The organism is Actinoallomurus sp. NPDC050550, from assembly GCF_040655075.1.
Lineage (GTDB): Bacteria > Actinomycetota > Actinomycetes > Streptosporangiales > Streptosporangiaceae > Actinoallomurus.
In genome coordinates, this window is record NZ_JBFAJC010000008.1 from 57672 (window position 1) to 173014 (window position 115343).

A 115343-nucleotide genomic window follows, 5' to 3' on the forward strand; every position below is an offset into this window, starting at 1 on the left:
GCGATCGTGTCGGCCGTGACCGACAGGACGGCCGACTGCCCCGCCGCGAGCCTGCCGCTCGTCGGGCCGGTGAGGTTGACGTACTGTCCCCGGCTCGCCGACCAGCGCACGGTGCCGCCCCGCGCGGTGAGCTTCACCGTACGGGAGTCGCCGGTCCCGGTGGACGCGACGACGAGCGTGCCCGGGGTCGGGTTCGCGGTCGGCGTCCGGCTGCGGGTGGGCCGCGGCGTCGCCTTCCGCCTCGACGGTGTCGGCGTCGGCGTCCTGGACGTACGTGTGGGGGTCGGCGTGGGCGTCGTCGACGTCGGGGACGGGCCGGGGGAGTCCGGGATGTCCTCGGCCGACGGGCTGTCGGACGGGCCGGCGGTCCCGGCAGCGGCGGGGCGCCGCGCGTCGCCGGACGGGTGCCGGGAGGACGAGCCGCCGGTGACCAGGAAGATCGCGCCGGCCACCAGGAGGACGCACGCGGCGGCGCCCACGGCCGGCCACAGCGGGGGCACACCCTTCCGCGCGTCCTCGGGGGCCGTCCGGACGCGTTCCGCGTTCGCCGGCCAGCCCCAGGCGTCGAACGGCTCGGCGCGCTGCGCGAGATGCATCCGGGTCTCGTGCCGGTCCGGGGCGGCGGCCAGGGACAGGACGGCCTCGCGCAGGCCGGAGGGGAGCGCCGCGACCGGCAGCACTTGCAGGAACCGGTTCGTCGACACCTTGCGCGTGCGGCGCTCCCGGCAGGTCGGGCAGGAGGCGGTGTGCCGGACGAGCTTCCGGGAGACCTCCGGCGGCAGCGGCCACTCGTGCTCGTCGACCAGCGCGGCGACGCTCGGGCAGTCGTCCCGGCCGGTGCGCGCGATGACGGCGGCGGCGAGGGCGTCCTCGAGCTCGTCGCGGGACTCGGCGACCAGCTCGATCGCCTGCTGTGCCGAGACGCCGAGAACGCCGGTCAGCTCCTCGGCGGACAGCTCATGGCGGACGGCCAGGTCCACCGCCTCGCGGTGCCGGCCCGGCAGCCCGGCAAGGGCGCTCTGCACGAGCCGGCGGGTCTCCAGGCGTCGCCGCCGCTCATCGGCGTCGAGGAACGTGTCGTCGGCCTCCTCGGTGGCCGGGTGCCGCTCCGGCGGCGTCTCCGGATCCCGGAGCAGCCGCAGGCACTCGTTGCGTACGAGCGTGTAGAGCCAGCTGCGGAAGCGCTCCGGCTCGCGCAGCTTGTCGATGTGGACCAGTGCGGCGATCAGGGAATCGTGGAGCGCGTACGCCGCCAGGTTCTCGTCGCGCAGCAACGCGTGGCAGTAGTCGAACAGACGTGGCGCGTAGACGTCGTATATTTGCGCGAGCGCGTTGGCGTCGCCGGCGCGCAGCTCCTGCGCCAACCGGCGGTCATCGACGCGACCGAGACTGGGCCAACCGGCCACAGCGACCTCCCGGAGGTGTGGTGTCGGACGCGCCCCCGGAAATAAGAAGGAGGCCCGACGCCCCGCTCCCGTCGGGCCTCCACATGAAAGACGCCGCATCGGAGACCACGGTTCACACGATCTCCAGATTTTTTTCAGCCGACTCGGCGGTCGGGTCGCCGAGCCGGATTTCCGCAGGTCAGTGCGTGATGCGCCGGGCGATCGTGTTCAGGAAGATCCGCTGGATCTCCTGGGGCTTCATCGCCTGGTACGCCGCGCCATCGGTCTCCGCGGCGATCCGCTGCATGGACGCCATGTCGACGTCCGGGCCGAACCCGATGAACAGGACCATGATCGGTTCGGTCGGGTCCTGCTCCTTCCGCAACGTCCGGAGCAGGTTGCTCAGCGAGATGCCGTTGACGTCGTCGTTCTTGCCGTCCGTCAGCACGAGGACGGAGTTGTAGTAGCCCGTCCTGTACGTCTTCTTCATCGACCGAAACGCCGCGAGCACCGAGTCGTACAGCCCGGTGTTGCCGTCGGGCTTCGGCCGTACGCGGCCGAGCGCGGACAGGATCGCCTGCCGTCGCGTCCCCGACCCCAGTCGGGTGGACAGCGGGCCGATCGGCACCTCGGTGCGGTAGTCCTGGGTGCCCTGCAGGTTCGTGGAGAACGTCCACAGCCCCAGGTCGGTGTCGTCGGGCAGCATCGCCAGGCCGCCCTGGGCCACCTGCGCGGTCGCCTCCATCCGCGTGACGCCCTTGCCGACCGGCTGCGACATGGACCCGGACACGTCGAGGAGCGTCAGCATCCGGGTGCGCAGCGACAGCTTCGTCCAGGCCTGCATGACGTCGGTGACATCGTTCGACGCCGGCGTCGGCAGGGCCCGCGGGATCCGCGGGCTCAGGCCGCTCGCGCTGCCGAACCCGGTGCCCGCTCGGCCGTCGGGCGTACGGAAGCCGAGGGCGCGCACGGCGGCATGGGCCTGCTCGGTGCTCATCGCCTTCTCCAGCAGCGCCGCCGCGCGGACCTTCGTGTCGTCGTCGGTGGTCAGCGCGAAGGGGTGGTCGAGGTTGAGCATGCCCTCGTTGGGATAGATTGCGCTGGCCGGCGCGGCGGGCTTGCCCTGGTTGTACTTCCACACGGCCTGCTCGGGCGCGATCACCACGGGCGCCCGGCCGTGCAGGTTCCGGTGGAAGCTGGCGAACAGCGCCTGGGTGTTCGGCGAGATGCTGTTCTGCACCTTGCGGGCGATCTGGGTGAAGATGGCGTCGGCGTTCGGGTCGCCCTGCAGCAGCATCCGCGTCATGACGACCGCGCCGAGCCCGCCCGCGTTACGGCTCGGGTCGAGGATCTGCAGGTGCACGGAGTCGGCGGGCAGCATGTCGTTCTTGCTGACCGCGCCCGCGGCGAGGGCGTCGGTGGCCTTGAGCAGCATGTCCCAGGTCGGCCGGATGCCCTGGCCCTGGATCTTGTTGGCGAAGGTCCGGGTGGTCGCGACGACGAGCGGGGTCTCGGCCACGCTCGTCGGCGTGCTGTTGACGGCGGCAGCGCCCTTCGGGGAGCTGCGCATCAACGTGATCCACAGCGAGGAGTCCGGGATCCACACGTCCGGGGACACGTCGCCCGGCACCGCGCCCTGACCGGACAGGATCGTGGACGTGCTCGCCGGGTCGGCGGCCTTCACCGTCGCCTTGACGCACTTGCCGTCGACGGAGTGCCTCTCCTTGGTGAACGACGTGGCGATGTCGCTGACCGCCGGGGCGATGTCCGGCGCCGCGGCGACCTTGAGGTTGATCGGCGTGCCGCCGCACTTGGTGCTGTCGGCGAGCGCGTACACGCCCGCGCCGAGCAGGATGGCCAGCCCCACCGCACCGGCCAGCGGGCCGACCAGGGCACTGATGGAACGCCGTCGCTGAATCCGGCGCCGACCGGTACCGGGAGGCCCCGATCGGCCCTCGTCGGAGCCGCCCTGTCCCGGCCCGCCGGAGCCCGGACGCCCCGGCCCTCCGGGACCGCCTTCTCCCGGGCCGCGACCCTGCCCGCCCGGGCCGCCCCCCGGCTGTCCCGGCCCGCCGCCGTAGCCGGAGCCACCGCCGGGTCCGGCCAGGCCGCCGCCCTGCCGGCCGAAGAACCCGCCGCTCGCCACGTACGAGGGGGAGCCGTCGTGGTCGCCCGGCTGATTGCCACTGGGTCCGTAGGGATCGTTGCCGTAGGGGTCGTTGCCGTAGGGGTCGCGCTCACCCGGGCGGCCGCCACTGGGCCCGTACGAGCCGTTGCCGTAGCCGTCACGTTCGCCCGGCTGATTGCCGCCCGCTCCGTAGGAGCCGTTGCCGTAGGGGTCGCGTCCGCCCGGCCGACCGCCGGGCCCGTACGAGCCGTTGCCGTAGGGGTCACGCTCGCTCGGCCCGCCGCCGCCGGGTCCGTAGGAGCCACCGCGGTGGCCGTCGCGCTCGCCCGGGCCGGAGTTGCCGGTGCCGTAGGGAACGTTGCCGTAGTCGTTCCCCTCGTTCGGGGCCGGGCCGGGGCCGCCGGCGGCGCCGTAGGCGCCCCGCGCGTCCTGGCCGGGACCGCCCCACTCGGGCGGGCGCGGCGCGAAGGGACCGGAACCGTCGCCGTACGCCTGGGGTCCGGTCGTCCGACCGTCTCCCGACGGCGGATGGCCGTCGCCGGGCGTCTCACCCGGGGGCATGTCGTTGCGGCGACGTCGGCTCACGGCTGTCCCATCTCGCGGCGGTCTGGGCTGAGTGTAGAGCGGAACTGTAGCGGTCTTCGCAATTCGTAACAAAGATGATCAAATACGATGATGCCGCAGGTCAGTCCAGTAAAGATCCACTGCAAACCCTGCGGTGTCCCGTCCCGGAAGCTCTTTTCCGGTATCCGGAGCGCGCCATCACCCCCCGAGACCGCGCCGGACCGGGGCGTCGGCGTTCATACCGTCCGTTCACCGCCTCGCCCGTGGAATGTGGTCACTCTGTCACCCGGAGTCGCACCGGCCGTCCCGCACTGACGATGCGGACCGACTTGTCAAGCACGCGTCAACCCGCCGGTGACTCTCTCCCGTCCGCGGCCGTTCCGGCCACCGCCGGCCCCAGAGCGATCGGCCCGGCGCGCGTCGGGCGGCCGCCCATCAGGTACGGCGCCAGGCCGGCCCGGTGCGGTCGCCACCGCCCGTGACCCTGGTCCCATCGGTGACCCTGGTCCCGCCCGTGGCGGCGGTCCAGGCCAGTGCCTCTGCACCGACCGCGACGCCCGCGCCTCGGCCGCGTCCGAGGCGTCGGCGGTGGTCACTCCCGGCATAGCGCGATACTGAAGGTCATGGCCCGCCTGATCCCCGTGACCGACCCCGCCGACCCGCGACTCGCCGACTACGTGCGCCTTCGCGACGTCAACCTGCGCAAGAGCCTGGAGGCCGAGCACGGGCTGTTCATGGCCGAGGGGGAGAAGGTCATCCGGCGGGCGGTCGCGACCGGGTATCCGGTGCGGTCGGTGCTGACGGCGCGGCGGTGGGTCGAGCCGTTGTCCGACGTGTTCGGCGACGCTCCCGTGTACGTCGCGGACGATGACGTGGTCGAGGCGGTGACCGGGTTCGCCGTGCATCGCGGGGCGCTGGCCTCGATGGAGCGTCTGCCCCTGCCGTCGGTCGGCGCCGTGCTGGCCGGTGACGTGCCCGCCCGAGGGGTCGGCGGGCGAGGCGAAGGTGACGCCACCCATTCCGCGAGCGGCACCGGGCCTGCCGGAGGGGCCGGCGACGATGGGGGCGACGGTGGCCGGGGACGTTCGGCGCCCCCGCGCCGGATCCTCGTGCTCGAGGATCTGGTGGACCACGGCAACGTCGGGGCCATCTTCCGGTGCGCGGCGGCGCTGGGGATCGACGCTGTGATCCTCTCGCCCCGGTGCGCCGACCCGCTCTACCGGCGGTCGGTGAAGGTGTCGATGGGTGCGGTGTTCGCCATTCCGTACGCACGGATGGCCGACTGGCGCGACGGCCTGGCCGAGGTGCGCGCCGCCGGGTTCACGCTGCTCGCCCTGACTCCCGACCAGTCGGCGGTGCCGCTGCACAAGGTGCCGCGGGGCGAGCGGGCCGCCCTCCTGCTCGGTACGGAGGGCGACGGGCTGTCCTCGCGCTGGCTGCGGGAGGCCGACCATCCGGTCTGCATCCCCATGAGCGCGGGCGCGATGGAACTGGGCGTCGACTCCCTCAACGTGGTCGCCGCCACGGCCATCGCCTGCCACGAACTGATCCGCGACTGAGCCCGCGCTCCGATGTCATTCGGGTGGAGACTCGCTCCAGTACGGATCGGTGACGCCGCCCGGTGAGGCGAGCCCGGCGATGTCCCAGCCGGCGAGGCGGGCGCCGGCCTGGTAGGCGCTCTCGTAGAACGCCAGCACGGCGGCGCGGGGATCCGGCTCGGCCCGCGCGTCGTCGTACCGCAGGACGGCCAGGTGGCCGCCCCGCAACGGCGTCCACTGCGCGGCCGCGGGGGCCAGGGGCTCTTCGGCCAGCCCGCCGGGCTCAGGCGCCGTGTAGGAGTAGAAGGCCGGCTCGGGGAACGCTTCGTCACCGAACCAGAAGCCGAAGCTGATCACCTCGCGGGAGTACGCCTCGCGGGTCACCGGATCGGCCTCGGGCGGCTGGTCGACCACGCGGTCGGAGAACCGTGTGCACGCGATGTCGAACGTGTGCCAGAAGTGGTGGACCGGGCTGATCTTCCCCGAGTAGCCCGCGGCGAACTCCTCCAGCAAAAGGTTCACCTGGCTCAGCACCTGCCAGTACCGCGTGGCCAGGTAGGGGTCGTACGCCCTGTGCTCGGTGTCCTCGGCGAACGGCCGGCCGGAGTCCGGCAGGTCGAACGGCCGCGGGATGGCCAGGTCGACCTCGACCCCCAGGTGGGCCAGCACTCGCAGGGTGTCCCGGTAGAACGCCGCGACCGACCGGCCGGACAGCGGGAACGACGCCGCCTCGCCGTCCAGCGTGGAGACGATCAGCCGATGGGCGACGAAGTCGAAGTCGATGGCGAAGATCGGGCCGCCGTCGGCCCGGCCCGTCGGCCGTGTCGTCAGTCCGCGTCCCGTCAGGTGGAAGGGAACGCCCCACCAGTGGTCGCGCCGAATCCCGGCGGCGAGCCTGACCTTCCCGACCACCTGGGCGAAACGGTGAATCGTCTCCTTGGTGTCCTGCCATTCGGCGAGCGGCATCGCGGGGAACAGCTCCATGCGATCCCTCTTCCCCGCACGGGCCGCGCCCAGACCTGCGGTAGGTCCAGCGGCTCAATCCGAAATAGGGCTCCAGGCTCTGTATGCGGCGTTATCCGGACCCAATACTGAGCACCCGGACCGGTCCTCTCCGCCGCTTTTAATCCCCCGAAAGAGGCTTTTGTGGCAAAGGTTCGTCTATTCGCCTCCGCCCTCGCTCTCACGTCGCCGCTCGTCCTCGCAGCCGCGACCGGTGCCCAGGCGTCCACCGTCTCCTCGTCCGCGGCCGTTCCGGCGAAGCCCGCCGGCACGGTGTCGGCGGCCGCGGTCACGAAGACGGTGAAGCTGGTCACGCAGGAGCAGTCGACGTACTACTACTGCGCCCCGGCCGCCGGGCGCGCCGTCGCGTCGACGTGGATGCCGAAGAAGTCCCTGCCCAGCCAGAAGACGATCGCCGGGTACATGAAGACCAAGGCGCCGAACGGGACCGGCACCGCCTGGGTCGCGATCGGCGTCAACCGCGTCATCCATCGCGGCTCCTACTACCAGAACCTTCATCCCACGTCCGCGGGCTTCACATGGAACGCGGTCACCTACGCCATCGGCACCGCGAAGCACGCGGTCATCGCCCGGGTGCTGGTCGGCGCGAAGCCATGGGGGCCGCATTCGAGCGACAAGGCCGGCCACGTCATGGTCATCTACGGCTACCACTCCGATTCCCACGGGAAGCAGCTGTACTGGTGGGACCCGGCGGACAACACCTTCCACCACTCGTCGCTGAGCTCGTCCTGGACCGCAATGTCGAAGGGCGGCAAGAACCTCATCGGCTTCTACCCCAGCTGAGCCGGACGCCCGCCCGACCAGGGCATCCGTACGGTAACGGCCGGTCCTCTCCGACGCTTCGGAGGGGGCCGGCCTTTCGCGCGTCCGGGGCGGCCGGTCATGACTCCGAGGCGTCCTGAGACTTCCGGATCCGCTCGAGCTCCTGCTCGGCCCATTCGGCCCAGTCCCGCTGGGTGGCCGTGAACCGCAGGCCCCATTCGAGGGCGATCCGGCCGTATACCGACAGCGACTCCTCGCCTTCGGAGACGACCGGGAGCAGCTCCGTGAGGTTCCGGTGATATTCCGCTGCGGCCTCGGCCCGGCGGCGGAGGTACGTGCGAGCCTCCTCGGATTCGAGGATGCCGAGGAAGAACACGCGCAGGAGCATGTCGCTGCGGCGGGCCACCGGGGTGGGCTCGACCTCGGTCAGCCAGTGGCGCAGCTCGGCCCGGCCGGCGTCGGTGATCGCGTACTCCTTGCGGCCGCGGGGGCCTTCGGCCACCACGGTGACGAACCCGGCGTCGGCGAGTTTGCCGAGCTCGCCATACAGCTGGCTCTGGGTCGCCGGCCAGACGTTGGCGAGCGAGATCTCGAAGATCTTCAGCAGGTCATAGCCGCTGGCGGGCCCTTCGGACAGCAGGCCGAGCACGGCGTGTCGGAGGCTCATGAACCAGAGCCTACCTTCCACTGTTGACATGTCGCTAGTGGAGGTTCTACTTTCGACCTGTCACTACTGGAACGTCATCGGGAGCGCCTCGTGCTCAGCTACCTCCGCACCTTTCTCCCCTGGATCGCCTTCGCGGTGATCAGCACGCCGCACGACTCCCGGTACGGCGCGCTCGTCGGCGCCGTCCTGGCGGTCGTGCTCCTCGCGTCCGAGCGCCGGAAGGGCCGCCCCTGGGACGCCCTGATCATCGAGGTGACCTCGATGGCGTTCTTCGGCGCGCTCGCCATAGCGGCGTTCACCATGGCCAAGGCGCCCCTCGGCGCGTACGGTTCGGCCGTCTCCGACGCCTGGCTCGCCCTGGTCGCCTGGGGGTCCCTGGCCATCCGCCGGCCCTTCACCCTCGGCATCGCCCGGACGATGACCCCGCCGGAGATCCATGGCAGCCCGATCTTCTACCGGGTCAACGCCGTCATCACCGCCGCGTGGGCACTCTCCTTCACCGCGATGGCGATCGTGCTGGCCGTGCTGGTCGACGTCGCGCCTCACGCCACCGGGCTGAGCATCGCCGTCAAGGTCGCCGGCTTCGTCCTCCCGGCGCTGTTCACCGCCCGCTACCCCGAGACCGTCCGGGCCCGCCAGAACGCCGCCGCCTGATGAACCTCCCCGACTACCTCACCGGCCTGAAGGCCCCAGTGGCCGACGAGATCGACGCCGTCGACCTGCCGGTCACCGGCACCCTGCCCCCCGAGCTGACCGGCCGCTACTTCCGCAACGGCCCCAACCCCCTCCCCGGCCGGGACCCCGGCCACTGGTTCGCCGGAGCCGGCATGCTCCACGGCGTCCGCCTCCGCGACGGCCGCGCCGAGTGGTACCGCAACCGCTGGGTCCGGACCCGCGAGCTGGAAGGCGCGCCGTTCGCCGGCCCGGACGGGGTCGACCTGACCGCGACACCGGCGAACACGAGCGTCATCCGGCACGCGGGCCGCATCTTCGCCCTCGTCGAGACGGGACTGCCGCATGAGATGACGCCCCAGCTGGACACCGTCGGGCCGTACGACTTCGGCGGCCGGCTGACGACCGCCATGACCGCGCATCCGAAGACCGACCCGGTCACCGGAGAGCTGCACTTCTTCGGCTACGGCTTCGTCCCCCCGTACCTCAGCTACCACCGTCTCTCGGCGGCGGGCGAGCTGGTGGAGAGCCGGGTCGTGGACGTCCCGGGACCGACGATGATCCACGACTTCACGATCACCGAGCACCACGTGATCTGGCTGGACCTGCCGGTGGTCTTCGACACGGCTCTCCTCGGATCCGGTATGCCGTACCGCTGGGACGACGCGTACGGCGCGCGGCTCGGGGTGATGCCACGAGACGGCGGCGAGACGCGGTGGTACCCCATCGACCCCTGCTACGTCTTCCACGTCGGCAACGCCACCGAGGACGCCCAGGGCCGCATCACGCTCGACGCCGTCCGCTACACCCGCGCCGGTTTCACCGGCTCCTGGGAGCGCATCGGCGGCGCACCCGACCCGGCCGCCGCCGCGGCCGCGAGCGGAGGCGCGTCCCTGTACCGATGGACGCTGGACCCGGCGACCGGCGCGGTCAAGGAAGAGCCGCTCGACGACCGCAACGTCGAGTTCCCCACCCTCAACGACGACCGGCTCGGCAGGGCCGGCCGTTTCCTCTACACCGTCACCGGCGACGCGATCGTCAAGTACGACACCCGCGCCGGCCGCGCCCGCGTACGGGACCTGGGCAGGTCTCCCGGCGAGGCGGTGTTCGTCCCCGCGGCCGACGCCCGTGCCGAGGACGCCGGATGGCTGCTGTCGATCGTCACCGACCGCGCCGGTGAGGGCTCGGAACTGCTCGTCCTCGACGCCGCCGAGCTGGAGTTCGCCGCCTCTGTACGCCTCCCGCGCCGCGTACCGGCGGGCTTCCACGGCAACTGGCTGGCGGACTGAACGGGGGCCGCTTCCCCAGGTCGCGGCCGAGTCCGTACGGTGGCCTCAGTGGATCCGCGAACTTCGTCCCCGCGACGTGTCCGGGGCGCGCCGCCGGCTCCGACGTCCCGGGTGAGAGGCACCGGAACGGGTGCCGGCGGAGAGCACCGACGACCGGTGACCTCAGGCCGCGACACTGGTGGTGGCCGGTCCGGCGGTGCGCGGCGGCTCCGGCCGGTACCGGGCCGTGAACGCCGGCCGCGGGCGCGTCAGCGCGGGCGAGTCTTACGGTGGATCGTCCCGCCAGGGGCGTACCAGCCCGCCTTCTTCCGTACGGCCGGGGACGCGTCTCCGTCCCGCGAACGCACCAGCGCGGCCTCCGCGCCCGCACTGCCATGCGCGAAACGCCCGACGAGCTCGACCGCCATCGCCCGGACGTGCGGATCGGGGTCCTCCGCCAGCAGCCGCATCGCGGGAGGCAAAACGGAGGCCTCGGCAGGGCGGCAGGAATCCTGCTTGCAGCGGTCACAGGACAGCGCGTGGAGGGCGGCCACGCGCACCCGGGCGTTCTCGTCGTCGAGCATCGCGACCAGGTCGTTCAGCGCGTCCTCGACGAGCAACTGGTCGAGGAGGCGACAGCACTGCTCGCGGACCCCCGCGTCGGCATCCCGCAGACCCTGCCGGATCGCCGGAACCCCCGTCACGCCCCGGCGGAGCAGCGCGAAGTACGCCGCGGTCGCACGAGGAGCGCTCCCCAGCGCCCGCACCAGGTCGTCGTCGGTAGCGGTCGGTGGCAGCATCGGCACCACGGTCACGGAGCCGAGTCTCACCGGTTCACGGAGCCCCGCCAACCGATTTTCCCGGCCGCGCGGCGCCGCCCGGTGCCGGAGCGCCGCCGAGGTGCTCGGAGATGGACTTGGTCGTGGTCACGAGGAGCCCGCCGATCTCGGCGACGCGGTCGAGCGTGACGCGTGAGGCCGGACCGGAGACACTGATCGCCGTCGTGACGGCGCCACGGTGGTCGAAGATCGGTGCGGCGACGCACCGGATTCCTTCTTCGTTCTCCACATCGTCGATGGCATAGCCGTGTCGCCGTACCGCCTCGAGCTCGGCGCGCAGCCGCTCGGGGCCGGTGATGGTGTTGGAAGTGCGCGCCGGCATGCCCTCCGCGACGACCTTGGCGAAGACCTCGTCGGTGGAGTGCGCGAGGAAGACCTTGCCGGTGGCAGTGCAGTAGGCGGGTTGCCGGCTGCCGATGCGCGAGTGCATTCGCACGGGCTTCGGGCTCTCGACCTTGTCGATGTAGACGATCTCCGGCGGGTCGAAGGTGAGCAGGTGGACCGTCTCCCCGATCCGCCCGGCGAGCTCGTGAAGGAAAGGGGCGACCGCCCTTCGGATGTCGAGCCGTTCCAGATAGAGCTGGCCGAGCAGGGCGTTCTGCGGCCCGAGATGGTACCGGCCGCTCTCGGGGTCCTGATCCACCAGGCGTACGTCCCGCAACGGCGCGATCAGCCGGAGGACGGTGCTCTTGCTCAGCTGGAGGCCGGTCGAGAGCTCGGCCAGCGTGGTGCCAGGCGGATGTCCGTGATCCTCCGCCAGGAACAGCAGGATGGCCAACGCCCGCCGGAGCGACGACGAGGAGTTGCGCCGAGAGCCGGTCGTGTCGCCGCCGTCGGCCGGGGTGCCGGGATCGGGCACGCGCTGCGTCCCTTCGTCGGGGGATGGGCTTTCGGAGGCTACCGCGCAGCAGCCTGTCATACGGCAATGCCGTATAGCAAGATCATATTTTGCATAGCAAATCGTTACAACGGGTTAACAGGACCTCATTGACGTGGGAACGGGGGGCTCGTTAGCTTGTCGTCACCAAAATACGAAATAGCGTTTTGCATTGCAGAACAGCTTACCCTCGGCCGTCGGCGCCGTGACCTCTGCCGATCACGCCGCCTCCCTCCGCACCCCACATCCGCATCACCCCCCGAAGGGATCCCGTCATGGGATGTCACTCCCGTATTCGCCGGCTGGCCGCTCTGTCCGCGGGCAGCATCGCCATCGGCTCGCTGGCCGCCTGCTCCTCCGGCGGAGGAGCGGCCACCGCTCAGCGTGACTCCACGCTGCAGAAGGTCATCCGCGCGGGCACGCTCAACGTCGCCAGCTGTCTGTCCTTCCCCCCGTTCGGATCGAAGGACCAGTCCGGCCGGCCGCAGGGGTTCGACGTCGACGTGGCCGGTGCCATGGCCAAGGCGCTCGGCGTCAAGCTGAAGGTCATCGACACGACCTCCGCCAACCGCATCCCGAACCTGCAGACCAACAAGGTGGACGCGGTCGTCTGTAACTTCACCATCACCCCGGAGCGGGCCAAGCAGATCGCGTTCACCGATCCCTACGTCGTCGCCGGCGAGGTGCTGCTCGTGAAGAAGTCGAGCAACATCTCCGGGCTGAAGGACCTGTCCGGAAAGACCGTCGCCGTCACGAAGGGATCCACCGACGGCGACGCGGTGAAGAAGGGCAACCCTCAGGCGAAGATCCAGGAGTACGACACGTCGTCCGCCGGGGTGCTCGCTGTCAAGCAGGGACAGGCGGACGCGATGGTCGAGGACTCGAACTTCCTCAACTACCAGGCGAAGCTCGATCCCTCGCTGAAAGTGACGCGTACGTCCGTCGTGCCGCTGGAGTACAACGGCATCGGCGTGCGGGCCGGCGACCCCACGTGGCTGCAGTGGGTCAACACCTGGCTGCGCGATTTCAACACCTCCGGCGAGGGCGACGCCCTGTACAAGAAGTGGTTCGGCGTCGATCGCGTCTTCAAGCTCAACCCGTCCTACTGAGCCCCTGGCGGCGGCGTCGGCCGCCGCCACTGGAGGAGATCGATGTTCGCCGACTGGACTTATGCCCTCCGGGACTGGCCCACTTATCTCACCGCGGCCTGGCTGTCGTTGAAGATCTCGCTGGCCGCCTTCGCCCTTGCCTTCCTCCTCGGCATGCTCGGTGCTTTCGCACGCAGGTCGCGGTACGCGCTGCCGCGCGTGATCGCAGCCGCGTACGTCGAGGTCATTCGTAACACGCCGGTTCTTCTGCAGATGTTCGTCGCGTACTTCGCGCTGCCGTCCGCAGGGTTGAAGATCAGCCCGGTGCAGGCGGGCATCGCCGCTCTCGGCGTCAACGTCGGCGCCTACCTGACCGAGATCTTCCGCGCCGGCATCCAGGCCGTCCCGAGCGGCCAGCGCGAAGCGGCCCGGGTGCTGGCGCTGAGTCCGATCCAGACCTTCACGCGCGTCGTCTTCCCCCAGGCGCTGCGCAACGTCTACCCGGCGGTCGTCAACCAGCTGATCCAGATCATCCTGGGGTCGTCGCTGCTCTCAGCGATCTCGGTTCCCGAGCTCACCGGAACGGCCACCGTCATCAACTCCCGCAATCTCCTCACCGTCCAGGTGTTCGCCATCGCGGCGGCCCTCTACCTGATCCTGACCAACCTGGTCTCACTGCTGGCCGCGGTCGTCGGCCGAGTCGCGTTCAAACCGCCGCTGCGGCCGGTGAGCACCAGCCGGGCGGCCCGGCAGGGTGTCCTGCGCGCGATCCGCCGTGGCTCGCTCGCACGCAGGGAGGCGTGATGGACTTGACGGTCATCTGGTCCAACCACATCCCCTTGATCGACGGGTTGTGGGCGACGGTCGTGCTGTCCGTGGCGGCCATCGTCACCGGCACACTCATCGGCCTGCTCATCGCCGTCGTACGGACCGGCCGGATCCCGGTCCTGGCTCAGCTGGGCCGCTGCTACCTCGAGATCTTCCGTGGGACGCCGCTGCTGGTCCAGATGCTGTTCATCTACTTCGGCGCGGCGTACCTCAACATCGCGGGCATTTCGATCTTCGGAGCGGCGTTGCTCGCCCTCACTCTCTTCGAGGGGGCGTACATCGCGGAGATATTCCGGGCCGGCATCGAGGCGATTCCCCGGGGCCAGTGGGAGGCGTCGCGGATCCTGGGGCTGTCACGCGCCCAGACGTTCCGCTCAGTGATCCTTCCGCAGACGAGGGCGATCGTGCTGCCCCCGCTGGTCGGCCAGTACCTCTCGCTGGTGAAGGACACGTCGATCGCCGTCGTCATCGGGTACGCGGAACTGCTCCGCGAGGGACAGTCGGTCATCGATCGAGTCGGTCATCCCAGCGAGGTGTACCTGACCATCGCCGCCCTCTACTTCGTCATCTGTTATCCGCTGTCACTGGTCGTCCGGCGGATGGAAAGAAAGGCAGTGACCACCTGATGACCGATTCGGATCGTCGCCGGACCACCACCGCGCAGATCACCCTGACCGGCGTTCACAAGCGCTTCGGCTCGCTGGAGGTGCTCAAGGGCGTCGACATCGAGGTCGGCGCGGGAGAAGTCGTCGTCCTCATCGGCGCGAGCGGCTCCGGCAAGAGCACCCTGCTGCGGATCATGTGCGACCTTGAGCGTGCCGACGACGGCGAGGTCTGGGTCAACGGGGTGCCCCTCCATGTCCGAAAGCGCGCGCCCGAGATCCTCGGGCACGTCGGCATGGTGTTCCAGCAGTTCAACCTCTTTCCGCATCGGACCGCACTCGGCAATGTGACCCTCGCTCTCACGAAGGTCCGCAAGATGCCAAGGGCGCAGGCCGAGGATCGCGCACGGGAGGTCCTGGCCCGGGTCGGCCTCGCCGACAAGACCGACGCCTACCCGATCCAGCTCTCCGGCGGCCAGCAACAGCGCGTCGCCATCGCCAGGGCGCTCGCCATGGACCCGGCGATCATGTTCTTCGACGAGCCGACCTCCGCCCTCGACCCCGAACTCGTCGGCGAGGTCACCGGCGTCATGCGGTCACTCGCCGAAGACGGCATGACGATGGTGGTCGTCACCCACGAGATGCGGTTCGCCCGCGACACCGCCGACCGGGTCATCTTCATGGACGACGGCGTGGTCCTCGAACAGGGGACGCCCGATCGTGTCTTCGCGAACCCCGTCGAAGCCCGCACCCAGCAGTTTCTGCATCGTGTCCTGGACACATGACCACCCCATCGGCGAGGGCGGCGAACCGGCCGTCGATTCACCCTGCGCGCAACCGGTATTCGGCTCCGTCGCCGACCAGGCCGGATGCGCGATCCGGCGGTGATTCGAGCGCGAGACGGCCCCCGGTCCCGACTTTCTGTCGTCGGGAGCGGGGGCCGTTCGCTACGTGAGGACCGTCAGCGCGCGCGGCGAGGGCCGCGAATCTTACGGTGGGCGCCCTTCGGCTTCTCGGCGGCCTTGACGCCCTTGATGATGTTCGCCTTGCCGAGCCGCAACTGCGTCAGCAGCAGCCCCAGCGCCACCAGCAGCGCGGCGAGCCAGGCCGCCTGCGTGCTGGCCAGCTTGTCGAACGTCAGCGTGTCCGGCCCGTCGGCGGCGTTCTGCAGCGACTGCGAGTTACCGGCGTTCTGCACCAGCGGCGCCGTCGCCGGATCCTGCCCCTGAGTGTTGTTCTGGCCTTGCCCGATGTTCGGCAGCGCCGGGTTCTGCTGCGCGGCGACCGACGGCGAGGTGTTCGCACCGTTCGTCGTCCCGGTGCCGGAGTTCAGGTTCCCCGTCGGCGTCGACGTCCCCGACCCGGTCCCGCTCCCGGACCCCGACCCGGACCCACTGCCCGACCCTGAACCGGAGCCACTGGTGTGCGAGGGCTTAGGGGTCGACGGCTTGGGCGTCGGCTTCTTCGTCACCTTGAACGAGGCAGGTGTGACGCCGCTGTCCACACCGCCGGAGAAAGCGTCGGCCGACACGCTGACCGTCCCGGGATCCGACACGGTGACGGTGAAGGTGACGCTCTCACCAGCAGAGTTGACGTTTCCCAGCTTGCACAGGCCCGCGGAGAGCGTGCACCGAGCACTGATGGTCCCCGGGTCTGCTCCGAGGCTCAGTTTGACGTTATCGACGCTCGTCGTCCCGCTGTACACATGTGCGGTGAACGAGACCTTGGTTCCCGGATAGATGGTGCCACCGGTCGTCCGGCTCAGTCGTACGTGCAGTACCGGCGCCGGCGGCGTGGGAGTGGGGGTGTCCGTCGAGCTCTTTGTCGGTGACGCCGACGTGGAGGGCGATGAAGACTTGCTCGTCCCGGTCGAAGGCGTCGCCGACTTACTGGCGTCGCCGGATGCCAGGGCTGGGGGAGAGTTGCCGACGATCAGGACGATCCCTGCGCCGAGAACGATGACCAGCGGGTTTCGTGCCGATCGTGCGAGCACTGCTCACAACCTCCCCATCGCACCGTAAAGACATCACCCCGGCTTACCCCGGGGAGTCAGGTATGAATCATGCGATCACGTGAAAGCCGATCAATCAACCGTGCTAACGGAGTTATATCGCAGCAACCTCTAGATGAGCTCCTGGTGAAGCCCAGTGATCTCGTCCCGGGACACCCAGGCCTGGTAGACGCCGATGTCCACGCGTTCGAGCTCCAGAGCTGCGGCAACGGGCGCGCGACCGCCGCTGTACTCGACGCGTACCCAGCCCTCATGCTCGCCGATGACGACGAACGGCTCGCCGCGCCAGGTGCAGCGGGTCCGGACGTAGCGCAGGCCGTCGACCTGGTCCTCGCGGACCACCAGGAGGAACCGGCCGGGCCGTACCTCGGTGAAGCCGTCCACCGGCACGGCGGAGTACAGCCGAACCTCACCGTCGACACCGGGCACCGCGTCGTAGTCGGTGCCCTGCCAGCGAGCGACGTAGCCGTCTCTGATCACCTAGTCCTCCGCAGGTTGCCCCGGCCTTCAGGCCGGGGAGGAATCCGAACCCCGCCAGGAGCGGCCCGGCATAGCCGGGCCGGTCCGAGAACGAAGTCCGTCGGTGTTCGACCATTCGCCTTACATGTTCGCAAGGCTTGTGTAAGGTAATGGGCATGCGGACGGCGTACAAGTGCCGGGCTTACCCGGACCCCGAACAGGCGGCGGTGTTCAGCCGCACGTTCGGGTGTGTGCGCCTGGTGTGGAACAAGACCCTCACCGAACGCCACGCGGCGTATCACCAGCGGGGCGAGAAGACCTCCTACAGGCAGACCGACGCGGCGTTGACCGGGTGGAAGAGGACCGAGGACCTGGCGTTCTTGTCGGAGGTGTCGTCGGTTCCGTTGCAGCAGACGCTGCGGCATCAGCACGCGGCGTTCGCGAACTTCTTCGCCGGCCGCGCCAAATATCCGCGGTTCAAGAACCGCAGTTCCCGGCAGTCCGCGCACTACACCCGCTCGGCGTTCCGCATGAAGAACGGCGAGCTGTCCATGGCCAAGACCACCACGCCGCTGAAGTTCGTGTGGTCCTTCGACGACGTCGAGGTGTCCACGCTGAACCCGACCATGGTCGTCATCTCCCGGGATCCGGACGGCCGCTGGTACGTGACGTTCGCCATCGACACCGACGCCCCCGAGCCCTTGGAGGAGACCGGGCACGCCATCGGCGTCGACCTCGGCGTCAATGACTTCGCGGTCACCTCCGACGGAGAACGGATCGCCAACCCTCGCCATCTTGAGCGCAAGGCCCGTAACCTGGCCCGCTACCAGCGGCGCATGGCCCGCTGCCAGCGTGGGAGCGCCAACCGGCGTAAGGCCAAGGCCAAGGTCGCCCGCGCCCACCGCAAGGTCCGCAACGCCCGCGCCGACTTCCTGCACCGCGTCAGCACCAACCTCGTGCGCAGGGCCGACACGATCGTGATCGAAGACCTCGCGGTCACCAACATGGTCAAGAACCACACGCTGGCGCGCGTCATCTCCGATGCGGGGTGGGGTGAGTTCCGCAGGCAGCTGGAGTACAAGGCCGAACGCGCCGGACGCACCCTCATCGTGATCGACCGCTGGTATCCGTCCTCCAAGACCTGCTCGGTCTGCGGGCACCTGCTCGCGGCGCTGAGTCTTTCCACCCGGCGCTGGACGTGTCCGGGCTGCCGCACCCGGCACGACCGGGACATCAACGCGGCCAAGAACATCCTTGCGGCTGGTCAAGCCGTAGCCAGGGACAACCCTGGTGATGCCTGTGGAGCTGGTGTCAGACGGCAAGGGCCCTCCCTTCCGCAGTCGGCGCTGAACCAGGAAACCCACGCCGCGAGGCGCCCGGCCTAGCCGGACCGGCCGCAAGGCCGACGGGACTCCCCTTCCTCCGAAGGGGAGGAAGTCAATTGTCCTTCTCCCACACGAGCCGATCCGCGTCGTACCTGGCGACGAACCGTTCGGTCCCGTCGCTGCTGATGACGTACATCTCCGAGCTGTGCGGAAGCCTGAAACTTTCAGCCTTGTACTCCGGGATGCTGCCCGCGCTGCCGGGGGCGAAGCCGTCGCCCGTGAACGGGGGCGGCTCCACCACCCAGCCGTCCTCGCCCCACTCCTTGAGTGCGTCCTCGTTCGTGCCGCCGAACGGCGTGCGGTAGAGCCCGGCGCGGTACGCCGCCCAGCGGATGACGTACACCTCCGGGTCGTCGACCGTGAAGGGCGATCCGTCGCGGATCAGGCCGAGGCACTCGTAGAGCCGCTGCGGCGTGTTGAGGTCGATGACGTCCTGGACGCGGTGCACGAAGCCGGCGATCCGATCGTACGCCTTGTCGAGGTACCAGGGGACCTGGTCGTGGACCAGCACCTTCTGCATGATCGTGAACGCCCCGTCGGCGGGGGTGCGCGGCTCAGCCTGATCGACGGCCTGGGGTTCAAGCCAGGCGGCGATCGGCGGCATCGTCTCGGCCGGGGCCGGGACTCCGGCCGGCACCGGTGCCGGCTCGGCGGTCGGCGGTGCGGTCACCGTCGGGAGCGAGATGCTTGGCGGGATCTGTGCCGGTCCCGGTTCGGTGGCAGGCGGTGTGGTGGTCGGCGGGAGCGAGATGCTCGCCGGGATCTGCGCCGGCTCGGGTTCGGCGGTCGATGGTGCGGTAGTCGTCGGGACCGGGATGCCTGCCGGGATCTGCGCCGGTCCGGGTTCGGCGGTCGGCCGTGTGGTGGTCGGCGGGAGCGAGATGCTCGCCGGGATCTGCGCCGGTCCTGGCCGGGCGGTCAACGGTGCCGCCTCCGCCGGGACCGGGATACCGGCCGGGTCCTGCGCCGGCTCCGGCAGCGGCGTCTGGGGCGGGGCCGCGGGTGTCGCGAGCGGTGCGGACGGCGTGGCGGCGCGGTTCGCGAGCGAAGCGGCGATCGCGTTGATCTGCTCGGCGGACAACGCGATCTCGATCGGGGTGCCCGGGTTCACCGAGACGTCCCAGCTCGGCTCCTGCCACGCGGTGAGAAGGTCGGCGAAGGTCGGCATGACGAACCCGGTGGTGCCGACCGCTTCCTTCATCCAGTCGAAGGAGGTGAACGCGAGCATCGACGCGCGCCCTCGGACGGACACCGCCGCCCAGGGGAACGCCGGGTCGCTCGGCGGCGTATTCACGGTCGGCGGCGTACGGCTCCAGACGGGCAGGAAGACCGACGCCTCGAGCAGCACCTGCAGGAGCGCGTCCGGATCGTCCCGAACTTCGAACAGGCGCCGTTCGGCGTCGTTCTGCGCGGGGAAGTCGCTCGCCAGGCGTTCGGCGGCCTCGTCGTCGACGCGGCGCGACAGTGCCGTGATGCGGTCCCCGGGGATCGTGACGCCGATCGCGGAGCCGTCGTTCATGACGAGGTCCCACGCCGGGTCCGGCCAGAACCGCAGGATCTTCGTCAGGTCGGACAGGATGAACGGGTGGCCGCCCATCGCCTCGCGCATCCGGCTCGGCCCGGTGAACAGTGGCACGACGGTCCGTCCGCCGGACTCCCGGGTGTACCACTGGAAACCGGGACGGCCGGGGCCGAGCATGAGGTCGCCGCCCTCGACCATGGGCACCCAGATCTGGCTCGCGCCCAGGAGCGTCCGCAGGAGTCCCTCGCGGTCGTCGCGCGCGGCGGCGTCGTAGAGCAGGCGTTCTTCTTCGTCCAGGGGGATGAAGTCGGCGTCCGAAGTGAAGTGCGGTGCGAGAGGCACGTCGGAGGAGACCGGCCGCGGCTCGCTCTGCGTGGGTGCGTCGGCGGGGGAGGACGTGGGGCCGACGTCCGCCTGGCCGGGTCCCGGGGGCATCGGTTCGTCGTCGGAGACGATCGGCATGGGCGCGGTCTCGGCCACCGGCGGGGTGCCCTCCGCCGGAGGGGGCGGCACCGCGCCGGCGGTGGAGAACGAGGGGTACGACGGCGCCTCCCCGGCCGGTGTCCGCCCGTCGGGCACGCCCCCGGCCGACTCGGCGGTCGGCGCATTCCCGGCCGGCCTCTCGCCGGCCGGCTCCGGCGCGCCCCAGGTCGGCCTGTCGCCGGCCGACTCAGCGGTCGGCGTGCCATCGATCGGCTCCCCGGTCGGCCTGTCGCCGGCCGACCGCTCCCTGGCCAACGCCTCTCGGGCGAACGCCTCCACGGTCGGCGCGTCCGCGATCGTCGTCTCGCCGAACGACTCCTCCCAGGCCGGCGGGGCCGGGTACGAGCCGGGCGGGGGCCCCTCCGGCGGCGGAGTGGGGAACGAGAGACCAGGGAAGGGCGCGGTGTCGGTGACGGGTGCCGGTTCGCCGGAGGCCGGAGGGCGCGCGCCTTCGAGAGGCGTCGGGGCCGGTTCGCCCGGCACCGGAGAGTGCACGTCTCCGAAAGAAGTGGGAGCCGGTCCGCCCGAGACCGGAGGATGCGCGTCCCCGAAAGGCGTCGGTGCCGGTTCGCCCGGGGCAGAAGGGTGCGCGTCCCCGAAAGGAGCGGGTTCGCCCGGGACCGGCGGAAACGTGTCCGCGAGAGGTGCCGGTGCGGGTTCGCCCGGGACCGGAGGGTGCGCGTTCCCGAGGGGCGTCGGGGACGGTTCGCCCGGGACCGGAGGGTGCGCGTTCCCGAGGGGCGTCGGGGACGGTTCGCCCGGGACCGGAGGGTGCGTGTCCCCGAGGGGCGTCGGGGACGGTTCGCCCGGGACCGGAGGGTGCGTGTCCCCGAGGGGCGTCGGGGACGGTTCGCTCGGCACCGGAGGGCGCGCGTCCCCGAAAGGCGCGGGGGCCGGTCCGCTCACCGGAGGATGCGCGTCCGCGGGAGACACCGAGGCGTCTCCGGGCGGCGGTGGAAGGACGCCCGGATCCAGAGCGGACGGCTCGGTCGGTGGTACGGGCGGCAGCGAGGTCTCCGGCACCGGTGGGAACGACAGCGACCCGTGGTCCGGTGCCGCTTCGCCGGTGTACTGCCCGGTGGGCGTGGCCGGCCCGTGAGCCGACTCCTGCTCGGACCCCGCGCCGTACGTCATCTCCTGGTCGGCCTGCGCGCCGTAGGGCGTCTCCTGTTCGGCTCGCACGCCATAAGGCGTCTGCTCGGCCTGCGAGCCCTGGGGGAGTTCCTGTCCGATCGGCGCGGCGGACGAGTCGTGGCGGACCGCGTCATGCCCGGTCGGTGCGGCGTGCGTCCCGTGAGCCGCCTCCTGCTCCGCCGGCGGCTGAGCGGCGGGACCGGTCTCCGGAGCGAGCGGCGCCTCCTGGGCCGGCGGGAGGTTCGCGGTGAGCTGTCCGACGAACCAGGCGGGCAGGTATCCCTCGATCGGCAGCCCAGAGTTGACCGCGAGCCACCAGTCGCTGTCCGGCCAGGTGTTCGCCATCTCCGCCAGCGGCATCCGGACGAAGTGTTCGTAGCCGGGGCCGAGGCAGGCGCGCGCCGCCTCGACCGACGTGTAGGCGAGTACGTGGGTGCGACCCTCGTGGGTGCTGGTCGGCCACGTGAACGCCGGCTGTCCGGGGTCCGGCTCGACCTTTGGCAGCGGAAGGACGAGCTCCGCCACGCTCAGCAGCTTGAAATAGGCGTTCTGGTCGCCGTCGCGTAGGGCGTCGCTCAGCTGCTGCTCGAGTTGGTTTGCGGGCTCCCATGTGCCGGTCATTCGCCACCCCCCGGAAGCTCTTTGCACAAGAGGTCCACCGTACCGGGAGCAAACCGGCGGCGCGCACGAGTACCGGCAGCCGATCGGACTTACCCGGACGAAGTGTCACTTTCAATACCGCTGACCAGCAGCGGAGCGAATCGTCAGGCGGTAAGCCGCCGCAGCGCGGTCAGCAGCCGGTCGATGTGCTCGTCCGTGGTGCCGATGCCGAAGCTGGCCCGCAGCGCGGTGCCGTCGCCGTCACCGCAGCCGCCCCGCCCGTCGCCGACCAGTCGCCGGACGAACGGGTGCGCGCAGAACTTCCCGTCCCGTACGCCGATGCCGTACTGGTCGGACAGCGCGGTGGCGATGGCGCGGGACTCGCGGCCCCCGACGATGAACGACACGATGCCCACGCGCGGGTGCCCGTCGCCCCACAGCGACAGCTCCCGTACGCCGGGGATGGCCGCCAGGCCGGTCCGCAGCCGCCGCAGGAGACGCTCCTCCTCCGCGACGAGCGTCTCCCAGTCGGTCAGGGCCTCGCACGCGGCTGCGAGCGCGACGACGCCGAGGACGTTCGGCGTGCCGGCCTCGTGCCGCTGCTGCGGGTCCGCCGACCACGTCACGTGCTCGCCGACGCTCGCGGTGGCGCCGCCGCCCAGGAGGTACGGCTCGGCGGCGCGCAGCCAGTCGGCGCGGCCGACGAGGCAGCCCGCGCCGAACGGCGCGTACAGCTTGTGCCCGGAGAAGGCGACGTAGTCGACGTCGAGCGCGCCCATGTCGAACGGCCGGTGCGGGACGAGCTGCGCGGCGTCGACCGCGATGCGGGCGCCGTGCGCGCGGGCGACGGCGGCGAGTTCGGCGACGGGCCAGAGCTCGCCGGTGACGTTGGAGGCGGCGGTGACGACGAGCAGGCGCGGCCCGGCCGGCGCCGCGGCGAGGGCCTTGCCGGCCGCCGCGAGGGCCGCCGCAGGGGATTCGGGGGCCGCGAGCCGTACGACGTGGTTGCCGCGCTGCCAGGGCAGGAGGCTCGCGTGGTGCTCGGACTCGAACACGACGACCGTGGTGCCGCGCGGCAGGGCGTGCGCGAGGAGGTTCATCGCGTCGGTGGTGTTGCGGGTGAACACCACGGCGTCGCGCCGCCACGCACCGACGAACTCCCGGACGACCTCGCGGGCGCGCTCGTACCGGTCGGTCGTCACCTGCGAGGCGTATCCCGCGCCGCGGTGCACGCTGCTGTAGTAGGGGAGGGCGGCGTCGAGCGCGTCGCGCACCGCCTCCAGACAGGGCGCGCTCGCCGCGTAGTCGAGGTTCGCGTACGGAACGGTCCGGCCGTCGGCGAGGGGTACGGGGACGCCTTCACCAACGACGCGCAGGGCGGGACGGGTGATGGGGGGCAGATCGAGTACAGCGGACAACACGCACCTCCGGCGGGGCCTGGGACCCCGCGAGGGGTCCGCGCTTGTCCGGCACGGTCGTGTCGGACCCGGTCATCACCCGGGGCACCCCGCCACGGACGGAGGGTTGCCGGCCAGCAAGCCGGGGCTTCGCGCTGGCACTCGTGACCTGACGGTGAGTATAGAGCACTCGCCCGAAGAACGCCGTTTCGGCGTCGTGTGACCACTTCTCCGCGATTGAATACGGGCACGGGAGTTCGACGAAGGGAGAGCAGGGCGATGCGGGGTGGATGGCGGCGGCCGGTGGGGGTCGTCCTGGTCGCGGTGTGCGCGGCCGGATGCGGCGTCGGCACGAACAAGGGTCAGGTCTGCAAGGACGCGGTCAAGGCGGTCGGGTCCTACAACGCGACCCTGAACCGCATCTCGCCGGACGACATCACCCAGTGGAAGCAAGCGGCGGCGACCCTCGCCACGCGGTTCGACGCGCTCGCCCGCGAGTCCGACGACAAGAAGCTGAGCGGGACGCTGAGCGGCATGGCGACCGAGTGGCGGGGCGTCAGCACCGGCATCACCCCGCGCGACATCTCGCGCCTGCAGAGCACCGTCCAGCGCCAGCCCGCCGCCCTCGCCACGGCCTGCAAATGAACGCCTGAGCGCCCGCCGCCGTAGGGCCGCGGGCGCTCAGCCGCTCAGAACATCGAGTTGGGATCGCCGCCGTCGTACACGCGGCCCGTGGGCTGGCCGGTCGGGCCGCCGGTGGGCAGGTGGGTCGGCGGGCCTCCGGTCGGCGGATGGTGAGTCGGCGAGGACGGGTGGGACGGCCTGGTCGTCCGGGGCCTCGAGAAGCTCGGGTGCGGCTGCGGCTGGACCGGCGTCGTCGGGTACTGGCGCCCGCCGACGTACACCGACGGGTCCCCGAACGACTTCACCGGCATGTCCGCGTCGGCCTTGACGAGGAAGTTGTGCCAGATCGTGGCCGGCAGGTCACCGCCGTACGAGGAGTAACCGGGGAGGCTCAGCGCCTTGTTGTCGCTCCGGAAGATGCCGACTGAGGCGGCCAGCTGCGGGATGAACCCGTTGAACCAGACCTGCTTGCCGCTCGAGGTCGTTCCGGTCTTGCCGGCGGCGTTCCGGTCCGGCAGCGCGGCATTGGTGCCGGTGCCCGCGTCGACGACCTTCTGCATCGCGTACGTCGCGTCCCGGGCGATCTGCGTGCTGAAGACCCGCTTGCCGGTGGTCGGGACGACGCGCTTCTTGCCGTTCCGGTCGGTCACCGACCGGATGACGTGCGGCGCGTGGTAGACGCCCTCGGACGCGAACGCGGCGTACGCGGCGGCCTGCTGCTCCACGCTGACGTCGATGACGCCGAGCGGGAACGTGACGGCGGTGTTCGCGCCGTTGGCGGTCAGCTGCGACTCGGGAATGCCGAGCTTCTCCGCCATCTCCATCACCTTGTCGTTCCCGATCTTCTGGGCGATGTTGACGTACGCGGTGTTGATCGACTCTTGCGTCGCGGTGACGAGGTTGACCGGGCCGAAGTCCTCGTGGTTGTCGTTCTGGATCGGCTGTTTGCTGCCGTCGAACGTCTGGTCGTCGCTGCCGTCGACCTGGTCGTCCAGGGACATCCCGTCGTTCAGGGCCGCGGCGAGGACGTACGGCTTGAAACCGGACCCCGGTTGCACCTTGGCGTCGAACGCGGTGTTGAAGTTGTTGTCGAGGTACTGCTTGCCGCCGTAGAACGCGTTGATCTCGCCGGTCGACGGGTCGACGGACACCAGACCGGCCATGACCTTGCTGGAGACGCTCGAGGGCATGGCGTCCTCCACTGCCGCCTTGGCGTCGTCCATCAGGTCCTTGTCGAACGTCGTACGGATCTTCAGCCCGCCGTAGTTGATCTGGTCCTGGCTGTAGCCCAGGCGTAGCAATTCGGCCTTCGCCAGGTCGTACATGTAGCCCTTCTCGCCCGCGAAGACGTCCTTGATCTTCTCCTTCTTGGGCAAGGGGAACCGCATGGTCGCGGCCTGTTGCGGGGTGATGCTCCTCATCTGGACCATGCCGTCGACGACGTACTTCCAGCGGCTCTGCATGTAGGCGCGAGCCTTCGGGTTGGACGTGTCGGTCGCGGTCGAGGGCACCTGGATGGCCGCGGCGATGTAGGCGCCCTCGGCGGGGGTCAGGTCCTGGACGTCCTTGTTGTAGTACGCCTTGGCGGCAGCCTCGATGCCATAGGCGTCCCGACCGAAGTAGATCGTGTTGAGGTAGGTCTGGAGGATCCAGCTCTTGTCCTTCTCGCGCCCGACCTTGAGCGCGATCATGATCTCCTTCAGCTTCCGGGACGCCGTGCGTTGCTGGCTGAGGCCGCTGTAGTAGTTGCGGACCATCTGCTGGGTGATGGTCGATCCGCCCTGCATGGAGCCGCCGGTCGCCGTCGCCCAGAACGCACGGGCCGTGCCCTTCACCGACACCCCGGGGTCGCTGTAGAAGCTGCGGTTCTCCGCGGAGATCACGGCGTCCCGTACCGGCTTCGGCACCTGGGACAGGGGGACCGGCTGCCGGTTGGTGCCCTTCTTCAGGATGACGCTCTTGCCGTCGCTGAAGTAGAACGTCGAAGGCTGAGCGTTGGCCAGGGGCTGCGAGGAGGTCGGTACCGGCGTCATCAGGTAGGCGACGATGAAGCCGGCGACGGGCAGCAGGATGAGCACGCCCAGCACGTACGCCGAGCGGCGCAGCCACTTGGCCCGCCGGCTCCGTTTCTTCTTCGGCTTCTTGGACTTCTCGTTCTTGGACTTCTCGCCCTCGGGAAGGGCGTGCACGGCGGTCATGGCCGACGGGCTTTCGTCGGCCACGACCAGACTGCCCGCCGTGGGTTCCACGGGCGGGGCCATGTCGGGTCGAGTGGCGTCATCGCGATCAGCGGCTCCGGACTCCACGGCAGATGCCGGTGCGGCGACGCCGCGCGGATCGGCCGCGTCTTCCGGTCCGGCCGCGGCCTCGAGCCCGACGGCGTCATCGTTGTTGGACGCTCCTGACGACCCCGAAGTTGGCGAAGATCCGGTGCCGTCCGTCCCGCCCCGCGAAGATCCGGCCTCGTTCGCGGCGGTCGGTGAGGTTCCGGGGCTCTTCGTGAGGTCCGGCGAAGTCTCAGCGCCGTTCGCGGCGGTCGGTGAGGTTCCGGAGCCCTTGAGGAGGTCCACCGATGTCTCGGCGCCGTCCGATGAGCCGCCGGTGTCGTCCGTCGCGTCTTGCGCGGATCCGGTGTCGTTCGCGGCGGTCGGCGAGGTTTCGGGGCCCTTGGCGAGGTCCACCGATGTCTCGGCGCCGTCCGCCGCGGCCGGCGAGGCGCCGGTGTCGCCTGTTGCCCCTTGCGGGGATCCGCTGCCGTTCGCGGCGGTCGGCGAGTTTCCGGCGCTCTTCGCCAGGTCCGGCGAAGTCTCAGCGCCGCTCGCCGCGGCCGGCGGGGATCCGGTGCCGCTCGCCGCAGCCGGCGGAGAGCCGGTGCCGCTCGCCGCAGCTGGCGGAGAGCCGGTGCCGTCCGCCGCCGTCGGCGAAGAGCCGGACCCGTCCGCCGCGGCCGGCGGAGAGCCGGTGCCGTCCGCCGCGCTTCCGTTCATGGCGCCGTTGGTGCCGTCCTCGGGCGTCGTGGGATCGCCGTCGTTGGCAGAGGTGTCGGGCATTTGCGATTCACCGGCTCCGACGCCGGTGTCCTTGTCACTCACTCGTCCCCCGTGACCTGCGTGAACCCCCGAAGGTACCTGAGGGGCGCGGCTTCACCGATCGGCGTGCCGGGCGTCCGGGGGCTTGACGATCCTAAGCCACGAAGGATAAAAGGCACGTCAGCCCCTGGTGAGCACCGTGCCGATCAATCGCGCCACCTCACGTGCCACGGCGTCCCGACCCGGTGCCAGATATTTTCGGGTGTCCACAACCGTCGGATGGTCGGCGAGGTATCCCCGGACCGCGTCGGTGAAAACCTTGTTCAGGTGGGTGGCGATGTTGACCTTGACGATGCCGGCCTCGACGGCGCGTGTGAGGTCGGCGTCGGGCACTCCGGACGACCCGTGCAGGACGAGGGGCACCGGCACGGCCGCGCTCAGCCGTGCGATCAGGTCGAGGTCGACGGCCGCGGTCCGGTCCGTCATCGCGTGCGAGGTGCCCACCGCGACCGCGAGCGCGTCCACGCCCGTCGCGGCGACGAAGCGGGCGGCCTCCTCCGGCTCGGTGCGTGCGCCCGGGGCGTGCACGCCGTCCTTCCCTCCGACCTCGCCGAGCTCGGCCTCGACCCACACGTCCCGTTCGTGGCAGTACGCGGTCATCTCGGCGGTCGTGGCGACGTTGGCGTCGTAGTCGAGGGCGGACGCGTCGTACATCACCGAGCCCAGGCCCAGCTCCACCGCCTCCCGTACGAGCTCGGGGGAGGTGGCGTGGTCCAGGTGGACGGCGACCGGGACCTTCGCCTGGCGGGCGGCCGCGAGGGTCGCCAGCGCGATGGGCTCGAGCGCGCCGTGGTAGCGCACGCAGTTCTCGCTGATCTGCAGGATGACCGGGCGACCTGCCGCCTCGGCGCCGTCGATCAGCGCTTCGGCGTGTTCGAGCTGGATGACGTTGAAGGCGCCGACGCCGTGCCCGGCGACGACGATCTCTCCTGCGGAGACGAGAGGCATCTGCGGAATCCTTCGTAGGCGGCGGGATCGTACGCTCCCGCGACGGGTGCGAGCACGGCCGCGGCCGACAGCGCGGCGGCGTCCTTGAGCAGGTCCGGCCAGGGCGAGCCGATCCCGGCGGCGAGCGCGGCGACGACCGCGTCGCCCGCGCCGGTCGGGTTGCCGGTCACCACCTGGGGTGGGGCCACGCGGTGCACGTCGTCGCCGACGACGGCCATGAGGCCCTCGGCGCCGAGCGAGACGACGACCGCGGGCGCGCCGAGCGACCGGCCACCCGTGACGTGACGGTCCGTGCGGGTGAGCTCGGCGAGCAGCGACGGGTCGCCGGTGCCGGCGACCAGCGACCGGGCGCCCGCGACCGGGTCGGCCGTGCCGGTGAGCTCGGCGAGTTCGACGGCGTTCGGCTTGACGGCCCAGGCGTACGGCGCGGCGTGCCGCAGCGGCTCGCCGGAGGTGTCGACGATGACCCGCGCGTCGCGGCGGGCGAGCCGGGCGACGGCGTCCGCGGGCACGCCCGGCGGCAGGCTGCCGGAGATGACGACGACGTCGGCGTCGGGGATCCGCGCCTCCAGCGCCGCCCACTCCTCCGGCGTGATCGTGGGGCCGGGCTCGTTGAGCAGGGTGGCGTCACCGCCGGCCACGACGGTGACGGTACGGCGGGTCTCCCCGGCGATGGGGACGAGGTCGTGCGCCAGCCCGGCGGCGTCCAGGTCGGCGCGCAGCGCCGCGCCCGTCGGCCCGCCGGCCGGGCCGACGATGAGGACGTCGTGGCCGAGCGCGTGCAGGACCCGGGCGACGTTCACGCCCTTGCCGCCCGCGCGGGCGTGGACGTTCTCGACGCGGTGGGCCTCTCCGGGCCGCAGCTCCGGCAGCTCGTACGTGACGTCGAGCGCGAGGTTGGGCGTGACCGTGACGATCACGCCGTCACGACCGTCTCGACCCGGAGGTCCGCGTCGAGGAGCACGAGGTCCGCGCGGAGCCCGGGCGCGACGGCGCCCCGGTCGGTGAGGCCGAGCAGCGCGGCGGGCGTCGTCGCGGCGAGCCGTACGGCGTCCTCCAGCGCGACGCCGGACGTCAGCACCGTCTGGCGGAAGATCGCGGCGGCCGTCGCGGTGCTCCCGGCGATCGAGCCGCCCTCGGCCAGGCGCGCCACGCCGTCGCGTACCTCCACGTCGAGGCCGCCGAGCCGGTAGTCGCCGTCGGACATGCCCGCCGCCGCGATGGAGTCGGTCACCAGCGCGGTCCGCGCGCTGCCCGCGGTCCGGGCGATGTGCGCCACGATCGACGGGTGCAGGTGCACGCCGTCGCCGACCAGCTCGACCGTCACGTCCGGCGCCTCCAGCAGCGCGAGGATCGGCCCCGGCTCGCGGTGGTTGAGCGGTCGCATCCCGTTGAACAGGTGCGTGGCGACCCGCGCGCCGCTCCGGACGGCCTCGAGCGCCACGTCGTACGTCGCGTCGGTGTGCCCCACGGCGGGGATCACCCCGGCGTCGCGGACGCGGCGCAGCGCGTCCAGGCCGCCGTCGAGCTCGGGCGCGAGCGTCATCATCCGCACGTGCGGGATCTTCAGCAGCCGGCCGACGGTCTCCGGGTCCGGCGCGCGCAGCAGGGCGGGGTCGTGCGCGCCCTTGCGGGCGACCGACAGGAACGGGCCCTCATAGTGGACGCCCGCCACGACGCCGTCGTCGGCGAGCTCCGCGAGGACGGACGCCCGGCGTTCGAGATCGTCCGGCGTCGCCGTCACCAGGCTCGCGACCAGCGTCGTCGTCCCGTGCTCCAGGTGGAACGCCGCCGCCCGTACACACTCCTCCGGGTCCGCGGAGTCGAACGACGCCCCGCCGCCTCCGTGGCAGTGAATGTCGACGAAGCCGGGAACGATCACATGGGCGTGCCGGTCGGTCCGCTCCGGCAGGCCCCGCTCGACCCGCGCGATCCGGCCGTCCTCGACGCTCACCCATCCGGGTTCGAGGACGCCGCCGGGGGTCACGACCTTGTCCGCGCTGAGAATCGTCATCGTCGCTCCAATAGGTCGCGTGCCCAGAGTCCGGCGCCGACACACCCGGCCTCGTCCCCGAACCGCGCGATGGTCAGGCGCGGCCGGCGGTGGAAGGTGAGCCGCCCGGCGAGGTCGTCGTCGAGCGGGTCCAGCAGGAGGTCGCCTGCCCGGGACAGTCCTCCGCCGATCACGATCACTTCAGGGGCGATCAACGCGGTCGCGGCGGCCAGGGCGGTGCCGAGGAAGCCGACCGTCTCCGCCCAGATCGCCGCGGCGTCGACGTCGCCCTGGGTCACCAGCGCGGCGACCGCGTCGGCGGCCGCCTCTCGGCCCGTACGGCGGGCGTAGCGGCGGCCGACCGCGGCGGCGGAGGCGACCGCCTCCAGGCAGCCGGTGCCGCCGCACACGCACGGCTCGTCCACCCCGACGGACATGTGCCCGATCTCGCCGGCGTAGCCGCCGGCGACGCACAGGTGCCCGTCGATCAGCATCGCCGCCGCGATGCCGGTGCCGATGGCCACGACGAGCGAGTTGCGGGCGCCCTGCGCCGCGCCGAGACGGATCTCGGCGGTCCCGCCGGCCCGTACGTCGTGGCCGACCGCGACCGGCAGGCCGGTGCGCTCGGTGATCAGGTCGCGAAAGGGGACGTCCCGCCAGCCGATGTTCTCGGACCAGACCGCGACGCCGCGCTCGTCGTCGACGATGCCGGGCACGGCCAGGCCGATCGCCTGGGCGTCGCCCGCCTGCCCGACCAGCTCCGTCACGGTCTCCAGCACGGCGTCGACCGCGGCGTCGCCGTGCGGCGTGGGCCGGCGCAGGGAGGCGACGCGGTCGAGTTCGGGAGAGAGGACCGCGCCCTTCATCGATGTGCCGCCGACGTCGAGAGCGACGATCACTTGAGCACGACCGAGCGGGTCAGCGACCGCGGGCGGTCGGGGTCGAGGCCCTTCGCCTCGCCGCGCGCGACCGCCAGCCGCTGCGCGACGATGAGGTGCGCGAGCGGGTCGAGGCCGCTGGTCGCGAACGTCGCGCCGGTCGCGGCGACGTCGTCGGCAAGTCCCTCCGGGGGAGCGCCGAACATCCAGGTCAGCCGGCCCGGCTGGGCGATGCTGATCGGGCCGTGGCGATACTCCATGGCCGGGTAGGACTCCGTCCACAGCTGCGCCGCCTCGCGCGCCTTGAGCGCGGCCTCCTCGGCCAGGCCGACGGTCCAGCCCCGGCCGAGGAAGGTGATCTGCTCGGCGTCGAGCCACGCGGGGTCCAGGGGCTCGGTCAGGGCACGCTCGGCGTCGTCGGCGGGCACCGCGTCGCCGAGAGAGGCGCGCAGCAGCGCGAGCGCGGTCGTGGCGAACCGGGTCTGCACCACCGACCGCTCGTCGGCGAAGTCCAGGACGATCGTGCGCGTCCCCGCCGCGAAGGGCGCGTCGGGGATCGCGGTGATCGCGGTGACCTCAGGAAGCCGTTCGACCGCCTCGAGCACCTCGGTCGTGGTGCCGGACCGGCTGATCGCGACGTAGCGGTCGTAGTCCCGGCCGAAGGGCAGCTCCGAGGCGGGGAAGGCGTCGGTGAGGCCGAGGCCCCTGCTCTCGCGCAGCGCGGCGTACGCCCTGGCCATGTACAGCGAGGTGCCGCAGCCGAACACGGCGACGCGCTCACCGTCGCGGGGCAGCGCCCCCCGCGCCTCGCCCAGTCGGTCGCCGGCGCGCCGCCAGCAGGAAGGCTGACTCTCGATCTCGGCCACGACGTGTCGTTGCGCCAACACCGCCTCCATATCTGCTCGTTCTTGAGCGATTCGTGCTCGTATCATGCACTAATGAGCACGGCCTCGCCAAGAGTCTGAGCGGACGCGGAATCGCCGGAGAGGGCCGGCGATCTGCGGGTGGCCTGGTCGGTCGTGGTCCGGCGGGTGGCCTGGTCGGTCGTGGTCCGGCGGGTGGTGACGGCTGAGGTCGCGCTCGAGGAGCGCCAGGCGGTCGGCCACGCCGACCGTGCCGTCGGCCGCCGATCGTACGGAGCGGTCGGGATGCGATTTCATGTGTCCCCCGATCGATCGTCCGAGCTCAGGGCCCGGTGAAATGGCATGCGGCACCCACGGTAAAGGTCTGGCAGTGAGATCGACGCCGGCGGCTTCGTTAAAGGTCTCTAACCTTGAGTCGGGGATAGCGAGGAATCGCCGATTAAGTCGCACTATAAAAGCCATTGGCATTTTCGGGTCGGCGGCTTATGGGGGTCGACGGCCGCCTTCCAGGTGATGTTCGGCACTCTGTCGTCGCTTGTCACTTTTGTGATGACCGTGGACGCCGAGGTGTTGGATTGTTGCGTAGATCACACTGATACTCGCCAGTAACGTTCCGCTGACCCACGGCGTCATGAGGAGGGTCAGATGGCGGAACAGGCCGTTGCCGTCGACGCGAACGCTCCCTGGGGGGAGCGGATGGGGGCCGGCGACCGGGTGATCGTCGGAATCTTCGTGGGCATTCCCTTCGTCGCAGTGATCGTGTCCGTCGTCGTGCTCTGGGGCTGGGGCGTGACATGGCACGACCTGGTCATCGGCGCGGTGATGTACGTCATCGCCGGGCACGGAATCACGATCGGCTACCACCGGCTGTTCACCCACAAGGCGTTCAAGGCCGCGCGGCCACTGAAGATCGCGCTAGCGGTCGCCGGCACGATGGCGGTCGAGGGCGACGTGATCACCTGGGCCGCCGACCACCGCCGCCATCACCAGTTCGCCGACAAGCAGGGCGACCCGCACTCGCCGTGGCGCTTCGGCAACTCCGTCCCAGCCCTCATCAAGGGCATGATCTGGGCGCACGTCGGATGGACCTTCAACAACGAGAAGACCAACCAGCGCCGCTACGTCCCCGACCTGCTGGCCGACCGCGACCTTCACAGGGTCGCGCTCTGGCAACCGCTCATCGTGCTGTTCTCCTTCGCCGGCCCCGCGGTCGCGGGAGGCCTGTGGGGATCCGGTGCCTGGGACGGAGGAGCCGCCTGGTCGGCGTTCTTCTGGGCCGGACTCGTCCGCATCGGCCTGCTCCACCACGTCACCTGGTCGATCAACTCGATCTGCCACGTCGGCGGGGAGCGGCCGTTCCGGTCCCACGACCGCTCCGGCAACGTGTGGTGGCTCGCCCCCCTCTCCGGCGGTGAGTCCTGGCACAACCTCCACCACGCCGACCCGACCTCGGCGCGGCACGGCGTGCTGCGCGGCCAACTGGACTCCAGCGCCCGCCTCATCTGGCTCTTCGAACACCTCGGCTGGGCCCGTCACGTCCGCTGGCCGGACGAACGCCGGCTTGCCGTACGCGCCCGCGCCGACTGATCCGTCGGAGCCGAGGGCGCTCTGGTCGACAGCTCGTGGTCGAGGAGGAAGGACGTCCCCCGTACTGCACGATCGGCCGGTGAAGGGGTGTGGCCGTGGTGAGGAGACAAGACGCGGAGTCCCGGCCGTGGCTGGCCGTCCCGCGGGGTACTGCCGTCTGGCTGCGTCCGCTCATCGGGCCGCTGGTCGACGAGGTCATCGCGGAGATCGGCAGCCACGTACCCGAGTTCGACCGCCCGGAGGACGAGGTCTTCGGGCAGCAGCAGCGGCTCGCGGTCGATGGCGCGCTCCGCCAGTTCGTCGACCTGCTGGAGAACCCGCGTGCCCCGTGGGAGAGCATCGCCACGGTGTATCGGGCGATCGGCGCCTGGGAGGCCGCCCAGGGCCGTGGCCTCGACGCCCTGCAGCGATCCCTGCGGGTGGGCGCCCGGCTGGCCTGGCGGCGCATCGCCGAGCAGTGCGACTCGCCGGAAGCCCTCGGCCCGCTCGCCGAGTCCATCTTCGTCTTCCTCGATGAGATCGCCGCGGCCGCCTCGGAGGGGTACCTCAAGGCGATCGGACGGGCCGCCGGCGAGATCGAACGCCGCAGGCGAAGACTGCTGGGCCTGCTGCTGTCCGAACCACCGGCGTCCTCGGACGAGGTCGCCGAGGTCGCCCGGATGGCCGGGTGGGCCCTGCCCCGTACGGTCGCCGGCGTCGCTCTCCTCGAACGGAAACCGGACCAGTTCACTCCCCTGACGCTCCCGCCGGACGTGCTGGTCGACACCGACTGCCCGCAGTCGTACCTGCTCCTCCCGGATCCGGGCGGCCCGGGCCGCTCCCGCATCCTCGAGGCCATCGACGTCGACTGGATCACCGCCGTCGGGCCGACCGTCCCCCTGCGGGGCGCGGCGAACTCGCTGCGATGGGCGCGGGAGGCTCTCGCCCTGGCCCGTCGCGGGATCATCCCCCGCGACAGCCTGATCCGCTGCAGCGACCATGAGTCGACGCTCGTCGTCTTCCGCGACGAGGGCTTCATCCAGAACGTCGCCGCCACCCGGCTCGCCCCCCTGGAAACCCTGCGGCCCGGACAGCGCGAACGCCTGGCGGAGACACTCCTCGCCTGCCTGCAGCGCGGGTTCAACGCCAACGAGGCCGCCGAGCGCCTCCACATTCACCCGCAGACGGTGCGATACCGGCTCCGGCAGCTCGAGGAGCTGTTCGGAGAACGGCTCTACGACACCGACCGGCAACTCGCGCTGGAGATGGCGCTGCACGCGTGGCTGGCACTCGCCCGCGCCCGCGAGACCTGAGATCTCGTACGCGGGCGAGTGCCTTCATATTGTTTACAAGAGCATCAACTCGATTGTCAGAAATTAGTATTACTTTCGCGTTTCCCAACCGTTAACGTCCTCCTCCATCGGCCCGCTCCATGGCGATGAGGCCGATGTCCTACTGGAAAGGGGTAGCGCGCGTTTCCCGCTCATCGCGCGCTACCCCCACTGACGCCTCGCGTCAGTGCGAGGAGGTGGCATTTCCGTGTTCTCCCCCCGCTCTCGGATGACCCGTCGCACCGCCGCGCACGCCGCCGCCGCGGTCGTCGCCCTCGCGGCGGGCGGCGTCGCCGCGACCGCCACCGCGACCACCGCGCACGCGGCCACCTGCGCCGACGTCGACGTGGTCGTCGCCCGCGGAACCTTCGAACCCGGCACCCTCGGCCTCATCGTGGGCGACCCGGTCTACTCCGCCATCCAGCAGAAGGTGACCAGCAAGACCACCAGCAGCTATCCGGTCAACTACCCGGCCGACCTCGACGTCTACTCGAACCCGAATTCGGCGCAGAAGGGAAATGCCGACCTCGTCGACCACGTGACGAAACAGGCCGCCGCCTGCCCGAATCAGCGCTTCATCCTCGTCGGTTATTCGCAGGGCGCCAATGTCGTCGACAACTCGATCGGCATCAGCAGTGACGGCGCCGTCGTCGGCGGCGCCGTCGTCGCGACGATCCCGGCGTCGATCGAGCCCCGGGTCGCCGCCGTCCTCCTGTTCGGCAACCCGATCCGCGCGATCGGCAAGAGCGTCACCGGCACGTACGCCTCGCGCACCGACGACTTCTGCGCGAACGGCGACCCCGTGTGCGGCGCCGGCACGGACGTCTCCGCCCACCTCAGCTACGGCAACGACGCGGGCGCGGCCGCGACCTTCGCGGCCGCCAGGCTCGCTTAGCCGACCAGAGACGCTCTCGGAGCCTGACGAGATCCCTCCCGAGGGCGCCGGTCCGATGACCGGCGCCCTCCGCCGTTCCCGTGCGGCGGTCCGACCGCTCGGATGTCCCGGTTCGGCCATCGGAATCGCTGCGACGTGCTCCCGGAAGCGAGTTCGCGCAGCCGCTACAAAATGGATACGTACTGTGATAGTCATGTGACGGTACGCAACAGGTTCGCGTATGCGCGTCTCATCAACGGCAAGCCATGGAGACGGTCATGCTCGTGTTCATCCTCGCTGTAGTCGCGGCCGTCGGTGCCGTGTTCGCAGCCGCGTTCCTCTTCCGCAAGTCACGTCACGGCACCGACGACCGGGGTCACAGCAGCACGACCGCGGGGCACGCGGGCTCGATGCTGTCCTCCCTGTTCCTGCTCGCCTTCGCGATCGCCATCGTCCTCCCGTGGACCGCGGCCGACTCCGCCCGGCAGAACACCCAGACGGAGAGCCAGGCGATCACGGACGCCTACTGGGCGGCCGCCGCCCTCCCCGCACCGGCCGGCACCCAGGTCCAGGCGTCCCTGCGCGACTACGTCCGCTTCATCGTCGACAACGAGTGGAAGCTCATGGCCAAGGGCCGGCTCAGCCAGGAGGGATGGGCGCGCCTGGACACCCTGCGGGCCCAGGTCACCAGCCTCCAGGTCTCGGGCACCGCGGCGGAGACGGCCCGGAGCACCGTCCTCGACCGGATCCGCGACATGTCCTCCGCGCGCGGTCAGCGGGCGGTGGACGCCAAGACCCGGCCACCTCAGGGCCTCATGATCCTCACGATCATCACCGCGATCCTCGTGTGCGCGTTCCCGTTCCTGGCCGGCGCCCGGCCCCGGGGAATGGCCCTCATCCCGGCGGCGGCGATGACGGCCATGCTCACCGTCGGCATCTACCTCTCGTTCGACATCTCCCACGTGTTCAGCGGCGCACTGCGCGTCAAGCCGGACGCCTTCACGACGGCTCAGCAGGAGTTCCCCCGCATCCCCGAGAGCCGGTGACCCATGCGCACGCGCAGCATCAGCCTCCTCGCGACGGGTGCTCTCATCGGGCTGACGTCCGCCCCCGCGCTGGCCGACGACGGCGCCAGGTCCGCCCGCTCCCGCACCCGATCCACTTCCTCAACCCGCCGCTCCGTCCCGTCGGCCCGGGCCGCCTCCTCCACCCGATCCGATTCCTCGGCCCGGTCGGCAGGGACTTCCTCATCGTCGGCCGACCCGGCCTCATCTGACGGGTCGGTCGAGTCGGCCCCATCGACCAGGTCCGGCGAGTCTGCGGGGCCGAGCCTGCCGACGGGATCGCGTAGATCCGCTGGGTCGACCGGGCCGACCAGGTCGGGTTCATCCACCGGCTCGGCGTCGTCGACCGGGCCGCGCTCGGCCCGGTCCGGTTCATCCACGAGGTCGGCGTCGTCGGCGGGATCGCGCTCGGCCGGGTCGCGCTCGGCCAGGTCGGGCTCATCGGCCAGGTCGGGCACATCGGCCGGGGCGCGCACGTCGACGGAGTCGGGCGGATCGGTTCGCTCCGACAAGGCCATCTGGCCTGGGAGTTCCCGGGTGCCTCTAACGCCGGATGGCGCGTGGCCGTCCGGGGCTTCGCGCGCGGCGGCCGAGGCACCCGACCCGGCGTGGCCCATCTCCGCGGCGCTGCCCTTCGAAGACCCATACGCCGTCGGTCTCATACGGCCACCGGCCTCGTCGAACATTCCCGCCGCTCAGCAGGCCCCCGCAGACCCGGCCCGCCCACGTCATCCGGGCCAAGGCCGTCGAACGGGCCCGGCTCGAGCGGGCGGCGCGCGTCCCGGCGACCGCGCCCCAGACGACGATGCAGACGAGCCGAGCGATCGGCGTTCCGGAGGGCATGACGACTCGGCGGGGCCGAACGATCGGCGTTCCGAGGGGCGTGATGACGCGGCGGGGCCGAGTGATCGGCGTTCCGAGGCGCCTGGCGACTCCGGCGGGCTGACGGGCCGGCGTTACGGGGGAGGCGGCGACTCCAGCGGGCCGAGCGATCGGCATCTCGCCGCCCGTGGCGAGGTCGGCCGCCGGCGTCTTTCCGCCGGGGAAAACGGGGCCCCGGCGCCGGTCCTCTCCCTGGGCCTGTCGATCTGCGTCGACCTCGACCTGCTCCACGTCCTCGACGTCCACCTCGCCGTCGGCGCATGTGAGCCTCCCGCCAATCCGGAGCCGCCGCCGACAGGCCCGCCCACATCTCCTCCGACGCCTCCTCCAACCTCGCCGCCCACATCACCGCCCGCCTCTCCACCGACGACGCCTCCGCCCGTACGGCCACCGCACACCGCTCCGCCTGCCGCCGCGCCCACCGCACCGGCCGCGTCGGTACGCCCGGTCGCCCTGCGGCCTGCTCCCGCACGTCCGGCGGTCACGCCGCCGCGCACCGCGCCGAGCCGACGCCCGGCTCCGTCGTCGTTCGCCCCGGCACCGCCGCAGAAGCATGAGGCCGTGCACCTGCCACGGCGAAAGAAGCCGCTCGCCACGCTTACGGTCTTGGTCGTCCTCGCCGTGATGATCGCCGTCACCGCAGGGGTCGCCTTCGCGGCCATCTGACCGAGCGCCATGTGACGGAGAGCCGTACAGGCACGCCCGTACGGCGGTCGTCCGCCCACGGCGACGTACGTGATACCGGCTGAGCCGGCTCGACCGAGCCCTGCACGCGCGTCCGCTCCATCGGCCTCACGGAGTTCCCGGCCGTCCTCGCCTGCGCGGAGGTGTCCGACGGCGAGGTTCGGAGGAGCGAGATCAGCGAGGCCGTGGGCGTCACTCAGGGTTCGGAGAGCCGGCTGCGCATTCGTGCCGTCCCCGCCCTAGGAGACGCCCAACGTCCGGGCCGGTATGTCCTTCGGCGGTCACCGCTGCCGACCGCGGCGATGACGGCGCATGCCGTCCATCTTCGCCGCGAACTCGCGTGGCCGGAGGACCGGCGTACCGCGCCAACTAGTTGCGTTCGGCCGTGACCGAGCCGGCACGGATCCCCTCAGGCTCATTTACTCTCCGCGGTATGGGACGGCAGGTCGGTAGGGTTTGCGGATCGGCCCCGGCCCGCGGATCGGCCCCGGCCCGCGGATCGGCCCCGGTGGGCGGATGTACGTCTTCTTCGGCAGGCTCCACCCTGGCCGGGGGACCAACGGGCTCCGGGTGCCTGGCGGTCGCAGGAGGCTCGTGCGGGGCGCGGGGGGACGTCTGTCCGCCGATGGCAACGCCTGCGGCGTCTGCTGGTTCCGGACGGTCGGGACCGCGCCCATGGCGTACGCGCCGACGCCGACCCATGCCGTGTGTCCCAGTCCGGGTGGCGAGCGCCTGAGCTGCAGTGGTCACGCCGATCCCGGCGAGGGCGCCGAACGACACGGCGGCCAGGAGCCGCTTCGGATGAGACATCGTGCACCTCCGTTTTCGCGGTTGCTTCGCTGTGTCACCGTCTGCGGTCATTGGCGTGTGCTGCCACCGGACATCTGTGCGAATCCACTCCGTATCGCGAGTTACCCGTTATGTCGGTATCGGTAGGCGCAGGGGACGGCCACGGAGTGTCGACGATCTGTTTCCGAGCGCGGTGGCCGGCGGCGCCGAAGATCACTGACGGTGCGCATCGTCGGGCACGCCGACCGTCAGTGATCTTCGGTCTTCTCGTCAGCCGCCGACGCCGTTGGGGCCGGACCGAGGGCCGCCCGGCACCCGGACACAGGGGGGCACCGTCCCGGCCTTCTTCACCATCGGATTGACGGTGCTCGAGGACGAGGGGTCCTTCGTGTTCTCGAACCACACGTCGAGGACCACCATCTCTCCGGGCTTCAGCTTGTTCGGATAGATGCGCGTGCCGACCGCGTTCCTCATGTCGGCGTCGGCATGCGGGTCGGAACCCGGATCGCCCCCGAACACCCCGTTGTCCGGGTGCTCCGACATCCAGAAGTCGCTGTCGTACTCACGCCCCTTGCACTGCGTGCCGAACGGCAGGAAGTCCACCTTTGCCGGAACGCCGAGCGCGCGCAGCTTCTGCTCGACCCGCTCGGGATGCGTGAACTCCACGAGCCGGACCACGATGGAGCCGTCCGGGACCCGCACGACGGTGTTCGCCTGGGCCCGCTCGTGCTCGGTGAGAGCGGGGACCGCGACCGCCGTTCCCACCGCGGCCGCGATGGCGCCGGCGGCCAGGGCGAGCCGGGGCCCGGTCCATCGCCGCGCGCGTCGCCGGGGTTCGGTGGCCGGCCGGTCGGCCGCCACGACGTGCTTGAGCTCCGCGAGGAGCCGATCTTCGAAGGTCTGCATGCTGATCACTCCTTCGCGTACGCGACCGCGGGGGACTGGAGGGCTGCGACGTCCCTCAGGACTCCGCGGGCGCGGTGCAACCGGACCCTGGCGGTGACCGGGCGAATGCCGAGCGCGGCAGCCGTCTCGGTGACCGTCAGCCCGTCGACCGCGATCAGTTCCAGCACCGCTCGTACGCCCTCGGGAAGGTCGGCAAGCGCCGCGTAGGTGCGCCGCCCGGCGCTTTCGGCGTCGATGCGTTCCACCAGCCGGCCGATGTCGTCGGAATCCAGCAGCCGCCGCCCCACGATCCGCCGGTTGGCCTGGAGTTCGCGGCCCGCCCGGCGGCGTTCGGCGGCCAGCACGTTCCGCGCGATACCGAAGAGCCAGGCGATCTCAGTCCCGCTGCCCGGCCGGTAGGTATGCGCGGAGTCGATCACTGCCAGGAAGACATCGGCGGTCAGGTCCGCGGCGGTGTGCGGGTCGTCGACCCGCCGAGCCACGAACCTGGTCACCGCCTCGACGTGGCGCCGGTAGAAACCCTCGAACGCATCGGGATCGTGTCTGATGCGGGAGAGGCCGGTCTCGGGTACGGCCATGCAGCGTCTCCTTTCAGATCATTCACCCGCTCTTGGACCGAGGGCCGTGAAGCGTTACCGGCGTGTCGGCGACCGAGTTCCTCTGTCGTTCCACATGAGGCCGTACCAGCAACTCACAGCCGTACCGGGAGCCGCGACGCCACCGGAGCACGCCGATCACGTGATCCGGACGTGTGCGAAGTACCCTTAGCGGAGGGTGGCCTACGGCGTCTGCGGAAGAGAGACGTATGACCAGCTCAGGAGCTTGATCGTCCTGGTGGGATGGCGCGCCCAGAGGGATTCGAACCCCCGACCGTCGGATTAGAAGTCCGATGCTCTATCCAGCTGAGCTATGGGCGCTCGCTTGACCGGCTCCGAGTGTACGGACTCCACGGCATTCATGCGTCACCAGTAGGCCTCGTCCGGATCAAAAGCCTGGTCGTCGCGTGTGGCCTGATCCGGCCGCCCCCTCTGGAGCGTCGGATTGGGCGGGTACGGGTCGGTGGTCGTCGGGTACCGGCCGCGGGGGCGTTACGCCGGTACGGGGCTGGCTTCGGCGGGCACCGCGGCCGGGCTCGACTCGGTCGCGTGCCGGCCGAGGTGACCCTCGAGCCGCCACAGCGTGTTGACGTACTGGTCGGCCCACAGCAGTGCCAGGGCGGCCGGGAGCGCGCTCTCGTCACCGCCCGCGACCACGGCGTGTACGCCCTCGAGCAGTCGCCGGCGGCCGTCGGCGTCGCGTAGGTGCGGGGGCGGTACGGCCGTCTCGTGCAGGATGCAGTCGCCGAGCGCGATGTACCAGATGCGCAGCGCGTGGACCTCCGCGTCGAGGTTCTCGGCGCAGCGCTCCAGGTCTTCGTGGCCGTCGGTGAACCGGCCCAGCCCGGCGAGGGAACGCGCCACGCGCCGTACGCGGGCCGCCCCCGTCACCAGTGCGGCCACGCTGCCGGCGGCCATGGGCTGCGCGGAGCGTTCGGAGAGGAACTGCCGGTAGGAGTCGTCGAGACGGTGCACTGCGGCGTCCGCGTCCTGTTCGGCCTGCTGCGACCACGCCGGGTCGCCGTGGCCGACGAGCCGGCGCGTCGCGGCCAGGACATAGTCCGCGCTGCGCGCGTAGGCGGCGGCGAGGTTCTCCCGGAGCAGGGTGGCCGCGCCACGCGGCCAGAACAGCAGCCCGACGCCCAGGCTGATCGCGAAGCCGATGGCGACGTCCTCGAAGCGGACGAGGCCGACCTGCCAGCCGCTCGGCTGGATCAGGTTGAACAGGACGAACAGCACGACGTTGAAGGCGGCCTGACCGGCGGCGAAGGAGATCGCGCGCGGAGCGTACGCCGCGATGAGGATGGCGATCGGCAGCACGCTCCACAGGACGGTCTCGTGCGTGCCGATCGCGAGGATCAGGGGAGCGCCGACGCAGATGCCGATGGCGGTCCCGGCCAGCGCGCTCAGGACGGACCATCCGGTGCCCAGCGCGTTGGACCGCAGGACCGAGAGGGTGCCGAGCACCACCCAGAAGGAGTGCTGCAGGCCGGTGCGCTGGGCGATGTAGACGGCGATGGCCAGGCCCACGGCGCCCCGGACGCTGTTGCGGAACCACACCGACCGGGCGTGCGCGTCCTCGATGGCGAGCTCGGTCGCCCGGATCACCGAGTGCGCCTGCCGATCGACGACACGGCGCAGCGAGCCGGCGCCCAGGCCCTCCGGCACGGTCTCGCCGACGGCCATGAGGGCGTAGCGGGCGGAGTGCTCCGCGGCGTACGACACGGTGCGGGTGCGGAACGTCGGTTCCAGCAAGGCCACCAGTGCGTCATGGTCCGGAATGGCGGGCAGTTCGGGGAGTCGCCGCGCGAGCGCGCGGGTCATGGCAGCGCGGGCCTCCTCGAGCGGGCCGAGGTCCGGTCGCCCGGACCCCTGACCGTCGAGGCGGTCCGCGGAAGCCCGGAGCGCGGCCGCCGACGCCCGCATGGCCTCGGCGTTCTCCGCGCGGCACAGCGAGATCGGCGGTGATCCGGCGGGTGACCCGAGGAACGACAGGAGGAAGTCGAGTTCGTCGATGAGTGAGGTGAGTGCGGCCGTGGGGCCGGTGAGACCGGTGGGCCGGTGCGGCGTGCCGACGAACCGGCGATGCAGCTCGTCGACCGCCTCGTGGGCGGTGCGCGTCCGGTCGACGACGGCTTCGGCGTCCCCGGCGACCTGGGCGTCCGCGAGATCGGCGAGCGCCCGGCAGGCACGGGCCGCCCTGGTGCGGAGAATCGCCCGGCTGCGGGCCGGCCACAGGAGCAGCTGGGCGGCGATGCCCGCCCCGGCGGCGAGCGCCCATCCCTCGAGCCGTGAGGGCACGGCCGACAGCGGCGCCGGGATCGTCACCGGAAGCACGAAGGCGAGGATCGCCGCGGTCGCACCCGCGGCGGCGTAACCGTTGACGACCCCGGCGAACAGGATGATGAAGCCGACCACCGCCATCGCGGCCGCGGCCAGCGTGGGATTACGGGAGCACAGCGTGCCCACGAAGATCAGGACGGCGCCGGTGGCCGCGAGGGTGGAGTAGGCGGCGAACCGGCGTGCCGGCGAGCCGGAGAAGTCGGCGAAGACCAGCGTCGCGAACGAGCCGAAGGAGGCGAAGAGCGCCGCCTGCGGATCGCCGATCACCCGGGAGGCGACGGCGAAGACGATCGGCAGCACGATCGCCGCCCGCAGGGCGGTCCGCAACGCGACGAACCCCGGATCGGAGAACCGCAGCCGCCGCCGCAGCCCGGCCATCGACCGGTGACGGGCCGCTTCGCGGTGCTGCGGCGCGGCCTGGCCGTCGGCCGGGCTTTTGGGAGGGACATCGCCCGCCTTATCGGACATGTGCCCACGATACGGGTGAGGCCTCGATCGTCTCCAGGTCTGGCCGGTCTCCGCGGATCGGCCCAGTCTCCAGGACCCGCCGGTCCGCGCGTCGGGTCCGTTTCGCAGGTCCGGCCGGTCACCGTGGGGGCGGCCGCGTCCTCGGGCCCGGCCGGTCTCCGGGGCAGGCTCGTCCTCGGATAAGCCCGGCCTGCGGTTCAGGTCCGTGTCCCGGGTTCGGCAGGCCTCGGTAGGTCGGCCGTGTCCTTGGGCCCGGCCGGTCTCCGTTGGTCGGATCCGTCCCCGGGAAGCCCGGCCTGCGGGTCAGCGCTCTTCGCGGAAGGCGACGTGCCGCCGGACGATCGGGTCGTACTTGCTGAGCGTGAGCCGGTCGGGGTCGTTGCGACGGTTCTTCCGGGTCACATACGTATAACCGGTGCCGGCGGTGGACCGGAGCTTCAGCACCGGCCGGAGCGTGTTCCTCGCCACGATGGGTTCTCCTCTCATCGGCACGGTCCGTCCGCACCATCTTCGATAACGAAAACCGTTCTCGGTTATTCCTGATCGGGGCATTGTCCGCCGACGACGGTCAAGCGGGGCGGGAGTGCGGGAGCGCGCCGCTCCGGAGTTGATCATTTCCGCTGCGCGTTGTCAGGGGGTCCTGCGATGCTCGAACGCCTTGACGGCGCCGGCCTTGCGAAGGGGAGACGACATGTCCACCGATCTGTACGGTGCGCGGGTGATGGCTGTCGCCGCCGACCGGATGAGCGTACGGATGCGCGTGTTCGTCGTGTACTACGAGGTCGCGCAGCGCGGCGCTCTGGCTCTTCCGGACGATCCGGCGTTCTTCCTGCGGTTGCTGTCGGATTGGGCCACGGACCCGCGGCGCGAGGACTCGGGCGACCGGCCCCTCGCGGAGATCGAACTCGACCAACTGCTCGACGAGGGCTGGATGGCCGAACACGCCGCGGAGTATGTGCGGCAGGTCGACCGCGTGGCCGAGCGCAACGCGGTGCCGACCGCCGAGGACTGGGAGCACCTGAGCGACTTCTACTACGAGAGGCATGGAGGCTGGCTCGACGAACACCGGCTCGTCCAGGCCGATTACGTAGTACGGGTGACCGATCCGCGCCATCTCGCGGGCGTGGAGCCGGGCCATGGCCGGGCCACCGTCTGGTATCCGAGCCCCGACATACGAGTGCGGTCCGATGACGGTCCGTACGTCCCCCGGTTCTCCGAGCCGGTCGCCGTCATCGTGCCGTTCGCCGACCGCACCGATGGCGGACAGTTCGCATGCGACCTGGCCTTCTCCGATGACGGGCGCTATCTCGCGGTCGCTGGTCAGCGAGGCGACGTGCGGGTGTACGACACCGGTGACTGGACGGAGCGAGCCCGCTTCGGCACACCGCACGACCTCATCGGCCCCAGTTTGATGTGGGTACCCGGCCGTCACGTGATCACGGCCCGGCCGCCGGTCGAATACGAGCCTCAGGTGGCTTGGGACGTCGACGCCGGTACCGGGACCGACGTGCCCGTCGAGTTCGGATTCCATCGCTCACGTACCGGGCGGCACCGGGTCGAGTACGGCATGGGGCCCGGAGTCGAGTTCGTCAGCGCGCCGTTCACCCCGGACCGTACGGTGCTGCTCGGGCTCGACGCGGAGGCCGACGCGAGCGACGAGCCACCCGCCGCCGAGGCGATCCGCTTCAGCGCGGACGAGTCCCGGATGTTCGCCCTCGACATCGAGGAGGAGCACACGAGGTTCTCGATGCTCGACCCGGACACCGGCCGCTTCCTGGGCGTCGCCGGCACCTCGGCCGAGATGGTCATGGACTTCGCGGTGAGCCCGGACGGTGCGTACCTGGCGATCGCCGAGCAGACGGAGCCGTACGTGGTCGAGCCCACCATCCGCCGGGTCGCCGACGGCGGCGAACTCGTTCTCAGAGCGGGCCTCGGCCGGCTCACCAACAAGGTCGACTGGTCGCCGGACGGCCGGCTGCTCGCCGTCGACCTGCACAATCCGCCGGGCGATGACTCGCCGAGCGAGCTACGGATCTTCCCCGTCGGGGTACTTAACGAGGGAGCGGAGGCGTGGCCGGAGGGCGGCACGGCCAGGGCCGGCGCGCGGTCTCAGGTGATCGGCCGTCACTTCGCCGAAGTCGCGCCGGGCGAGGGAGCGGAGGCGTGGCCGGAGGGCGGCACGGCCAGGGCCGGCGCGCGGTCTCAGGTGATCGGCCGTCACGTCCCCGACGTCGCGCCGGGCGAGGAGCGGGATCCCCTGGCCGACGGTGCCGGTGGCGAGGCCGTCGAGCGGCTGCGGCGGGTGGCGGCGGGCGAGGACTCGTCGGCCGGACCGTGGGCCGCGGTGGCACTGAGCCGGTTCGATGGCGCCGCCGGAGAGGCCGCCCCGATCACTCGCGGAATGGCCGCCGAGAACGCCGGTGAGAGCGCCGCCGCACGCGCGATCTACGAGTCCCAGACCGGTCCTGCGGCCGCTCTCGCGAAAGCACTGCTCGGGCGGCTACTCGCCGAAGCCTCCGATGCCGATGGTGACGCCGACGCCGACGCGCGCGCCGAAGCCCTGGACACCGGTGGTGACGCCGATGCCGATGCCGATGGTGACGGCAGTGCCGGAGCCGACGCCGATGCCCGCCCCGGTGCCGGCGCCCGTGCCGACGCTGTCGCCGACACCGACGGCGACGGTGATGGCGACGGTGATGGCGATGCGCGGCGTGCGCGGGAGCTCCTCGCCGAGGCGCAGGACTCCGCCGACCCGCTGGCCTCGTCTTATGCCGGATACGTGCTCGGCGGGATGCTGATCGCCTCCGGTGAGGCCCGGACGGCCGAGGCGGTGCTCCGCCGCGCCTGCGACACCGCCCTGCGAACCCGCGAGAGTTCGTACGGGCTGCTGCCCTGGATCGCCGTACGGCTCGGTGAACTGCTGGCCGAGCGGGAGGCCGGGCTCGAAGAGATCCGTGAGGCGTTCGCGCTCGCCCAGCCGTTGCGCGAGATCGCCGATCCCGGCCTCGCCACCGTCGGCCTCGGCGTGCTCGACGCGAATCCGTACGCGGTGCGGGGCGCTCTGGAGTGGCTGCGTGCCTGGAGCGGCGAGCGTCACGCCCACGGCTGCCGACTGGCCACCCGGCTCGGCGCCCGGATCGTGGAGGACTCCGATGATCCATCCGGCCATCCGCTGGCCGACCTGCTGCGGGAGCTGGACGGCTCTTCGGAGTCCGCGGCGTATGCGCTGTGGCTGACGGCGCGGGAACGTCGGCGCGCGGGTGGCTGGAACGGCGCCCTGCGGGCGTGGGCTGACGTGGCCGACACGGGCCTGCTGCCGTATGCGCGGTGGGCCGGCACCTGCCAGGCCGTGCTGCTGACCGTCCGGGGCGACGAGCCGGGAGCGCGGCACGCCCTGCGCCACGGCCGTGACGACCGGTTGATCGTGGAGATCGCCGACGCCCTCCGCGAAGCGGAACGGAACGACGACGCGATGACCGCCTACACGATGGCCACCGAGGGCGACGATCCGCGCGCGGTGGGCCGCGCGTGGCTGGGCCTCGGCCACGTCCACTTCGCGGACGGCGAGTTCGAGGACGCCGCCGTGGCGTACCGGAACGCACGGCGGCTGGCGGAAGGCCCGCACGCGACCAACGCGGCGTACAACCTGTCCACCGTCCTCACCAAGCTGGGTGACACCGAGGGCGCGACCGAGGCGGCCCGGGACGCCCATCGGCGCGCGGAGGCGGCCGGCGACCCGCCACGCGGCCGGGCTCGTACCGCGCAACGGCTCGGCGACATGCTCCGTCACCGGCGCGACTGGGCCGGGGCCCGGGACGCGTACCAGGCCGCCGTCGACGCCTGGCGTGAGCAGTGGAACGAGGAGTACCCGTTCGACGCCCGGTGGGCCCTGCTGCACCTGGCCCAGGTCCAGGGACTCCTCGGGGAGCGTGACTCCTCCCGGCGGATCCTGCGAAAGCTGCTGAAGAGGTTCGCCAAGCCTCGGGACGAAGAGCAGAAGGAGATCGCCGTGATCGCCGCGTTGGCGATGGCGCTCGACGCCAAACATCAGCGTGATCTCAAGACGGCCAGGCCATGGTTCACCAGAGTGATCGACTCAGGTGACGCCAACCATGTTCCCACCGCGCTGGCCCACCTGGCCGAGTTGCACTACTGGCTGGGGGACAAGGCCGAGGCGGCCCGCCACTACGAGCGGGTCCTGGAGCTGAGCGACAAACCCGATTATGTCGCCGAGGCCGCGTACCGGCTGGGCGAGCATCTCGCGGAGACAGGAGATCACGCCCGCGCCATCGAGCTGATGAACCGCACGCTGGCCGTCGGATTCCCCGCCTTCGATGCCGACGCCGGGCGACTGCTCGCCCGGCTGCGTACGTCGTAGCGGCAGCACCGGCCGAACCGCCGCCCTGAACCGGCGACGGGTCCGGAGGAACGGCCCCTCGGCGGGGCGCCTGTGGCCTCTGGAGGGCGGTGGTGCCGCGCGGGTTGGGGAGGCTCTGGGGTGTGCGGTGGTGCCGCGTCGGTTCAGGCAGCTCTGGAGGGCTGCGGTGCCGCGCCGGTTGGGGCGGCTCTGGAGGGCTGTGGTGCGGTGCTGGTTCAGGCTGCTCTGGAGGGCTGCGGTGCCGCGCCGTCCTACGCGCTCGTACGCTGCCGGGATTCGGCCAGGCGCAGCGCCAGCCGCGGGCACAGGGAGACCGCCCGGCGGGCGTTCGCCTGCCGACCGGGTCCGACCCGGGCGTCCTCGATGATCGGATACCCCCACTCGTCGAGAGTGGCCAGCTCGGGCAGGATCTCCGCGCACAAGCCGGCGCCGTCACAGGCGATGCGGTCGATTCGCAGTTCCATGGTGCTCAACTCGCCCTCCGGTACGTCAGGGTCTCAACGCAGTGACCGTGCAGGTGGGCCTCCACCTCGTCGGCGAAGACGCGCAGCGCGCTACCGGTCAGCCGGGCGACACCGTCGGGATGGGCGCATCCGCCTCGCCCCGGCAGCAGCCCCGTCCGCGCGCGCAGCCGGTCCACGTCGGCGCGCGTCGCTCGGCCGTCGGCGAGGAGCGCCAGGTCCCCGGCGACCGCCGGCAGCCCGAACAGGCACGGTCCGCACTGCCGGGCGCCCTGCCCCGCCGTCCAGCCCGCGACCGCGGCGGTGCGGCGCAGGCCGCAGGCCCCGTACGGGAGTGCCGACACGATTCCCGCGCCGAGGGCCGCGCCCGCGGCCTGGAGCGGCTCGGGTGCCAGCGGGAGTTCCCGAGCCCGGTCGCCCGGCAGCCATGCGCCGCCGTACCCGCCGAGGAGGACGGCCGGTGTCGGCCCCGTCACCGCGCCCGCCAGCGTGCCGACGGGGACCTCGAGCACTCGGATGTCCGGGTCCGAGACGCTGACCAGCATGGTTCCGGGAGCATCGGCGGTGCCCACCGACCGGAACCAGGTCGCTCCGTGGCGGGCGATCAGCGCGAGGTGCGCGAACGTCTCGGCGTTGCTCACGAGGGTGGCCCGGCCGCTGACCCCCTGCTCGTAGGGCCGTTTCGTGGTGGGGATCGCCGGGCCGCCGCCGATCCAGCCCACCAGCGCGCTCTCCTGGCCGGACAGGAAGCGGTCCGGCCCCTCGACCACCTCGATCAGCACCGGGTCGATGCCCCGGCGGGCGCGCTCGGCCACGACGCCCCGCAGCACCGACCCTAGATCGCCCGTGGGCACGGCGTCGGTGCTCCGGTGGGCGTGTTCGGTCATGGCGTTCCGCAGTACCGGGCCCCCGCCGCCCACCGGCACCGCCAGGACGATGCGGTCCGCGCCGACCGTCTCCGCGGCCAGGGTCGCCCCGTCCAGGACCAGGTGAGGCGCGACCGCCAGCAGCCGTGCGTCCTTGGCGCTCAGCGGCTCGCCCTCCATGGCGTTCACCACCACCACGGGCGGCCGGGAACGAGCCGCCGCGGCCACCGCCGTCAGCTTCCGCGCGGTGGGGAACCAGCCGCCGCCACGCCCCCGGAGGCCGGAGGCGGCGATCTCCTCGGCAAGCGGTCCCAGCGAGCCCGGCCGGGCCGGGCCGCGCAGCGGCAGGTCGCCGTGCCGGGTGAGGTGTCGGCCCAGGTCCGGGCCGGTCACGGTCAGCAGTCGCTCCGTCATCGTGGTCCTCCGTAGGTGGGAGCGGCGGCCGACGCGGGCCGCTGGGCAGGATCGGGCCGCATGCCGGCGGCGTCCGGTTTGATCCGGGCAGCGTGTCCTGCCGTGGCGGTGTGTCCTGCTGTGGTCGTGTGGGCGGCCATGGTGGTGTGTTCGGCCATGGCAGCGTGTCCTGCCGCGGTCGTGTGACCGGCCATGATGGTGTGGTCGGCCACGGTGGCGTGTTCCGCCAGGACGGCTGGTCCGGCCATGGCGGCGCGCTTGACGGTGGCGGCCTTCCGGGCCGTGGTGGCGCGGATCAGCGCGGCCGCCGCGACGGCAGTCGTGCAGCCGACGGCGAGCGCGAGCACGAGTGTGTCGTCCGTGCCGATTCCCAGCCCGTGGACCAGCGCTACCGGCCAGGACGCGTACGCCAGCCAGTGCACGGCCCGCCAGGTGCGCAGCCCGAGCCGGACTCGCAGCAGGCTCGTGACCACCAAGGCGATCATCAGGTCGAGCGCGACCGACCCGAGCCCGACCCAGAAGGGCCGGTACGCGGAGACGAAGGGGACGACCGCGTCGACCCACCGGATCGCGACGTACGAGTCGATCACGCTCGTCGCCACGTGCAGCGCGATGAGGACCACCGACAGCAGCGACAGCGAACGGTGCAGCGCGGTTACCACATACGACGCGCGGCGCGCTCCCGCAGAACGCCGCCCGGAGCCTCCCGTCCGTGGGTTTCCCGCGCGCGAGGCCTGCGCTCCCGGGTCGCCTGCCCGCGAGCCGGCCGTCGGTGGATTCCCCATTCGCGGGCCGCGCGCGGTGCGGGCCGCGACGAGTAGGCCGAGCACCGTCACGGCCGTGAGCAGCACCATCGACACCAGGCCGAACGCCCGGGTGGCGTACCAGAGGGCCATCACCCGGCCACCTTCACGCCGGGGCGCTCGCTGTGGTCGTCCGGCCAGCCGACGATCGTGTGCACCCAGCCGTCGGCGTGGACGAGCCGCGACGGCAGCCCGTGCCGGGCCAGCCAGCCGCCCGCCCCATGGCCGCGCACGAGGGCGGCGGTGCTGGCGGTGTTGGCGTCGACGCAGGTCCCCGCCGACACCGAGACGGTGCGCCACGGGCCTCGGACCGGCATGCCGGTTCGAGGGTCGACGATGTGCGTGACCGTACGGCCGTCCGCCATGCGGCGGGTCCGGACCGCGAGGCTGGAGGTGGCCAGCCCGCCTGGCGCGCGGAGCGTGATGTCCTGACCGGGCGGCAGGCCCCCGTCCGACCTCAGCCGGTGGTCGTCCGCCACGCGGACCGGCCAGCCGTTCACCGGTACGGGCCCGGCGACCGCGATGTCGCCGGCCAGCGCGACGAGCACACCGCAGCCCGCCGCCGCGCTCGCCTCGGCGGCCGCCCGGTCGGCGGCGAACGCCTTGCCGACGGCGCCGAAGTCCAAGGTGAGCCCGCGCGGCACCGACACGGTCGTGGACGCCGGGATGATCTCGATCGACCGCCAGTCCTTGCCGGTCGGCACGGCGAACCCTGGTCCCAGCCGGGACCGCCCGGCCTCCGCGCCGGCGCGGAATGCGGCGATGTCGTTCGGGCGGGTGTCTTCGGTTCCCGCCGACTGTCCGGTCTCTGTGTTGGTGCGGAAGGCGGGCGCGTTGTTCGGACTGGCGTCTTCGGTCCTCGGCGATCGTCCGGTCTCTGTGCCGGTGCGGAAGGCGGCGACGTCGTTGGGGCGGGTGATCTCGGTCCCCACCGACAGCCCGACGGCTCCCGCCGATCGCCCGACGGCGGTCGGGTCGACCAGTCCGCCGGTGAGCTCGGCGGCCCGCAGCGCCGCCTGCAGCACCTCCAAGAATGTCGTGCTGACCCGCACGGCGTATCCGGAGCCGGCGTTCACTCGGGCCAGGTCCGAATCGTCGCGGTAGGCGCTGCAGGCGGCGTCGACGTCCCGGATCACCCGGTCGACGGCCGCGCGGGCGACGGCCAGGCGGTCCGGCTCGGTGACCGCGACGGTCGCCGAGCCGCCCCACAGCGGGAAGGTCTCCTGCGCGGTGCTCATCACGATCCTCCCGAGGTGACGGTGCCGGATCCGTTCGACGAACCCGATCCGGGCGCCTGCGTGGGCTGGGTGAGCCCGGTGCCGGATCCGGAGTCCGTCGTGCTGCTCGAGCCGGACGAGCCGCCGGTCGTGCCCGAGTCAGATCCCGTGCTCGTCGTGGTCCCGGCCTTCGTCTGCGAGTCGGCCTGCGTGACGCCGAAGACGGCCGCCAGCCCGGCGGCCACGGTCAGCGAACCGGCCGAGGCCCAGACGGTGATGCGGCGGACCAGGGACACGCGTTGGTCCCGGCGACCGCCGTCCTCCCACCTTTCCATTTCTTCTCCTCCGATCTCTCGCGGTACTTCAGATGCTCGGCGGTGAACGTGAGAGCGGGATGAGCCGCCGGATCAACGTGTCTGAGAAAGGTCGTAGACCGTGATGCCGCCGACGGTCTTGGCGGTGTAGTGCTGCTGCACCCAGGTCGCGATCTGCTGGGCGTCGTCGCTGCCACTGGAGTTTCCGCCGCGCATCATGCCTATGCCCGACCCGCCGATGAAGTAGTGGATCCTTCCGGCGGCGACGTACTGCTGGAACCGCTGCAGGCTCGGCGCCGGGTCGGTGCCGTTGAACCCGCCGAGCGCCATGATCGGCGCGCCGGTCGCCAGCTGGTATCCGGAGGCGTTGTTGGACCCGACCGTTGCCGCGACCCAGGTGTACGAGCGCGCGTTCTGCTTGAGCAAGGCGGTCAGCGCGGCGCTCGGGGTGGTGGCGTTCAGCAGCCCACCGGGACCGCCCATGCCACCGGGCCTCCCGGTCGAACCCGGTCCGCCCATGCCGCCTCCGGCACCGCCGGGCGCCTGCGGCATGCCGCCGGTGCCGCCCTGCCCGCCCCTGGTGAACCCGCCTCCGGGGAAGCCGCCCCTCGCCTGTCCGTTCCCAACCTGGCCGCCTCCGGGGAACCCGCCCCCGGGGAACCGGTTCTGTCGTCCACCGCCGAAGCCGCCGCGCGCGCCGGGGCCGCCCCGGCGGCCGCCGAATCCGGGCATCCCGCCGGGCCCTCCGGACGACGGTCCCGCCGTGGGGATCGCTCCGGTATGCGGCGTGTCCGCCGTCTCGACGGCGTACGCGGCCGGGCCGGCGATCGACGTCAGGGCGGCGACGGCCACGGCCGCTCCGATGAGCCGGCGCGGGGCGCGGCCGACAGAGGCGAGCAGCGCAGCGGCGAGCAGGCCGCCGACCAGCACGACGATCCGCAGCCACGGCAGGAAGTCCGGGCTGCGGCCGAGCAGGACGTACGACCACCACGCGGTCAGTGCGACGGCGCCGGCCAGGGGCACGGCGGCGGCCGGCCGGCGCCGCTCGCGCCACAGCGTCGCCGCGCCCATGCCGGTGAGCGCCGCGACCGCCGGGGCCAGCGCGATCGTGTAGTAGCCGTGGAAGATCCCCTGCATGAAGCTGAACACCAGGCCGGTGACCAGCAGCCAGCCGCCCCACAGCGCGAACCCGGCGAACTCCCTCCGGCGGTCCCGCCCCCACGTCAGCGCGACACCGGCGACCAACAGGACCAGGGCGGCGGGCAGCAGCCAGGCGATCTGCCCGCCGAGCTCCGCGTCGAACATCCGCATCCATCCGGCGTCCTGGTTCAGGTTGCCGAGGCCGCCGGTCTCGTTGCCGTTCAGGCGGCCGAGGCCGTTGTAGCCGAGCGCCAGTTCCAGCACGCTGTCGTGCTGTGAGCCGCCGATGTACGGGCGGGAGCCCGCCGGCACGAGAGCGACGATCGCGACCCACCAACCGGCCGCCACGACCAGCGCCACGCCGGCGAGCAGCAGCTGCCGGACCCGCCGCCAGATCGGCGCGGGTGCCAGCAGCAGGTAGACCAGCGCGAACGCGGGCACGACCAGGAATGCCTGCATCATCTTGGCCAGGAAAGCGAGCCCCACACAGGAGGCGGCGATCACCAGCCAGTGCGTGCTCGCGTTCTCCAGCGCTCGCACCAGCCCGTACGCGCCGAGGGTGAGCAGCAGCACGAGCAGCGCGTCCGGGTTGTTGAAGCGGAACATCAGCGCGGCCACCGGGGTGGTCGCGAGGACCGCGCCGGCCAGCAGCGCCCCGCCGATCGCGACCCGGTCACCGCGTCCGCCGATCGCAACCCGGTCACCGCGTCCGCCGATCGCAACCCGGTCACCGCGTCCGCTGGTTTCGACCCGTTCACCGGGGCTGCCGGTCTCGACCCGCCCGTCGGGTCCTCCGGTCGGCGGCCACTCACGGCGCCCGCCGGCCGCGACTCGCTCGTTGGACCCGCCGGCCGCGACTCGCTCGTCGGACCCGCTGGTCTCGACCCGTTCGCCGGGGCCGCTGGTCTCGACCCGTTCGCCGTGTCCTCCGGTCGGCACCCACTCGCCGTGCTCGCCGGTCGCGATCTGGTCACCGCGTTCGGCGGTCCGCACCCGTTCGCCGCGGCGGCCGAGGGAACGCCGGACCGCCGCGTACAGCACCCCGACGGTCGCTACCCCCATGAGGGCCTGCGGCACCAGGATGCTCCAGGCGTTCACGCCGAATATGCGGGCGGACAGCTCCATCGGCCACAGTGCCATCGGCGTCTTGTCGACGGTGATGAAGTTCGCCGCGTCGGAGGAACCGAAGAAGAAGGCCTTCCAGCTGCGCGTTCCGGCCTGGACGGCCGCCGAGTAGAAGGAGTTGGCCCAGCCGGAGGCACCGAGCCCCCATACGTACAGCACCGCCGTCGCGGCGAGTAGTCCGAGCAGTGCCGGGCGCGCCCAGGCCGGGTCGGCGGCGTCGCCGCGGAGCAACCGGCGCGCCGGGTTGGTGCTCCGGGAGGCCGAGGCGCCCTGCTCGGGGTCGGCCTGCCAGGGTGGTCCGGTCATCGATGTCATGACTCGACGGTCGGCGGCGGACGTTGGGGGTCCCTGAGCCGACGATGAAAGCCGGGTGAGAATTCGCCCAAGGCGGCGTCGGCCGGTCACCGGCCGTGGTTCGTGCCTGATGAGGAGAGCGGGCGAGCGCTCGGTGATGCCGGGTGGCCACCGGGTGGCCTCCGGGCCGCATCCGACTGCTCGCGAACGGGCGTGAAAGCCGTCTTGTCAGTGTCATCCCGATCATCAACAATCGAGGAACCGCGCCGGTGGTCCGGGTAGGCGTACTTCTCGCAGGAGCCACGCTTTCCACCGTCGTGAGCACCTGTCACGCCTACCCACCTTGGGGGTTCCGTGAGACACTCACGCCCTGTCGGCACGCCGTTCGAGACCCAGACTTCGATCAACCGGAGAACGCTCCTGCGCGCGGGCGCCGCCGTCGTCGGTGGGTCGATGCTCGGCGCGGTGGGGCTGCCCAGAACAGCCCGGGCAGCCCTGGCCGCGCGGACCGACGCCGGAGTCTCCGTCTACGCGTTCCCGCTCTCGGCGGTGACCCTGCTGAGCGGTCCGTTCCAGCAGAACATGGCCCGAACGCAGGCGTACCTGAACTTCGTCGACGCCGACCGGCTCCTGCACACCTTCCGCCTCAACTACGGCCTGTCCTCGAGCGCGCAGCCGTGCGGCGGCTGGGAGGCGCCCGACGTGGAGCTGCGCGGGCACTCGACCGGGCATCTGCTCAGCGCCCTCGCCCAGTCGTACGCCAACACCGGCGCGTCCTCGTTCAAGACCAAGGGGGACTACATCGTGGGCGCGCTGGCCACCTGCCAGGCACGCGCCACGGCGGCCGGGTACAACAGCGGCTTCCTGGCCGCCTACCCGGAGAGCTTCATCGACCGGGTCGAGACCCGCCAGAACGTCTGGGCGCCGTACTACACGCTGCACAAGATCATGGCGGGCCTGCTCGACCAGTACCTGCTCGCGGGCAACGGGCAGGCGCTGACCGTCCTGAAGGCCATGGCCGCATGGGTCAAGTTCCGCATGGGCCGGCTCAGTTACAGCCAGCAGCAGAGCATGCTCGACACGGAGTTCGGCGGCATGAACGAGGTCCTGGCCAACCTGTATCAGGTGACCGGCGATCCGGACCATCTGACGACCGCCAAGTACTTCGACCACGCGCGGATGTTCGACCCGCTCGCCGCCGACAGCGACCAGCTGGCGGGCTTCCACGCCAACACCCAGATCCCCAAGATGCTCGGGGCGATCCGGGAGTACCACGCGACGGGCACGACGCGGTACCACGACATCGCAACCAACTTCTGGGACATCGTCGTCGGGCATCACACGTACGTCATCGGCGGGAACTCCAACGGTGAGTACTTCCAGCAGCCGGACGCCATCGCCGGTCAGCTCTCCGACACCACCTGCGAGGTCTGCAACAGCTACAACATGCTCAAGCTGACCCGTCAGCTCTTCTTCACCGACCCGTCGCGCACCGACTACGTCGACTATTACGAGCGCACTCTCTGGAATCAGATGCTCGGCGAGCAGGACCCGAACTCCTCGCACGGGTTCGTCACGTACTACACGCCGCTGCGCCCCGGCGGGATCAAGACCTACAGCAACGACTACGACGACTTCACGTGCGATCACGGCACCGGGATGGAGACGCACACGAAGTTCGCCGACAGCATCTACTTCTACAGCGGCAGCACGCTGTACGTGAACCTCTTCGTCGCCTCGACGCTGAACTGGGCGGCCCAGGGGGTCACGATCCGGCAGGACACCACCTTCCCGGAGGCCGCGTCGACGAAGCTGACCGTCACCGGCTCCGGCACGTTCACCATGAAGATCCGGGTCCCCGGCTGGGCCGCGGGCGCGGCGCTGACGGTCAACGGCGCGACTGTCAGTGCCAGTCCGGGCGGGTACGCGACGATCACCCGGACCTGGTCGTCCGGGGACGTGGTGAACCTGACGCTCCCGATGGCGCTCAGCTTCCCCGCCGCTCCCGACAGCGCCACCACCCAGGCCGTGAAGATCGGGCCGATCGTCCTCGCGGGCGCGTACGGCTCGACCGACCTGTCGGCGCTGCCGACGCTCACCCCGTCCAGCGTGAAGGCGACGAGCACACCGCTGCAGTACACGGCGACGGCGAGCACCGGGACCGTCACGCTGCTGCCGTTCTACAAGATGCACCACCAGCGCTACACGGTCTACTGGACCGTCTCCAAGCCGCTGCCGGAGCTGGTCGCCTGGTACAAGTTCGACGAGACCGGCGGGACGTCGGCCCAGGACTCCAGCGGCAACGGCAAGACGGCCACGCTGGCCGGCGGCACGACCTGGACGACGGGGCACAGCGGGAACGCGGTCGGCCTCGACGGCTCCTCCGGGTACGTCACGCTGCCCGCCGGCATCCTGGCCGGCGCGGCCGCCTGCACCGTCGCCGCCTGGGTGCGCCTGAACACGAACAGCGCGTGGGCCCGGGTGTTCGACTTCGGCGGCGACACCACGACCAACATGTTCCTCACTCCGCAGAGCGGCGACGGCACCGCGAGGTTCGCCATCACGACGTCGGGTGCGGGCGGCGAGCAGCAGATCAACGCCCCGGCGGCGCTGCCGACCGGTGCCTGGACGCACGTCGCCGTCACCCTCGACGGCGGTGTCGGGGTGCTCTACGTCAACGGCGCCGAAGTGGCCCGCAACACGGCGATGTCCCTCACCCCGGGCGGCCTCGGCGGCACGGCCCAGAACCGCCTCGGCCGGTCCCAGTATTCGGACCCGTACCTGGACGGTGCAATCGACGACCTGCGCGTCTACAGCCGGGCTCTCTCAGCGTCCGAGATCGCCGGTCTCGCGCGGTGAGCGGGCGGCCGCCCGCGTGACCTGAACACGAGCCGGCCGCCGATCGGCGAAAGTACGCCGGCGTGCGGGCGCACCTGCCGCCGATCGGCGGCCGGCTCACTCGACCGGGCCGCGTACGGAGCCGACCGAGCCGATCCGGCGGCGGCGGCTCCGTCCAGAGGGGCTGTGACGGGCGGCCGCCGCCGCACGGAGTGGACCTGTGACGGAATCCAGCCGGTGCCCGGCCCGCGAGCGGCCGGGTACTCGCTCACGAGCCGGGCACACGTTTTCCTCTCCGCCTCCTCGGGAGGTACCGAAAACACCTAAAACGTTTTCGGTAACGTAAACACGCTGTACGGGCCGTGTCAACGCCGAGATTTCCGGGCCATACCGAAATGGGTTCACGGATCTTGCTGTGTCCGTGAAAGACCCTTGCCAGCCTCTGGACGATCATCAACAATTGGGGCACCTCCGCCGGTGGCCGGGTAGGCGCACTTTTCACGGACGGCGCCTCCACTGTCGTGAGTCCTCTGCCACGCCTACCCGTCATGGGGGTTCCGTGCGGCGCTCACGAGTCCTGTTCCAACTGTCCGCGGCCCTGCTCCTCACGACCGTGCCGTCCATCTCGAGTACGGCCGAGGCCGCGGTGTCCTTCTCCTCGACCGTCGTGAATCAGAACGGCGGTAACTGTATGGACGTGCCGTGGGGTACGTCCGACGACATCCAGCTCATCCAGTGGTCCTGTAATCAGGGGACGAATCAGAGCTTCACCTTCGCCCCGGTCTCCGGCACCACCGACCATTACACGATCAACACCGTGGCGGGTAAGTGCGCCGGGGTGTCGGGTGCCTCCACCGCCGATAACGCCACCGTGGGGCAGTCGGCCTGTAGCGGGGACAACAGTCAGAAGTTCCAGCTGGTGCCGGTCTCGGCGAGTGACAAGACGTTCAATCTCAAGGCCGTTCACTCCGGTAAGTGCATCGTGCCCTCGGGTGACTCCTCGGCCTCCAACACCGGCCTGGTCCAGTTGCCCTGTAGCTCGGCGACCTCCCGCGTCTGGCAGCTGCCGGACTACACGACCTCAGGCGGCGGCGGAGGCGGAGGGACCGGGACCTACGAGGGCTTCCCATCCCTGCCCGCCTACAACGTGTGCGGGAACTCCGGCCTCGGCAAGTCGTACGGGACGAACTTCCCCACCCCCAACGACCCGTACTCCCAGGGCTACTACAACACCAGCGCGCTCGGCTGGGACGGCAACTACTGGCCGGTGACGACCTTCCTGTCCGGGTCGTACTTCGCGCGCGGGGTCAACAGCACCTACAACTCGCAGTACTGCGGCGGGATGTACTCCTTCAGCGCCTACAACTACGGCGGCAACCACCCGGCGCAGTCGGTCCAGTGGACCATGGACAACGGCTACCTGCCCGCCCTGAAGACGCAGTTCACCAGCGGCTCGGTCACCATCGCCATCAAGAACTTCGCGAACAAGGTGACGCTGAACGGCAGCGCCTTCATGCTGATCTACACCCGGGTCTCGGTGACCAACAAGGGCTCGAGCTCGGTGACCGTGTCACCCGGCGGGTCCGGGCCCAACCTCGTACGGCTGACCAGTTCGTCGCTCGACACGGTCGCGGCGGGCGCGACCAACAACCACGACTTCGTGGCCGCGGTCGACAACTTCGGCAGCGGGGCGGCCTTCCCCAGCACGAGCACGCTGTCCTCCAGCGCGCCGAACTACGACACCGCCTACAGCCAGATGTCCTCGTACTGGAACGGCCGGCTGGGCGAGCTGAACACCTTCTCGCTGCCCAACGTCAGCCTGCCGAACACCGGCAACCTGGCCAACCCCGGCACGGCGATGACCAACGCGTACAAGGCGGCCACGGCGTACAACCTGATCATGCAGGTGGGCAAGGCGCAGTTCTCGGCCGCCAACAACTACGCCTACATCCTCAACCACGACGTGCCCGGCGAGCTCATCGCCAAGCTGTCGACCGGTGACTTCCACGACGCGCAGAACCTCCTGCTCACCGCCCGGATCTCCGAGACGTCGGGCTGGGACGAGAAGGGCGCGAACTGGTACTGGGACGGGGTCTGGAAGACGCCGGAGATCTGGGCGATCTACCTGGCGAAGACGGGCGACACCTCGTTCGTCAACAGCTACTTCCACGACGACTCCGGCGGCTCGTCGAAGTGGGGCCCCAGCCTCTACACGATGATGCACAACTACTACCAGGGGCAGCTCGACTCCGACGGCACGCTGCAGACCAACTTCGACAACGACTCGACCGGCAAGTGGCTGTTCAGCAACTACTCGGCGCTGATCGGCCTCGCGTCCTACAAGTACATCGCGACCAGGCTCGGCCTGACCTCGGAGGCGACGTACGCGGACACCGCCTACACCAACCTGCTGAACGCGCTGAACAGGGTGGTCGGCAACAACGAGTCGGCCAACGGCTTCAACTACCTGCCGTGCGAGGTCGACAAGCCCAACAGCGCCAACCGCTGCAACACCTTCAACGACGCCAACTGGGCCTCGCCGGCCTGGGCGGGGCAGAACCAGTTCGACACCATGCTGATGGGCGGCCCGCTGAACGGCGTCATCGGCGACCCGGGCCAGATCGACCGGATGTACCAGTGGGGCTTCGCCCGGCTGTCCGCGCAGGGCTACCCCTATCCGACCTTCGGCGCCTTCAACGGCTACTCCACCGGCTACAACACCTTCTACGCGTCCGACGGCCTCTACGGCGACAAGTACCGCGACATGCCGATCACCAGCTACGCCTGGCAGCTGGCGACCACCACGGGCGGCCCGAACGCCTGGTGGGAGGCCAACGGCGACGGCCCGAGCTCGTCGAACCCGTGGGCCGGTAACCACGCGGGCCCGGAGTTCGGCGCCTGCCCGTACGCCTGGCCGCTCGCGGGCCAGCAGCTGGGCCTGCTGAACTCGATCGTCGCCGAAGGACTCGCGTCGTCGGGTTCGGGCCCGTACACCTACAGCCGGCCGCTCTACATCGGCCGCGGCATCCCCAACTCCTGGCTGGCGGCCGGGCAGACCGTCTCGGTGAGCAACCTGACCTCGTCGTACAACGTGAGCTCCGGCTCGCGCAGCACCTACGGGGTCTCGATCGCGGTCACGAACCCGGGCGCCCGGGTGATCACCGTGAACATCACCGGCACCCCGCCCGGCGGCACCGCCTACATCTCGCTGCCCGTCTTCTACGGCTCCTCGGTGACCTCGGTGAGCGGCGGAAGCTACAACTCGAGCACCCACACGGTGACGGCCACCGGAAACACGATCACCATCAACCTCAACAACTGAGCGACCGACGACCGCGACCGTGCCGGGCAGCGCTGCTGTCCCGGCACGATTCGCTGACTGGGCCTTTGGCGGCCTCCACTCCGGGCATAGGCTGACGAAACCGCTCGAAGAGGAGGAATGGCGCATCATGGCTCTGCTGGACGAGAAGACCTGGACGGCCTCGGTGTTCGGCGACGGCTGGTACGAGCCGTCCGGCGGAGAGGCGCCCGTCGTGGAGCCCGCGACCGGCGCCGAACTCGGGCGCACCGGCATCGCCGCGGGCGGCGACATCGCCCGGGCCGCGGCCGAGGCGGCCAAGGCCCAGCGCGGCTGGGCCGCCACCTCGTTCGAGGAGCGCGCGGCCGTGCTCCGCCGCGCCGGCCTGCTGTTCGAGCAGCACGCCGCCGAGATCGAGGAGTGGATCGTCCGCGAGACCGGCGCGATCCCGCCGAAGGCGGCCCTGGAGACCCACATCGCCGCACAGGAGTGCTACGAGGCGTCCGCGCTGGCCTCGCACACCCTCGGCGACGTCCTGCCGACCACCAAGAAGCGCCTCAGCCTCGCCCGCCGGGTGCCCGCCGGCGTCGTCGGGGTGATCGCGCCCTTCAACTTCCCGCTCATCCTCGGCATCCGTTCGGTCGCCCCGGCCCTCGCCCTCGGCAACTCCGTCGTGTTCAAGCCCGACCCTCGTACGGCGGTCTCGGGAGGCGTCGTCATCGCCCGCGTCCTCGAGGAGGCCGGACTGCCCGCCGGAGTCCTGCACATGCTGCCCGGCGGGGCCGAGGCCGGTGAGGCGCTCGTCGCCGACCCGTACGTCCGGGTCATCTCCTTCACCGGCTCCACCGCCGCCGGCCGCGCGGTCGGGGCGGCGGCGGGACGCCACCTCAAGCGCGCCCACCTGGAGCTCGGCGGCAACTCCGCCCTCATCGTCCTCGACGACGCCGACCTCGACCTGGCGGTGTCGGCCGCGGCGTTCGGCTCGTTCATGCATCAGGGCCAGATCTGCATGACCACCGGACGGCACCTCGTCCACGAGCGGATCGCCGGCGAGTACGTCGAGCGGCTCGCCGCCAAGGCCGACGGCCTGCCCGTCGGGAACCCCGCCACCGACCAGGTCGCCCTCGGCCCCATCATCGACGCGGGCCAGCGCAACCGGGTGCACACACTGGTCACGGCGAGCGTCGAGGCGGGCGCGCGCCTGGCCGCCGGCGGCACGTACGAGGGCCTGTTCTATCGCCCGACCGTCCTCGCCGACGTCACCCCGCAGACCCCGGCGTACGCGGACGAGGTCTTCGGGCCGGTCGCCCCCGTCAGCGTGTTCGGCTCGCCGGAGGAGGCGGTGGAACTGGCCGTCGGCACCGAGTACGGCCTGTCGCTCGGCATCCTCACCCGCGACGTCATGAAGGCCCTCGACCTCGCCGAGCGCATCCCCAGCGGCATCGTGCACATCAACGACCAGACCGTCGACGACGAGGCCGTCGCCCCGTTCGGCGGCGTCGGCGTGTCGGGCACGGGCTCGCGCTTCGGCGGCGCGGCGGCCAACATCGAGGCGTTCACCGAGACGCAGTGGGTCACCATGCAGGGCGACATCGCCCGCTACCCCTTCTGAGCGGCGACCGCGCGATTCACCACCCCCCGGTCACGGGGGGAAACCGCACGGGAAGCGCGGTCAGGGCCCGATGGAACGGGCCTGGCCGCCAGTCCAGCTCGGCGGCCGACACGGCCGGCTCCATCCCGGGCACCATGTCGAGCAGTCTCTCGATGGCCACCGTGGCGATGAGCTGCGCGGGCCGCTTGGCCGGACAGGCGTGCGGACCGGCGCCCCAAGCCAGGTGGGCACGGTTGCCGACCCTGCTGCCGGAAGCCGTGGACGGATCGGTGTTGGCGGCGGCGAAGCTGATGACCACCGGCTGGTCGGCGGGCAGGACGACCCCTCGGAACTCGACGTCCCGTTCGGGATAAGTGAAGGCGAAGTTCGCGATCGGGGGGTCCGTCCACAGGAGCTCGTCGAGCGCGTCCTCGATGAGTAGATCGCCGCCCCAGACGGCACCGGCGACCTGATCGCTCATCAGCATCAGCCGCAGGGTGTTGGCGATGAGGTTCTGCTCGGGCTCGGTGCCGCCTCCCATGAGAACGAGGACCTGGTGCAGTGCCTCCTCGTCCGTCAGACCTGCCGGATGGGCCAGGATCCGGGAGGTCAGATCCTGGTCGGGGCGCCAACGCTTGAGGGCGATGAGCTCGGCCACGCCGTGTGTCAGCTCGGCATCCCCCTGCCGGCTGTCGACGCCGTCGAAGATCTTCTTGTATCCGGAGGCGAGCCGCTCACCGAGGGCGGCCGGGCAGCCGAGAACCCGCCCGAGAACCATGAGCGGCAACGGCCGGGCGAACTGGCTGAGCAGGTCGGCCTCTCCCACGGAACGGAATGTTCGGACCAGGGCCTCGGCGCTGTCCTCGACGTGGGCGCGGAGCACATCGGGCTCGATGGCTCCCAGCCCATCGGTCACCGCCTGCCGGAGCCGCGAGTGGACCGGCCCGTCGGTGTACATGCAGTTCGGCCGATACATCATCAGTGGCAGGACGGGGCAGTTCTCGGGGACGCCTCGCTGCCAACGGCGTGGATCCTTGGGGAAGGTATGAGGGTCGCGCAGGACCTCCAGCGCGGCCGCGTATCCGATCACGAGCGTGGCGGGAACACCGGGTGCCAGCTCGACCGGTACCACGTCGCCGTATCGGCGAAGCCGCGCATACGTGCGTGCCGGGTCCGCAGCGAATTCCGGGTCGAAGAGCCGTGCGCGGACTGGGCGCGCGGGAGGACTCGGCGACAAGCTCTGTGTCGATTCTTCGGGAGAGGCGGCCACTCGTGACTCCTCGCTTTCAGGAGGGCGGGGGAGGGACTCCATCAGCTGGCAACTCGCTGCCGGGATCGCTGCGATCGCGTGACACGAGCGGCGCGGAACAGAGTGCCCGGCCGGATGAGGTCGTTGGGGTGGGTTCGCATGTGCGCCACCTGCAAGAAGCGCTGATTCATCTCCGTGTCGACGATGGACGCCCGCAATATAAGGTCGCTTATCCGGCGTGCGATCCGGTAACCGCGCGGGTAGGGCCCATTGACGTGTGGCAGTGCGAGGTCGTTGAGCGTGGACGTCTGCCAAGCGGCGTCGACGACTACCCGGACGAGTTCGAAATAGTCTCGGGCGGGTTTCGCCAACGATGTGACGGATCTCAGATAGGCCGACAGGCAGGACGCGTGCAGCGCGGCCGATGACATGCCCTGTCCATAGACGGGGTTGAAGGACGCCACGGCGTCGCCCACGGCGACCAGACCAGCGGGGAGGTTGCGAATCAGATGGAAATCACGTCGCCTGGAGTCAGCCTGTCGATAGGTCGCGACCGGGCCGATCATCTGGCATTTATCGGCCACCTCTGCGAACACCGGTGGTAGCCGTCGGCAACGCTCCCAGAAATCCTCGGGGTCGTTGGTCGGACGGTCGTCGGCGAATCCCGCCAATAGCATGGTCCAGCGGTCTCCTTCGACTGCGGTCAGTGCACTTACTCCGGCTCGGCGCCCGCCCTGTGGAAGAACGATCGCCTGTATGCTGGTGGCCCCGTGGGAATCGCAGCCTCGACGAAAGACCGCGGTGGCGTAATTGAGGTCGATTCCGATTCGCCGCATTTCCGGACGTTGCAGGCCGGCGCGCTCCAGCCAGTCGCTCAACCGGCTTGATCGGCCCATCGCATCGACCACCAGGTCGGCGGCCATGCTCTTGATTTCGTCGGCGGGCTCGCCGGCGAGGGTGCACCGCACACCGGAGACCCGGCCCCCGGTGAAGGCCAGGTCACGTACCTGCGCGCGGATGAAGTGGACGTTCGGCAGAGAAAGCGTCCTCGCGCGCACATGGACTTCCAAGAACGGACGGCTGGCGTTGATCATCTCATCGGACGCGGGAGCCTTGACGGTGCCGTTGACGTACATGCGGATCGCGTCGTCGCGGGAGAGCACGGCACCCGCCGCGATCAGGTCACGAGAGAATCCGGGGAACCAGCGGTCCATCTGTACCCGGCCCCCGTCCAGCAGCGCATGCACCTGCGTGCTCTGCGGCGCCCCTGGCCGCCCCGCGACCGTCGCCTCCAGGTCGTCCCGTTCGATGATCACAACCTCGGTGGCGTGTTCGCTCAGGACCCGCGCCGCGAGCAGGCCGGCGATGCTGCCGCCCATCACGACGGCGCGCCGCAGAACGACCCGGCTGTCGGCCGGTGGCTGTGAAGTACCGAGCTCCCGGAAGCGACGGGATGATTTCCTGCTCATTCGCGTGAGCTACCTCGATCAAGATATGGCCGGTGTGTCGGCCGTCTTCCGTGCGATTCCGCCGATGTGCCACGTGCGCTCCGCTGCGGAGGGTGTTATCTGACCCTCTGGCTTCCAGGCCGGTATCCATGCCAGTCCCGGATGGGTGATGACGAAGTCGCCGAAGAAACTCGTTATTCGTTCCCTGGTGCGAGCCGTGGCCGAGGGAATTGCCTTACGGTAGGCATCCATGACGCCGTTCACCTTATCTGGGTAAAAGTCTGGACATGCGTGTGAGATGGCGAGGTAGCTGCCCGGTGCCAATGCGGCGCGGATCGTTTCCATGACCTCGTTCGGACGTTCGCTGTCGGATATGAACTGAAGTACCGGAGTCAGTAGTATCGCAACCGGCTCACGAAGGTCTATGAGGCGAATGAAATCCGGGTGGCTGAGGATTCCATCGGGATTTCTCAGATCCGCATTGATGACCTTTACTCGGTCGTTTTCGGTCAGCAGCGCCTGCCCATGGGCGATGACGATCGGGTCATTGTCAACATAAACCACTCGGGCCTTTGGGGCGATGCTTTGTGCGACTTGGTGGACGTTCTCGGCCGCAGGGAGTCCCACTCCGATATCGACGAACTGCTCGATGCCGAACTCGCGTGCGAGGTGGCGAACGACGCGTTGCGAGAAGCGGCGATTCTCGATGGTGATCCGCCGTATCGCCGGGTCGGCTTCGATGGCCTCGCGTGCGCATTCCCGGTCGACCTTGAAGTTGTCCTTGCCGTCCAGTAGATGGTCGATCACGCGGGCTATCGACGCCGTCGCGGCCGTCACCTGCGGATGGCTCGTCCGGATCGGCGGGTCGCCGTGCGAGAGTGTCGGCGAGACTGGATGCACTTGGACAGGATGTGATCGGGAGGGTTCCCCCGGCATCCGTACTCCTACCGAGTCCGGCACGGAACCACAGGCACGGAACCACGGGCCCGCCGGAGGCCGGTGTCGCCGGCGGAGGCCCGGCCCGGCTGGTTCTGCCGCAAGGCGTCGCCGTGATCACTACGATGGCATATTGATCTGACGTGGCCCCTGACAGGGTCGTGTGCGGCGGAGACCGGATGCGGGCGGTGTCGGTGGCGGAGCGGACCGAGAACAGATGGCGTGGCGGCTACGTTCCGGCCGAGCTGAACGGTTTCGTCGGGCGGCGGGAGTTGCTCTCAACGGCGAAGGCGAAACTGGCCGACCCCCGGGTGAGGCTTCTCTCCCTGACCGGCACCGGCGGAACGGGTAAGACGCGGCTCGCGATGCGGCTGGCGCACGAAGCACGCCGGTCCTATCGCGACGGTGTGTGGTGGGTGGACCTCGCCTCCCTTGTCGATCCGTCCTTGGTCGGCAGGGCGATCGTCGGCGCACTGCCCATCGACGACGTGTCGGCGCGCGAGTTCGGCGACGTCCTGATCACGGCGCTGGCCGACCGAGCGCTGCTGCTGATGCTGGACAATTGCGAGCACCTCATCGAGGCGATCGCACCTCTCGTGATCCGTCTCCTGCGCGGATGCCCTGACCTACGGATCGTGGCGACCAGCCGGGTCCCCCTGCGATGCGAGGGCGAGCACCTGCTGGACGTCCCACCGCTGAGCGTGCCCGCCGATCCCGAACACGCCGTGACGTCCGAGTACGAGGCCATGCGGCTCTTCGAAGCGAGGGCCTGCGCGGCACGGGCCGACTTCACGATCACGGCTGAGAACACCGCCGACGTGGCGCGCCTCGCCCGGCTGCTCGACGGCATCCCGCTGGCGATCGAGCTCGCGGCCCCTCTCGTCCGCGTGATGGGGCTCCCCGAGATCGTGTCGCTGTTGTCGACCTTCCGGTTCAGGACCACGGCGAAGGAGGTGGGTGCGCCGGCCCATCATCGGACCCTATGGGACAGCTTCGAGTGGAGCTACCAGCTGTGCTCGAAGGACGAGCAGCTGCTGTGGACGCGGCTGGCCGTGTTCGCCGGCAGCTTCACCGCGGCCGCCGCGGTGGCCGTCGCCTCGGATGACACGCTCGACGCCGCCCAGGTGCCGATGATCCTGCGGGAGCTGGTCGGCAAGAACATCGTCGTGGCCGAAACCGACTCGTCTCCCACGCGTTACACCATGCTCTCGACGGTGCGTGAGTACGGTCAGGCCCGGCTGTCGTCCCCGGAGAAGCACGAGCCCGTCTCCCCGCCGGATCGGCCCGTACCCGAGACCGGTGACGCCTCGGCGGCGTACCGCAGGCTCAGGACGCACTTCCTCCACCGTGCCGGCCACTTCGGCCGGGATTGGTACGGACCGGACGAGACTCGTTACCTGTGGGAGGCCGGCCAGGACCTGCCCAATTACCGGGCCGTCCTCGATCGGTGCGCCGTCGCAACGACGCTTGAGGAGGCCGCGGACGGAGCCAGGATCGCCGTCGCGTTGGCGACCCTTCGCCTGTGGTTCTTCGGCGGGTCGTTGGGCGAGGGATTGCGTGCCCTGCTGCGTGCTGATGAGGCTCTCGTGCGTAACGACGGACCGGATCCGCTCCGGCTGACCGTGCTCGCCAAGGCGGGCTGGATCGCGCTGTGCCTCGGGGACCAGGCCAACGCCGAGAACCTCCTGGACCGCTGCCGGGTTCTGGCGTCGCGGCTGACCGGTGGGGCTGAGGCGGACGGCGCGCTGGCCGGCTACGCCTTCTTCACCGGTGCGGCGGATCTGTTCGTCCTCGGTGCCCCCGCCGTACTCGAGCGGTTCGCCGAGGCGGCAGCCGATCTGGCCGCCGCGGACGATCCCGGTACCGTGCCGATGGCGGAGATGTTCCATGCCATCGCCGCCGCGTTCATGGCAGCCGAGGCGGACGCCCTGGCCATCACCGAACGCCACCTGGCCGATACCCGCGCCCACGGCGCACCGTGGTCGATCACCTGGGCGCAGTGGGCCCGCGCGGTGGCCGAGCTTCGTCACGGCGACCCGAAGACTTCCGTGGCGATGTTCCGATCCGCGTTGCGCGCGCAATGGGACATGGGTGATCGATGGGGGTCGACCTGGTGCGTGGAGTCGCTGGCCTGGGGCGCGGTCACCCGTGGCCATTTCGAGGAGGCCGCCCTGCTCCTCGGCGCGGCGCACAACATGCAGCACACGCTGGGGGTGACGATCAGCCGCCTGCAACCGTGGGCACGCGCGCATGCCGCGTGCGTTGATCAGGCGCGTGTGGCCCTCGGTGAGGCGTACCGCATCACCGAGGGATACGGCATGGAGATGGACGTCGACGCCGTCGTCGACCTGGCACTGGGCCAGCCCTCCGCTCCGCGGGCCGACGCGTCACCGCCGAGAGCCGTCACGCCGCTGCTCAGCGAGAAACAGCAGGCCGTGGCCGAGCTGATCGCCGACGGAAAGACCGACAAGCAGATCGCCTCGGCGCTGTTCCTCAGCCCGCGCACGGTTCAGTCGCATGTGAGCGCCATCCTCCGCAGGCTCGGGTTCACCAGCCGTACTGAGATCGCCAAATGGGTCGTCGAACGACAGCGCGAGCCGAGCGGCGGCCTCTGAGGATTCTCTGATTCCGCGCTGGTGGGATGGCACGCGTCCACGCCAGGGAATCGCCCGAGAATCGAGAGTCCATGACCCGTAACTGGAAGCGCCTGCTGCTCATCGGAGTGGCCGTCGCCGTCGTCCTCGTCGTCGGAGGGCCGTTCGTCTACATCCACTTCTTCCAGGACAAGGCGCCCGCACCGCTGACCGTCTCGGCCTCACCCCAGGCTGCCACGGGCGCGGCGGTGCCCGCCGACGGAACGTGGAAGGCCGCGTCGGGATCGCAGGCCGGATACCGGGTGAAGGAGGTGCTGTTCGGTCAGAACACCGAGGCGGTCGGGCGCACGAACGGCGTCACCGGCGACCTGACCATCGCCGGGACCAAGGCGACCAAAGGGTCCTTCACCGTGGACCTGACCACGGTGAAGAGCGACAAGGACCGGCGCGACCAGCAGTTCCAGGGGCGCATCATGGAGACCGCGAAGTACCCGAAGGCCACCTTCACCCTCACCGAGCCCATCGACCTCGGCAGCGTGCCCGCGGTCGGCGCGAAGATCAACGCGAAGGCGACCGGGAACCTCACGCTCAAGGCGGAGACCAGGAAGGTCACCTTCGACGTCGCCGCGTCCCGTACCGCGCCGGGAGCCTTCGACGTGAGCGGGTCGATCCCGGTGAAGTTCGCCGACTGGAAGATCGCCAACCCGAGCTTCGGCCCCATCCAGACGCAGGACAACGGTCAGGTGGAGTTCCTGCTCAAGTTCACGAAATGAACCGCCGGTCCGGTCATTTCTCGTCGACGAGCAGGTTGACGGCGAACCCGAGGAACGCGATCCCGCTGAGCTGCTCCATCCGGCGTCGGAAGGACGGCCGCCGGATCCGTTCGCTCAGCGCGTGCGCGGCGCCGGAGACCACCCAGTACCAGACCGCCAGCTCCGCCATGTCCACGGCGCTGAACAGCAGCGTGGTGCTGAACGTCGGCGCGCCGTGCGGGATGAACTGCGGGATCAGGCTCATGTAGAAGACGCCGGCCTTGGGATTGAGCAGGTTGGTGCCCATGCCGGAGCGGAAGGCGGTGAGCCATCCGGAGGGCAGGGCATCAGACGTGACCTGATCAGACGCCTCGCCGGGCGAGGGTGCGCTCCGCCTCCGGGACCGGACCAGGGCCGAGATGCCCAGCCAGGTCAGATAGCCGGCTCCGGCGATGCGCAAGACGTCGTAGGCGAGGTGTGAGGCGGTGAGCAGCGCGGTGAGTCCCGCGGCCGTCGCGACGCTCCACACCAGGCAGCCGGAGAGGATCCCGAGCGCGGCGGCCACACCGAAGCGCCGCCCTTGACCGGCGGAGGTGCGCACCACCAGCAGGGTGTCCAGACCAGGCGTGACGTTGATCAACGCGGCGACCCCGGCGAACGCCAACACGGCTGTGATCATGCTGGGGATGCTACTCGGCGAACAGGTCGGGGCCCTGCCGCGCGACGAGGTCCCGGCGGATGTACCACTCGGTGGCGAGCAGGCGTTCGCGCTCCTCGTCGGGCAGGCCCGCGAACATCGCGGGTCCTGCCCCGCGCTCGGCCTCCGACTCGTGCGCCTGGAACGCCTCCCACTTGCGGTCCGCCCAGGCCCGTACGTCGACCGTCGTGGTGACCTGCTCGTCGGGCGTTCCCGGCAGGACCTGACCGGGCTCGGGCGGAGCACCGAAGATCTTCTCCCACTCGGCGCGCACCACCGAGCGGGGAACGGTCACGAGGTACAGCGTCCGCGCCTGCCAGGGCTCGCCGGCCTCCGGGAACAGCTGCTCGTACGCCGCCGCCTCGACCGCGGCCAGGGTCACGCGGTGCGCCCGGACGTGGTCCGGGTGCCCGTAGCCGCCGAAGGCGTCATAGGTGACCACGACGTCCGGCCGGAACTCGCGAATGTGCCCGACCAGCCGCCCCACGGCCTCGTCGACGTCGGCCTCGACGAACCGCTCGTCTCCTCCCGACTCGTTCGCGCCGGCGTCGGAGTAGCCGAGCAGCCGAGGCTCTCCGGCGCCCAGAAGAGCCAGGGAACGCCGCAGCTCCTCGACGCGCCGCGTCCCCTCCACCCACGTGCAGGTCACGACCCCCGTACGGACGCCGGCGTCGGCGTAGCGCGCCAGCACCCCGCCGGTCCACAGCGCCTCGTCATCGGGATGCGCGTGCACGCACAGCAGACCGGTATCCGACACGATTTCCTCCCGCGATCGAGTGGATCATGATCGTAGGGGAGAGCCGGCCTGGTCCGCGGTCGCACCCGCCGTACGCCCTCCGGCGAACGCGCGTCGACCGAAGAACCGGGGCCCTAGACCATCGCCGCTATCGGCGGCGATCCCCGCCCGCGAGGATCGTCGCCATGACGGACAAGTCGTACGACCGGCCGGCGGGGTCGGTGCCCGATGCCGGAACGCACGCGCCGCCTCGCCGACGTGGGCGAGCGAACACTGCCGAGCACTCCCTCAGACGCCGCGTCGCTCCGGCCGTCGCGCTGTTCCTCCTCGCCCCGGCCATCGGGGAACTGCTCCTGGGCAATCAACGGCTCGGCGAGGCGGTCGCCGCCTTCCCCCTCCTCGGCCTCATGTACGGCGCCGGTGCCCTGCTCATCCGCGAGACCGCCCGGCGGGCCGGGCGCGGACCGACGACCATGCTCATCCTCGGCGTCGCGTACGGGCTCGTCGAGGAGGGACTGGCGGACCAGATGCTGTTCCACCGGTACTACGCCGGCAACGACGAGATGGGCGACACCTACATTCCGGCGCTCGGGATGGGCGGCTGGCTCACGATCGGCGTCCTCACCATGCACGCCGTGTGGAGCACCAACGTCGGCATCACGCTGATCGAGGCCCTCGTGCCCGAACGCGCCGAGAAGCCCTGGCTGGGCCGTACCGGGCTCGGCGTCACCGCCGCCCTCTTCGCCGTCGGCGCCGTCGTGACCACCTGGGGCAGCTACCAGGACGAGCGGTTCTTCGCCGCGCCCGCGCAGTTGCTCGGGACCGTGGCCGCCATCGTCGCACTGGTCGTGACGGCCTTCCGCCGGCGACCCGCGAGCGCGCTCCCCAGTGCCGCGCCGCCGCCGCTGGCCGTCGGGATCGTCGCCTTCGTCGCTTCCGGCGCGTTCATGATGACCGAGGGACTGCCGGGCTGGTGGAGCGTTGCGGCGGTGGCCGCACTGCTCATCGTCGCGATCGCCGTGATCGGCGGCCGATGGTCCCGGCAGCGGGGCTGGGGCCGGGCACATCGGCTCGCCCTCGCCTCGGGCGCCCTCCTGACCTACGCGTGGGTGGGCATCGGCATGCGCCCCGAGTCGGGCCCGAAAAGGGCCGCCGACTACGTCATGAACGCCGTCCTCGCCCTCGCCGCCGTCATCCTCGTAATCGCCGCCGGCCGACGGTCCCGCACCGCCCGCACGGCGGCCCCTCCCGTGGTCCAAGAGAACTGATGTGTCTTCGAACGGGGCTGTGGTGGCGTCCCAAGCCCGGGAGCGGTTCATCGCAGCGCGGGGTTGCGCATGACCGCGGTCGGCGTCGGGTCACCACTGGCTGATGAGCGGCGTGTCCGGTCCGTGCTGCCGCCAGGCTTCGGTGAGGCGGGCGAGGCGGGTGGGGGCGGCGATGCCGCGCACGGTTGCGATCTTGCCGCCTGTGATGTCGAACGTCACGGCGCCGATGACCTGGTCGCCGAGCACGAAGAGGATGGCGGGGGCGCCGTTGACGAGCGCGTAGTGGATGGTGGGCGTGCCGCCGGCAAATCGCCGTTTCGCGGGTGTGGGGTTGAAGCCGGCCCGTGCGACGGCGGCGATGCGCTGCGGAGTGTCGTACCGCAGAAGCGTCTCGGTCAGGCCGGCGCCGTCGGAGATCGCGGTCGCGTTATCGGTGAGCAGCGCCACCAGCGGTTCGGTCCGGCCCGAGGAGGCAGCGGCGAGGAATTCCTCGACGATCCTGCGGGCGGATGCCGGGTCGACTTCGCCGCCGCCGCCACGGCGGCGCGCGGCGGTGATGCGGCGCCGGGCCCGGTGGAGGTGCTGCTGGCTTGCGGACTCGGTGATGTCGAGGATTTCGGCGATCTCGGCGTGGGAGTAGGAGAACGCTTCGCGCAGGAGGTATACGGCCCGCTCGAGGGGTGACAGGCGCTCCATGAGAGTCAGCACGGCCAGGGAGACCGATTCGCGCTGCTCGAAAGTGTCGGCCGGGCCGAGCATCGGGTCGCCGTCGAGGAGCGGTTCGGGCAGCCATGCGCCGGCGGTGCGTTCGCGGCGGGCTTGTGCCGAGCGGAGCCGGTTGAGGCACAGGTTGGTGACGACCTTGGTCAGCCATGCTTCCGGCACCTTGATCCGTTGCCGGTCGGTGGCCTGCCAGTGCAGGAACGCATCCTGCACGGCGTCCTCGGCGTCGGTGGCGGAGCCCAGCAGCCGGTAGGCCAGTGAGGCCAGCCGGTTCCGGCTGGCCTCGAACCGGCTGGTGTCGAAGCGATCCGTGGCGGTGCTGTCCACGCGGACCACCCTATGAGGCGGCTACGCGAGCCTTCTCGGCGTACGCGACCGCCTTCTCGGCGGCCGCGTCCGGCGCGGCGGCCAGGCGGTGCTTGCGCTTGGGCATGCCGAGGGTCGGGTGCGAGGCGGCCCACCGCGAGAGCGAGACGAGGCCCGTCTTGAGCCGCGCGGACTTCCGGCCGCCCATGTACTTCGGCTTTGCTTGCCCCTCGTCGTCGATCATCTGCAGGATCGCGTCCCGCCGCCCGAGGGTGATGTGGTTGTACGTGTAGACCAGCTTGGTGTTCGCGATCTTGCGGCCGGTCAGGCGTCCCACGATCGCCTCGATAGCCTGCACGCCGGTGTAGCCGGCCGAGGCGCAGGACATCGGCAGCGGCCGGCCGTTGTCGCCGATGGCATAGGCGCTGTCGCCGATGGCGTAGACGTTCGGGTGCGAGACCGACCGCATGGTGCGGTCGACGACGATCTGACCGTTCTCGGTGACCTCCAGCCCGCCGGCGGCGGCGATGGGGTCGACCGCGAACCCGGCCGTCCACACGGTTGCGTCGGACACCAGGGCGGTGCCGTCGGCGCACAGCACCCGCGCCGCTTCGACGGCTTCGGCCTCGGTGTGCTCCCAGACGGTGACGCCCAGCCGGTCGCAGGCCCGGCGCAGGTGGCCGCGGGCCCCGGCAGAGAGCCGGGCACCCAGCTCGCCGCGGGCGACCAGCGCCACCGACAGGCCCGGCCGGGATTCGGCGATCTCGGTGGCGGTCTCGATGCCGGTCAACCCGTCGCCGACGACCACCACGTTCCCGGCTTCGCCCCGCCTGCCCAGGCTGTCCAGGCGCTCGCGCAGGCGCAGCGCCGAGGGCCTGGCGGCGACGTCGAAGGCGTGCTCGGCCACGCCGGGGACGGCGCGGTCGGCGCCATGGCTGCCGAGCGCGTAGACAAGCGTGTCGTAGCCGAGCTCGCCGCCGCCGTCGGCGTCGGCCACGGCGACGACCCGGCGCTCGGGGTCGACGGCGGTGACACGGGCCACACGCAGCCGTATCCCCGTGCCCGCGAAGACGTCCGCGAGCTTGGGAGCCTCGATCTCCCGGCCAGCCGCCAACTGGTGCAGCCGCACCCGCTCGACGAAGTCCGGCACAGCGTTGACCACGGTGATCTCGGTGTCCGCCGGAGACAGCCGGCGGGCCAGGTTCCCCGCCACGTAGGCCCCGGCATAGCCGGCGCCGAGGACGACGATGCGGTGCTTCATGTGTTCCTCCTGTCGGTTCGCTTGCTCTTGCGTGAGTTGAGCGGGACAGCGCCCCGATTGCTGACAGGAACTGCATGTGGCATGGGTCACAGAACGGCAGGAGCGCCGCCCAACGATGCTCGCGACGCCGAGGCGGCGCAGATGCAGGCCGAGCTGAACGAGGTGATCTGATACCGACCACCGTCGACATCGCGTCATGCTCGCCAAGCGGAAGATGTCCGTGGGCGAATTCGCCGAGCGCGTCGGCATCAGACCCGCCAACCTGGTAATACGAGCTGTAGGAGGAGGCCCCCGAGTAGGTCTGGAACGATCAGTCACGCCAAGCCAGCCCTGTTCGCGCTCCTTACCGTGACTTTCGTTCGCCTGCTACATCGAGTCCCACGCCGTCATCCAACCACCAGGTGTGCGCAGGTAGGTTGCGCACGCTTCTGGCGGCTGCAGCGCCCCACGACCTTGAGGTGGTCGAGGCGTTCGGCGTACGGACAGCGACTGAGGTCGCGGTTCCCGACGTCGTGGTCGGTGACGCGGATGTGCTGCTCGCAGGAACGGCCGCATTGCCGCCCGAACAGACTTACCTCGTGGCCGAGATCGTGAGTCCGGGCAACCGCCGCCGGGACTACCACGACAAGCCGCGGATCTACGCGGCGGCCGGAATCCCGACGTTTCTCCGGATCGAGCTGATCGGGGCGAACCCGCCGTACGTTGAGGTGCTGAGCCTGCGCGACGGTGTCTATGACAGCGTCGCGCACGCGGACGCGGGGCAGATCGTGAAGCTCGCCGAGCCGTTTCCGGTCGAGTTCGATCCGGCGCGGCTGCTCGGCCGTCGCCTCTGATCGGGTCACTGGGACGGGATCTGCCGGGACGCCAGGTCGCGGTAGGCGGTGTCGAGTGCGTTGATGAGATGGTCGAAGGTGGCGTCCAGGGACTCGGGGAGGCCGAAGCCGCCGGCCGCCTCGAGCGAGACGAGGCCGTGGCAGACCGTGCGCCACATGCGGATCGCGTGGATCAGGTCCGAGCCCTGCAGGCCGTACCCGCTCAGGGCCGCGGCGGCGACGGCGACGGCGTCGTCGCTCACGTGGGTGTACTCCTGATCGCCGGGTGTCGGGGCCTGGACGCTCGCGGCGTAGCGGCCCGGATGGGCGAGTGCGTAGCTCCGGTAGGCATTGGAGACGGCGCGCAGGCACTCCTGGCCCGTCAGCCCGACGGCGGCCCTGGTCAGGGTGTCGGTGAGTTCGCGGATGGCCAGGAGGGTGACGTCTCTCTTGACGGCTTCGAGCCCGCTGACGTGCTTGTACAGGCCGGGGAGGGAGACGCGGCACCGCTGGGCGACCGCGGCGAGGGTGAGCCGGTCCAGGCCCACCTCGTCGGCGACGGCCGCCGCTTCGGCGACGATGCGCTCGGGGGTGAGTCCAACGCGGGGCATGGTCACCGACCGTATCGCCCGAGCGCGATGCCGGCGCCGGTGATGAAGACCAGCAGCAGGATCAGGGCGGGGGCGGCGAGCAGGGCCAGGCTCTGCAGGAGGAACAGGTAGACGACGCCGCTGGCCGCGATGGAGACGGCGAGGGCGGCTCCCGTCCAGCGCAGCCAGCGGGGGAGCGCGCCCGACACGGCGGTGGCGGCGCCGACGACGGCCAGGGCGAGCATCTTGACCCCGTCGAGGCGGTCGCCAGCCTGGAACAGCAGGTGCGCGGTGCCGGGCGCGGTCGCCCGGGACAGCGCGAGGCCGAGCACGAACTGCACCAGCGAGATGACCGCGGCGACCACCCCGGCGACTCCGATGACCCGGGCGGCGGTGGCCGCGCCCGTACGGGAGACGGCCTTGGCCAGCAGTACCGAGACGATCGCCAGGCCCGCGGCGGGCAGTCCCTCGGTGAGGGTGAACTGGGTCGCCACGACGCCCCCGTGCCCCGCGATGGCGGAGACGATCTCGCTTCCCGACGCGTCGAGCTTCGGGCTCGGCGCTCCGACGGACAGCCCGGCGACCCAGGACAGCGCGTAGGCGACGCCGGTGACGGCGGGAACGGTGAGCAGGCGGGGCCGGGCGGGGGCGGTGGCCGAGACGTTCATTGCGTACTCCCTGGACGGTGCACTGGTTAATGCAACTAACTTCAAGTTAGTCGCATTAACTTTGCTCCGCAAGGGGCTTTCGCCGGCCGATCCCGCCGCCTACCGCAAGGGGATGTCGTGATCGCGTTCGTCGTCGCCGCGCGGGCCGAAGATCCGCCGCTCGTCCGCCGTGATCGGGACGTCGTTGATGCAGGCCTCGCGGCGGCGCATGTAGCCCTCCGCGTCGAACTCCCATTGCTCGTTGCCGTAGCTGCGCCACCACTGGCCGGAGGCGTCGCGGCACTCGTACTGGAAGCGGACCGCGATCCGGTCGTCGGTGAACGCCCAGAGGCTCTTGCGCAGGGCGTACTCCTGCTCGCGCTCCCACTTGCGGGTCAGGAACGCCACGATCTCGTCGTGGCCGGTGACGAACTCCGACCTGTTGCGCCAGACCGAGTCCGGCGTGTACGCGGCGGCGACCCGTTCGGGGTCCCGGGTGTTCCAGGCGTCCTCGGCGGCCTGGACCTTCTGTCGCGCGGTCTCCTCGGTGAACGGGGGTACGGGCGGACGGCTCATGATGTCTCCTCCTCTGGTCAGGCCGTGACGACCGGGAAGTCGATGTCGACCTCGATCGCCTTGTTGAAGTAGTTCGTCAGGACGTTCAGCGATCGATCAGCGGTAGGTCGCTCATGGGATTCCCCTCACTCCGAGCGTAGTTCTAACGGATGGATTGCCTCGGTCTCGTTAGAAGTGAAGCATGACGATCTAACGGATGCAAGTCGTTGGACGCGTTAGAGTTGTCGGAATGGTGGCCGTCGTCACGGTCGACCGTCGGTAGGAGGAGGTGCCGTGAGCGAGAATTTCGCGCTGATGCTGCCGGACGAGCCGGTGCCCGTGCGTCTCATGAACACGATCTGGGCCGACCGCGCCGGCGTGCACGACGCGCTCCGTACCGCGGACGAGCTGCGGGCGTGGCTGCGGGCGATCGGCGAAGACGCCGACGGCGACGCGTCGATCGACCGGCGGGACGTCGAGACGTTCCGTTCGCTCCGGGACGCTCTGCGACGCCTCGCCGCACTCCTCACCGAGGACTCCCGTCAGGCGGCGGCCTCTCCCACCGAAGACGTGGAGCAGGCCGTCGCCGACGTCAACCAGGCGGTCACCCGGGCCACAACGTGGCCTCAGCTCAGCATGCAAGACGGTCGTCTGCGACGCTGGTCGACCGGCACCGAGTCCGTGGTGGCGCGCTCGCTGTCGGCCATCGCCGAGGAGGCCGTCGACCTGTTCACCGGCCCGGACCAGGAACGCCTGCGCGCCTGCTACGCCCCCGGATGCGTCTTGTACTTCGTCAAGGACCACCCACGTCGCGAATGGTGCTCCACCGCCTGCGGCAACCGGGTGCGCGCGGCGCGGCACTACCGGCGCCACCGCTCCTGAGACGCCGCCGTCAGCCGCTCGCACAGTTCGAAGGCGGTCGCCGCCACTTCCGTACGGCCGCGCCCGCGTACGGCGATCCACACGTCTGCGAAGGGATCGTGGATGAATCCCCAGCGCGGGAACTCCCCGCGCAGACGGGCCAGCCACGGTGCCGCGTCGGTCCCGTGCGGGTCCGCTCGCGGGGCGAAGCACGCCTGATCGACGCGGGTCTCGGCCGCCGGCGGGTCGGTTCGTCGCCCTGGGGGCCGATCCCGAACGCCGCCGCCCGTCGGGCCCTGGAAGCCGGTGGACTCCATGTCATTCGTCTTCGACGCGGAGAACCTTCGCCATGAGATCGGCCGCGTACTCGATCTCCTCGGCGGCGCACATGTGCTCCGTTTCCAGCGGTGCGTCCCGCGTCGGACCCGTCCAGCACCAGTACCACTGGAGTGACCCGTCCTCGTACCCGCACAGCGCTACGTACTGTGACAGGCCGGGGTTCATGACCTTGCCGACCGGGTCGTCCGTCCGCGCCGCCGCAGCATTCCACGCCACCAGCGCCCCGGCGCCGATCCGTACGGTGAGGCCGCGTTCGGTCAGTGCCGCGCCCAGCTCGTCCAGCCGGGCCTTGACCTGCCGGGCCCGGTCCATGGACGTCTCGGCCTCCGGATCTTCTCCGTGCACCTATCCCGCCTTTCGATCACCTACTCCGACCGGCGAGATCGACATTTTCTATTTCGATCACTCCCGGTCGTGTCCGCCGTTGACTCATCGTTTCGGCCACTATCAGTAATCGGGTAGTGCGGCATCGCGATCGGCTATAGCCTGCGGCCGTGGAAGCGTGGAGCCTGGGTCAAGCCCTTAAATTGATCATGAAAAGCCGCGAGTTGACTCAGACGGAACTCGCCCGCGAGCTGGGCGTCTCCCAGGTCTGGGTCTCGCAGGTCTCGCGCGAACAGCGCGATACCGGGATCATTAAGGCAAGTCGGCTTCTAGCGCGCGTAGGCTGGGAGCTGCGCATAACGCCCATAGGGGAGGAAGACGATCCGGTGAAGCGGAGATCATTCATCGCCGCAGCGGCGTCCGTCACACTCGTGCCGTCGGTGAAAGCCAGTCCCTACAAAGATTCGGAATATGTGCGCGCTCTTGCGGCGCGGCTTAATCGCACTCGCTACGAGATAGGCGGTGTTCCGCTCGTTGCGACTGCTTCTCGGCATCTGACTAAGATCGCGGAAGCGATCAATCTGCGCGATCGGAATCTCCAAACGGCGGCCTCCGGCCTGGCGCGCTCCGCTTCGTTCGTGCTCTATGACGCTCGGCTTCTTGAGAGGGCCGATAACGCCGGGCGCCTGGCGCTGGTCCTGGCGCAGAGGTCAGATGACGTCGATGCCATCGCCCATTCATATGAGAGCCTGAGTCAGATCAGCACCTCTCGCGGCGATTACCGGCGCGCGGCCATGTATGCGCAGCGTGGTCTGGCTCTTCCGGAATTGACCAACGAGCGCAAGGCGCGGCTCAACATCAGGCTCGGGCTGAGCCTCGCGATGGCGCACGCGCACGGCAAGGAACGACGGTCGCGCCAACTACTCGATATCGCACGAGGCCTCGACGGTTTCTCTTGGGAGACGATGATGGCGATCGTAGGCAATTCCGGTGTCGCCCTCAGCCGCCTCGGTCGTCATGAAGAAGCGGCACGTTCCATGGACGAGGTGATGGATCTCGTCGAGGGCAGGCAGCTTTCTCGCGGCTTGTGGCTCGGTGAAAGCGTGCAGGCAGCGCTGCGTGCTGCCGATCCGCTCAAGGCGGCGGACCGAATGAGTGCCCTGGCGCACGTCGGCCCGCTGATCACCTCTTCCCACTTCGATCAGAAGGTGAACGAAATCATCGCGGGCTCCGCTCGATGGGCGAGCGTTCCGGAGATGCGGGACGCGCGTGAGCAACTGCGGGCCATCCAGCCTTCAGCGAAGGGCGCGCCCCGATGACGCCGAAAGAACTCTGATCTCGGGGTGTCATGAGATCGATCGGAGCCGGCCGTGGGGCGAGCGGCGGAGTTGGTCGATGGCCTGGACCGTTTGTTCGTCAGCGGGGAGGAAGACGACGAGTTGTTGGGCGTCCGTGGGGAGTTCGAGCGTCTCGCGGAGCAGCTGAAGCTCGTGCCCGGCTGGGTGGCTGAGCCGGAGAATTCCACGTCTCGGCACCACGTGGCGGTTCAGGCGGCGGGTGAAGTCGGGGCCGGCGACGGGGGTGAGCTCGGCGGTGAGCCACTCGAGGTTCTCGACGGATGGTGCGAGCCACAGATCGAAGGCCTGCTCGTCCGCGATGTCGTCCCAGTCGGTGAAGAACGTCCGGGCGCGGGCGTCGGTGAAGACGTAACGGGTGAGGTTCGGAGGGGCGGCGTCGAGCAGCCCGGTTCCGCTGGTGACCGACTCATAGCCGCTGGTGTGGGCGAGGACGTCGCCCAGCCGGTTCGTCACGATGGCGATGCCCGGTTCGAGGAGGCGGAGTGTCTTCAGTACGGACGGTCGCACCTGTCGGGGCGGTGGCGTGGGCCGGAAGTGGGCGGAGCATCTGTCGCCGGTGATCTTCGCTAGGTAGCGCAGGTGGTTACGCTCCGATAGGTCGAGGCTGAGCGCATCGGCGAGCGCGTTGATGACCGCTGTCGATGGATTGCGGTCGCGGCCCTGCTCGATGCGGGTCAGGTATTCAACGCTGATGCCGGCCCGCGCGGCGAGATCCAGGCGGCGTAGACCTGGTGACCGGCGATGGCCGCGGTCCGGCAGTCCCAGAGATTCCGGCTGGATACTGTCGCGCTTGGCTCGGACGAACTTCCCCAACGGCGTACCCACGCCGTGAGCGTACGGCGCTGCCCGCTGATCGAGCAGTGCCGAGGGTGGCCCCTTGGGGGCCAGTCTGAGCACGGCCTGGTTGTCGCGACGGTGCGGCTCGATCGTGGTGCGCATGGTGAACAGGTCGAGTCGGCGTTCCGGTCAGGTGTTGCTGGTGTGGGGGCTGCTGGTGGTGGCGGCGAACCTACGGGCGAGTTTGACCGGTGTCGGGCCGTTGTTGGATCGCGTGCAGGCCGATCTGAAGTTGGCCCCGGCCGTGGCGGGCCTGCTGAACACGCTGCCATTGCTGGCGTTCGCGGCACTGTCTCCGATGGTTCCGCGACTGGCCGGGCGGTGGGGACCCGAGCGGCTTCTCGGGGGTGCGCTCGTGGTGCTGACGCTGGGGATCGCGGTCCGGTGGGTACCGACGGCGCTTGCTCTGTTCGCGGGAACCGTGCTGATCGGAGCAGGAATCGCCGTGGGGAACGTGCTGCTGCCGAGCCTGATCAAGCGCGACTTCCCGACCAGAGTGGGACTGCTGACCAGCGCGTACGCCACTGTGATGGGGGGTGTCGCCGCGGTGGCCTCCGGGGTGGCGGTGCCGATCGGCCAGGTCGCCCCTGGCGGTTGGTACACCGCGTTGGGTGGCTGGATCGTGCTCGCGCTAGTGGCCATCGCGCTGTGGCTCCCACAGATGCGGACTCCGCGGCCGGCGCCGGAGGCGGTTCGCGGACACCGGTTGCCGTGGGGATCGGCGCTGGCGTGGGCGGTCACGGCGTTCATGGGACTGCAGTCGCTGGGCTTCTATGCCGTCGTCACGTGGTTGCCTCAGGTGTTCCAGGACAGTGGAGTAAGTGCGGCCGCCGCGGGATGGCTGCTGTTCCTGTTCCAGGCGGTCGCGGTGCTGACCAGCCTGGCGGTGCCCGCCGCGCTGCGGTGGGCACGTGACCAACGCGCGGTGGCGACGGTGAGCTCGGCGGTCGTACTCGCCGGCTACCTCGGGCTTCTGGTGACGCCGGGATGGGCGTTGCTGTGGAGTGTCGTCCTCGGGTTGGGTGGCGGAGCCTGTCTGGTGCTCGCGCTGGCCTTTTTCAGCCTGCGCGCCCAGGACGCAACCGTGGCGGGCGCGTTGTCAGCGATGGCGCAGTCGATCGGTTACCTGCTGGCCGCCGCGGGACCGGTGATTTTCGGGCTGCTGCACACCGTCAGTTCCGGCTGGCATGCATCGATCATTCTGATGTGCGTCGCTGCGGCCGGCCAGGCGATCGTCGCGATGATGGCCGGCCGGGGCACGGTGCGCACTGTGAGCTCGAAATGAAGGCGCGACCCGTACGGTCATCGCTCGGGTCGGTCTTTGGTCTTGGGGCGGGCGCGGAGGTGGGCGCGTTCGCCCTGGGTGCCGAACAGGCTGAGGAACTCCACCGGTTCGGGGCCGACCGCGCCGAACCAGTGCGGTACGCGGGTGTCGAACTCGGCGGCCTCACCCGGTGAGAGGACCAGGTCCTGGTCACCGAGGACGACCCGCAGCCGTCCGTTGAGGACGTAGAGCCAGTCGTAGCCCTCGTGGGTCCGCAGCTCGGGTTCCCGGCGGGAGCTGTCGGCAGGGATGATCAGCTTGTACGCCTGGATGCCCCCGGCTCGGCGGGTCAGCGGCAGCATGGTCATGCCGTGGCGGGTGACCGGGCGCAGGTGGACGCGCGGGTCTCCGGTCGGCGGGGCGTCGACGAGTTCGTCGAGCGTGACGCCGTACGCCTTGGCGAGGGGGAGCAGGAGCTCGAGGGTGGGCCGGCGGGCTCCGGATTCCAGCCGGGACAGGGTGCTCACCGAGATGCCGGTCGCCGCCGACAGGTCGGCCAGGGTGGTCTCGCGCTCCCGGCGCAGCGTACGCAGTCGGGGTCCGACTGCGGTGAGCGCCTGGTCGAGGTCGTCGTCCATGCCGTCAGTTTGCCATAACGGCAACGGGGTTTGCGGAAATCGCCGAGGGGGTTGCATCGTCGTTCCTGGAGGTGGTCATGGTGACCGATCGGCTGAGGGACGGCTATGACGTGGTGGTCGTCGGCGGTGGTGCCGCGGGACTGAGCGGGGCGCTGATGCTGGCCCGCTCACGGCGGTCGGTGGTGGTGATCGACGCGGGCTCCCCGCGCAACGCCCCCGCGGCGGGCGTGCACGGGTTCCTGTCGCGGGACGGGATCCCGCCGGCGGAGCTGTTGGAGCGCGGCCGGTCGGAGGTTCGCGGCTATGGCGGCCAGGTGGTGCCCGGCGAGGTCGAGACCGTGGTCCGCGAGGACGACGGGTTCGCGGTGACGCTGGCCGATGGCCGGACGGTCCGTGCGCGACGGCTGCTGGTCGCCACCGGGCTGGTCGACGAGCTGCCGGACATGCCGGGACTGCGCGCTCGCTGGGGGCGGGACGTCGTGCACTGCCCGTACTGCCACGGCTGGGAGGTCCGGGACCAGGCGATCGGCGTGCTGGCCACCGGGCCGATGTCGGTGCACCAGGCGATGATGTTCCGGCAGCTGAGCGACGATGTCACCTTCTTCTCCCACACCACGCCGCCGACCGCCGAGGAGGCGGAGCAGCTGGCCGCGCGCGGCATCGGCGTGGTGGACGGCGAGGTGGCCTCCCTGGAGATCGTCGACGACCGTCTTGTGGGAGTACGGCTGAGTGACGGCATGGTGGTCGCCCGCGAGGCGCTGGCGGTCGCGTCGCGGATGATGGCGCGCGCCGGCTTCCTGGCCGCGCTCGGACTACGGCCGGTGGAACACCCGATGGGGATCGGGGCGAACATCCCCGCCGACGCGACCGGTCGTACGGACGTGCCCGGTGTGTGGGTCGCGGGCAACGTCACCGACCCGGTCGCCCAGGTCGTTTCCTCCGCGGCGGAGGGTGCCGCCGCGGGGGCCCAGATCAACGCCGACCTGATCGCCGAGGAGACCCGCCGGGCGGTCGCCGCCCACCGGGACCCGTTCTCGGCGGAGAACGAAGCACGTCTCTGCGAACAGGCGGCAGGCGACCGCCGCCACGGCCTGTGAACCACGGGAGGGAACCCGGCGTGTCCGAGGAATTCGACCAGGAGTACTGGGAAGACCGTTATCGCGGCCGTACCGCGGTCTGGAGCGGGCGGCCCAACCCGCAGCTCGTGGCGGAGGCCAGGGATCTGACGCCCGGCACGGCACTGGACGCGGGCTGCGGCGAGGGAGCCGACGCCGTCTGGCTCGCCTCGCACGGCTGGCGGGTGACGGCGGTGGACTTCGCCACCACCGCGCTGAGACGAGCAGGAGAACACGCCGAAGCCCTCGGCGACGGCATCGCCGACCGGATCGACTGGGTACCGGCCGACCTGACCGCCTGGACCCCCAACGCGGAACACTTCGATCTGGTCTCCACCCACTACGTGCATGTGGCGGCGTCGCGCGCGGCGCTGTTCCGTCGGCTGGCGGCGGCGGTCGCGCCGGGCGGCACGCTGCTCATCGTCGGCCACCACCCGTCGGACCTGCGGACGATCCCGCGCCCCTTCGCACCAGAGCTGTTCTTCACGGCCGAGGAGGTCGCTGCCGACCTCGACCCCGACCGGTGGGACATCGTCGTCGCCGACGCGAGGCCCCGGCCGGCAGGCCATGACGGCCACGAGGTCACCATGCACGACGCCGTCCTTCGAGCCCACAGGCGTTGAGCGCGTCGCGACCGGGCCCGGACTCGCAGGTCTGCCGACCCGCGCCGGGCCCGGACACGGCACCAGGCCTTAGGGACGAAAACCGACGTCACCTTCGACAGCGCCGGGATCCCCCTCGCCGGCCACCTCTATCTCCCCCCGTTAAGGGTGTGTCTTACGTCGATTTCGGGTGATCTGGGGCGATGATCGTGAACCGTGCTGATGTCGGTTCTGGGGCTGCGGTTGGTGCCGAATGAGTTGTGGGCGTTGCGGGAGCCGCTGATCCCGCGGTATCCGGCCCGGCGGCAGGGTGGCGGTACGGCGCCGTTGGATGACCGGGCGGTGTTCACTGCGATCGTGTATGTGCTGACCAGCGGGTGTGCGTGGCGGCATCTGCCGGCCGAGTTCGGGGTCTCGCCCGCTACTGCGCACCGCCGGTTCAATGTTCTGGAGCCGAGAAGCCGTGTGGCAGCGGCTGCATCAGGCGGTGCTGGACGAGCTCGGCCGGCTGGGGATGGTCGACTGGAGTAGCGCGATCGTGGACGCCGCGAGCGTGAGGGCGAAAGGGGGGGGCTCGCTGACCGGACCGAATCCGGTCGACCGGACCAAGAAGGGCAGCAGACTCCACGTCGCCTCGGACGCGGCCGGGCTGCCGCTGGCGGTGCAGGTATCTGCGGCCAACACCCACGACAGCCGGCTACTCAAGCCGCTCGTCGAGGCGATCCCGCCCATCCGCGCGGCGCGGGCCGCGGCGGGCCCGCCCGGACAAGCTCTCCGAGATCAGATACTCGTAGGCCAACCGGAACAGCAGCGTCGGCGAGTCGTGCTTCATCGCCCGCGCTGGCAGGACTCGTCCAGCTCCTTCAACCCCAGCGAGCCCGCCGACCGTATATGGCGGTGTTGTTGCTTCGACCTGCGGCGTGAAGCCGCTTCCCGGGTGGCCTGGATCCCACGTCGGTGGATTCGACCGTATCTTGGGACAATGATTGCTTCCCTTCTGGCCTTCCTCGGCGTGTCGGCTCTGGTCATCGTGACGCCCGGACCCGACACGGCGGTGACGATCAGCGGCACGCTCGGCGGTGGTCGGCGGGGCGGGGTGGCCACGGCGCTGGGTGTCTTCTGCGGTCAGGCGCTGTGGACGCTCGCCACGAGCGCCGGCATCGCGGCGCTCCTCGTCGCCTCCGAACCGGCCTTCCTGACGGTGAAGTATCTCGGTGCGGCCTACCTGCTGTACCTGGGCCTGCACGCCATCTGTTCGGCGGCGCGGCACCGTCCGGCCGACCCGGCGGCGGCAGGCGGGCCGGCTCCGCGGCGCGGGGCGCTGGCCTATTACGGTCGTGGCCTGCTCAGCGACCTGGGAAACCCGAAGATGGCGGTGTTCTTCACCAGTCTGCTGCCGCAGTTCGGCACCCACTTCGCCGCGCTGACAACGCTGGGCCTGGTCTTCTGCGCAATGACGTTCCTCTGGCTCACGTGCTACGCGGTGGCCATCGCCAAGATGGGCGACCTGCTGCGCCGCTCACCGGTCCGGCGCGCCCTCGACGCGGTGACCGGCACGGTTCTCGTCGCCCTTGGAATCCGGCTCGCGACCGAACAGCGTTGAAGGCGTGGAGCAGGACGCTCTACTGTGACCCGTGCCGGAAGTCCGGTTACGACCGGTCGATGATGTCCAGATTTTGACGGGCTTCTGCGTCGCTGGTCTCCAGGGAGGCGTTCAGGCCGCCGCGCCGGCCGGGGTCGCGTCGTCTCTCAGATAGGTTCCGTACCCCTCGACCACCAGCGGGCCGTCAAAGATCAGCACCTCGTTGACCAGGCCGCCCTTCTGATTGCGGTAGTTGATGACCAGGCAATCGACGCCGACGTAGGAGTTGAGGACCTCGAACCTCAGGTCTGGGATCCGCCGCAGCCCCTCCATCCAGTAGGCGCGCAGCGCCGCCTTGCCCCGGATAATCCCATCGCCACCGATGAGCTGCGCTGCGACCGGCGAACGGAACGTCACGTGCTGCGCGAAGTGGGCCAGCAAGGCGTCCAAGTCATGGGCATTCCACGCCGCCACCCAGTTGTCCACGAATTCCCGCGCCGCACCGTGATCCATGCGCACGATTATGGCTGACCCGCACAGCGTCGGTAACGGCGCCCCGGACAGGCCACGCCTCCCGGCTGATCACCCAAAAACCACGTAGGACACGCTCTAAGTCGGCAGACCCGATTCGCGGAACCGTTGGTCGTGCAACTGCTGGTGGGATTGCGCCAGCGGCCGGCCGGCGAGCCGGGCGGTGACGCCGGCGTTGAAGTTGGGGCATTGCGTGACGTCCTCGTGGGGGCAGCGCAGCCCGTGCCTGATGGCCTCGCGGGCGGCCTGCGCCCTGGCGATCTGCTCGTCGAGTTCCGTGAGCTTGCGCTGCGCGAGCGCTCTCCAGCCGGGCGTGTCGGCGCGCGACGCCATGAGGGCCTTCTGCTCGGCGAGGGTGAACCCCGCGTCGCTGTAGAGCAGGATCGTGCCGACAACCCGGGCGGCCGACTCGGGGTAGCGGCGCTGCCCCGAGACCCTGGCCGGCGTGGGTAGCAGGCCGAGTTCCTCGTAGTAGCGCAGGGCCGAGGTGGCGACTCCCGTGCGGCGGGCCAGCTCGCCGATGGTGAGCAGGCCGCCGGGCGTGTCGACTTCAGGCGGACGTGAAGTCGCCGACTGCCGGCCATGGGAACGCGACATGAGAGAAGCATGCCACGGGCGGTGAAGCGGGCAGTGACCACCGCTGTCGGGTACGGGGTCGGGCGCGCCGGGATCGCCGCGGTGCGTGCCCTGGGCCGCGAGAGGTCGCCGCCGAAGGAGAGTCGGTCGACGATGGCGGCGCAGAGGCGATGCGCCCGCCGCGCGCGGCGGGCTCGCGTCAGCCGATCTGTTCGGCAAGGGCGACGATGATGCCCGCGGGGCCGCGGAGGTAGCAGAGCCGGAAGATGCTCTCGTACTGCGCCACCTCGCCGAGGAGTTCGGCGCCGTGGGCGCGCAGGCGGGCGATGGTGTCGTCGATGTCGTCGACGGCGAACATGACGCGGTGCAGGCCCAGCGTGTTGGGCGGCGGGTTCTCCGGCTCGGCGCCGATCGCCGCCGGGGCGTGGTACTTCGTCAGCTCCAGTTTGCTGTGACCGTCCGGGGTCCGCATCATCGCGATGTCGCTCCGGACGCCGTCGAGTCCGACGGTTTGGTCCGCAAAAAGGCCTTCGATCTGCCCCTTGCCTTCCAGTTCCATGCCGAGCTCGGTGAAGAACGCGACGGCCGCGTCCAGGTCGTCGACGACGATGGCGACGTTGTCCATCCGCTGAATGGTCATGTCTCCGGAGGATAGAGAACGCGGCTTCTGAGCGGGACGCCTTCGTGCCGGGCGCCGATGACCACGCCGATCAGTACCGCCGTCTCGTCGCCGTCGTTGCGGCAGCTGTGCGCGACACCGTTCAGGATGATCCAGTCTCCGGGGCGGAGCCGTACCTCGGCTTCGTCGAGGACCCAGACGGACTCACCGGAGACCTGCATGAGGCAGTCCATCGACGCGGTCGCGTGCATCGCCGAGGAGCCCGGGATGTCGCCGTGGGCACCCGGAGGGTTGGGATCGGGGACGAACGGGTGGGAAGCGTCGGCGGCCTGACGCATCAGCTCGGCGGCCCTGACGGGATCGCGGCCGAGCAGGTCGTCGGGGTCGAAGCGGGGTGGCAGGGTGAACGCGGTGATGTGGAAACCACCCGGCCGGGGAAGGAGCGGGCCGGCGAACGGCGGCGGGGTGCCGTCGTTCGGGAGCGTGACCGTGGCGTCGGCGGCCCAGATGGACCACTTCTCCCCGGCGTCCGGGGCGAATGGCTCGACGTACTCGTCGCTGACGACGACGCCGGTACCGCTGTGGCCGTGTCCGGTGACGACTCTGCGGATCTTCACGATTCCTCCTGGAGGATGTCGAGGGCCTGGGCGACCAGTTCGTGCGGGGCGCCCTGCCCGCCGCTCTCGGCCCAGCGGATCAGGGCGGTCGTCACGGCGGCCAGGCAGGAGCCGGCGACGACTCGCAGTCGGAACTCGTCGTGCCGGCCGTCGCTCAGGGCTTCGACGATGACCGTCTGGGTCAGGTACTCGTTGTCGAGCCACCGTGCGCGCAGGGCAGGGGTCGCGAGTCCGAGCCTCAGCCGGGCGAGCATCATCTCGAGGTCGGCCAGCGAGGCCTGCGCCAGACTCTCGACCAGCGTGTCGCCGATGCGCCGTATCAGTGGCCGATCGGCGGGCGTCGCCTTGATGCGCGCCGCGAGGACGGGGTCGAACTCGTCGGTGAGGACGAGGTCCTCCTTGGTCGGGAAGTGACGGAAGACGGTCATCGACGAGACACCTGCCGCCTCGGCCACGTCGGCGACGGTGGTGTTGTCGTAGCCGTGCTCCAGAAACAGCCGCATGGCGTGCTCGCGGATCTCCTGCCGAACGAGTGCCTTGCGGCGTTCCCGAAGGTTCCCTTCCATGTGTTAGAGACTAACAACTTGTTAGCCTCTAACAAAAGCGCGACTTCTTCGCGGCGTCAGTCCCACCTGGTTCCGGCGGGCACCCGGAAGGTGGTGTTGATGCGGTTGAAGAAGTTGGTGATCGCCACCATGAGCACCAGGGACGCGAGTTGCCGCTCGTCGTAGTGCCTCGCGGCCTCGGCCCAGATCTCGTCGGTGACCGCGCCGGGCCGGTCGGAGAGGCGGGTCGCGGCCTCGGTGAGCGCCAGCGCGGCCCGCTCGGCGTCGTCGAAGAGCGGGTTCTCGTACCAGGTGGCGACGGCGAGCAGCTTCTCGGCGCTGACACCGGCCTTGCCTGCGGTGCCGGCGTCGGCACAGGCGCTGCAGCCGTTGATCTGGCTCGCGCGCAGATGCACCAGCTCAAGCGTCTCGCGCGGTACGCCGCCGGCGTACACCTCCTTGAATATCTGCTGGACGCCCGTCGTGATGTCGGGGTGGCTTGCCGCGTTCTGGATGCGTGCTGTCATCTCTCCTCCAGGGAACGGAGTCGGTGGACCCGTGGACGGCACTACGACGTACGGCCGCAGCGGAAGGTAACGCCGGCTGAGGAGTTACCTTCCAAGCGCGCGATGCGTCCTGGTAGTGGCACCGCCGTACGTCGAGGGGAACCATGACCGAAGAGGAAGAGCTCGCCGCGGAGTTCGAGACCCAGCGCTCCTATCTCCACGCGATCGCGTTCCGCGTGCTCGGCTCGCACGCCGACGCGGACGACGCCGTTCAGGAGGCGTGGCTGCGGCTCGCACGGACCGGTCGCGGTGACATCGAGGACCTGCGCGGCTGGCTCACCACGGTGACCGGCCGGATCTGCCTGGACGTGCTCCGCAGACGTGGGGTGCGGGGCGAGCAGCCGCTCGAACTCGACGTCGGCACGCTTCCGCGGGAGGCGGTCGGCGACTCCCGGATCGATCCCGAGGCGGAGGCCGTGCTCGCCGAGTCCGTCGGTCTCGCGCTCTACGTCGTCATGGACGCCCTGACCCCGGCGGAACGGGTGTCGTTCGTGCTCCACGACATCTTCGAGGTCCCGTTCGACGCGATCGCGGCCATCCTCGGCCGGAGCACCGCGGCTACCAAGATGCTCGCCAGCCGGGCCCGGGGGCGGCTGCGATCGGGCACACCCACGGCCGACGCCCACGCCGCGGCCCGCGACGTCGTCGACGCGTTCCTCGCGGCGGCCGGCCGGGGCGACGTCGCAACACTGCTGACCGTTCTCGCACCCGACGTCGAGCTGCGGACACAGAGTCCAAAGGGGACCGTCGTCGTCCGCGGCGCGCGCGAGGTCGTGGCCCAGTCGAGGATAGGCGCGCGCCGGGACGCGCTGGCGCATCCGGTGCTCGTGGACGGGGTTCCGGGCGTTCTCATCACCATCGGCGGACGGCCGGTCACGGTCATGGCCTTCACGGTCGCGGACGGTGCCATCACCGCGATCCGCGGGCTGACCGACCCGGCCCGGCTGGGCCAGATCGTCCCATCGTGGGTCGCATGACCGTACGTGACGGCGTTCCCTCGGTTCTCGGTCGTCAGGCGCGGCTGTCGGCGTCGTCCGGTCCGGTGCCGATCACGGTGGGGAGCAGTCGTTGTTGGGCACGGCGAAGGTGGGTGCGCATGGTGGCCGCGGCGGCGTCGGCGTCCGCTTCGCGCAGGGCGTCGAGGACGCGCTCGTGCTCGCGGCACGTCGCATCGGTGATGCCCTCGCGGAAGTAGAGCCGATACAGGTGCGTGTGGGCGCGGAAGCGCCGCAGTGTGTCGGCCATCAGGGTGTTCCCGCCGGAGTTCGCGATGATGTCGTGGAAGAGCGCGTCCTGGTGGACGAACAGCCGTAGGGTCGCCCGGCTGCCGGCGCCGCCCTGTACCTTGCGCATCTCGGCGAGGGTGTCGGTGAGCGCCCGTAGGTCGTCCTCGCCGACCCTGGCCGCGGCGCGGCCCGCGGCGGCGGGCTCCAGCAGCAACCGCATCTCGAACAGCTCGTCGAAGTCCTTGCTGCCCATGAGCGGTGCGGCGGCGTAGCCGGCGTTGGGCCGCTTGACGGCCAGCCCATCGGCCTCCAGGCGCGCCAGCGCCTCCCGTACCGGCGTCGGCGAGACGTCCAGCTCCTGGGCCAGTGTGCTGATGTTGAGTTTGGCGCCCGGTTCGATGTCGTGGTTGACGAGCCGCTGCTCGATCGCCTCATAGACCGTGTCGGCGAGCATCTGCCGAGGCTGTATCAGCGTCATCGCCTCACCCTTCCATCTACCTCACTGCTCCCGTCGAGACGGTAGGCCGCGCGCTGCCCGCCGGCGACACGCTCGGGCGTCCACGTGCGTCACCAGGTCAACTTGCTCACTGATCCTATACGATCCATCTTGACCGACACTAGCGATCCTCGCATATCTCCTCTTGACGCCAACCCGCACCACCTACATACTCCTCGGAAAATATACGATCCTTGGAAAGGTGGTGGCAGATGAAGCGTCCACTCGCCGGACGGGTGCTGCTCGTCGCCGGTCTGTCGGCCGTGGCCCTCGCGGGCTGCAGCACCAGGGGGGCATCCAACGCCACGGGCGCGAAGGGCACGGAGGCCAAGGTCCCGCTGTCGAACGTGAAGGTCGCCCTCGTACCCGGTGGCGCACATCCGTACTTCCAGCCGTGGAAGACGGCCGGGCAGAAGGCCAAGACCGACTTCGGGCTCGGCCAGGTGACGTTCAACGAGACCGCCGAGTGGAACCAGGCCAAGCAGAACAGCCTGCTCGACACGCTGGCGGCTCAGGGGTACAACGCGTTCGGCATCTTCGGCGTCTCGCCGACCGACATCAACAGCACCTTCGCCGAGCTGAAGTCCAAGGGCTCCACGGTGGCCTCGCTGGGATCCTGCCCGGCCGGGGACGTCGACAAGGCCGACTTCTGCCTGGCCACCGACGTGGAGCAGGCCGCGTACAAGGCCGCGCAGGCCGACATCAAGGCCATGGGCGGCCACGGGAACCTGGTCCACCTCACCGGCAACAACGTTGACTCCAACACCCAGCGCCGGATCGCCGGCGTGAAGAAGGCGGTGGCGGAGACCAACGGGCAGGTCAAGCTCCTCACGACGATCACCGACGTCGACACGGACCTGCAGACCGCGCAGCGGGCCGTCTCCGATCTGCTCACCGCGCACGGCACACAGATCGCCGGGATCGTGACCACCGCCTACAACCCGGCCGTCGCCGCCGCGGCGGGGGTGAAGCGCAACAAGCTGCCCATCAAGGTCGTCGCCATCGACGACGACCCCAAGATCCTCTCCGGAATCTCCGACGGTTCCGTGGCCGCGACCGTCACCCAGAACCCGGTCGGCCAGGCGTACGTCGGGTCGTGGGCGCTCGGTCGACTACGGAGCGGGGCGTGCACCGTGCGCAACCCCGGCACGGTGATCGACTCCGGCTCCTTCGTGGTCACCCGCGACAACGTGAGCACGTACGACCAGGAGCGGCAGACCAAGACGCAGCAGCTCCTCAAGGCTTTCAAGGACACTGTCCTGTCCTGCTCGTGAGATGTGCCCACGGAGGGAGACCAGCGTGACCAAGATCGTCGAAGCGACCGCCTTCCTGGTCGACGTGGAGGTCGAGACCGAGCGCACCGACGCGGTGCAGGCGTTCCTCAAGCAGGAGACCGTCTTCGTCGAACTGACCACCGATGACGGGAACACCGGGCTCGGCTACTCGTACACGATCGGCACCGGCGGCAGTGCCGTACTGGCGATGCTGCGGGAGCATCTCCTGCCTCGCCTGCCGGGGCAGGACGCTCGGGAGATCGAGTACCTCTGGCACGACCTGTTCGCGTCCACCCGCGCCACCACGGTGGGGGCGATCACCTCGCTGGCCCTCGCGGCGGTGGACACCGCACTGTGGGATCTGCGGTGTAGACGCGCCGGTGAGCCGTTGTGGCGGGTGGCCGGCGGATTCCGCGCGCAGGTGCCGCTGTACGACACCGAGGGCGGCTGGCTGCACCTGTCCACCGACGACCTCGTCACCGGCGCACTCGCCTCCCAGGCCGCCGGTTGGTCGGGCATCAAGGTGAAGGTGGGCAAGCCCCGGATCGAGCAGGACGTCGAACGGCTGCGGGCGGTGCGCGACGCCGTCGGCCCCGGGCTGGACATCATGGTCGACGCCAACCAGTCGATGACCCGTGCCGAGGCGCGCCGCCGTGCCGCCGCGTTCGAGCCGATCGGCCTCGCCTGGCTCGAGGAGCCGCTTCCCGCCGACGACATCGAGGGCCACGTGGCGCTCGCCCGTTCGACCTCCATCCCAATCGCCGTCGGCGAGTCCCTCTACTCGATGGCCCACTTCCGCGACTACCTCGCTCGCGGCGCGGCCTCCATCATCCAGGTCGACGTGGCTCGCATCGGCGGGATCACACCCTGGCTGAAGGTCGCCCACCTCGCGGAGACGTTCAACGTCGACGTCTGTCCGCACTTCCTGATGGAGCTGCACGTCAGCCTCGTCGCCGCGGTGCCCAACGGACGCTACGTCGAGCACATCCCGCAACTGCGCGCCCTCACCCACGGCGAACTGCGCGTCCAGAACGGCCACGCCATCGCCCCTGACACGCCGGGACTGGGCATCGCCTGGAACCGTGACGCGATGGCCGACAGGAGAACGGCATGAGTACCTCGTCGACCCGCGAGACCGAGCGGGACCGGCCGGACGGTCCGGCACCCGAAACGGCGATGCCCGCCCGCCGGCTGACGGCCGGAGCGTCCCAGCGGATCGGGCTCCTGGTGGCGATCGCGGCTCTCGTGGTCTTCTTCGGTTCCGCTCGGAGCTCGTTCTACAACCAGCAGTTCAGCATCTTCCCGCTGTTGCAGGACATCGCCATCTTCACCGTGGTCGGACTGTCCCAGATGGCCGCGCTGTCGATCGGCCACATGAACCTGGCGGTCGGACGCATGGCCGCCTTCTCCGCGATGTTCATGGGTTTGGCCTTCCAGGATTGGCATCTTCCGTTGTACGCGGGACTGGCGGTCGGGCTGCTCGCCGGCGCCGCCATCGGAGCCCTGACCGGCTGGGTGATCAGCACGACCGGGGTGAACTCGTTCGTGGTCACCCTGGCGATGGACTTCGCGCTGCTGGGCCTGGTCTCGTTGGTCTACTCCCAGTTCACCACCGCCGCGGCGTTCACGGCGAAGCCCGTCGGCATGGAGGGGCTGCGCACGTACTCGCTGGCGGACCTCTGCGCGGGCCCCGTCTGCGGCTCGCCCGCGGTGCCGCAGATCCTGCTGTTCACCGTCGTCGCGATGCTGCTGGTCGGCTACCTGTACGCCAGGAGCCGGACGGGCCGCGAACTGCTCCTCGTCGGCTCGAACATCACCGCGGCCCGGCTGTCGGGCATCCCGGCCGGGCGGCGGGTCGTCTTCGCACACGCGCTGTCCGGGACGCTCGCCGCCCTCGCGGGCTTCATGCTCGCCGTCACGAGCGGCTCCTTCACCGCGGGCATCGGCGCGGAGTTCATGATTCCCTCCTTCCTCGGCCCGGTCCTCGGCGGCACGCTGCTCACCGGCGGTGGCGTCTCCGTGATCGGGACCCTGCTCGGCACCTCGCTCGTCCAGGTGATCCATCAAGGGCTCACCACCATGGGCATCGGCCTGGAGAGCCTGAACATCTACCTCGGCGTGATTCTGCTGCTCGCGCTGTCCACCGACCGCATCAGGTCTCTGGTCGTCACGCGAAGGGCGGCGGCAGCCCGATGAGCGCTTCCGCACGCGGCCGGGCCACCCGGTTCACCCGCTCCGCCGAGATGACGCTGCTCGTCGTCGGCGTGCTGGGATCCGCCGCTCTCGTGGCCGGTTCCCACGGCAGCCTGCTGCACGGCAACGCCATCCGCGGCGTACTGACGTATCTCACCGTCCCCGTCCTCATCGGGCTGGCCCAGCTCGTGGTGCTGGCCGTCGGCCAGATGAACCTCTCGGTCGGTGCGCTCGGCGGCTTCCTGGCGGTGGCCATCGCCGTGCTCATGGCCGACCACGGTGTGCCCGCCCCGGTCGCGATCCTGGTCGCGCTGGCCGCCGGCACTCTGCTCGGCGCGGCCAACGGACTGCTGGTCGTGGCCACCCGCATCAACGGGTTCATCGTCACCCTGGCGACGATGACGATCCTGGGCGGCCTGCAGTACCGGCTCGCCGGCACGCGCACGATCGACCTCGGCTCATCCGGCCTCACCCGGTTCGGCGACATGTCGGTGCTGAACATCCCGGTGATCTTCCTGCTCGCGCTGGCCATCGCCGGGCTGCTGGCCTTCTTCCTGCGCCGAGTGCCGACCGGACGCCGCATGCTGGCCAGCGGCGGCAACCCCCTGGCCGCACGGCTGTCCGGCATCTCCAACGACCGCAGCCTCATCGTGGCCCACGCCCTGTCGGGGCTGATCACCGGCATCGCCGCCGTCCTCACCGTCGCCTCGGCTCCCGGAGTCAACGAGAGCATCGGCGGAGACTGGCTGCTGCCCAGTTTCGCCGCCCCCATCATCGGTGGCGCGGCGCTGGCCGGCGGCTCGGTCTCCGTGCTCGGCGCCGTGCTCGCCGCGTTCATCGTCCGCCTCGTGGACGTCGCGCGAGCGCAGTACTCCCTCGACCCGAGCTGGGTCAACTTCACCGTAGGGGCCATCGTCCTCGGCACCGTCGTCATCGGCCGGATCCGGCAGGCGCGGCAGGCCAGGAGCACGCCACGACGATCAGCCGGGGCCACCGGGGACAAGTACGTACCAACGGCCAGGAGCACATCGTGACCGACAACGCGGCGGCCGCCGTCACACCGCCGGCCCTCCTCGCGGACCGGCTCGTCAAGACCTTCCCCGGCGTACGGGCGCTGGACGGTGCCACCCTGCGCATGGAGTCCGGATCGGTGCACGCGTTGCTCGGCGAGAACGGCGCCGGGAAGTCGACCCTCATCAAGGTCGTGACCGGGCTCTATCGGCCCGATGGCGGCGGCCTCGCGGTGCAGGGACGGCCGGCCGTCTTCTCCTCCCCGCACGACGCGGTGCGGGCCGGGATCTCCGTGGTCCACCAGGAGCGCAACGTGATCCCCGAGTTCTCCGTCGCCGAGAACATCACCCTGCGGCAGATCCCGGTACGAGGCCGCCTGGTGGACCGCGACCAGATGCGCCGGCAGGCCCGCCGATGCCTGGACCTCCTCGACGTGGACCTGGACGTCGACGCCCCGGTGAAGACGCTCTCACCGGCGCAGATCCAGTTGGTCGAGATCGCCAAAGCGCTCTCGACCGACAGCAGGGTGCTGTTGCTGGACGAGCCGACCTCGGCGCTCACCCTCCAGGAGACCGAACGGCTCCTGCAGGTCATCGGGCGCCTGCGGGATCAGGGCACCGCGATCCTGCTCGTCAGCCACAAACTGGAGGAGGTCTTCGCCGTCTGCGACACCGTCACGGTGCTGCGCGACGGCGCCTCCGTACTCGAGGCGGCACCGGTCGCCGAATACACCAGGGACGAGATCGTCGGCCTCATGGTGGGCCGCAGCCACACCGGCGACGCCTTCGCCCCGCGTACGGTCGACCCCGACGGCCCCCCGGCACTGGAACTGGACGCGATATCCACCGCCGCCGGCCACCGGAACATCTCCCTCGACGTACGCCGCGGGGAGATCGTGGGCCTCTACGGGCTCGTCGGCGCCGGGCGTACCGAACTGGCCAAGGCACTGCTGGGCCTCGATCGGGTGGTCTCCGGAACGATCCGCGTGCACGGCGAGCCGGCCCGCATCCACGACGTGGGCCAGGCCCTGGGCCGCCACCGCATCGGCTATGTGCCGGAGAACCGCAAAGAGGAGGGGCTCTTCCTCGACCAACCGCTGACGAGGAACATCGCCGTCACCGTATGGGCCCGGATCCGGCGAGCCCTCGGGTACATCCCGCCGCACCGCGAGCAGGACCTCGTACGGGAGTACACCGAACGGCTCGGCATCCGGACCGCCGGACCCCGGCAGCTCGCCGGGCAACTCTCCGGCGGCAATCAGCAGAAGGTCAGCCTCGCCAAGTGGCTCGCCGCGAAGACCGAGATCCTCATCATCGACGAGCCGACCGTCGGCATCGACATCCGGACCAAGGCCGCCTTCCACCAGCTGATCTGGCGACTGGCCGCGGACGGGCTCGCCATCCTGCTGATCACCAGCGACCTCTCGGAGATGGTCACCCTCGCGGATCGCATCACGGTGATGCGCGACTTCGAGATCGCCGGCGGCGTGCCCAACAACCATGAGTACGAGCCGATGAGCCAGGCCGTCATCCGGCTCATCCACGGTGCCGCATCCGGCCCCGTGGTGGGGACGAGGTGAACGCCGTGCCACCGCGGGGCCGCGCTTCGGGCCTCTCCGGCCTGTTAGGGCAGCGTGGCGAAAGAGTCGGCGTGTGTGGCAGCGGTGCCCGCCCTGATGAAGGCGGCCGTGATGGCACTGTGGGCTCGTCCTGCCCTGGCGGCCGTGGTGCCTTCGTCTTCATTCGGTACTCTGCCGAGCCGGTCGGGCGTTTCAGTGAAGAAATCCGCGATTGCCAGCCGGGCAATCTCGGCGCGCGACACGTTCGGCTGCGGACGCACGCGGGTCTGTGTCGCCGCGTATGCCGGTGCTGCCGCCCCGATGATCACGGTAGCCAGTGCGGCACCTGCCAGGATCGTCCGTGTCATTCCCATTTTATCCCCCAGGTATTTGGCGGAGCAGGGCTCTGGTCTGCTCCCGGCATCGCCACCTTTCGGTGATTACCCAGATATGCCGCCCGTGTCGACGTGGTCGGCTCAACTGGAGAAAGATTTACTCGACATTATTTCCATAGATCATTACATCTCTATTTGGCGGCTAAATGGGATTAATTACCTTCGTGCGCGCAAGAAACGCCGCGCTGTGGGGCCACGCTCCGCGACCCTTCCCGCGGTTACGGTGAGATGGGACGCGGAGCGCATCGTGCCCGGGTCGGACGGGGCGGTCAGGCGGGGCGGGGGCGGCGGTCGGTGCCGCCGCAGTCGAACTGGCCGGCGATGGCGGCGCCACCGCCGACGGCGGACAGTGCCTCCACCCGGACGTACCGGGCCGTCGCGGGCTTGAACCGGGTGTGCTTCAGGGTGTGGTCGGCGGCCCAGGTGCCCTTCGCCACCGGCCTGAAGGTCGTGCCGTCGACGCTGACGGAGACGCGGAAGGCGGTGATGTTCCCGGTGGTGACGAACTCGTCGAACGAGTACGGGGTCGCCGTGTCCTGCCGGGGCAGGTAGGTGAGCGTGTCCAGGCCCGCGTAGCGCCGCCCCAGGTCCAGGGTGATCGCCTGCGGCAGCGGGTCCGTGGTCGTCCAGAGGGTCTGGTCGGCCTGGCCGTTCCAGCCGTAGTCGCTGTGGCCGTCCACGGCCTTGGCCGCGTCACCGCTGGTCGCGGTGGCCGACACGGGCGTGAGCGGATGGCGCAGGACGTCCGGCTGGGCGGGCAGCGGTGGGCGGGAGAGGTCCGGCCGCCAGCGACTCCCGACGTCCTTCAACACGGTGACGACGGTGTCGTCGAGGAGGCCGTCGGTGTTGGGCGGGCAGTTGAGGATGAAGGTCGCGTACCGGGGTTCGAGGACCTTCAGGTGACCGTCGACGATCTGGTCGGCCGACAGCAGGTTCGACGGGGTCGACGGGTGCCAGAACCAGCCGGACGGCGAGATGGTCTGGCCCTGGGAGGCGGCGTAGGTGTTGCCGGGCGGGCAGAAGACGCCGCCCTTCGGCTCTTCGAAGAACAGCAGCTCAGAGTGCCACGGCACGGTGAGCCCGTTGAGGTCCAGGACGAGGCAGTCGGGCTGGATCGAGGCGACGTGCTCGCGGATCTCGGAGAACGGCAGTGACTGCTGGCCGAACGCCCAGTGCCACGCCCACCCGTCGAAGATCAGGACCGGGATCCGCCCGTACCGGGTGAGCAGCTCGGTGAGCTGGTTCTTGACGAACTCGATGTTCGCCCGGGTGATCGGCGGGTGGTCGTCGAACCCGGACGGCCCGACGCCGTTGGTGCGGTCCCAGATCGAGAAGTACAGGCAGGGCGTGACGCCGCGGGAGCGGAAGGCGTCCATGTACTCGCGTACGATGTCGCGTTTGACCGGGCTGCTTGCGACGGAGTACTTCGTGTACTTCGACGGCCACAGGCAGAAGCCGTCGTGGTGCTTGGCAGTGAGTACCGCGAACCGCATCCCGGCGGCCTTGGCGGCGTCGGCCCACTGGCCGCAGTCCAGCTTGGCCGGGTTGAAGGACATCGGGTCCTGTTTCGGGTCCACCCACTCGGCGTCGTGGAAGGTGCCCATGTTGAAGTGCAGGAACATGCCGAAGCGCCAGTCGACGAAGCGGCGCTGCAGCGCATGGCGGTTGCCGAGGGACGCGGCGGAGGCGGGCGCGGCGGTCAGGGGGAGGGCGGCCGCTCCGGCCGCCGTGGCGGTGGCGGCCAGGAAGGCGCGCCGGCTCGGGATCTGCGAGGTCATCGGTCGATTCCCTTTCCGGGCCCGTGGCCGGGCGGCGACCCGGCCACGGGTCCGCGGAGATCAGCGGGGGGAGGGGGAGGGAACGTCGGACACCGGCACGCCGCCGCGCTCGTTGTCGAGCGCGACCAGGCTCACCGGTGCGGGCGTCGCGTCGGTACGGGCGACGACCGCGAGGGCGAGGGTGTTGCGGCCGTGCTGCCGGAGCAGGCCGGCGGGCAGCGTGAAGTCGGTCTGCGGTCCGATGTCGCCGCCGTACTGGCCGAGGTTCCAGCCGTTGAGGAAGATCTGGACGCGGTAGCCCTTGCCGACCGGGCCGCCGAAGCGCAGGACGATCGGCACGTCCTGGCCCTTCGGCAGGTCGAGGCGGAAGGAGGTGCGCTGCCAGGTCACGCCGGGCGCGACCTGGGAAGCGTTGCCCGCCGCCCAGGACCGGTCGTCGTAGGCGGGCAGGTGCCAGCCCGCGCGCTCGCCGTACAGGCCGCCGTTGTTCAGCGGGCCGCGCGTCCGGTCGACCAGGTTCTCACCGCCCCGGGTGCCCTGGATCTTCCAGGAGATCGGGGCGGTCGAGCCCTCGACGGAAGCGCCGTACAGGCCGCGCGGCTGCTTGAACCGGTTGTCGTCGGCGATCCAGTCGTCGTTGTGGCCCTGGTTCTCCACGAGCACCGACAGGACGGCCGGCTGCCCGGCCTTCACCAGGCCCGCCGGGATCGTGAAGTCACCACGACCCGGGTCGGGGTTGACCGGCGAGTCGGAGTCGGCCTGGACGCCGCCCATGGCCGAGCCGAGGTACCGGCCGTTCAGCCAGACGAGGTAGGAGCCCCGCTTGCCGGTGAAGGCGTTCAGCGACACCTTCGTCTCCCCGCCGGTGCCGGTGAACCGGCCGCGGTACCACACGTCGCCGTAGTGGTAGCCGTAGTCGTCGGCGTACAACACGGTCGGGGTCTTCGGCTTCAGCGGGCTCTCGGTCGTCGTCTTCGACGCGTTCACCCAGCCGGAGTCGTCGAAGCCAGGCTGCGCCTCGGGCGCTTCCGTCTTCGACCGCCAGCCGGTCAGCGCGGGCAGGTGGACGGCCTGCGGGCCGGGCAGCGTGCCGAGCAGCGACCCGCTCGCGGTCACCCGCGTCCGTACCGGCGAGCCGTTCACGACGAGGTCGCGGGCGTCGGCGAACACCTCGACGTCCTCGGCCTTGGCGGTGTCGGCGCGCAGGTACGCGGTTGCCCCGGCCACGGTGGCGGAGCGGACGAGCGACGTGCCGCGCACGAGCGCCGGACCGGCCTGCCAGAACTTCGCCGCCTCGGCGTCGGTGCCGAGCAGGAGCAGCAGCGGACGGCGTCCGCCACCGCTGATCAGCACCCGGGCGAGCCCGGAGTGGGTGTAGTCGAGCCGCAGGTCACTACCTGAGTACGAGGCCTTCACCGAACCGGCGAGGACCTTCACTGTCGGCTGGGAGGAGTAGCGCAACACCGTGGAGCCCTGCGTGCCGTCGGTGCCGTACAGCACCGCGACGTCCCGGCCGCTTACCGTCGTGTGGGTCATGAGCTCGGAGTTCGACCAGACGAGCCGCTGGCCGCCCAGGTCGTACCCGGCGATCAGCACCTTGGCGTCCCGGCCCTTGACCCGTACCGGCACGGAGTAGCGGCCGTCCGGCGTGGTCCAGTCGAGCGTGGCCGAGTCGTCGGTGGTCGCGGCGTGGTCACTGTGCCGGACCAGCACGAACTGCGTGTGCGTGTCCGGGTTGGCCCGCGCGACCGTCTCGATCGCCTTGTCCGAGGACGCCGGAGCGGTGACCGGGTCGGTCTTGGTCAGCGGCGCGACCGAGCTCAGGAAGAGGTTCTGCCGCTTGAACTCGTCGTACTTGTCGCTCAGCAGCCGGTTCTCGGTGATCGCCGAGCCGTAGTCGTAGGAGGTGTAGACGTCGTTCGGCTGGGCCAGCCAGCCCCAGTTGGTGCCGCCGAAGCCCATGTAGTAGTTGAACGCCGTCGCGCCGGACGAGATGAGGTTCGACTTGTAGAAGAACTTCATGAACTTCGGGCCGGTCAGCTCCCGGCACTTGTCCATGCCCGCGTTGTCCGGGTCGATCGAGCCGCCCTGGTACTCCGCGGCGAACACCGGGGTGTCGTCGCGCAGCCGCTCGGTCAGGCCCGCGCCCCACGGCCCCCAGCTCGTGTCGGCGTTGGCACAGTCGAAGCCCTGCGGGTAGTCGTCCACGCCCGGGATCTGCACCGCGCCCTGCCCGGACGCCCACGTGGAGGTCCACGAGGCGGCGTCGCAGCAGTCGTTGGTCATCGTCGGCACGTCGATGCCGTCGGCGCGCGCCTTCTTCTGGATGTCCTCCATGTACGCCGCGTCGGTGTTCATGGCGTACTCGTTCTCGACGTTGTAGAGGATCACCGAGCCGCCGCGCGTTATCTGGTGCGGCGCGATGATCTTGTTGATGTGGCCGAGCCAGTCGCGGTACGCGGCGGTGTAGCCGGGCGCGCTGCTCCGGGCCCGTCCGGGCACGTTCTTCAGCCAGGCGGGGAAGCCGCCGCCGGTGGTCTCGGCGTTGATGTACGGCCCCGGGCGCGCGATGACGTACAGGCCGGCCTGCTGGGCGATGGTCAGCAGGCGGTTCACGTCACGGACGCCGGTGAAGTCGTACACCCCGGCCTTGGGCGAGTGGTACGCCCAGTCGAAGTACAGCGAGACGGTGTTGAACCCCGCCGCCTTGTACTTCTCCAGCACGTCGCGCCACAGGTCGGGGCTGGGCAGCCGGTAGTAGTGGAACTCGGCGGACCGCAGCAGCACGCGCTGTCCGTCGATCGAGACGGAGTAGTGGTCGTACGTCACCCGGTGCCTGGGCGCGGCGGCCGCGCTCGGCGGGGAGACGGGGGACACCGCGAGCGCGAGCGACGCGATGACGGCGGTGAGGAATGCGAGGAGTCTGACTTTCACGAGCCGGGCCTCCGGTGGCGGTGGTAAAGCCGGAAACGGACGGTCCCCCGATGGACGGGACGCCCCGCCCCGCGTTCCTGGGGCTGGGACGGGGCGCCCCCGCTGGTGGCGGCCGCCGCCCCGGACGGGGGCGGCGGCCGGGCTCGCTACTTCAGCGAGAAGGTGCTGACCCGAAGGTCGCCGTGGAACACCAGGTAGACGTCGTGGCGGCCCGTCGCGCCGTGCAGTGCGGCGGTCGTGGTCGCGTACTTATAGACGTCTCCGGTGCTGGACACCGTCGCGGTGCCGGCGAGCGGACCGGTGGGCGAGTCGAGACGGACCTCGATCGAGCCGTCGCCGGTGCTCGCCTTGGCGGCCGAGGCGGTGAAGGTCGCCGCGCCCGAGCCGAGCGACGCGCGGGCGAACTTGATCCAGTCGCCGTCGGCCGCGCCGACCGCGTCCCCGCGCACCTTCGTCTCGTCGACGAGGCGCACGCCCTTGTAGTCGTCGAAGTCGACGGCACGGGTCTGGACGGCGAGATTCCGCGCGGGAATGGTCTCGCCCTGGACGCGCACGCTGGACCGCTGCCGGATGTCGGCCGAGGACGAGCCGACGAGCACGTCGTACGTGCTCGTCTCCACGACGTTCTTGTCCCGGGTGACGTCCCAGTGTGCCAGGTCGGACGCGTTGAACGTCAGCCGTGCCGTCGTGGTCTGCCCGGGGGCCAGGTGCACCCGCTGGAACGCGCGCAGCTGCTTGACCGGCTGCTTGTCGCGCGAGGTCCGCTGGTGGGTGTAGAGCTGGACGACCTCGTCACCGGCGCGCTTGCCGGTGTTGGTGACCTGGACGGTCGCGGTGACCTGCCCGCCCGCCCTGCTCACGTGGAGCCCGCTGTAGCGGAAGTTCGTGTACGACAGGCCGTAGCCGAACGGGTAGAGCGTCTGGCCCTTGTAGTACAGGTAGGTGCGGTCCGACTTGATGATGTCGTAGTCGAGGATGTCGGGCAGACCGTTCTCCGAGCGGTACCACGTCTGGGTGAGCCGCCCGGCCGGGTTGCTGTCGCCGAAGAGGGTGTCGGCGAGGGCGTGACCGGTCTCCGCGCCGGCGTGCGTCGTCCACAGGATCGCCGGGACGTTCTCCTGCTCCCAGTTGAGCGTGGTCGGGTAGCTGTTCTCCACGACCAGGACCGTGTTCGGGTTGGCCGCCCGCACCGCCTTGATCAGGTTCTCCTGGCTCTCGGCGAGGGCCATCGTCGTACGGTCGTGCGCCTCCCGGCCGTTGATGAACGGCATGCTGCCGACCACCACGACCGCCGCGTCCGCGCCCTTGACGGCCTTGACCGCCTCGTCCGCGCCGCTGCTGATCGTGTCCTTGCTGAAGTGGGAGGCCTCGTCCTTCGTGGCCAGCACGAGCGTGCCGTCGTCGGACGCCTTGAGGTACTTCTTGTCGCCGAACCACGACTCGTCGGCCTCGTAGCCGGAGTAGCGGAGCAGATAGCCGCCGTCGTCCTGCTTCTCAAGCGAGAACATCTGCTGGACGAACCAGCCGTTCGGCTGGTCCTGGTCGTTGACCATGGTGTCGCCCCAGTTGTACCGGCCGGCGTACTTGCCGTTGGCGACGCTGCGCAGGGTGAGCTTGCCCTGGCCCCAGTCGAACGCGTCGAACTGGGTCGTGGTGTCGGCGCTGGTGGCGCTCTCCTTCAGCGCGGCCCCAGACGCCCCGGTCCCGGCGGTGATGTACTTGCCGGTCTTGGTGTCCTTGAGCGCGATCCGGTCGGCCGCCTCGCTGTCGGTGACGGTGCCGCCCGCGCCGAGGCGCTGCTTGATCCCGTCGAGCGGGGTGACCTTGTACGGCAGGGAGCCGGAGTACCAGTCGGTGTAGAGGGTCTTCTCCAGCGGGCCGACCACCGCGACCTTCTTGGTCTTCGCGGCGTCCAGCGGCAGGGCGTTCCCGGAGTTCTTCAGCAGCACGGCGGCTTGGTCGGCGGTCTGCCGGGCCAGCGCCTGGTTGGCGGGGCTGTTGATGACCGACTTGCCGATCTTGGCGTACGGGCCGCCGTCGGGGTCGAAGTCGCCGAGCCGGACGCGCAGGCTCAGGATGTGCGACACGGCGGTGTCCAGGTCGGACTGCTTGAGCAGGCCCTGCGACAGCGCGGACTTGACCGCGGCGGTGGTCGGGCCGGCGTTGGTGTCGTCGACCGTGAAGCTGTCCAGGCCGGCCTTGATGAGCGCGGCGTCGGCCTCCGGCTGGGTGGCGTAGTACTTCTCGCTGCCGGTCAGGTTGTTCGGCGCGCCGGCGTCGGTGACGTTGAGCAGGTCACGTTTGGTCCATTTGCGGACTACGTCGTTCAGGTCGGGGTTGACGGTGTTGGGCCGCCCGTTGACCAGGTTGTACGACGCCATCACGCCCGTCGCCGCGTCCGCGGAGATGGCGGGGGAGAAGGCCTTCTCGTCGTACTCGTTCTTCACCCGGGGGCGCAGGTCCGACGAGGTGGTGTCGCGGTTCACCTCGTTGTTGTTGGCGAGGTAGTGCTTGAGGACGGGCGCGGCCTTGAGGTGGTCCTTGTCGGGTCCCTCGATGCCGGAGCCGTACGCCGTGGAGATCGCACCGGTGAGGTACGGGTCCTCGGAGTAGCCCTCCTCGTTGCGGCCCCAGCGCGGGTCGCGCAGCAGGTTGACGACCGGCGCCCAGAGCTGGAGCCCCCACACGTCGGGGTTGACGGAGTTGAAGCCCCGCGCCTCGTCGCCGACGGCGGAGCCGACCTTCTTGATGAGCGCCGGGTTCCATGTCGATGCCAGGCCGATGGCCTGCGGGAACACCGTGCCGTTCGCGGTGACGACGGCGCCGTTGTTGTGGATGTCGGTGGACCACGCGACGCCGTGCAGCCCCTCGGTGCCGGTCTTGAACGGCTTGATCCCGAGCCGGGGGATGGCTGGCTCGTACTGGTGCAGGAGAGAGATCTTCTCGTCGACGGTCAGCCGTTTGAGCAGGTCGTCGACGCGGGTCTTGAGAGGCAGGCGGGGGTTCTGGAAGGGATAGGTCTCTTTGGCATGGGCCGGACCGGTCAGCCCGAGCGAGGCCACCATGGCCACGCCGAGCATCACGGATATCCGGGGTCGGAATCTCACTAGCTACGACCTCCTGTTAGTCGAAGCGCTTCGACAATGGTGCCCCCGAAGAACAGTGGTGGCCTTACGGCCGTGGACCCTCAGGCGAGTCCGCGATGACGTCGCGGAACCAGTGCGCGCTGTCCTTCCAGGTGCGCTTCTGGGTCGCGTAGTCGACGTGCACGATGCCGAACCGCTTCGAATAGCCGTACGCCCACTCGAAGTTGTCCAGCAGCGACCAGACGAAGTAGCCGCGTACGTCCGCTCCGGCCTCGCGCGCCCGCCCGACCGCCGCGAAGTGGTCGCGCAGGTAGTCGATCCGGCGCTGGTCTCGCACCCGGCCGTCCGCGTCGACGTGGTCGTCGAAGGCCGCGCCGTTCTCGGTGATCATCAGCGGGACGCCGGGGTGGTCGCGGTGCACTCGAAGCAGCAGCTCGGTCAGGCCGGTCGCGTCGATCGGCCAGCCCATCTCGGTGTACGGGCCCGGCTGCCGCACGAAGTCGATGTCGTCGCAGCCCACCCACGGCGACGCCGTGCCGTCGCCGTGCCCGTCCGCGGTGTCCCGGGAGGACACGCCGTCCCAGCGCCGGACGAGCGTGGGCGAGTAGTAGTTCACTCCGAGCACCTCGAGCGGCGCCTTGGAGGTCGCCTCGTCGCCGTCCTTGACGAACGACCAGTCGGTGAGCTCCCGCGTGTCGTCGAGGAGGTCTGCGGGGTAGGCGCCGTCCAGCATCGGGCCGAGGAAGACGCGGTTGGCGACCGCGTCGACCTGACGGACGGCGTCGTCGTCCTCGCCCCGGACGTGGTGCAGGTTGAGGGTGACCGACACGTGGCCGGGCAGGACCCGCGCGGCGAGGCCGTGCGCGAGGTTGAGGTGGTGCGCGGCGGTCAGCGCCGCGACCGGGTCGGTCCGGCCGGGCGCGTGCACGCCCGAGCCGTAGCCGAGGAACGCCGAGCACCACGGCTCGTTCAGGGTCGTCCACAGGTGGACGCGGTCGCCGAGCGCCGCGCCGATCCGCTCGGCGTACTCGGCGAACCGGTAGGCGGTGTCGCGGGCGGTCCACCCGCCGGCGTCCTCCAGCTCCTGGGGGAGGTCCCAGTGGTAGAGGGTGGCGACCGGCTTGATGCCGCGCTCGATCAGCGCGTCGACGAGCCGGGAGTAGAAGTCGATCCCGCGCTGGTCGTGGATCCGCGGCCAGGCGATGGAGAAGCGGTACGCCCCCAGGCCCAGCTCCCGCATGATCTCGACGTCCTCCGGCCACCGGTGGTAGTGGTCGGCGGCCACGTCGCCGGTGTCGCCGTTCAGCACCCGGCCCGGCGTGTGGCTGTAGGTGTCCCAGATCGACGGCACCCGGCCGTCCTCACGCGCCGCGCCCTCGATCTGGTACGAGGCCGTCGCCGCGCCCCACAAAAACTCACTCATGAGATCCCCCCGATGGTGACGGTGTCGCCGGTGGCCTCGACGAGGAGGCCCTGGTCGTGCTCGGCGACCGTACCGCCCTGGACGTCGCCGGACCGGACGCCGACGAGCAGCACCCGCCAGTTCGTCGCGCCCTGGGCGGTGACCGTGACCGTGTCGCCGTCCCGCGCCGTGGAGAAGGTCGCCGCGACCTCGCCGGAGGTGTCCGGGACCTCGGTGGTGACCCGCGCGCCGTCCGGCAGCGCGTACGCGTGCAAGGTGACGCCGTCGGTGTAGTCGTAGTCGGGGCGGTCCTCGACCGCGCCCACCGGGACGACCGAGCCGGGCCGGGCCAGCAGCGGGACGCTCAGGAAGTCGTGGCGCTCCCGCACCCAGCGCCCGCCGGTCACCGGCTCGCCGGTGAGGACGTGCGTCCAGGTGCCCTCGGGCACGTAGTAGGCGGTCTCGCCGTCGGCCGAGAACACCGGCGCGACCAGCAGGTCCCCGCCGAGCATGTACTGCCGGTCGAGGTGGCTCACGGCCGGGTCGTCGGGGAACTCCACGACCATCGGGCGCATCATCGGGACGCCCTCGCCGTACGTCTCCCGCGCCGCGCCCAGGATGTACGGCATGAGCCGCGCCTTCAGCTTGGTGAAGACGCGCAGGACGTCGACGGCCTCCTCGTCGAACAGCCACGGCACCCGGTACGAGTGGCTGCCGTGCAGCCGGCTGTGCGAGGACAGCAGGCCGAACGCGATCCACCGCTTGAACAGCGCCGGGTCGGGTGTGCCCTCGAACCCGCCGATGTCGTGGCTCCAGTAGCCGAACCCGGACATGCTCAGTGACAGCCCGCCGCGCAGGTCCTCGGCCATCGCCTCGAACGTCGACTCGCAGTCGCCGCCCCAGTGCACCGGGAACGCCTGCGACCCGGCCGTCGCCGAGCGGGCGAACACCACGGCCTCGCCCTCGCCCCGCCGCTTGCGCAGCAGCTCGAAGACGGTCTCGTTGTAGAGGTACGTGTAGTAGTTGTGCATCCGCTCGGGGTCGGAGCCGTCGAAGTAGACGACGTCCGTGGGGATGCGCTCGCCGAAGTCGGTCTTGAAGCAGTCGACGCCCATGTCGAGCAGCGCGCCGAGCTTCGCGGCGTACCACTCGCGGGCCTCGGGGTTGGTGAAGTCGACCAGGCCCATGCCGGGCTGCCACTTGTCCCACTGCCACACGTCGCCGTTCGGCTTCTTCACGAGGAAGCCGCGCGCCCTGCCCTCCTCGAACAGCTTGGAGCGCTGCGCGATGTACGGGTTGATCCAGACGCAGATCTTCAGGCCGCGCGCCTTGAGCCGCCGCAGCATGCCCTCCGGGTCGGGGAACGTCCGCGGGTCCCACTCGAAGTCGCACCAGTGGAACTCGCGCATCCAGAAGCAGTCGAAGTGGAACACCGACAGCGGCAGGTCGCGCTCGGCCATGCCGTCGATGAAGCTGGAGACCGTCTCCTCGTCGTACGACGTGGTGAACGACGTGGACAGCCACAGCCCGTACGACCAGGCCGGGACCCGGGCCGGGCGGCCGGTCAGCGCGGTGTACTTGCGCAGGATGTCCTTCGGCGTCGGGCCGTAGATGACGAAGTAGCGCAGCGACTGGCCCGCGACGCTGAACTGCGTGCGCGTCACGACCTCCGACGCCACCTCGTACGACACGTGGCCGGGGTGGTCGACGAAGATGCCGTAGCCCGCGTCGGTCAGGAAGAACGGGACGTTCTTGTAGGACTGCTCGCTGGCGGTGCCGCCGTCGGCGTTCCAGACGTCGACGGTCTGGCCGTTCTTCACCAGCGGGCCGAAGCGCTCGCCCAGCCCGTACACGTGGTGGCCGACGCCGAGGTCGAGCTGCTCGCGGATGTAGTGGCGGCCGTCGCCGGTCTCCATGATGGCGGTGGTCTTCTCGCTGCCGCCGGTGAGGACCCGGCCGCCGGCGGAGAAGTCGACGCGCCAGGGCCCGGTGCGGGCGACCCGTACGGACAGCGCGCCGGAGGTCAGGACGGCGGCCTCGTCGCCGACCGCGACGTCGACGCCGGCCTGCTCCTCGGTCAGCCGGAACCTCGGCTCGCGCGGCACCTCGCCGTCGAAGTGGGTGACGGTCACCCCGATGACGTCCGGCATGGGGGAGGTGTAGGTCAGCGTGAGCTGCGGTCCCTTGAGCAGGTCGCCCCGGTGCCGGATGTGCTGGGTCGGCGCGTAGACGCTGAGCGAGTCGGGCGCGGCCTGTACGTCGAGGACTTCGATCGGGTACGAGGCCTGCACGCCGTCCTGCAGCATCCAGTAGCCATCGGTGAACTTCAAAGAGGGGTCCTTCTCTTACTTGACGGCACCGACGGTGATGCCGCGGGTGAGAGTGCGCTGGAAGATCAGGAAGAAGACGACCGCCGGGATGATGCCGAGCAGGGCCGACGAACTGGTCATGGTCGCGTCCATGAGCTTCTGGCCCTGGAGCACGCCGAGCGCGACCGGCACCGTCTGGTTCTCGTTGGAGATCAAGAAGATCATCGGCAGGAAGAACTCGTTCCACGTCCAGATGAAGAAGAAGACGAACAGCACGCCGAGCGTCGGCCGGCTGATCGGCACGACGACGCGCCACAGGATGCGGAACCGGCCCGCGCCGTCCATCCGCGCCGCCTCGAGGATCTCCCGCGGGAACGTCGACAGCACCGACGACAGCAGGTAGGTGCCGAACGCGGTCTGGATCGCGGTGAAGATGATGATGACGCTCAGCCGCGTGTCGTACAGGCCGACCTTCTTCGACAGGAAGTACAGCGGGTAGACCAGCACCTCCTGCGGCATCGTGTTGGCCAGCAGGAACAGCACGAGGATCCACACCCGGCCCTTGATCCGGCCGATGCCGAGGGCGTAGGAGTTCAGCACCGACAGGATCACCGCGAGCACGGCGACCGAGCCGCTGATGATCAGGCTGTTGACGAGCTTGGAGCCGAAGTCGACGCGCTCCCAGAAGTCCTTGATGCCCTGCAGGTAGAAGCCCTTCGGCACGCTGAGCGGGCCGTGGCTGGAGTACTCGGCCGGGCTCTTGAACGCGTTGAACGTGATGATGACGAACGGCAGCAGCATCACGACCGCGAGCACGGCGAGCGACACGAGCACCGCCCAGGCGCCCGGCGTCCTGCGGTGCGCGGCGGGTCGCGCCCTTCGCGCCGCGGTGATGGAGGTCATGAGGCCTCCTTCGTCGGCATCGTGACCATGGTGCTCTGCTTGCTGGCTCCCTCGCTCCGCTCGGTCACGTGTCCGCCTCCTCTGCCTTGTTCTGGCGGCTGATCAGGACCGCCATGACCACGACGATGATGAGCGTCAGCACGGTCGCGATCGCGGCGCCGTAGCCGACCTGGGTCTTCTCGAAGAAGTTCTGGTACGAGTAGTAGGCGGGCACGTTCGTCGCCCCGCCGGGGCCGCCCTTCGTCAGGATGAAGACCTTGTCGAAGCTCTTGATGGCGGCGACCGTGCAGGTCAGCAGCACCACGTAGATCTCCGGGCGGATCTGCGGGATCGTGATGTACCAGAACTTCCGCCACCACGACGCGCCGTCGATGTCGGCGGCCTCGTACAGCGAGGGGTCGACCCGCTGCAGGCCCGCCATGAAGACGACGAGCGGGAAGCCGATCTGCACCCAGACCAGCACGCCCATCACCGTGTAGAGCGCCAGCTTCGGGTCGCCCAGCCAGTCCTCCTGCAGCGACTTCAGGCCGATCGCCTTGAGGACCGAGTTGAGCGCGCCGTTGTCGGGGGCGAGGATCCAGGCCCACACGATGCCGGCCACCGCGAACGGCAGCACCTGCGGCAGGTAGATGCAGGCCCGCAGGATCGCGGTCGTGCGCGGGCCGAACCGCTTGGCGATGACGTCGAACAGCACGGACGCCAGGACCAGCCCGATCATCAACGGGATGATCGCCATGGCGATGACCAGCGCGACGTTGTGCGCGAACGAGGACCAGAAGGCCCCGTCGGACATCAGCTTGGTGTAGTTGTCCAGCCCGACCCACTGCGGCGAGCCGATGCCGTCCCACTTGGTCAGGCTGAAGCCTATGTTCATCACGAACGGCACCAGGATGACGCCGATGAACAGGACCGTGCTGGGGATCAGGTAGACGGAGTAGGGCAGGCCGCGGCGCGGCCGCCGGGTGGGCTTGTGCACGGCCTTCGCGGGCGGCGCGCTCAGGGTTTGAGTCATCGTGGTTCTCCGGTACGGGAGGCGGGCGGCCTGGCCGGCCCGCCTCCCGCGGTCGGCGGTGTCGCTAGTGGCCGATGTTCGAGAGGTTCTCGTTGTACGGCTTGGCGAAGCCGTCCAGGACCGAGCTCGGCGACGCGGTGCCGGTGATCAGCTTCTGGGTCCCGGCCACGAGCACGTCGTAGTAGCCCGGCGCCGGCCAGTCCGGGTAGAAGCCCAGGCCGTCGCTGTTGGCGAGGGTCTGGTAGTTCTGGATCAGCTTCTTGTTCTTCGGGTCCGTGACGCCGGAGGGGTCGCCCGCGACCGGCACGCCGCCGTTGTTGGCCAGCGTGTTCTGGATCTCCTTCTTCATCGTGATGTTGATGAAGTCATAGGCGAGGTCCTTGTTCTTCGACCCCTTCGGGACGACCCAGAGGTTGCCGCTCGACCCGAGCGTCATCTTGCTGCCCGGCCAGAGGAACGTGTCCCACTGGAAGTTCTTGATCTCCTTCTCGAAGCGGCCGTACCACCAGCTGCCGGAGAAGAACATCGGGAACTTGCCGGCCATGAACGCGGTGCCCGCGTCCTCGGCCTTGGTACCCGAGGAGTTCTTGGCGATGTAGCCCTTCTTCACCCAGTCGGCGAAGGTGTTCGCGGCGTACGTCCACGCCGGGTCGTGGAAGTCGGTCTTGCCGGTGTAGCGCTCGAACCGGTCGACCCACGGCCGGTCCGCCTTGCTGAGCGCGAGCTGGTAGAGGTACTGCTGCGCCGGGTACTCCGCGCCCGCGTTGGACAGCGGGGTGACGCCCTTGCTCGTGAAGGTGTCCATCGCCTTGGTGAACTCGTCGAATGTCGTCGGCACCTTCACGCCGTACTTATCGAACAGCGCCTTGTTGTAGTACACCTGCAGGTACTCGGCGTAGTTCGGGACGCCGTACCACTTGTCGCCGCCCATGACGCCCTTGGCGTCGTACTTCGCGGTCTCGGCGACGTTCGCGGGGAGCATCTTGTCCCAGCCGCGCTTGGTCACCTCGGAGCTGATGTCGGTGAGCAGCCCCTGCTTGGACAGCAGGCCGGCGGTCGCGTTGCCCTTGTTGTACTCCAGGATGTCCGGGGCGTCCTTGGAGTTCAGCACCATCGGGGCGGTCTTCTGGATCTGCTCGAAGCCCTTCTCCTCGAACTTCACCTTGACGCCCGGGTGGGTCTGCTCGAACTCCTTGATCGCCTGGTTCCACGCCACCCCCATGGCGCTGTCCTGGGTCTCGTAGTGCCACAGCTTCAGCTCTTTCGAGGAAGAGCCGCCGCCGCCTCCACCACCGCACGCGGACAGGGCCAGCAGACCCGCGGTCACGGCCGCGAGCGCCTTTGTCGCCTTGAACATCGGGATTCCTCCAGGGGGTGTGCGAAACGTCGAAGCGCTTCAATGACGCCGAGGCGTTCGGATTCAGATATCGGTCACGTTTCAGGCCGCCGGAGTGCTGGACCGGGCGACGAGGCGGGAGGGGAGCAGGGTGGCGCCAGGTGCCTGGTCGCCGTTCAGCTTGTCCATGAGCACGGCGACCGCCTGCCGGCCGAGCTCCTCGGCGGGGATGGAGATCGAGGTGAGGTCGAGCCGCTCCGCGAGGTCGTCGGGAGCGATGGCGATCACGGACAGGTCGTCGGGGATGCGGCGCCCGCTCGCGCGGAACGCGGTGAGGAGCGGTTCGACGGCCGGCTCGTTGTGGACCGCGATGCCGGTCAGGCCCGGATGGTCACGGAGAAGGTCGGCGGCGGTCTCCCGGGCGTGCTCCGGGTCGCAGGGCCGGACGACCGCGTGGACGCCGCGTTCGGCGGCGGCCCGCTGAAAGCCCGCCTTCGTACGCTCGGCGAAGCCGGTGCCGCGTTCGTACACCGCGGGCGGCGCGCCGATCAGCGCGATCTCGCGGTGCCCGAGGTCGACGAGGTGCTCGGCGCAGGCCGCGCCCGCCGCCTCGAAGTCCCAGTCGATGCAGGTCAGCCCCGACGGGTCCGCGGGGAAGCCGATGAGCACCGACGGCCGGTCCAGCGAGCGCAGCACCGGCAGCCGTACGTCGTGCATCTCGACGTCCATCACGAGGATCGCGTCGACCAGGGACGATCCGGCCACCCGCTCGAGACCGCCGACGCCTTCGTCCTGGGTCAGCAGGAGGACGTCGTGGTCGTACGTGCGGGCGGTGGTCACGGCCGCGATCACCATCTGCATGACGATCGGGACGTGGATGCCCGAGCGCAGCGGGACGACGAGGGCGATGACGTTGGAGCGGTTGCTCGCCAGCGCGCGGGCGCCGGCGTGCGGGCGGTAGCCCAGGGCCCGGATGCTGTCCATGACCCGGCGGCGGGTCTGGTCGGAGATCGACCGTTTGCCGCTGAGAACATAGGACACCGTGCTGGGGGAGACGCCGGCGTGGCGGGCCACGTCAGAGATCTTTACCAAGGTCCGCTCCTGTCGAAGCGCTTCGATTCCCGGAATGTTAAGCCCGTCACCAATGGGACGCAATGGGGTGTTACGAGAAAGAAACCGGAGTTTGGGAGCGCTCCCACTGGCGCAAGGGTTCGACGATCTTGTCGAACCCCGAGCAGCACGGCGTTCCCGCGCTCTAGGCGGTCGACCGAGGTCTCCGCAGGAACGCAAGGTCGATGCTGATGGTCCGGCGCGGGCCGGTCGGTGAAGCGGCCGTGCAGGTTCAGGACCGGACGGCCTGACGCGTAGGCGCCCGGGACGCAACGCGTCCCGGGCTCCCAGGCGGGTCAGCGCCAGCTGTCGTTGATCGTGGCGGTGCCATCGGACCCGGTGGTGTACGACCGGTTGGGATCGGACTCCCAGGTGACCGAACCATCGGGATTCTTCTTGATGTACTTGTACTGGAAGCCGGTGTTCGCCAGCACGGACACGGCGGCGGACCAGGTCGGGTAGCCCGCGGACGACAGCGCGACGGCGCTGCCCGGAGCCCAGTCGCCCAGCGCGGGGATCGAGCCGACAACGTAGACGTTCTGGCCCCAGGAGGTCGTCGCGTACTCGTTGAACGTCACCTGGACGACGCCGGTGGTGCCGCCGGTGCCGGTAGCCGCGACGTCGATCGCCACGGCACCGCCCGGGCTCACGGAGAAGGTCGCGTTGCCGGAGCCGTCGACCGTGACGGCCGTGCCGGTGCACTTCCCCGAGGACACGCCGCCGCCGATGACGTCGCAGTACGTCCCGGCGGGCAGGCCGGACGCGAACGTGCGGCTCAGTGTGCCACCGGAGTTGTTGATCGCGACGTAGCCCTTCGCGCCGCGGCCGAAGGCGATCTGGTTCGAGCCGTCGGACCACCAGTTCGTGACGGATGTGCCCTTCACGGCGTTGTGCCAGCCGACCATGCCGCCGAGCGCGCGGTCGAGGCAGCCCTGCCAGCCGCTCGCGCAGTTCGTGTCCGTGACGTACCCGTTGGAGTCCGCGGGCGGGGAGTCGTCGGTGCCGCTGAAGTCGAAGCCGGAGTAGACCTGCGGGGTGCCGAAGCTCCAGGCCAGCGAGAAGATCGTGGCCAGCCGGTACTTGGTGCCGTCCTTGTAGGACAGCGTGCTGCCGTTCCGCTCGGTGTCGTGGTTGGCGACGAAGACGACCGACTTGTCGCTCGGCTCCATGCCCCACGACTGCCCGAAGCTCTGCAGGTTGGCGATGCTGCCGTTGAACTGCTCCTTGAGCTTCTGGCCGTAGACGAACTCCAGCAGGTCCCCGGTGCCCTCGAAGGCGCTGGGCGCGAGGCTGCCGCCGCTGCCGGGCATGACCTCCTGGTAGATGTACGCGGACCGGGTCAGTTTCCCTTCGATGGCCGCCAGGTCGGTCGCGCCGATGTGCTTGGCGGCGTCCACCCGGAAACCGTCCACGCCGAGGGACAGCAGGTCATTGAGGTAGCCGGCGATCTTCCCGCGCACGTAGTCGGACTCGGTGCGCAGGTCCGACAGGCTGCTCAGCTCGCACTTGGTGACCTCGGTGTAGTCGTTCCAGTTGTGGATCTGGTCGTCGGACTCCGGGCAGTCCGACGGGTAGTTGTGGAAGTCGGCCGAGGAGTAGATGCCCGGGTAGTCGTACTTTGAGAAGCTCTTGCCGCCGTAGCTCGTACTGCCCTGACCGGTCATGTGGTTGATGACCGCGTCCGCGTACACCTTGACGCCCGCGGTGTGGCAGGCCGACACCATGGCGGCGAACTGCGACCGGGTGCCCATGCGGCTGTTCACGTCGTAGTCGGCGGGCTGGTAGACCTCCCACCACGGGTGGCCGCTACGGGTGAGGGAGTCCTCCGGCGGGGCGACCTGGACGGCGCCGTAGCCCTTGGGGCCCAGCACGTTCGTGCACTCGGAGGCGACGGAGTTCCAGTTCCATTCGAAGAGGTTGGCGATGACGTCGTGGTCGCCCGTGGGCGACGCTGTGGCGGGCGCGGCGCCGGCCACGGGCGTGATCGTGGCCGCCAGCGCGACGGCCAGCGCGGGCAGCAGGCGTTTCAGCAGGCGTTTCGGCATGCGGGGCCTCCTGGGGTGAGGAGAGTGGGGCGGGGTCCCCCGAGGGTCTGGCGGCCGCTGTGTTTCCGCTGTGTTGCCGCGACGGTAACGCGTGCATCGGTTGACGGCAAGACTTTGCTGCAAGCTTGCGAAAGAGTGCGGCAACGGATCCACGCCGGTCCGTTCCGCCCGGCGGTACATTCGTGCATGTGAGCATGCGCCTGGCGGACATCGCCGCCCAAGCCGGAGTGAGCGAGGCGACCGTGAGCCGGGTGCTCAACGGCAGGCAGGGCGTCGCACCGGCCACGCGGAAGGCGGTCCTCGACGCGCTCGACGTCCTCGGGTACGACCGCCCCGTCCGCCTACGGCCGCCGCGCAGCGGGCTGATCGGCCTGATCGTCGCCGAGCTGGACAACCCCATCTTTCCGGCTTTCGCGCAGGTCATCGAGAACACCCTGGCAGTACACGGCTACACCGCG

Annotated in this window: 94 protein-coding genes, 1 tRNA gene, 2 pseudogenes and 1 riboswitch (2 of these 98 cut by a window edge); of the genes and pseudogenes, 37 read left to right on the plus strand and 60 right to left on the minus strand. The window is 70.3% G+C overall.

Features of this window, described 5'->3' with window-relative positions; genetic code table 11:
* Together AB0I04_RS13620 and AB0I04_RS13625 are read right to left on the minus strand one after the other, a co-directional pair.
* Window positions 1-1406, minus strand: the 5' portion of a protein-coding gene (locus AB0I04_RS13620; RefSeq protein ID WP_360883326.1) for a sigma-70 family RNA polymerase sigma factor. 85 nt of this gene lie to the left of the window's left edge; only the first 1406 of its 1491 coding nucleotides appear in the window; it begins with the start codon at window positions 1404-1406; the stop codon falls past the left edge of the window.
* A 178-nt stretch (window positions 1407-1584) separates the two neighbouring features.
* Window positions 1585-4098: a substrate-binding domain-containing protein gene (locus AB0I04_RS13625; RefSeq protein ID WP_360883329.1), complete on the minus strand. Its 2514-nt coding sequence runs from the start codon at window positions 4096-4098 to the stop codon at window positions 1585-1587.
* Window positions 4099-4700: 602 nt separating this feature from the next.
* On the opposite strand from AB0I04_RS13625, the gene AB0I04_RS13630 reads away from it, so the two are divergent.
* The gene (locus AB0I04_RS13630; protein WP_360883331.1) at window positions 4701-5636 is read left to right on the plus strand and encodes an RNA methyltransferase; all 936 of its coding nucleotides are present in this window, start codon (window positions 4701-4703) and stop codon (window positions 5634-5636) included.
* Between the two features lie 15 nt (window positions 5637-5651).
* Here AB0I04_RS13630 and AB0I04_RS13635 read toward each other — a convergent pair whose 3' ends face one another.
* Window positions 5652-6599 (minus strand): DUF5996 family protein, encoded by a 948-nt coding sequence (locus tag AB0I04_RS13635; RefSeq protein ID WP_360883334.1) that lies wholly within the window; start codon window positions 6597-6599, stop codon window positions 5652-5654.
* A 162-nt stretch (window positions 6600-6761) separates the two neighbouring features.
* Between AB0I04_RS13635 and AB0I04_RS13640 the strand changes: the two genes are divergently transcribed.
* On the plus strand, window positions 6762-7421 hold the full coding sequence (locus AB0I04_RS13640; protein ID WP_360883337.1) for a C39 family peptidase: 660 nt from the start codon (window positions 6762-6764) through the stop codon (window positions 7419-7421).
* Window positions 7422-7518: 97 nt separating this feature from the next.
* Here the strand turns inward: AB0I04_RS13640 and AB0I04_RS13645 are convergent, their stop codons facing one another.
* Entirely contained in the window at window positions 7519-8067 is a 549-nt protein-coding gene (locus AB0I04_RS13645) for a PadR family transcriptional regulator (RefSeq protein ID WP_360883339.1), read from the minus strand.
* A gap of 90 nt (window positions 8068-8157) precedes the next feature.
* On the opposite strand from AB0I04_RS13645, the gene AB0I04_RS13650 reads away from it, so the two are divergent.
* The gene (locus AB0I04_RS13650) at window positions 8158-8721 is read left to right on the plus strand and encodes a hypothetical protein (protein ID WP_360883342.1); all 564 of its coding nucleotides are present in this window, start codon (window positions 8158-8160) and stop codon (window positions 8719-8721) included.
* Entirely contained in the window at window positions 8721-10028 is a 1308-nt protein-coding gene (locus tag AB0I04_RS13655) for a carotenoid oxygenase family protein (RefSeq protein WP_360883345.1), read from the plus strand. The genes AB0I04_RS13650 and AB0I04_RS13655 overlap by 1 nt, the downstream gene beginning before the upstream one ends.
* A gap of 248 nt (window positions 10029-10276) precedes the next feature.
* Here AB0I04_RS13655 and AB0I04_RS13660 read toward each other — a convergent pair whose 3' ends face one another.
* Both AB0I04_RS13660 and AB0I04_RS13665 read right to left on the minus strand, forming a co-directional pair.
* Window positions 10277-10822 (minus strand): HEAT repeat domain-containing protein, encoded by a 546-nt coding sequence (locus tag AB0I04_RS13660; RefSeq protein WP_360883348.1) that lies wholly within the window; start codon window positions 10820-10822, stop codon window positions 10277-10279.
* A 19-nt stretch (window positions 10823-10841) separates the two neighbouring features.
* Entirely contained in the window at window positions 10842-11705 is an 864-nt protein-coding gene (locus tag AB0I04_RS13665; protein ID WP_360883351.1) for an IclR family transcriptional regulator, read from the minus strand.
* Window positions 11706-11998: 293 nt separating this feature from the next.
* Between AB0I04_RS13665 and AB0I04_RS13670 the strand changes: the two genes are divergently transcribed.
* From AB0I04_RS13670 to AB0I04_RS13685, 4 genes are read left to right on the plus strand one after another with little or no spacing between them, the layout of a single operon-like run.
* Window positions 11999-12832, plus strand: a complete 834-nt coding sequence (locus AB0I04_RS13670; RefSeq protein ID WP_360883354.1) for a transporter substrate-binding domain-containing protein — start codon at window positions 11999-12001, stop codon at window positions 12830-12832.
* A 42-nt stretch (window positions 12833-12874) separates the two neighbouring features.
* The gene (locus AB0I04_RS13675; RefSeq protein ID WP_360883357.1) at window positions 12875-13615 is read left to right on the plus strand and encodes an amino acid ABC transporter permease; all 741 of its coding nucleotides are present in this window, start codon (window positions 12875-12877) and stop codon (window positions 13613-13615) included.
* On the plus strand, window positions 13615-14265 hold the full coding sequence (locus AB0I04_RS13680; RefSeq protein ID WP_360883359.1) for an amino acid ABC transporter permease: 651 nt from the start codon (window positions 13615-13617) through the stop codon (window positions 14263-14265). The genes AB0I04_RS13675 and AB0I04_RS13680 overlap by 1 nt, the downstream gene beginning before the upstream one ends.
* Entirely contained in the window at window positions 14265-15026 is a 762-nt protein-coding gene (locus tag AB0I04_RS13685) for an amino acid ABC transporter ATP-binding protein (RefSeq protein ID WP_360883361.1), read from the plus strand. Before AB0I04_RS13680 ends, AB0I04_RS13685 begins: the two co-directional genes overlap by 1 nt.
* A gap of 176 nt (window positions 15027-15202) precedes the next feature.
* On the opposite strand, the gene AB0I04_RS13690 is transcribed toward AB0I04_RS13685, so the two are convergent.
* Window positions 15203-16234 carry a hypothetical protein gene (locus AB0I04_RS13690; protein ID WP_360883363.1) on the minus strand — a complete coding sequence of 344 codons (1032 nt, stop codon included), beginning with the start codon at window positions 16232-16234 and terminating at the stop codon, window positions 15203-15205.
* Window positions 16235-16363: 129 nt separating this feature from the next.
* Window positions 16364-16732, minus strand: coding sequence for a hypothetical protein (locus AB0I04_RS13695; protein ID WP_360883365.1), 369 nt, complete (start codon window positions 16730-16732; stop codon window positions 16364-16366).
* A gap of 155 nt (window positions 16733-16887) precedes the next feature.
* On the opposite strand from AB0I04_RS13695, the gene AB0I04_RS13700 reads away from it, so the two are divergent.
* A complete protein-coding gene (locus AB0I04_RS13700) occupies window positions 16888-18096 on the plus strand; it encodes an RNA-guided endonuclease TnpB family protein (RefSeq protein ID WP_360883367.1) in 1209 nt (402 codons plus the stop codon).
* A gap of 52 nt (window positions 18097-18148) precedes the next feature.
* Here the strand turns inward: AB0I04_RS13700 and AB0I04_RS13705 are convergent, their stop codons facing one another.
* Window positions 18149-21856, minus strand: coding sequence for an SseB family protein (locus AB0I04_RS13705; RefSeq protein ID WP_360883370.1), 3708 nt, complete (start codon window positions 21854-21856; stop codon window positions 18149-18151).
* Window positions 21857-21999: 143 nt separating this feature from the next.
* Entirely contained in the window at window positions 22000-23211 is a 1212-nt protein-coding gene (locus AB0I04_RS13710) for an aminotransferase class V-fold PLP-dependent enzyme (protein WP_360883872.1), read from the minus strand.
* 77 nt (window positions 23212-23288) lie between these two features.
* A riboswitch (SAM riboswitch) is annotated at window positions 23289-23402 on the minus strand.
* Window positions 23403-23511: 109 nt separating this feature from the next.
* Between AB0I04_RS13710 and AB0I04_RS13715 the strand changes: the two genes are divergently transcribed.
* Window positions 23512-23877: a hypothetical protein gene (locus tag AB0I04_RS13715; RefSeq protein WP_360883372.1), complete on the plus strand. Its 366-nt coding sequence runs from the start codon at window positions 23512-23514 to the stop codon at window positions 23875-23877.
* A gap of 44 nt (window positions 23878-23921) precedes the next feature.
* On the opposite strand, the gene AB0I04_RS13720 is transcribed toward AB0I04_RS13715, so the two are convergent.
* The 6 genes from AB0I04_RS13720 to AB0I04_RS13745 form a co-directional block, all read right to left on the minus strand.
* Window positions 23922-26906, minus strand: a complete 2985-nt coding sequence (locus AB0I04_RS13720; protein WP_360883375.1) for a transglycosylase domain-containing protein — start codon at window positions 26904-26906, stop codon at window positions 23922-23924.
* Window positions 26907-27065: 159 nt separating this feature from the next.
* The gene (locus tag AB0I04_RS13725) at window positions 27066-27893 is read right to left on the minus strand and encodes a class II fructose-bisphosphate aldolase (protein ID WP_360883378.1); all 828 of its coding nucleotides are present in this window, start codon (window positions 27891-27893) and stop codon (window positions 27066-27068) included.
* Window positions 27803-28813 carry a 1-phosphofructokinase family hexose kinase gene (locus AB0I04_RS13730; RefSeq protein ID WP_360883381.1) on the minus strand — a complete coding sequence of 337 codons (1011 nt, stop codon included), beginning with the start codon at window positions 28811-28813 and terminating at the stop codon, window positions 27803-27805. The genes AB0I04_RS13725 and AB0I04_RS13730 overlap by 91 nt, the downstream gene beginning before the upstream one ends.
* Entirely contained in the window at window positions 28810-29907 is a 1098-nt protein-coding gene (nagA, locus tag AB0I04_RS13735; RefSeq protein WP_360883384.1) for an N-acetylglucosamine-6-phosphate deacetylase, read from the minus strand. Before nagA ends, AB0I04_RS13730 begins: the two co-directional genes overlap by 4 nt.
* Window positions 29904-30785: an ROK family protein gene (locus AB0I04_RS13740; protein WP_360883387.1), complete on the minus strand. Its 882-nt coding sequence runs from the start codon at window positions 30783-30785 to the stop codon at window positions 29904-29906. The genes nagA and AB0I04_RS13740 overlap by 4 nt, the downstream gene beginning before the upstream one ends.
* On the minus strand, window positions 30782-31648 hold the full coding sequence (locus AB0I04_RS13745; protein ID WP_360883389.1) for a sugar isomerase: 867 nt from the start codon (window positions 31646-31648) through the stop codon (window positions 30782-30784). The genes AB0I04_RS13740 and AB0I04_RS13745 overlap by 4 nt, the downstream gene beginning before the upstream one ends.
* Window positions 31649-32272: 624 nt before the next feature.
* Here AB0I04_RS13745 and AB0I04_RS13750 point away from each other — a divergent pair.
* The 4 genes from AB0I04_RS13750 (at window position 32273) to AB0I04_RS13765 (ending at window position 36444) form a co-directional block, all read left to right on the plus strand.
* The gene (locus tag AB0I04_RS13750; protein ID WP_360883392.1) at window positions 32273-33214 is read left to right on the plus strand and encodes an acyl-CoA desaturase; all 942 of its coding nucleotides are present in this window, start codon (window positions 32273-32275) and stop codon (window positions 33212-33214) included.
* A 95-nt stretch (window positions 33215-33309) separates the two neighbouring features.
* A complete protein-coding gene (locus AB0I04_RS13755; protein WP_360883395.1) occupies window positions 33310-34506 on the plus strand; it encodes a helix-turn-helix domain-containing protein in 1197 nt (398 codons plus the stop codon).
* Between the two features lie 247 nt (window positions 34507-34753).
* Window positions 34754-35419 carry a cutinase family protein gene (locus AB0I04_RS13760; RefSeq protein ID WP_360883398.1) on the plus strand — a complete coding sequence of 222 codons (666 nt, stop codon included), beginning with the start codon at window positions 34754-34756 and terminating at the stop codon, window positions 35417-35419.
* Between the two features lie 257 nt (window positions 35420-35676).
* Window positions 35677-36444 carry a hypothetical protein gene (locus AB0I04_RS13765; RefSeq protein ID WP_360883400.1) on the plus strand — a complete coding sequence of 256 codons (768 nt, stop codon included), beginning with the start codon at window positions 35677-35679 and terminating at the stop codon, window positions 36442-36444.
* Here the strand turns inward: AB0I04_RS13765 and AB0I04_RS13770 are convergent.
* From AB0I04_RS13770 to rpmG, 6 genes are all read right to left on the minus strand, one after another.
* Window positions 36408-36974, minus strand: coding sequence for a hypothetical protein (locus AB0I04_RS13770; protein WP_360883403.1), 567 nt, complete (start codon window positions 36972-36974; stop codon window positions 36408-36410). The two genes, AB0I04_RS13765 and AB0I04_RS13770, sit on opposite strands and share 37 nt — an antisense overlap.
* Before the next feature lie 2113 nt (window positions 36975-39087).
* On the minus strand, window positions 39088-39723 hold the full coding sequence (locus AB0I04_RS13775) for a hypothetical protein (protein ID WP_360883405.1): 636 nt from the start codon (window positions 39721-39723) through the stop codon (window positions 39088-39090).
* A 5-nt stretch (window positions 39724-39728) separates the two neighbouring features.
* Entirely contained in the window at window positions 39729-40301 is a 573-nt protein-coding gene (locus AB0I04_RS13780; protein WP_360883408.1) for a sigma-70 family RNA polymerase sigma factor, read from the minus strand.
* A gap of 262 nt (window positions 40302-40563) precedes the next feature.
* Window positions 40564-40640: transfer RNA gene (locus tag AB0I04_RS13785), tRNA-Arg, on the minus strand.
* Window positions 40641-40811: 171 nt separating this feature from the next.
* Entirely contained in the window at window positions 40812-43130 is a 2319-nt protein-coding gene (locus AB0I04_RS13790; RefSeq protein WP_360883411.1) for an FUSC family protein, read from the minus strand.
* A 303-nt stretch (window positions 43131-43433) separates the two neighbouring features.
* Window positions 43434-43598 (minus strand): 50S ribosomal protein L33, encoded by a 165-nt coding sequence (rpmG, locus tag AB0I04_RS13795; RefSeq protein ID WP_252843362.1) that lies wholly within the window; start codon window positions 43596-43598, stop codon window positions 43434-43436.
* Between the two features lie 223 nt (window positions 43599-43821).
* Here rpmG and AB0I04_RS13800 point away from each other — a divergent pair, with 223 nt between their 5' ends.
* A complete protein-coding gene (locus AB0I04_RS13800) occupies window positions 43822-47508 on the plus strand; it encodes a tetratricopeptide repeat protein (RefSeq protein ID WP_360883416.1) in 3687 nt (1228 codons plus the stop codon).
* Window positions 47509-47759: 251 nt separating this feature from the next.
* On the opposite strand, the gene AB0I04_RS13805 is transcribed toward AB0I04_RS13800, so the two are convergent.
* From AB0I04_RS13805 to AB0I04_RS13830, 6 genes are all read right to left on the minus strand, one after another.
* Window positions 47760-47972, minus strand: a complete 213-nt coding sequence (locus AB0I04_RS13805) for a ferredoxin (RefSeq protein ID WP_360883875.1) — start codon at window positions 47970-47972, stop codon at window positions 47760-47762.
* Window positions 47973-47977: 5 nt separating this feature from the next.
* Entirely contained in the window at window positions 47978-49249 is a 1272-nt protein-coding gene (locus AB0I04_RS13810) for an NADH-ubiquinone oxidoreductase-F iron-sulfur binding region domain-containing protein (RefSeq protein ID WP_360883419.1), read from the minus strand.
* Complete coding sequence (locus tag AB0I04_RS13815) at window positions 49246-50145, minus strand: ferric reductase-like transmembrane domain-containing protein (protein WP_360883423.1); 900 nt, start codon at window positions 50143-50145, stop codon at window positions 49246-49248. Before AB0I04_RS13815 ends, AB0I04_RS13810 begins: the two co-directional genes overlap by 4 nt.
* Window positions 50145-51290, minus strand: a complete 1146-nt coding sequence (locus AB0I04_RS13820) for an FAD:protein FMN transferase (protein ID WP_360883426.1) — start codon at window positions 51288-51290, stop codon at window positions 50145-50147. Before AB0I04_RS13820 ends, AB0I04_RS13815 begins: the two co-directional genes overlap by 1 nt.
* A complete protein-coding gene (locus AB0I04_RS13825; protein ID WP_360883427.1) occupies window positions 51290-51604 on the minus strand; it encodes a hypothetical protein in 315 nt (104 codons plus the stop codon). The genes AB0I04_RS13820 and AB0I04_RS13825 overlap by 1 nt, the downstream gene beginning before the upstream one ends.
* 72 nt (window positions 51605-51676) lie before the next feature.
* Window positions 51677-54163, minus strand: coding sequence for a glycosyltransferase family 39 protein (locus tag AB0I04_RS13830; RefSeq protein ID WP_360883429.1), 2487 nt, complete (start codon window positions 54161-54163; stop codon window positions 51677-51679).
* A 333-nt stretch (window positions 54164-54496) separates the two neighbouring features.
* Here AB0I04_RS13830 and AB0I04_RS13835 point away from each other — a divergent pair, with 333 nt between their 5' ends.
* From AB0I04_RS13835 to AB0I04_RS13845, 3 genes are all read left to right on the plus strand, one after another.
* Window positions 54497-57001, plus strand: a complete 2505-nt coding sequence (locus tag AB0I04_RS13835) for a beta-L-arabinofuranosidase domain-containing protein (RefSeq protein WP_360883432.1) — start codon at window positions 54497-54499, stop codon at window positions 56999-57001.
* 538 nt (window positions 57002-57539) lie between these two features.
* Window positions 57540-60302: an RICIN domain-containing protein gene (locus AB0I04_RS13840; RefSeq protein ID WP_360883434.1), complete on the plus strand. Its 2763-nt coding sequence runs from the start codon at window positions 57540-57542 to the stop codon at window positions 60300-60302.
* Window positions 60303-60429: 127 nt separating this feature from the next.
* The gene (locus tag AB0I04_RS13845; protein ID WP_360883436.1) at window positions 60430-61890 is read left to right on the plus strand and encodes a benzaldehyde dehydrogenase; all 1461 of its coding nucleotides are present in this window, start codon (window positions 60430-60432) and stop codon (window positions 61888-61890) included.
* A 16-nt stretch (window positions 61891-61906) separates the two neighbouring features.
* Here the strand turns inward: AB0I04_RS13845 and AB0I04_RS13850 are convergent, their stop codons facing one another.
* From AB0I04_RS13850 to AB0I04_RS13860, 3 genes are all read right to left on the minus strand, one after another.
* Complete coding sequence (locus tag AB0I04_RS13850; protein ID WP_360883439.1) at window positions 61907-63001, minus strand: cytochrome P450; 1095 nt, start codon at window positions 62999-63001, stop codon at window positions 61907-61909.
* A gap of 179 nt (window positions 63002-63180) precedes the next feature.
* Window positions 63181-64587, minus strand: a complete 1407-nt coding sequence (locus AB0I04_RS13855; protein WP_360883443.1) for a hypothetical protein — start codon at window positions 64585-64587, stop codon at window positions 63181-63183.
* 18 nt (window positions 64588-64605) lie between these two features.
* A complete protein-coding gene (locus AB0I04_RS13860; protein ID WP_360883446.1) occupies window positions 64606-65466 on the minus strand; it encodes an SAM-dependent methyltransferase in 861 nt (286 codons plus the stop codon).
* Window positions 65467-65645: 179 nt separating this feature from the next.
* Here AB0I04_RS13860 and AB0I04_RS13865 point away from each other — a divergent pair, with 179 nt between their 5' ends.
* Together AB0I04_RS13865 and AB0I04_RS13870 are read left to right on the plus strand one after the other, a co-directional pair.
* Window positions 65646-68117, plus strand: a complete 2472-nt coding sequence (locus AB0I04_RS13865) for a LuxR C-terminal-related transcriptional regulator (RefSeq protein WP_360883449.1) — start codon at window positions 65646-65648, stop codon at window positions 68115-68117.
* A gap of 71 nt (window positions 68118-68188) precedes the next feature.
* Window positions 68189-68869: a YceI family protein gene (locus AB0I04_RS13870; RefSeq protein ID WP_360883452.1), complete on the plus strand. Its 681-nt coding sequence runs from the start codon at window positions 68189-68191 to the stop codon at window positions 68867-68869.
* A 13-nt stretch (window positions 68870-68882) separates the two neighbouring features.
* On the opposite strand, the gene AB0I04_RS13875 is transcribed toward AB0I04_RS13870, so the two are convergent.
* Both AB0I04_RS13875 and AB0I04_RS13880 read right to left on the minus strand, forming a co-directional pair.
* Window positions 68883-69527, minus strand: a complete 645-nt coding sequence (locus AB0I04_RS13875; protein WP_360883455.1) for a LysE family translocator — start codon at window positions 69525-69527, stop codon at window positions 68883-68885.
* Window positions 69528-69537: 10 nt separating this feature from the next.
* On the minus strand, window positions 69538-70302 hold the full coding sequence (locus AB0I04_RS13880) for a PIG-L family deacetylase (RefSeq protein WP_360883458.1): 765 nt from the start codon (window positions 70300-70302) through the stop codon (window positions 69538-69540).
* Window positions 70303-70466: 164 nt separating this feature from the next.
* Between AB0I04_RS13880 and AB0I04_RS13885 the strand changes: the two genes are divergently transcribed.
* The gene (locus AB0I04_RS13885) at window positions 70467-71549 is read left to right on the plus strand and encodes a hypothetical protein (RefSeq protein WP_360883461.1); all 1083 of its coding nucleotides are present in this window, start codon (window positions 70467-70469) and stop codon (window positions 71547-71549) included.
* A 90-nt stretch (window positions 71550-71639) separates the two neighbouring features.
* On the opposite strand, the gene AB0I04_RS13890 is transcribed toward AB0I04_RS13885, so the two are convergent.
* Together AB0I04_RS13890 and AB0I04_RS13895 are read right to left on the minus strand one after the other, a co-directional pair.
* Window positions 71640-72599 carry a sigma-70 family RNA polymerase sigma factor gene (locus tag AB0I04_RS13890; protein ID WP_360883464.1) on the minus strand — a complete coding sequence of 320 codons (960 nt, stop codon included), beginning with the start codon at window positions 72597-72599 and terminating at the stop codon, window positions 71640-71642.
* 10 nt (window positions 72600-72609) lie between these two features.
* Window positions 72610-73839 carry an FAD-dependent oxidoreductase gene (locus AB0I04_RS13895; protein WP_360883467.1) on the minus strand — a complete coding sequence of 410 codons (1230 nt, stop codon included), beginning with the start codon at window positions 73837-73839 and terminating at the stop codon, window positions 72610-72612.
* Window positions 73840-74225: 386 nt separating this feature from the next.
* Here AB0I04_RS13895 and AB0I04_RS13900 point away from each other — a divergent pair.
* A pseudogene (locus AB0I04_RS13900) lies at window positions 74226-74672 on the plus strand (Uma2 family endonuclease); the annotation flags it as partial.
* Between the two features lie 5 nt (window positions 74673-74677).
* Here AB0I04_RS13900 and AB0I04_RS13905 read toward each other — a convergent pair.
* The 3 genes from AB0I04_RS13905 to AB0I04_RS13915 form a co-directional block, all read right to left on the minus strand.
* Window positions 74678-75262 (minus strand): TetR-like C-terminal domain-containing protein, encoded by a 585-nt coding sequence (locus tag AB0I04_RS13905; RefSeq protein ID WP_360883470.1) that lies wholly within the window; start codon window positions 75260-75262, stop codon window positions 74678-74680.
* A gap of 2 nt (window positions 75263-75264) precedes the next feature.
* Window positions 75265-75909: a hypothetical protein gene (locus tag AB0I04_RS13910; RefSeq protein WP_360883473.1), complete on the minus strand. Its 645-nt coding sequence runs from the start codon at window positions 75907-75909 to the stop codon at window positions 75265-75267.
* 99 nt (window positions 75910-76008) lie between these two features.
* Window positions 76009-76464, minus strand: coding sequence for a nuclear transport factor 2 family protein (locus AB0I04_RS13915; RefSeq protein WP_360883476.1), 456 nt, complete (start codon window positions 76462-76464; stop codon window positions 76009-76011).
* Between the two features lie 273 nt (window positions 76465-76737).
* Between AB0I04_RS13915 and AB0I04_RS13920 the strand changes: the two genes are divergently transcribed.
* The gene (locus tag AB0I04_RS13920; protein ID WP_360883478.1) at window positions 76738-77325 is read left to right on the plus strand and encodes a CGNR zinc finger domain-containing protein; all 588 of its coding nucleotides are present in this window, start codon (window positions 76738-76740) and stop codon (window positions 77323-77325) included.
* On the opposite strand, the gene AB0I04_RS13925 is transcribed toward AB0I04_RS13920, so the two are convergent.
* Window positions 77304-77621: a hypothetical protein gene (locus AB0I04_RS13925; RefSeq protein ID WP_360883481.1), complete on the minus strand. Its 318-nt coding sequence runs from the start codon at window positions 77619-77621 to the stop codon at window positions 77304-77306. The two genes, AB0I04_RS13920 and AB0I04_RS13925, sit on opposite strands and share 22 nt — an antisense overlap.
* A gap of 1 nt (window position 77622) precedes the next feature.
* Entirely contained in the window at window positions 77623-77988 is a 366-nt protein-coding gene (locus AB0I04_RS13930; RefSeq protein ID WP_360883484.1) for a hypothetical protein, read from the minus strand.
* A gap of 149 nt (window positions 77989-78137) precedes the next feature.
* On the opposite strand from AB0I04_RS13930, the gene AB0I04_RS13935 reads away from it, so the two are divergent.
* Complete coding sequence (locus AB0I04_RS13935; RefSeq protein ID WP_360883487.1) at window positions 78138-79286, plus strand: helix-turn-helix transcriptional regulator; 1149 nt, start codon at window positions 78138-78140, stop codon at window positions 79284-79286.
* Window positions 79287-79313: 27 nt separating this feature from the next.
* On the opposite strand, the gene AB0I04_RS13940 is transcribed toward AB0I04_RS13935, so the two are convergent.
* Window positions 79314-80264, minus strand: coding sequence for a helix-turn-helix transcriptional regulator (locus tag AB0I04_RS13940; protein ID WP_360883490.1), 951 nt, complete (start codon window positions 80262-80264; stop codon window positions 79314-79316).
* 40 nt (window positions 80265-80304) lie between these two features.
* Between AB0I04_RS13940 and AB0I04_RS13945 the strand changes: the two genes are divergently transcribed.
* Complete coding sequence (locus tag AB0I04_RS13945) at window positions 80305-81447, plus strand: MFS transporter (protein WP_360883493.1); 1143 nt, start codon at window positions 80305-80307, stop codon at window positions 81445-81447.
* 17 nt (window positions 81448-81464) lie between these two features.
* Here AB0I04_RS13945 and AB0I04_RS13950 read toward each other — a convergent pair whose 3' ends face one another.
* Window positions 81465-82064, minus strand: a complete 600-nt coding sequence (locus tag AB0I04_RS13950) for an XRE family transcriptional regulator (protein WP_360883496.1) — start codon at window positions 82062-82064, stop codon at window positions 81465-81467.
* A 77-nt stretch (window positions 82065-82141) separates the two neighbouring features.
* On the opposite strand from AB0I04_RS13950, the gene AB0I04_RS13955 reads away from it, so the two are divergent.
* The 5 genes and pseudogenes from AB0I04_RS13955 (at window position 82142) to AB0I04_RS13975 (ending at window position 85384) form a co-directional block, all read left to right on the plus strand.
* On the plus strand, window positions 82142-83161 hold the full coding sequence (locus tag AB0I04_RS13955; protein ID WP_360883499.1) for an NAD(P)/FAD-dependent oxidoreductase: 1020 nt from the start codon (window positions 82142-82144) through the stop codon (window positions 83159-83161).
* Between the two features lie 20 nt (window positions 83162-83181).
* A complete protein-coding gene (locus AB0I04_RS13960) occupies window positions 83182-83802 on the plus strand; it encodes a class I SAM-dependent methyltransferase (protein WP_360883502.1) in 621 nt (206 codons plus the stop codon).
* A 201-nt stretch (window positions 83803-84003) separates the two neighbouring features.
* Window positions 84004-84312 (plus strand): transposase, encoded by a 309-nt coding sequence (locus tag AB0I04_RS13965; RefSeq protein WP_360883878.1) that lies wholly within the window; start codon window positions 84004-84006, stop codon window positions 84310-84312.
* Window positions 84296-84559 (plus strand): annotated as a pseudogene (locus AB0I04_RS13970) (transposase); the annotation flags it as partial. The gene AB0I04_RS13965 and the pseudogene AB0I04_RS13970, both read left to right, overlap by 17 nt.
* 204 nt (window positions 84560-84763) lie before the next feature.
* Window positions 84764-85384: a LysE family translocator gene (locus tag AB0I04_RS13975; protein WP_360883881.1), complete on the plus strand. Its 621-nt coding sequence runs from the start codon at window positions 84764-84766 to the stop codon at window positions 85382-85384.
* Between the two features lie 111 nt (window positions 85385-85495).
* On the opposite strand, the gene AB0I04_RS13980 is transcribed toward AB0I04_RS13975, so the two are convergent.
* The 6 genes from AB0I04_RS13980 to AB0I04_RS14005 form a co-directional block, all read right to left on the minus strand.
* Entirely contained in the window at window positions 85496-85876 is a 381-nt protein-coding gene (locus AB0I04_RS13980; protein WP_360883505.1) for a nuclear transport factor 2 family protein, read from the minus strand.
* A gap of 96 nt (window positions 85877-85972) precedes the next feature.
* The gene (locus AB0I04_RS13985) at window positions 85973-86491 is read right to left on the minus strand and encodes a MerR family DNA-binding transcriptional regulator (RefSeq protein ID WP_360883507.1); all 519 of its coding nucleotides are present in this window, start codon (window positions 86489-86491) and stop codon (window positions 85973-85975) included.
* Window positions 86492-86669: 178 nt separating this feature from the next.
* Window positions 86670-87095: a VOC family protein gene (locus AB0I04_RS13990; protein WP_360883884.1), complete on the minus strand. Its 426-nt coding sequence runs from the start codon at window positions 87093-87095 to the stop codon at window positions 86670-86672.
* Between the two features lie 11 nt (window positions 87096-87106).
* A complete protein-coding gene (locus AB0I04_RS13995) occupies window positions 87107-87706 on the minus strand; it encodes a hypothetical protein (RefSeq protein ID WP_360883510.1) in 600 nt (199 codons plus the stop codon).
* On the minus strand, window positions 87703-88272 hold the full coding sequence (locus AB0I04_RS14000) for a TetR family transcriptional regulator (protein ID WP_360883513.1): 570 nt from the start codon (window positions 88270-88272) through the stop codon (window positions 87703-87705). Before AB0I04_RS14000 ends, AB0I04_RS13995 begins: the two co-directional genes overlap by 4 nt.
* Before the next feature lie 56 nt (window positions 88273-88328).
* Window positions 88329-88778: a carboxymuconolactone decarboxylase family protein gene (locus AB0I04_RS14005; RefSeq protein ID WP_360883516.1), complete on the minus strand. Its 450-nt coding sequence runs from the start codon at window positions 88776-88778 to the stop codon at window positions 88329-88331.
* Window positions 88779-88921: 143 nt separating this feature from the next.
* Here AB0I04_RS14005 and AB0I04_RS14010 point away from each other — a divergent pair, with 143 nt between their 5' ends.
* Complete coding sequence (locus AB0I04_RS14010) at window positions 88922-89794, plus strand: sigma-70 family RNA polymerase sigma factor (protein ID WP_360883519.1); 873 nt, start codon at window positions 88922-88924, stop codon at window positions 89792-89794.
* Between the two features lie 34 nt (window positions 89795-89828).
* Here the strand turns inward: AB0I04_RS14010 and AB0I04_RS14015 are convergent, their stop codons facing one another.
* The gene (locus tag AB0I04_RS14015; protein WP_360883522.1) at window positions 89829-90521 is read right to left on the minus strand and encodes a GntR family transcriptional regulator; all 693 of its coding nucleotides are present in this window, start codon (window positions 90519-90521) and stop codon (window positions 89829-89831) included.
* Window positions 90522-90751: 230 nt separating this feature from the next.
* On the opposite strand from AB0I04_RS14015, the gene AB0I04_RS14020 reads away from it, so the two are divergent.
* The 5 genes from AB0I04_RS14020 to AB0I04_RS14040 are packed head-to-tail and all read left to right on the plus strand — an operon-like array spanning window position 90752 to window position 96596.
* Complete coding sequence (locus AB0I04_RS14020; RefSeq protein ID WP_360883525.1) at window positions 90752-91813, plus strand: sugar ABC transporter substrate-binding protein; 1062 nt, start codon at window positions 90752-90754, stop codon at window positions 91811-91813.
* A gap of 25 nt (window positions 91814-91838) precedes the next feature.
* On the plus strand, window positions 91839-92927 hold the full coding sequence (locus AB0I04_RS14025) for a mandelate racemase/muconate lactonizing enzyme family protein (protein WP_360883528.1): 1089 nt from the start codon (window positions 91839-91841) through the stop codon (window positions 92925-92927).
* Window positions 92924-94009 carry an ABC transporter permease gene (locus AB0I04_RS14030; protein ID WP_360883532.1) on the plus strand — a complete coding sequence of 362 codons (1086 nt, stop codon included), beginning with the start codon at window positions 92924-92926 and terminating at the stop codon, window positions 94007-94009. Before AB0I04_RS14025 ends, AB0I04_RS14030 begins: the two co-directional genes overlap by 4 nt.
* Window positions 94006-95040: an ABC transporter permease gene (locus AB0I04_RS14035; RefSeq protein WP_360883535.1), complete on the plus strand. Its 1035-nt coding sequence runs from the start codon at window positions 94006-94008 to the stop codon at window positions 95038-95040. Before AB0I04_RS14030 ends, AB0I04_RS14035 begins: the two co-directional genes overlap by 4 nt.
* Window positions 95037-96596 (plus strand): sugar ABC transporter ATP-binding protein, encoded by a 1560-nt coding sequence (locus AB0I04_RS14040; RefSeq protein WP_360883538.1) that lies wholly within the window; start codon window positions 95037-95039, stop codon window positions 96594-96596. Before AB0I04_RS14035 ends, AB0I04_RS14040 begins: the two co-directional genes overlap by 4 nt.
* 44 nt (window positions 96597-96640) lie before the next feature.
* Here the strand turns inward: AB0I04_RS14040 and AB0I04_RS14045 are convergent, their stop codons facing one another.
* The 11 genes from AB0I04_RS14045 to AB0I04_RS14095 form a co-directional block, all read right to left on the minus strand.
* Window positions 96641-96943: a hypothetical protein gene (locus tag AB0I04_RS14045; RefSeq protein ID WP_360883541.1), complete on the minus strand. Its 303-nt coding sequence runs from the start codon at window positions 96941-96943 to the stop codon at window positions 96641-96643.
* Between the two features lie 296 nt (window positions 96944-97239).
* The gene (locus AB0I04_RS14050) at window positions 97240-98748 is read right to left on the minus strand and encodes an alpha-L-fucosidase (protein ID WP_360883544.1); all 1509 of its coding nucleotides are present in this window, start codon (window positions 98746-98748) and stop codon (window positions 97240-97242) included.
* A gap of 60 nt (window positions 98749-98808) precedes the next feature.
* Complete coding sequence (locus tag AB0I04_RS14055) at window positions 98809-101682, minus strand: beta-galactosidase (protein ID WP_360883547.1); 2874 nt, start codon at window positions 101680-101682, stop codon at window positions 98809-98811.
* Between the two features lie 146 nt (window positions 101683-101828).
* Window positions 101829-104789, minus strand: a complete 2961-nt coding sequence (locus AB0I04_RS14060; RefSeq protein ID WP_360883550.1) for a glycoside hydrolase family 3 C-terminal domain-containing protein — start codon at window positions 104787-104789, stop codon at window positions 101829-101831.
* A 64-nt stretch (window positions 104790-104853) separates the two neighbouring features.
* Window positions 104854-106191, minus strand: a complete 1338-nt coding sequence (locus AB0I04_RS14065) for a GH1 family beta-glucosidase (protein WP_360883553.1) — start codon at window positions 106189-106191, stop codon at window positions 104854-104856.
* Entirely contained in the window at window positions 106188-108500 is a 2313-nt protein-coding gene (gene yicI, locus AB0I04_RS14070; protein ID WP_360883556.1) for an alpha-xylosidase, read from the minus strand. The genes AB0I04_RS14065 and yicI overlap by 4 nt, the downstream gene beginning before the upstream one ends.
* A 15-nt stretch (window positions 108501-108515) precedes the next feature.
* Window positions 108516-109382 (minus strand): carbohydrate ABC transporter permease, encoded by an 867-nt coding sequence (locus AB0I04_RS14075; protein WP_360883559.1) that lies wholly within the window; start codon window positions 109380-109382, stop codon window positions 108516-108518.
* 64 nt (window positions 109383-109446) lie between these two features.
* The gene (locus tag AB0I04_RS14080; RefSeq protein WP_360883561.1) at window positions 109447-110394 is read right to left on the minus strand and encodes a sugar ABC transporter permease; all 948 of its coding nucleotides are present in this window, start codon (window positions 110392-110394) and stop codon (window positions 109447-109449) included.
* A 64-nt stretch (window positions 110395-110458) separates the two neighbouring features.
* Window positions 110459-111751: an extracellular solute-binding protein gene (locus tag AB0I04_RS14085; protein WP_360883564.1), complete on the minus strand. Its 1293-nt coding sequence runs from the start codon at window positions 111749-111751 to the stop codon at window positions 110459-110461.
* An 81-nt stretch (window positions 111752-111832) separates the two neighbouring features.
* Window positions 111833-112822, minus strand: a complete 990-nt coding sequence (locus AB0I04_RS14090; RefSeq protein ID WP_360883566.1) for a LacI family DNA-binding transcriptional regulator — start codon at window positions 112820-112822, stop codon at window positions 111833-111835.
* Window positions 112823-113136: 314 nt separating this feature from the next.
* A complete protein-coding gene (locus AB0I04_RS14095; protein ID WP_360883569.1) occupies window positions 113137-114885 on the minus strand; it encodes a carbohydrate-binding module family 20 domain-containing protein in 1749 nt (582 codons plus the stop codon).
* A gap of 194 nt (window positions 114886-115079) precedes the next feature.
* Here AB0I04_RS14095 and AB0I04_RS14100 point away from each other — a divergent pair, with 194 nt between their 5' ends.
* On the plus strand, window positions 115080-115343 hold the 5' end (the start) of the coding sequence (locus AB0I04_RS14100; RefSeq protein WP_360883887.1) for a LacI family DNA-binding transcriptional regulator. 741 nt of this gene lie beyond the right edge of the window; only the first 264 of its 1005 coding nucleotides appear in the window; the start codon lies at window positions 115080-115082; its stop codon lies off the right edge, out of view.

Coding starts and splice junctions, on each gene's coding strand:
- AB0I04_RS13895 (WP_360883467.1), bottom strand. CDS start 73,839: ATGAAGCACCGCATCGTCGTCCTCGGCGCCGGCTATGCCGGGGCCTAC.
- AB0I04_RS13955 (WP_360883499.1), top strand. CDS start 82,142: ATGGTGACCGATCGGCTGAGGGACGGCTATGACGTGGTGGTCGTCGGC.
- AB0I04_RS13725 (WP_360883378.1), bottom strand. CDS start 27,893: ATGCCTCTCGTCTCCGCAGGAGAGATCGTCGTCGCCGGGCACGGCGTC.
- AB0I04_RS14020 (WP_360883525.1), top strand. CDS start 90,752: ATGAAGCGTCCACTCGCCGGACGGGTGCTGCTCGTCGCCGGTCTGTCG.
- AB0I04_RS14085 (WP_360883564.1), bottom strand. CDS start 111,751: ATGTTCAAGGCGACAAAGGCGCTCGCGGCCGTGACCGCGGGTCTGCTG.
- AB0I04_RS14035 (WP_360883535.1), top strand. CDS start 94,006: ATGAGCGCTTCCGCACGCGGCCGGGCCACCCGGTTCACCCGCTCCGCC.
- AB0I04_RS13720 (WP_360883375.1), bottom strand. CDS start 26,906: ATGCCCGACACCTCTGCCAACGACGGCGATCCCACGACGCCCGAGGAC.
- AB0I04_RS13990 (WP_360883884.1), bottom strand. CDS start 87,095: ATGGACAACGTCGCCATCGTCGTCGACGACCTGGACGCGGCCGTCGCG.
- AB0I04_RS13980 (WP_360883505.1), bottom strand. CDS start 85,876: ATGGATCACGGTGCGGCGCGGGAATTCGTGGACAACTGGGTGGCGGCG.
- AB0I04_RS13885 (WP_360883461.1), top strand. CDS start 70,467: ATGACGGACAAGTCGTACGACCGGCCGGCGGGGTCGGTGCCCGATGCC.
- AB0I04_RS13830 (WP_360883429.1), bottom strand. CDS start 54,163: ATGACATCGATGACCGGACCACCCTGGCAGGCCGACCCCGAGCAGGGC.
- AB0I04_RS13985 (WP_360883507.1), bottom strand. CDS start 86,491: ATGTCGCGTTCCCATGGCCGGCAGTCGGCGACTTCACGTCCGCCTGAA.
- AB0I04_RS14000 (WP_360883513.1), bottom strand. CDS start 88,272: ATGGAAGGGAACCTTCGGGAACGCCGCAAGGCACTCGTTCGGCAGGAG.
- AB0I04_RS13800 (WP_360883416.1), top strand. CDS start 43,822: ATGTCCACCGATCTGTACGGTGCGCGGGTGATGGCTGTCGCCGCCGAC.
- AB0I04_RS13805 (WP_360883875.1), bottom strand. CDS start 47,972: ATGGAACTGCGAATCGACCGCATCGCCTGTGACGGCGCCGGCTTGTGC.
- AB0I04_RS13975 (WP_360883881.1), top strand. CDS start 84,764: ATGATTGCTTCCCTTCTGGCCTTCCTCGGCGTGTCGGCTCTGGTCATC.
- AB0I04_RS13645 (WP_360883339.1), bottom strand. CDS start 8,067: ATGAGCCTCCGACACGCCGTGCTCGGCCTGCTGTCCGAAGGGCCCGCC.
- AB0I04_RS13680 (WP_360883359.1), top strand. CDS start 13,615: ATGGACTTGACGGTCATCTGGTCCAACCACATCCCCTTGATCGACGGG.
- AB0I04_RS13655 (WP_360883345.1), top strand. CDS start 8,721: ATGAACCTCCCCGACTACCTCACCGGCCTGAAGGCCCCAGTGGCCGAC.
- AB0I04_RS14075 (WP_360883559.1), bottom strand. CDS start 109,382: ATGACCTCCATCACCGCGGCGCGAAGGGCGCGACCCGCCGCGCACCGC.
- AB0I04_RS14015 (WP_360883522.1), bottom strand. CDS start 90,521: ATGACGCTGATACAGCCTCGGCAGATGCTCGCCGACACGGTCTATGAG.
- AB0I04_RS13675 (WP_360883357.1), top strand. CDS start 12,875: ATGTTCGCCGACTGGACTTATGCCCTCCGGGACTGGCCCACTTATCTC.
- AB0I04_RS13810 (WP_360883419.1), bottom strand. CDS start 49,249: ATGACGGAGCGACTGCTGACCGTGACCGGCCCGGACCTGGGCCGACAC.
- AB0I04_RS14095 (WP_360883569.1), bottom strand. CDS start 114,885: ATGCCGAAACGCCTGCTGAAACGCCTGCTGCCCGCGCTGGCCGTCGCG.
- AB0I04_RS13715 (WP_360883372.1), top strand. CDS start 23,512: ATGCGGGGTGGATGGCGGCGGCCGGTGGGGGTCGTCCTGGTCGCGGTG.
- AB0I04_RS14065 (WP_360883553.1), bottom strand. CDS start 106,191: ATGAGTGAGTTTTTGTGGGGCGCGGCGACGGCCTCGTACCAGATCGAG.
- AB0I04_RS13925 (WP_360883481.1), bottom strand. CDS start 77,621: ATGGAGTCCACCGGCTTCCAGGGCCCGACGGGCGGCGGCGTTCGGGAT.
- AB0I04_RS13825 (WP_360883427.1), bottom strand. CDS start 51,604: ATGGAAAGGTGGGAGGACGGCGGTCGCCGGGACCAACGCGTGTCCCTG.
- AB0I04_RS13670 (WP_360883354.1), top strand. CDS start 11,999: ATGGGATGTCACTCCCGTATTCGCCGGCTGGCCGCTCTGTCCGCGGGC.
- AB0I04_RS13910 (WP_360883473.1), bottom strand. CDS start 75,909: ATGAACGTCTCGGCCACCGCCCCCGCCCGGCCCCGCCTGCTCACCGTT.
- AB0I04_RS14030 (WP_360883532.1), top strand. CDS start 92,924: ATGAGTACCTCGTCGACCCGCGAGACCGAGCGGGACCGGCCGGACGGT.
- AB0I04_RS13790 (WP_360883411.1), bottom strand. CDS start 43,130: ATGTCCGATAAGGCGGGCGATGTCCCTCCCAAAAGCCCGGCCGACGGC.
- AB0I04_RS13635 (WP_360883334.1), bottom strand. CDS start 6,599: ATGGAGCTGTTCCCCGCGATGCCGCTCGCCGAATGGCAGGACACCAAG.
- AB0I04_RS13965 (WP_360883878.1), top strand. CDS start 84,004: ATGTCGGTTCTGGGGCTGCGGTTGGTGCCGAATGAGTTGTGGGCGTTG.
- AB0I04_RS14010 (WP_360883519.1), top strand. CDS start 88,922: ATGACCGAAGAGGAAGAGCTCGCCGCGGAGTTCGAGACCCAGCGCTCC.
- AB0I04_RS13815 (WP_360883423.1), bottom strand. CDS start 50,145: ATGGCCCTCTGGTACGCCACCCGGGCGTTCGGCCTGGTGTCGATGGTG.
- AB0I04_RS13765 (WP_360883400.1), top strand. CDS start 35,677: ATGCTCGTGTTCATCCTCGCTGTAGTCGCGGCCGTCGGTGCCGTGTTC.
- AB0I04_RS14045 (WP_360883541.1), bottom strand. CDS start 96,943: ATGACACGGACGATCCTGGCAGGTGCCGCACTGGCTACCGTGATCATC.
- AB0I04_RS13750 (WP_360883392.1), top strand. CDS start 32,273: ATGGCGGAACAGGCCGTTGCCGTCGACGCGAACGCTCCCTGGGGGGAG.
- AB0I04_RS13905 (WP_360883470.1), bottom strand. CDS start 75,262: ATGCCCCGCGTTGGACTCACCCCCGAGCGCATCGTCGCCGAAGCGGCG.
- AB0I04_RS13775 (WP_360883405.1), bottom strand. CDS start 39,723: ATGCAGACCTTCGAAGATCGGCTCCTCGCGGAGCTCAAGCACGTCGTG.
- AB0I04_RS13780 (WP_360883408.1), bottom strand. CDS start 40,301: ATGGCCGTACCCGAGACCGGCCTCTCCCGCATCAGACACGATCCCGAT.
- AB0I04_RS13820 (WP_360883426.1), bottom strand. CDS start 51,290: ATGAGCACCGCGCAGGAGACCTTCCCGCTGTGGGGCGGCTCGGCGACC.
- nagA (WP_360883384.1), bottom strand. CDS start 29,907: ATGACGATTCTCAGCGCGGACAAGGTCGTGACCCCCGGCGGCGTCCTC.
- AB0I04_RS13700 (WP_360883367.1), top strand. CDS start 16,888: ATGCGGACGGCGTACAAGTGCCGGGCTTACCCGGACCCCGAACAGGCG.
- AB0I04_RS13940 (WP_360883490.1), bottom strand. CDS start 80,264: ATGCGCACCACGATCGAGCCGCACCGTCGCGACAACCAGGCCGTGCTC.
- AB0I04_RS13705 (WP_360883370.1), bottom strand. CDS start 21,856: ATGACCGGCACATGGGAGCCCGCAAACCAACTCGAGCAGCAGCTGAGC.
- AB0I04_RS13875 (WP_360883455.1), bottom strand. CDS start 69,527: ATGATCACAGCCGTGTTGGCGTTCGCCGGGGTCGCCGCGTTGATCAAC.
- AB0I04_RS14005 (WP_360883516.1), bottom strand. CDS start 88,778: ATGACAGCACGCATCCAGAACGCGGCAAGCCACCCCGACATCACGACG.
- AB0I04_RS13915 (WP_360883476.1), bottom strand. CDS start 76,464: ATGAGCCGTCCGCCCGTACCCCCGTTCACCGAGGAGACCGCGCGACAG.
- AB0I04_RS13870 (WP_360883452.1), top strand. CDS start 68,189: ATGACCCGTAACTGGAAGCGCCTGCTGCTCATCGGAGTGGCCGTCGCC.
- AB0I04_RS13950 (WP_360883496.1), bottom strand. CDS start 82,064: ATGGACGACGACCTCGACCAGGCGCTCACCGCAGTCGGACCCCGACTG.
- AB0I04_RS13855 (WP_360883443.1), bottom strand. CDS start 64,587: ATGAGCAGGAAATCATCCCGTCGCTTCCGGGAGCTCGGTACTTCACAG.
- AB0I04_RS13630 (WP_360883331.1), top strand. CDS start 4,701: ATGGCCCGCCTGATCCCCGTGACCGACCCCGCCGACCCGCGACTCGCC.
- AB0I04_RS13685 (WP_360883361.1), top strand. CDS start 14,265: ATGACCGATTCGGATCGTCGCCGGACCACCACCGCGCAGATCACCCTG.
- AB0I04_RS14080 (WP_360883561.1), bottom strand. CDS start 110,394: ATGACTCAAACCCTGAGCGCGCCGCCCGCGAAGGCCGTGCACAAGCCC.
- AB0I04_RS13845 (WP_360883436.1), top strand. CDS start 60,430: ATGGCTCTGCTGGACGAGAAGACCTGGACGGCCTCGGTGTTCGGCGAC.
- AB0I04_RS14050 (WP_360883544.1), bottom strand. CDS start 98,748: ATGACCTCGCAGATCCCGAGCCGGCGCGCCTTCCTGGCCGCCACCGCC.
- AB0I04_RS13760 (WP_360883398.1), top strand. CDS start 34,754: ATGACCCGTCGCACCGCCGCGCACGCCGCCGCCGCGGTCGTCGCCCTC.